This is a genomic window from Thermococcus coalescens (assembly GCF_055392585.1).
The window spans coordinates 1,753,002-1,864,518 of the sequence record NZ_AP043764.1 but is presented as its reverse complement, the minus strand read 5'-3'; the positions used below and the strand labels follow the sequence as shown (position 1 = coordinate 1,864,518).

Here is a 111,517-nt window from a genome sequence, read left to right as displayed (position 1 = left end):
TAGCTGGAGGCCGCCCTCGTCGATGAAGATGTAATCAGGCTGCCACTCAAGGAGCTTCTCCTTGTCAATGAACTGGTGGCCGCTTCCAAGCTCATCGGCAACGTTCTTGGCGCGGACAACAATGAACGGCGGGTAGCTTGCCTCTGTGCTCTCCATGCCGTGAGCCCCCTTGTAACCGATGCCGCCAACGAAAACCGTCTTGGGCTCAACGTCCGCCGTGCGCTCCATCAGATCCTCTTGGGCCGCCTTAATGAAGTTTATTACCTCCTCAGCCCTCTTCTCCCTTCCGAGGATTTTGCCGGCCAGCTCAAGGGACTTGAACAGATCCGCATCCTCAAAGGTCGTTAGCTGACCGTAACTGAGAACAACGACCGGAACGCCGGTTTTCGACTGTATCTCATCGGCAGTCTCCCTGTCCACGTAGGTTATGAAGATAACGTCGGGCTTCAGCTCTACGAGCGCCTCGAAATCGGGCAGCTTGCCCGGCCCGCCGGGGCCCACTGTGGGCAGTTTCCTGAGTTCCGGATGGGCTATGATGTACGGCCTTCCAAAGTTGTAGCGCTTCTCAAAGTCCTCCACACCAACCACCATGTCGCTTGCGTTGAGGTAAACAACGAGCCTCAGCGCTCCCGGGCCCACGGCAACCACCCGGCTCACCTTCGCGGGAACCTCCACACTCCTCCCAAGGGCGTCCGTGACGGTTATCGTTGCCTTCCCACTTTCGGTGCTTGTATCATTCCCGATGCAGCCGCTTATCGAAACCACCATGAGGACGAGCAGCAGGGCAAAGAGCCTCCTCATCTCAGCACCCCCTCGGCGAGACGTCAACTATTCCCCTTCCAACCACCGCACGATACACCTCCCCCGCACAGCGAAGGCAGAAGGGCTCGTCGTTTATGTAAACGACCCGGTTTTCCATGACCAGCTCCCCGCACTTCGAGCAGCGAACGCTCTCCACTATCGGCGCCTGCTCCACAGGAGGAACCCTAACACGCTCGATTTTGAACTCCTCCTTTGGAAGCTCCAGCATGGTGTGGGCTATCTCCTCCCAGAGCCCCCAGAGACGCTTCCGCTCTTCCGGGGTTCCCTTCCGCTCCTTAACGACCCTATTGAAGAGCTCTGTCGTGCCCGGGGGGTAGTACTTCCTCAGACTCTCAGCGTCGGCGTAGACCCTAACGCCCTCCCATGTGGAGCGCTTGACGAGGGTCAGGGCCGTCTTGCCGAGGTCGATGTATACCAGGGAGTTGTTTCCCAGCGTGCAGCCTGTCGTCACCTGGACGCCGTCAGTAAAGCAGCTGTTGACCTCTACCATGGCGAGAATGGACTCATCGACGCTTCCAGAGTAGTCGAGCCTTCCGACGCCTAGTTCCTCCATGGCTATCAGCGACGCCCTTATTCCAAGGGCGAGATATGGACAGACGTGGCCGTGAAACTCGCGGGCGTATTCAAGAATCTTCCCGGCATCCTTTTCTTCCACGAGACGGTTGAGCGCGAGCATGGTATCACCAATCGGCAATTAAGTAGCACGCTTTTAACGGTTTTTTAATCTAGGTGTTATCAACCTTTGGTGTTGCACCGGACAGACAGCAACTAACCAGATTGGACAGGAGGGGTAAGGTATAAATCACCCTTTGCACAAGCTCCCTCCATGGAGCGCAGAATCAGGGTTGCTCTGATCATGTCATTCCTGTCCCCGTTCTTTGCAGAGGTGCTGAGCGGTTCTACTCCTCCCCTGGAGGCACTTACCAATCCGCTATCGTTCCCCCTCCTGTGGGCATATTACGGTGCGGGCGCTCTCCTCGTTCGCGAGGCCTGGGTCCAGTGGGGAAGGAACTACCTGAGGCTCATGCTCCTCGGCTTTGTCTACGGAATTGTGGAGGAGGGGCTCGTCATAAAATCCTGGTTCAATCCGAAATGGCCCGATCTTGGAATCCTTGGGGTTTATGGAAGAGCCTGGGGAGTTAACACCGTCTGGGCGGTATGGCTGACGATATTCCACGCCCTCATGAGCATAACCATCCCGATAATGGTAGTGGACGCCCTCTATCCAGAGCTCCGGGACGAGAGGCTGCTTGGAAAAAGGGGATTAATGCTCGCATCTGCGTCGTTTCTGCTGTCCGGTGCAGTGTTCTTCGTTGTCCTTGGTTCATACAGAGCACCTGCACTCCAGTATCTCCTCACGGTAATCCTCACGATTTCCCTGCTCCTGATGGCCAGGAAAATAAAAAGGGAGACCCTCTTTGATGGGACATTCCCGAGGAGGCATCCCTTCCTCCACGGCCTCCTGGCGTCTTCTATCCTGTTTTTGATATTCACTGCCCTTCCGCGCTCTCCGGTGCCCCCGGTCGTGACGTCCCTCCTGGGACTCCTCGTAACGTTGCACTTCTACTCCACGCCCGCCCGTCTGGACGAAAGGGGAAAGTACACCCTTGTCCTCGGGTTTTTGGCATTCTGGTTAGTACCCTACGACATAATCCTTGAGCTCAACGGCATCAGGGGTGAAGCCCTTCTGGGCGCTGGCACCTTTGTCCTCCTGGCATGGAAGCTGAGGAAAATGAAAGCCGGTGAACCCAGGGGTTGAAACCCGCTCATTTTTAAGGGCGTCCCCAAAACTTAATGGAGGAAGGACTACACCCTCAACATTCTCAGCGGAGACCCTGTTGCACAGTCAACAAACATCTTTGGGAGGATATGGTGAGGCAGGGAAGCCTAAAGCTCTCACAGGGGTTAGCCGGTCGATGAGAGCGTCGTCTTTCGTGGGCCAACGTTGTACGTGCCCGGTTACTACCGTGCCGTTGGGGGTATGATGGAGAGGAGGCTGGCAGAGGTGATGTCCCCGGAAGGTCAGGGCGTAAGACGAAGAGAAGAAAGTGTATGGAACAGAAACCGCAAGTCAATAGAACTTCCCGAAGTTGTGCTGGGGGATCGGGCACTGGACTATCTTCCTCGACCAGAGACAGTCGGCGCAGCTCGGCTCGTTGCCCCAGCAGTCGATGTCGGTAGTCTTGACGAAATCGCAGGCGTCAACGAGGGAGCAATCAGTGCACGAGGGGTACATGTAGTTCTTCATCGTGAAGCGGAACCAGGTGTACTTCTCGCTCGTCCAGATGTCTGCCAGGCTCTTCTCCCTGACGTTTCCGAAGGAGTATGCGTTGACCTTCTTCTTCCTGCCGAAGATGTACTCGTAGTAAGAGTGCAGGAAGCGGTAGCAGGGAGCTACCTCGCCGTCCCACCTGATTACAGCCACGTTGTTCTCGTCGAAGTCGCAGGAGCGCTCGGTCTTCATCTCGAAGTAGGGGAGCTTTATGTAGAGGCCGCTGTGGGCTATCTTGTAGAGCTCGTCGAGGATTGGAGTCATGTCAACACTGCCGTCATACACGATGTCCCCGGTCTGCTCTTCCGTTAACGGAAGGAGGTTGGAGACCAGCATTGCATCGACGCCCAGGTCAAGAAGGAACTGGGCCATCTCGGGCAGCTGCTGGTAGTTTTCCTTGGTCACGACAACCTCAACGCCTATGCTCGGCCTGTGGGTTCCCGTCTCCTCGCGGTACTTCACGAGCTTCCTTATCTTGTCAGCAGTAACTGCAGCGGCGAGGTGGCCAAGGGTTATGGCGTTTTGAGCCGTTGGAACCGTGTCCATCGAGAAGTATATGAGGTCAACCCCAAGTTCAGCAAACTCACGGAGCATTTTATCGGTGAGGAGGGTTCCGTTGCTGCTCATTCCGAGGGGAAAGCCCCGCTTTTTAACCTCCCTTACCATGTCCATGAAGCGCGGGTGAACCGATGGTTCCCCGATACCGCCGAAGTAGACCATCTTAAGCTCGGGGAACTCCTCGGCATCGTCGAGTATCTTGAGAAAGAGTTCCCAGTCCATATCGCCCTCCTCATCTTCCCAGTACTGCTTGAAGCACATCTCGCACTTGAGGTTGCACCTGCTCGTGATTTCAATGTAGAGGTACTTCATGTCGAGCTTTGGCCTGACTATCACCTTCCCGTCCCAGAGGGAGAAGGTGTACTCTTTACCGACTTCCTTCGCCAATTCAACCGCCCCCTTCTGAGGGCCCGGCCCGGTTCGATGAACGCATGAAAATGCTCGAATACCGCATGTTACCACCTTAAAAGGGGAGTGACGGGGGGCAAGCTAAAAACTTTACTGGACAAAAACGGGTAAAAAAGAGGGGATCAAACGAACTCCTCCAGACCGAGCTCTTTGAGCTTCTCCTCGGTTATTGCCTTCCCGTCCTCGGTCCAGCCGCGCATCTTGTAGTACCTTGGCAGCATCTCCTTCAGCCTTACCACGTGGCCCTTGTTCGGGCCCTCTGGCATCGGCTCCTCAAGGAACCTCTTCGGCAGGGTGTCGTCCCTCTCCGGGTCGAGGCCGGCCTTGAGGTTGAAGAGCCTCTCGGCGTTCCAGATGCGCTCGCCTATTCTGAGGTAGTCTTCAGTTGAGAAGCCCCAGCCGAGGGCCGCGTTGAGCATGTCGCGGTAGTCATCCGCCCCTAAGCCAAAGGTCGTGAACAGACAGAGGCCGGCGGCGTCTATAACGGCACTGAGATCCTGGAAGATGATGAGCATCTTTATCTTGTCGTCGCCGATGTCGTGCGGGTCCATCTTGTACGGATAGCCGAGTATCTCCGGGCTTATCATGTAGTTCTTGATGTGGCAGCCGCCGCGGTTGTTGGTGGCGTAGCCGAGGCCGTGGCCCTCGGCACCACGCGGGTCATAAGCCGGAAGCTCAAGCTTCTTGACGCCCATGAAGTAGTCAACGCCGTTGAACTTCTCGGCCAGGCGGTAGCCTCCCTCAGCGAGGACGTCTCCAAAGCCCTCCCTGTAGGCTATCTTCTCTATGTAGTAGTGCAGAACCTCGGTGTTGCCCCACCTGAACGGTGGAGCCTCCTCCTCACCGATGTCCTCTGGCTTGAGAAGGCCCTTCTCCCAGAGCTCCATGGCCGTTGCCAGCGTTCCGCCGGTGGAGATGGTGTCGAGACCGTACTCGTCGCAGAGGTGGTTGGCCTCGATGATGCTCGCGAGGTCGTTTATGCCGAGGTTGGCTCCAAGGGCCCAGGTGCTCTCGTATTCCGGCCCTTCGGTAACGCCAACAGTTGGGAGCTTGTTGACCCTTCCACAGCCTATCGGACAGGCGTAGCACGGCTTGTTCCCTATCAGGTACTTGGCCGCCATGGCCTCACCGCTCTGCTCCTCCGCGTACTCAAAGACACCGGTCTGGAAGTTCCTGGTTGGGTACAGGCCGTTCTGGTTGATTATGTTAACGAGAACCGCCGTACCGTACTTCGGAAGCCCACCGCCAGCAACCGGGTCGTTCTTGAGCTTGTTTATCTTCTCCCTGACGGTGAGCATGAACTTCTGCTTGTCGGCGATGGGAACCGTCTTGCTTCCCTCAACGGCTATGGCCTTGAGGTTCTTGCTCCCCATTACCGCTCCGACACCTGCCCTTCCAGCGGCCCTGTGGCCATCGTTTATGACGGCCGCAAACTTGACCAGGTTCTCACCGGCTGGCCCTATGCTGGCTATGTGGAGCTTCTTGCTCCCTATCTCCTTTCTAAGCGTTTCCTCGGTCTCGCTCACGACCTTGCCCCAGAGGTGGCTCGCGTCGCGGATCTCAACGTGCTCATCTTTGATATAGATGTAGACCGGGCTCTCGGCCTTGCCCTCGACTATTATCCCATCCCAGCCGGCAAACTTCAGCTCTGCACCGAAGTAGCCGCCGGAGTTTGCCATTGTTATGAATCCCGTGGCCGGGCTCTTTGTAACGACGTTGTACCTGCCCCCTGTTGGGGCGCTGGTACCGCTCAGCGGGCCAGGTGTGATTATCAGCAGGTTCTCGGGGCTCAGAGGGTCCACCTTCGGATCCATGTACTTCAGTAGGAAGTATATTGCCAGACCCCTGCTGCCGAGCCACTTCTTGGCTATCTCTTCGTCGTACTCCTCCACCTTCACCTCTCCAGTGGAGAGGTTTACACGTAGAAATTTACCCCAGTTGCCATACATGGACATCGCCAATGGACAATTGTACATTTATGCCTATAAATTTTGGCGAAAATAAAGGGACATTACGAAAACCGATGTGTTAAACAGTTGTGTTGATAAAAGCCAAGGTTAAAGATTGAAAAAATGAAAGTTTTGTCAGGCATCAACCTTGAATAAATTAAGCCGCGGCACTCCATGGTGGGAAACCCAAGGTTGGAAACTCCATCGTTTTTAAGGATGGAGACAAACCCTCATCTGGAGGGAGCCGAAAATGCACGAGTGGGCACTCGCCGATGGAATAGTTAGGACAGCCCTGGATTACGCGGAGAAGGAGGGTGCGTCAAAGCTCCTAGCAGTCCGGGTCGTTCTTGGTGAACTTCAAGATGTCAACGCCGAGATAGTCGAGTTTGCGATGAAGGAGCTTTTCAAGGGCACCATTGGGGAGGGCGCGGAGATAGAGTTCGTCGAGGAGGAGGCGGTCTTTAGGTGCCGCGACTGCGGCCACGAGTGGAAGCTGGAGGAAGTCAGGGGAAACTTTGACGAACGCATAAAGGAGGACATACACTTCATCCCTGAGGTCGTTCACGCGTTTTTAGCGTGCCCGAAGTGCGGCAGCAGGGACTTCGAGGTCGTTCAGGGCAGGGGAGTTTACATAAGCGGCATAAAGATCGAGAAGGAGGGGGAGCCATGATCGTTGACCCGCGCGTCAAGGGTATAGAGGGCAGGCTTGAGAAGGTGGAGCGCATAATTCCCGTTGTCAGCGGGAAGGGCGGGGTCGGAAAGTCGCTCGTCTCCACAACGCTCGCCCTCGTCCTGGCGGAGAAGGGCTACAAGGTCGGCCTCCTCGACCTCGACTTCCACGGCGCGAGCGACCACGTGATTCTGGGCTTTGAGCCGAAGGAGTTCCCCGAGGAGGAGTACGGCGTAATCCCCCCGACTGTTCACGGGATAAAGTTCATGAGCATCGTCTACTACTCCGAGGACAGGCCGACGCCAATGAGGGGCATGGAGATAAGCGACGCCCTCATAGAGCTCCTCGCCATAACCCGGTGGGACGAGCTGGACTACCTGATCATAGACATGCCGCCAGGTCTCGGCGACCAGTTCCTCGACGTGCTGAGGTTCCTCAGGAGGGGCGAGTTTCTGGTCGTCGCAACGCCGTCAAAGCTGTCAATCAACGTCGTTGAGAAACTCCTGACCCTGCTCAAGGAGAGGGAGCACAGGATCCTCGGAATCGTCGAGAACCTCAAGCTGGACGAGGAGAGGGACATAGAGGAGCTGGCGAAGAGGTTCAACATACCCTACTTAACCGGCATACCCCTGTACAGAGACCTGGAGGACAAGATAGGAAAGCCGGAGGAGCTGTTGAGGACGGATTTTGCGGAGAAGATAAGGGGAGCCGCAGAGAAGATTTAGCGAAGGGTTTTTCTTTTCTCCATCCTAACTCGTTAAAGGTGGAACTATGGAGCTCACCGAACTCCTCAGAAGGGCCAGACGGGTCGTCATCTGCGGCATAGGGAACGACGTTAGGGGAGACGATGCCTTCGGCGTCCTCGTTGCCGAGAGGCTGAAGGAACTGGTGGACAGCCCGAACGTCCTCGTCCTGAACTGCGGCGAAGTTCCGGAGAGCTACACCGGAAAGATAGTGGAGTTCAAACCCGACCTTGTGGTCTTCGTGGATGCCGTTGACTTCAGGGGGGAGCACGGGGAGGTTATAGTCGCCGACCCGGAGGGGACGCTGGGAGATGCCGTCTCAACCCACAGCCTGCCGCTCAAGGTTCTGGTGGGATACCTGAAAACGCGTCTCAACGCGGAGTTCGTCCTCATCGGCTGTCAGCCAGCGGTTATGGGACTCTTCCAGGAGCCGAGTGATGCTATAGTAGAAAGGGCAGAGACCCTTGCAAGGGCTATGGCCGGTGTCCTCAATGGGACTGAGGGTTAGAGAGGCCACCCTTTGGGACTGTCAGAGGATAGTGGGCATTTACCTCTCCAACTCACCATGGAAGGACTCGCCTTACGAGACGTACCTCCAAGTCGGCCCCTGGGGGCTGGAAGAGACCTGTGCGATCCACCTGAACAACCTCAAGCTCTCTGGAGGGATAGCGCTCGTTGCAGAACTGGACGGGAAGGTGGCGGGTGAGGCCGAAGTTTTCATAAGCGAGGAGGTCTGGGACGGAGAGCTCGTAAAGACAGCACACCTCAGCGTCATTGAGGTCGCCAGGTGGTACCAGGGGAAGGGCATAGGAAGGGCCTTAGTGGAGCACGTGATAGAGCTGGCCGGTGACGAAGGCTGCGACCTGATTACCGTCACCCCGGAGAAGAAGGCCGTTGGGTTCTACAGAAAGCTCGGATTCGACAGGACTGTGTATCACGGGGTTATTGCCGACATATCAACGGACGCCGGAAAGAATGCCCCAACTCCGGCCAGTTTTATCCCCACCTGGGACGACCTGAGAGGAGTGCCCCTCAGCCTGGGACAGTTCCAGAGTTCCTACAACCACTGGTTCACGGAGTTCGTTGACAGGGTCGCGGACGTGGACGGGAGGGTTCACTTCGAGAGCGGAAGCATTGAAGGCGGTTTTTACGTTCTTGAGGGCAGCTTTTTTGACAGAAGAACTGCAACGGCTTATTTCTGGGGAGAGAACAGCCTGGATGGTCTAAAGAGGCTTGCGGCCCTTGCGAGGCGCAGGGGCTTCAAAATCCTCAGAACGAGCCTCAGCAGAAAGCTGGTAAGCGGCAGGCTGGAGTTCGGCATAACACCCTTGGACGAGGTTCTCATACTGGCAAAGTCACTTTGAGTTCGCTATGAGCTTTCTCAGGTCGCCCCGGCTATTAACGTTGAAAAAACTCCCCCTCCAGTGGGAGGGCAGCCCCTCCACCTCCAGGTAGCATACGTCGGCGGAACGTATTGCCCCGTTCAGCGAGTAGTCACCGCTGTGTATTCTCTCCTCAAGGATACCGCGAAACACCCTTGAGTACGCCGCGTGGAGGGGCTCAAGATATCCGTTGCTCCAGCGGGGGACGCAGGCGGTTTTCCCGTGGCGAGCGAACTCCCGGATTATGTGGTCAACGAGCTCGGGCACTATAAGGGGCATGTCACCGGCGGCAACGAACGCGTCTCCAAGGCCCAATGCGGTGTACACCCCCCCTGCAGGCCCCACGGAGAGCTCGTCAACCACCACCTCGCAGCCGAGACCCCTGAGTCTCCCAACGTTATCTGGAGAGGCCACCACAATGACCTCATCTATGAGCGAAGCGGATTCAAGCCTTTCAAAGGCATGCTGGATGAGCGGCCTCCCATCTACCCTGAAAAGTAGCTTATCATTTCCGAAACGCCGGCTTCTGCCCCCGGCCAGAAGTATGCCTAGCATGGTACCTGGTTGGATTTCGGACTTTTAGGGTTGACGGTTGAAAACCTATGGTTCTGGAAAGGCCTAAAAAAGCCCCGGTTGAATTGTCCATGGGTGAAACAAAATGTGTCTGGCGGTTCCCGGAAGGGTCATCGAGATAAACGGAAAAGTTGCAGTCGTGGATTTTGGAGGGGTCAGAAGGGAGGTTCGCCTGGACCTGCTCCCGAACGTCGAGGTGGGCGACTACGTTATAGTCCATACAGGCTTCGCGATAGAGAGGCTCGACGAAAAGAGGGCTCTGGAGATACTTGAGGCGTGGGCAGAGGTTGAAAAGGCCCTGGAGGGATGACGATGACCGACGTTTTGAACGCCTTTAAGGACAGAGAGCTGGCCCAGAAGGTCGTGAGGGAGATACACAGGGAAGCGCAGGGTCTCGACGAGCTCCGCTTCATGCACGTCTGCGGAACCCACGAGGACACAGTAACCCGCTCTGGAATACGCTCGCTTTTACCCGAGAACATCAAAATAGTCAGCGGTCCGGGCTGTCCGGTCTGCATAACCCCCGTTGAGGACATTGTCAAGATGCGCGAGATTATGAAGGAGGCCTACGAAGAGGGAGACAGGATAATCCTGACCACCTTTGGGGACATGTATAAAATCCCCACCCCCCTCGGAAGCTTTGCGGACCTCAAGAGCGATGGCTACGATGTCAGGGTGGTCTATTCCATATTCGATACCTACCGGATTGCCAGGGAGAATCCCGACAGGACTGTCGTTCACTTTTCACCGGGCTTTGAGACGACCACCGCCCCTGCGGCCGGAATGCTCAATGCCGTCGTGGAGGAAGGGCTCGAAAACTTCAAGATATACTCCGTCCACCGCCTGACTCCCCCGGCCGTTGAGGCGCTGGTTAAGCAGGGCACCAGGTTCCACGGGCTGATCGACCCGGGCCACGTTTCCACAATCATCGGCGTGAAGGGGTGGGAGTACCTGGCCAGGGACTACGGCATACCGCAGGTGATAGCCGGTTTCGAGCCGGTCGACTTCCTCATGGGGATTCTGATGCTCATCAGAATGGTAAAGAAGGGAGAGGTCAAGATAGCCAACGAGTACACCCGCGTCGTTAAGTACGAGGGCAACGTTGTGGCCCAGAGGCTCATTGAGAAGTTCTTCGAGGTTAAGGACGCCAAGTGGCGCGCCCTCGGAACGATACCGAGGAGCGGGCTGGAGCTGAAGAAGGAATGGAAGGAGCTGGAGATACGGACGTACTACGACCCGGAGGTTCCAAAGCTGCCCGACCTCGAAAAGGGATGCATCTGCGGTGCGATCCTGCGCGGCCTGGCGCTGCCCCCGCAGTGCCCGCACTTCGGCAAGACGTGCACGCCGAGGAGTCCAATAGGGCCGTGTATGGTCTCCTATGAAGGAACCTGCAGCATTTTCTACAAATACGGAGCTTTGTTCTGACACCAAAGGTTGAAAACTCCTCCCCGGTTTTTAACTTTTGGTTTTAGAAACCTATAAAGGCTCAGATTACCAAGAAAGAACCGGTGAGAGGAATGAAAGCTTACCGGCTTCACGTTCAGGGCATCGTTCAGGCGGTTGGATTCAGGCCTTTCGTCTACAGGATAGCCCATGAGAACAATCTGCGGGGCTACGTTAAGAACCTTGGAGACGCGGGAGTTGAAATCCTCGTTGAGGGCAGGGAAGAGGACATAAACTCATTTCTGAGAGACCTGAGGGAGAAGCTCCCTCCCCTGGCAAGGATAGAAAGGATAAAGAAAAAGGAAGTCCAGCCCCAGGGCTTCGACCGCTTCTACATAGAAAAGAGCTCCCAGGGCGGGGAAGGCGGGGACTCGATAATCCCCCCGGACATAGCCATCTGTGACGACTGTCTCAGGGAGCTTTTCGACCCGACAGACAAGCGGTACATGTACCCCTTCATCGTCTGCACCAACTGCGGGCCGAGGTTCACGATCATCGAGGATTTGCCATACGACAGAATCAACACCACGATGAGAGAGTTCCCGATGTGCGACTACTGTGAGAGCGAGTACAAAGATCCCCTCAACAGACGCTATCATGCCGAACCCGTCTGCTGTCCCGTCTGTGGGCCGAGCTACCGTCTCTACACGAACGAGGGGGAGGAAATCATCGGAGACCCGCTGAAGAGGGCGGCGGAGCTCATAGACAAGGGATACATCGTCGCCATCAAGGGGATAGGCGGAATACACCTCGCGTGTGATGCCACCAACGAAGAAGCGGTCGCAGAGCTGAGACGGAGAACCCACAGGCCGCAGAAGCCCTTCGCAATAATGGCGAAGGACGTCGAGACGGTGGAGGAGTTCGCCTTCCTCCCCCCGGGGGAGCTTGAAGAGCTGACCTCTTACAGGAGACCGATAATAACCCTCCGGAAGAAGGAACCATTTCCCCTGCCGGAGAACCTCGCGCCGGGGCTTCACACAATAGGCGTCATGCTGCCCTACGCGGGAACGCATTACATACTCTTCCACTGGAGCAGGAGCAGGGTTTACGTCATGACCTCTGCGAACTACCCGGGAATGCCCATGGTCAAGGACAACGATCGGGCATTCGAAGAACTGAAGGACGTGGCGGACTACTTCCTCCTCCACAACAGGAAGATACTCAACCGCGCAGATGACAGCGTTGTGCGCTTCGTGGATGGAAAGAGGGCGGTGATCAGGAGGAGCAGGGGCTTCGTACCTCTGCCGATAGGGATACCCTTTGAATACCGCGGCCTGGCCGTTGGAGCCGAGCTCCTCAACGCATTCTGTATAGCAAAGAACGGGCGCGTTTACCCCAGCCAGTACATCGGGAACACCTCGAAGGTTGAAGTCCTGGAGTTCATGGAAAGTGCCATAGAGCACTTCAAGAGGCTTCTCCGCGTGGACGAACTCGACCTCATAATAGCCGACCTCCACCCGAGCTACAACACGACAAAGCTGGCAATGGAAATGGCCAACCAGCTCAACATAGAGTTCCTCCAGGTCCAGCACCACTACGCCCACATAGCGAGCGTTATGGCCGAGAACAACCTCGACGAGATAATAGGAATAGCCGTTGACGGTGTCGGATACGGTGCGGACGGCCACACCTGGGGAGGCGAGGTGATATACCTGAGCTACGAGGACGTCGAGAGATTGGCGCACATAGACTACTACCCCCTGCCAGGCGGCGATCTGGCCAGCTACTACCCGCTGAGGGCGCTGATGGGAATACTGAGCAAGGTCTACAGCATAGAGGAGCTTGAGGGGATAATAGAGAGGTGCTGTCCGAAGGCCATAGAGAGCCTCCGCTATGGAAGAGTGGAGTTCAACGTAGTCCTGACCCAGCTGGCAAAGGAGGTCAACACTAGCTACGCATCCTCAACGGGCAGGGTACTCGACGCCTTCTCGGTTCTCCTCAACGTGGCCTACAGAAGGCACTACGAGGGCGAGCCGGCCATGAAGCTGGAGAGCTTCGCGATGCGCGGGAAGAACGACCTCAAGTTCGACGTACCGGTCGAGGGCGAGCTGATAAAGGTGGAGGAGCTCTTCGCCCAGGCGTTTGACGTCATTGAGACCGCAAACCCCGCGGACATAGCGTACTCAGTCCACCTCGCCCTGGGGAGGGCCTTTGCGGACGTTGCGATGGAAAGGGCGCGGGAGTTCGGTGTGAAGAACGTTGGAATAAGCGGCGGCGTGGCCTTCAACGAGCTGATAGTCAAAACAGTGAGGAAGATGGTTGAAGCCGCGGGACTGAACTTCTACACCACCCACGAGGTTCCACGCGGCGACAACGGGATAAACGTCGGTCAGGCCTTCCTCGGCGGCCTGTACCTTGAGGGATACCTCACGAAGGAGGATCTGATGCTGTGAGGAAAGGTTAAATTCAATTTGTTCACACGATAACCGGAGGGAGAAAGATGAAGATAAAGCTTGAACACGGAGCCGGTGGAGAAATAATGGAGGAACTCCTCAGGGACGTCATACTGAAGAACCTGAGCCTGAAATCCGCTGGGGGAATAGGGCTCGACCAGCTCGATGACGGTGCGACGATACCCCTGGGAGACAGACACCTCGTCTTCACAATAGACGGCCACACGGTCAAGCCGCTCTTCTTCCCGGGCGGCGACATCGGGCGCCTCTCAGTCAGCGGCACGGTGAACGACCTGGCGGTTATGGGGGCAAAGCCCCTGGCCCTGGCGAACTCCATGATAATCGGGGAGGGCTTCGACGGCGAAGACCTGAAGAGGATCCTGAACTCGATGGACGAGACCGCCAGAGAGGTGCCGGTTCCCATAGTCACCGGGGACACCAAGGTCGTCGAGGACGAGATAGGAATCTTCGTCATAACGGCGGGAATCGGAATCGCAGAGAGGCCGATAAGCGACGCCGGGGCAAAGGTGGGCGACGTCGTCCTCGTCAGCGGGACGGTCGGAGACCACGGGATAGCGCTGATGAGCCACCGTGAGGGCATAGCCTTTGAGACCGAGCTTGAGAGTGACGTTGCCCCGATATGGGAGGTCGTCGCGGCTGTGGCTAAAGCGATAGGCTGGGAGAACATACACGCCATGAAAGACCCCACGAGGGGCGGGCTGAGCAACGCCCTCAACGAGATGGCGAAAAAGGCCAGCGTGGGAATACTCATACGGGAAACCGACGTGCCGGTGAGGCCGGAAGTTAGGGCCGCCAGCGACATGCTGGGCATAAACCCCTTCGACGTCGCCAACGAGGGCAAGGTCGTTATGGTCGTCCCAAGGGAGCATGCAGAGGATGCACTGGAGGCTATGAGGGGCACTGAGAAGGGCAGGAACGCGGCCATCATTGGGGAGGTCATAGACCGCTACCGGGGAAAAGTCCTGGTAGAGACAGGCATAGGCGGAAAGCGCTTCCTTGAACCCCCCGCGGGAGACCCGGTTCCAAGGGTCTGCTGATTTTCCCAATTTTGTCCTTAACCTTGGGTTGGGGAAACCTATAAATCGTCTTCTCCCGAGTTTTTACCCGGTGAGAGCATGATAATCGCAAAACCCTGCGTAACGATGAAGGGCATCGTCATAAGCGGCTATTCATGGGAGCGCCAGGTGAAGGTCGACCTGACCAGAACCGCCCAGTGTCTCAGGGAGAGGGGGTACACGGTAAAGAAGCTCCTCCCGGGGATGATGCTGATCCTTGAGATGGAGGGCTACGAAGTCAGCGTCTATCCGAGCGGCAAGATAATAATCAAGCTGCTGGAGGACTCAAAGACGGGCGAATCAATCGCCCGTGTGATATACGACTGTGCTGGAGTTCTGGAGGTGGTTTCATGAGGATTCCGGAGGATGTTAGGAAGGACATTCCGCTGACCGAGGAGGTAATATACTTCGACAACACGGCCACTTCGCTCACACCGAAGCCGGTTATAGATGCCATGGACGAATACTACCTGAAGTACCGCGCCAACGTCCACCGCGGAATACACCGCCTTTCTCAGATGGCGACCCACAAGTACGAAGAGAGCAGGAAGGTCGTGGCAGAGTTCCTCAACGCAAAGTTCGAGGAGATAGTCTTCACCAAGAACACGAGCGAGAGCCTCAACCTTGTCGCCCTTGGACTTGAGCATATATTCAAGCCCGGCGACAGGATAGTGACGACCCCCTACGAGCACCACTCCGATCTGCTCCCCTGGCAGAGGCTTGCCAGAAAGCTCGGCCTCAAGCTTGAGTACATAAACGGTGACGACGAGGGCAACCTGGATTTAAGCGACGCCGAGAAGAAGATTAAAGGCGCGAAGCTGGTAGCCGTTCAGCACGTGTCCAACGCCCTTGGAGTTATTCACGAGGTCGAGGAGCTCGGCAGGATGGCCAAGGAGGAAGGGGCGATATTCGTCGTTGACGCCGCCCAGAGCGCCGGCCACATGGAGGTCGATGTAAGGAAGATGCACGCCGACTTCCTCGGACTTTCCGGGCACAAGGGGCCAATGGGGCCGACGGGGATAGGCGTTCTCTACATCAACGAGGAGTTCTTTGAGACCTTCGAGCCTCCCCTGATAGGAGGGGGGACGATAGAGGACGTTGACCTGTGCTGTTACAAGCTCACAGAACCACCAGAACGCTTTGAAGCAGGAACGCCCAACATAGGCGGTGCGATAGGCCTCGCCGCTGGAATAAGGTACATTCAGAAAATAGGGATAGACAGAATCGAGAGGCAGGAGCACAGGCTCGTCAAGAGGATAACGGAGGGGCTCGACGAGCTTGAAGTGCCGTGGTACGGCCCGAGGAACCTGAAAAAGCACGCCGGTGTAGTGAGCTTCAACGTCCCCGGCCTTCACCCGCACGACGTCGCTGCCGTACTCGACAACCACAACATCATGGTTCGCTCCGGCCACCACTGTGCTTTACCCGTCATGAAGAGGCTCGGGATAAACGGAACGGTTAGAGCGTCGTTCCACGTCTACAACAGCCTTGAAGAGGTCGAGACCTTCCTCGGCGTCATGGAGGAGCTCGTGAAGAGCCTGAGGTGATTTACCTTTTTCTTTTGAACGACTGCCGTTCCAGAAAAGGTAGATCAGAGGGGCAGCGATCCCCATTCAACGTTTATCGTCTCCGGGGTGCGGTAGATGAAGGCCGCCTGTCCCTTGTGGACGTGCTTCCTCATGGGGCCCGGCGGAACACCGTTCGTCTCGTAGATCACGCTCTGAGTGTCCGGGTCGTGGTAGAGGATAAGACTTGGGCCGGCGAGGTTCATTATCGACTCTATGGCATACTGTGTCGCGAGAACGGTCACTCTAGCCCTAAGGGGTCTCGTTATGAGGGGAACTGCCGCGCCGCCGGCTGTGGTGTACGCCAAAACGGCCGCATCGTTGACGCCTATCATCGTGTTTCTCCTGTGCCTGACCACCGCGCTCACCACGAGAAAAGCTATGCCGGCCATGGTTATGCTGTACGTCTCTCCCAGCTCCACCAGGATGTTCCTTCCAAACTCGGGGGTTTTTCCGGAATAGAACGCCTCGTCCAGGGGCGTGTAGCTTTCCTGAATGACCTCCGCGTATTTTCCGTCCGACTTCACGGCCTCGGGAACGCTCTTCACCTTTCCAGCCAGGAAGTCCGCGTAGAGCCTCTCGGTCAGAGTTCTGTCGAGTCCGTAAACCGTCTGGACTATCGTCGCGGCGGTGTAGCCGTCGAGAAGACCTTCTCCTGCCAGCACCAAGGGGTCGAGACCCGTCTCCTGACCGTCCCTCACCCGGATGATGGTGTCGAACCCCTCCTCAGGAAAGCCTCCCTCGGTGTCAAAAATAACGGTCCCGTAATCGATCTCCCTGTACCTGTCCGCGAGGTACTTCAGCGCCCTTGCCGGCCACTCGTCCATGCCAAATATCTTGAGGGTTCTTCCGTGGTAGACCGGGTCGTAGAACGTGTCCTCCCCCTCCCTCTCAAAGAGCCTAACCGCTATACGGCTGTACTTCATGGGATCCACCGGTAGAGAATAGGGAGCGCTCATATAAACGGCTTCTGGTTTAAACGCCTAAACTACCCTAACGAGCCTCTCCATCCAGGGGCCAACGCGAACCCGTATGTACCCCCTGAGCTTTTCATCGACCTCCCTGTCCCCCGTGTAAACCCTGAGCGGGCCGTTTTCAAGCTTGGAAGGCGTGGCGACGACTGTTATGTTCCCCCTGGGAATCTTCCTCAGCACCTCCGCCGAGAACTGCTGGTTGCCCCTGCCAAAGAGGAACCCGAGGCCGCCTATAACCGTGACGATCACCCTGGGACTTCTATCGGCAAAACGCAGCAGGTCTCTCTCGGTGGCATCTTTGACAACGAGTCTGGCCTCACCATCTTTTACCTCAACAACGTCAACCCCGAGGAGGGTTCCCTCTATGCCCAGCTCGTCCTTTATCCTCTTAACCGTCGAGCCGGAGCCGAGAAAGTAGATGCCGTCGTTTTCAAGGATTTCCTCAGCCAGAGCCTCTGCAATGGCCTCAAGCTCGTCTTCCTCGCTGAGGGGAACCCTCTCCTTTCTGCCCTGGACTAGGGTTTCAACGACCGGGACTATGGCCTTTCCGTAGGTTTTCGCCCTGACCTCGTCGTGCCTGTACGCATCTTCGTCTATGTCCCTCACCTCCCGCTCCTCCAGCCTGGCGCGCCCCCGGAGGAAATCCACCAGAACCCTGGCGGCGTCCTCCGGGGAATACGCAAAAACTCCCGAGTACATCTTAACGCCAGTTGGGATGCCGAGAATTGGAACCCGCTCATCGACAGCCTCGATTACATCCCTGGCAGTCCCATCGCCACCGGCGAAGAGGAGGAGCTTTACCCTTCCGGCAATTCTCCCCGCGAGCTCCTTGGTGTCCTCGGAACTCGTGTCTGGAATCATAATCCCCTCCACTTCCCGGTAGCCGATTTCCCTGTGTCGCATCACTTCGAACTCAAAGTCAAACTCCCTCAGGACGTCCTCCCCCAGCGGGCCCGGACCTGTAATGAACCTTATTTCACTGGCCTCACCGTAGTGAGAAAGCTCCGAGAGAAAAAGCCTCACGAGATCCCGGGCGATGGGCCTGGCCCCCCTCCGTACGGCCTCCTCGACGACTCCATCCGTGCCTTTGAGTGCAACTTTTCCGCCCATTCCGGCTATGGGGTTGATTATAAGGCCTATCATCGTCTCACCTCATGTATCTCCTCGCGAACACCGTCAGGAACACGGCCCACATGAACATTCCGAACAGTGCCTCGATCGACGCTATTACTCTTCCAACCCCCACGGGGTGGTAGTCACCGTAGCCGAGGGTGGTTGCGGTGACGACGCTGAAGTACTCGTAGTCGAGGAAGCTCATGCTCCCAGACAGCCCTTCAACGCTTTTGGTCAGGAAGAAGAGCAGGGGAAAGAAGACGTTGACGGCGGCGAGCCATATCAGTATGGGCCTCTTCCAGTCGGTGCCGTACTTGCAGGTCAAATCGGCAAAGAGCCACTCAAAGAGCCCCTCCATCCTGAGGAAAAACCTCTTAATACCCCGTCTCCTCCCGGCCAGGCGGGACTGCCTTTTCTCCACCATCTCCAGGTAGTAGTACCGGTCAGCCCTCTCAAAGTCCCCGTTCCTCTCCCAGCTTATTCTGGCGAGGCGGTAGAGCACCTCCGCCGCGCGGTGGCTGTTGAACCTGCAGTCCTCAACCTCAACGAACCCCTCGACGTTGAGTTCAACCGGAATGTTGGGCAGAACCGTTGAGTTCCACGAGAAATCGCCGTTGAAGGACACCCTGCGGAATATCATGTTCCCCATGACCCTCATGTGCACGAACTCCGGATTCTTAAGCCAGCTGGCAAGTATCTCTGCGTGCCCAAAGACGTCCAGGTTCTCAAGAACAAGGTTGCCGTGGAACCGCCTTATGCTCAACCTCACCTGCCTCTTGAACCTGGCCGCCCTGTCAAACTGAATGTCGCGCATGACAAGGGAGGTGGCCTTGACGCTCTTCTCGGAGGAGGCCGAGGGCTTTATTCCGTGCTCCTCAAGGATGCGCCTCATGAGGGGATAGCGGACGTTAATCCCGACCCTCCTTACGTTCTCCAGGCCGCTCAGCTCTATTCTGCCCACGGCCTTTTTCTCGCCGTACTCCTCTTCTCCCCGTCCATCCCTACCGACATACTCGGTGGAGTTTATCATGAGGTAGCGGACGCTCGAATTTCTGACGTATACGGAGTTGGAGAACCTCACCCTCAGCAGGTTCAGGCCAAAGACGTGGGAGCCGTGGATGAGAAACGTTCCCAGCTCACTCCCAAAGACCACGAGTCTTCCCACGCTGGAGTTGTAGAAGGTTATTCCGGGAACGTTCACCGAGTCAAATAGTATCGTCTTCACGCGGGAGTTCTTGAAGACCACCGGTTTTTCGGCGTGGAAATCGCTGATTTTAACGTCGTACAGGTAAACCCCCTCAAAATAGGTCTGCCCCGCCTTGAGCCTTCTGAGGAGGGCTTCCTCCTTGACCTTCTTTATCTCCTCCCCCACGAGTCTCTCCCCTTCATCGTACGGGATATGGAGCGGGCAGTACTTTGAGCCATCAAGGGGCTTCAGCCGGCATTTCTGCCCGTTCTCATAGGTGTACTCGCACATGGCTCTCCCCAGTAAACTCCTCTCCTGGATAATTAAGGCTTTCTATCATCAGCCTCCGACGAGAAGCAGGCTGGTGAACACATGAATACATCAAGGCCGCTTTTGAATCGGGAACCTTTTTAAACCAGACCTCCCTCCCCGAGGCCTCAAGGTGAGAAAAATGAGTCAGAGGGTAGCCGTCGCGGTTAGAAACGCCTCAATAGCCAGCCGCTACCGCTACATCCCGAAGATGCCAAGGTGGTTTTACTCCTTCGTGCCGTTCAAGGTAGCCACGGGTGGAAGCTCCGCCCTGGTCAGTCTGTATCTCCTTGAGCTCGGAGGGAACGCCTCGACAGTCGGTCTGACCTTTGCACTTGCGAGCTTGGCATCGATGCTCGGTGCTTTGTTCTGGGGCAGGTTGAGCGACAGAACCCTCAGGAGAAAGCCCTTCATACTGCTCGGCTTCGCGAGCGTTCCAGTTTTCCTGACGCTCATGGCATTCGCCAAAACACCCGCCCAGCTCATCGCCATAAACACCGCCTACGCGTTCTTCCTTGCATCGACGCTTTCCGTGCCGATAGCCCTGGTTTTAAGGAGTGTCAGAAAGCACAGCTGGGACTACGGCATAGGGAAGTTCAACGAGATAAGCGGGTGGGGCTGGGTGCTCGGCCTGGTTCTCGGTTTCGGCCTGTCAAGGTTCCTCACGATACCCCAGCTGTTCCTGACCTTCGCACTGGTGGGACTCCCATCCATCGTTATGGGAGAGCGCATGATAAGGGAGGTGCCCATCTACATCAACAGAAAATCCATCAGGGCGTTTGGAAACTACGTCGTCGAAAAGGCCAGGTACATGCCGTCATTTATACTCCACACGAACTTCAGCCTTCCGGAGGGCCTGAGAAGGTTCTATCTGGCGTTTCTGCTGTTCTGGATAGCGGCGGGTCTCTATTTCCCTCAGATGCCGGTGCTCCTCTCGGACAGGGGCTATTCCCGTGAGATAATTTACCTCGCCCTGATCGCCAACTCTGCAATAGCGGCCCTCAACTACACCCGGGTGGGTGCTGGCATGGGGAGTAACAGGGAGGGCACCCTGAGGAAGGGCCTCATCCTCCGCGCAGGGGCGTTTATTGCGATAATGAGCGGCATCTTCATTTCACCGGCGTTGCTGCCCCTGGCCTTCGCTTCATACGCCCTCGCGGGCTATTCCTGGACGTTCATCAGCGTCTCATCAACGGCCATAGTGGGCGAGAAGGCGGGAGAAAAGGAGAAGGGAAGCGCCATGGGGACGTACAACGTCGTCAGCTCCGCAGGATACATAACCGGGAGCGCCGTAAGCGGTGCGCTCATATCATCGGCAGGATTTGGGGCGACGTTCGGACTCGGACTTGCCCTGCTCGGTGGGAGCATAGCCCTGCTGAGAAAATAAAAAGAGGTCAGAACTTCAGAACCCTGGCGAGGACTATGAGAGGATCCCAGACAGGGGCGAAGGGCGGCGCGTAGGCGAGATCCGTGAAGAAAACGTCCCTCGTCGTGAAGCCTGCCGTCAACATGGCGGCGGCGCTGTCTATTCTGGGCAGGATCTCGGCTCCAACCGCCTGGACACCGAGGAGCCTGTTCGTCTCGTTGTCGACGACGCCCTTCAGCCATATCTCCCTCCCGCCGGGGTAGTAGTGGGGCTTTGTCCTTGCCTTTATGAACGCTGTTCTGACGTCGTAGCCTTCCTTAACAGCCTCGGCCTCAGTCAGACCAGTCTTTCCAATCTCCAGGTCGAGGAACTTGGTTATGCTCGTTCCGAGCACTCCCGGGAAGTGAATCTCCCTCCCTGCTATGTTGCTTCCGGCGACGTAGCCCATTTTGTTGCCTGCCGGTGCCAGTGGCATCCAGACGCGCCTGCCGGTGATGAGGTGCCTCGTCTCAGCGACGTCTCCGGCGGCATAGACGTTTTCAACGCTCGTCTCCATCCTCTCGTTCGTCCATATCGCGCCGGTCTCACCTATCCTCACGCCCAGCTCCCTGGCGAGTTCTGTGTTCGGCTTTATGCCCGTCGCCACGATAACCATGTCGGCGCTGTACTCGCCGGCATCGGTGATGACCTTCTCGACCCGCCCGTCGCCCTCAAAGCGCAGTGTAAGCTCCTGGAGGCGGAGATTGAGGTTCTCCCCCAGCTTTGCCTCGACGATATCGGTAATCTCCCTGTCGAAGGTCTTCCTCAGAACCCTCTCGCTCCTCCCGATGAGTGTAACGTTCTTGCCCCTAGCGACGAAGGCCTCCGCCATTTCAAGGGCGATGTAGCCGGTGCCTATGACAACAACGTCCTTAACGTCGTGCTTCTCCATGTACTCCGTTATGGCAACGGCATCAGGAGGCAGGTCTGCAGTAAAGATGCCCTCAAGCCCGCAGCCCTCAAGCGCTGGAACCTGCGGTGAAGCACCGTTGGCGAAGACGAGGTAGTCCCATCCATATGTCCTTTCTCCGCCTTCCTCACGGACTCTGACGCTTCCCTGTTCGACCTCTATGACCTCCGCCTTCATGTGGAGGTCTATGCCGCGCTTCTTGATGAAGACCTCGGGAGGATAGTGCATGAGCTTCTCCTTTGGTGAAACTCCCTCGACCACGTAGGGCACGCCGCAGGGGGCATGGCTGACCCATTCGGTTGCCTCGAAGACCCTCACGTCCCATTCCGGCCTCAGACGCTTGATTCGCGATGCAGCACTCATTCCGGCCGCTCCACCGCCTATGATAACAACCGTTTTCTTCATGACCATCACCAAAAAAGGTTCAAAACTTTGGGTTAAAAACCTTGGCGGGACAGAAGCGGGTCATTCCTTTCTGTCCAGGAAGTACTTTCTGCCTTTAACCTCCACCATGTGGTATACCTCACCCTCCCTGAGCTCCATATTCGGTCTCTCCAGCTCATACGTCTCGTAAGTTCTCATGTCCATGAGCTGAACCTCCGCAGGGGTTATGCTGGTGACCATTGCCTCGCTCCTCTCGGTCTCCACAGTATCTATGCCCTCCCGCTTCACGGTCTTCCAGTCCCGGTGCTCGCTTTCCCGGGTGGAGAGGTTCTTCAGAGAGAGGCCCTTTCCATCCACGCGTTCGACTTTATAGACGTTACCGCGCCTATCCGCCACTATGTCCCCCTTCTGAAACTTTGGAATCCTGATGCTCACGCTGGTGCGGTAGACCTCCCTGCTGGTCTGCCTGTCGAGACCGACGAGCTCGTAGGCCTCACTTATCGTTCCCCCAAAACGCTCCTTTATCGCCTGGGCAAGCTTCCTGGCGCTGGAGGTCGAGCCCATGTAGAAATCGAGTCCCTCCTCCTTCTCTATGGTATCCTGGATGAACCCCATCCTGTCCTTGCGCATTATCTCGTCCACCTTCTCCTCGACGAGCTTTCCTATGACCTTCCTTTCCTCCTCCGTCAGCGGCCTGCCTTCGGCGCGAACCTGGAGTATTGCCTCAAAATAGCCCCCAAGGAACCTGGAACAGCGCGGACAGACTGTCTGGCGGACGTAAACGGTGGTGTGTTTAACCTCGTCATGAAGCTCGTGCTGGAGCTCGTGTATCCTTGCCTTAACACGTATCTCATACGTTATTATCGCCGGGAAGTATTCAATGTGCCAGTCAACGGGCTGAAAGGCTATCAAGGCCTTTCCAACGGGAAGTTCCTCGACCCCGTCAAGCTCTTCCGGGGAGACTATCTCAAACTCCCCCACCCTCTCATCCAGGGAGTCCCCTATCACCTCAAGGAGCGCGTTTTCAGCGACTTCGAATATCAGCTCCTCAAGCTCATAGGTCCGGGGATCGACCCAGACGCCCCTTTTCTTATAGCTGCCGCAGTTCTGACACAGCTCCGTGTTTACCTCTCCCCCAATCAGCAGAACGGGGTTTTCTTTTCTGAAGCAGACCTGGCAGAGACCAGCTATGAGAGGACCTCCCTCGCTCTCGCTTATCCCACATCTGTAACAGAACCTCTCACTCATCCCTCTCACCGGAGGGGAGTGAGGGAGGGGGTTTAAAAACCTAATCTCAGAGGAAGAGCTTTGCCATCTGGGCGTGGGGAACCCCCTGAATCCTGAGCACCCTCGTCTCGTCAATGTAGCCCAGTTCTATCGCTTTTCCTACGCAGCGCTCACCCGTAAGGTTGGCGATGGTCGCCTCTTCCAGCATGGTCTCAAGGGCATCCTCGTCGACCAGCTCGCCCTTGTAAAAGCGCTCCTTGACCTCAAGCTTCAGCTCCCCTTCCCTGAAGGTTTTCCCAAGGAGCTCCTCATCACAGGCCGCGAGGAGAACTTCCCCCTGAACCCTGTACACTTTGACGTATATCATGGAGCGACACCGGAGGGAGAAACGGTTGGGGGTTTAAAAGGGTTGGGTAAATTGAGAAGAAAAGAGAGGGGAATCAGCCCTGGGCCTCAATTTCCTTGACGGCCGCCTCTAAGATGGCGTACGCCTTGAGGATGTTTAGGTAAGCCTTGCGGATGTTCGGCAGTGCCGCTATTGCGAGGTTGTCCCTGCCCGGAGTCAGGTACTTCTCGGCCTCAGCGTAGTACTGGTCGGCGAGCTGCTTGTACTGCATGGCCTCCTGGAGGGTCTCGTTGTCGACACCGAGCTCGACAGCCTTCTGGTAGAGCGGGTCGAACTTCTGGTCGTACCTCCAGTAGAGCATGAACCAGACGTAGTTCCAGGTGCTGACGATCCAGCGGGACGTCTTGTACTCAATCGTCAGCGTCACCGGTGAGGCGTACCTGACCTTCAGCACGACGTACTTTGCGTTCTTGCCGTCGATGACGTAGTAGCTGACCACGTGATCGCCATTCACGTCGACGTACTGGGTATCGACCGGCAGTGTCACAAGGACGTAGCCAGTCGTTCCGCTCGGACCCTCGACCGTCAGGTCTATGCTCGTGCCAGTGTCGTGGTAGTTCGTGACCGCACCGAGTCCAACAGCAACGTAGGGCGACACCTGGGTAGCGGAGTACACCTTGTCCCCCGCGAGCTCCTTGACCTTAACCGTCACCTCCTTGGAGGTGTCCTGGTAGTAGTCGCTGAAGACCTCTATGTTGAACGTCTGCTCGAGGTTGAGCGGGGTGAAGTACACCTCGACTTCACCGTTGTCTGTGTAGTACTCCCTGCCGTTCACGACGACCTTTGCCGGGGTGTCTATCTTTTCCATCGTCGCGAGGTCGAGGAGCCTTATCTTGAGCACCGACTGCTTTCCGAGGGTGGTGTCTGCGTAGACCGCTACGTACATCTCCGGCTGACCTACCTGGAACAGCATCGGCGCGTAGGTCATCGTCTCCCCTGTATCGGCGTTCACGAGACCGAGTATACCGAGGTATGTTCCGGCGGCCGAGACGTCCGCCGTGGCGTGGATGGTTCTGGTGGTACCGACATCGAAGCTGAAGGGAGTGCTGTCCACCGTCACATCGCCGTTGTCGCCGAGTATCTGGTAGTAGAAGGTGTATTGGATCGGGTTGTATCTGACGGTGTCGTATCCGTAGACCATTACTAGGTAGTATCCTGTCTCGGGCATGAACTTCTCAAAGACCTCATCGCTGGTCGGCCCTATCTGGTCGGTGTACAGCTCAGTGTAGTTGTCGATGATGCCATCGCCGAGGTCATTTACGAGCTGGTCGTAGGTCTCGTAGTAAATAACGTACAGGTCAAGGTCAGCGGTCGGGTCTTCAGGCTCGGTGATTCCAAACCTGATGAAGTACGTGGTCGGGTCGACGCCAAACGCACCGATGAGATCCCAGGCGTCCTGGCTAACGTTCCGGGTCATGGCGTACGCCACGTCGAGCCTTCCAAGACCGTAGCCTATGACACTGGCGTTGAACGGCATGTAGTTGTTCTTCACCTTGGCCTCAACGCTGACGTTGGCCGGGGACGGAACGTCCTTCTTTATGAGCTCCGGTGATATCGACACCGAGCCGGCGCTGATGTCTATCTCGTAGTGGGCGTCCTCGTAGCCAGTTCTGGCGTAGGAGCTGACGCTGACATACGCTGTTATCTCCCAGACGCCCTCAACCGGATTGTCGACCACCCACGTGTACTCAAGCGGCCCTCCGGGGCCGACGTAGTAGTATCCGGGCACTCCGTCATAGACAACACCGCCCATTGGCCTCGCGATGACGAGCTTGACCCTGCCCATCGGGGTGCCGTTGGCATCCGTCGGAACGCGGAGTGTGACACGGAGCTCCTTGGTTCCCCTCGGAACCTCGAAGAAGTAGTGCTTGGCCTCACCGGGCTTGCCCGTGTCGGTAATCTTGGCGCTGATCTCGCCGTTCTTGTTTGCGGGTATGTCAACGGTAACCGCGACATAACCATCGATGTAGCTCGTGTCCGGGTCGTCGATGTAAATCAGACCCACATAGGTACCGCTCTTCTGGAGCTTGGAGTAGTCGATGTTTATGGAGAACTGGCCGATGAGGTCGCTTATGTACATGGCGTTGGCCCCGTGTATCGTGACCTCCGTCGTGTTCGGTATAATCCAGTCAACGTTTGTGCTTATCTTGTAGGTCTTGTTTTCGAAGACGTACCAGAGGCCCCATCCTGGCTCATAGGTCATGGGTGAGAAGTATATCGGGACACTTCCCGGATACTCGTTCCTTATGTAGACTCCCCTGTAGAGGTAGGGATAGCCGAACATGTACTGGAAGTAGCCGTTGAAGTCAACGTATGCCTGGGAAATCGGGATGAGGGGCTGCTCAATCGGGTTCTTGAAGCTGGTAAACGTGGTGCCCGCGAAGATGTACGTGGTTGGCTCCTGGCTGAGCTCTTCGAGCTTGGCTATGGCCTTGTCAACCTGTATGAGACCGAACCCCTGGTCTATCAGGGTCTGGTTCGTGGGCTTGGCGCTGAGTTCAAGGGCGCGCTTGATCATTATCGGGTTGTAGGTAATGTTGTGCTGCTTGGCGTAGCTTATCATGAGGGCAACGGCACCGCTGACGTGCGGTGTGGCCATCGAGGTGCCGCTCCAGAACCCGTAGTACCTGTAGGGGTTTCCGTAGAGGACGGTGTACCACATCGGGAGGCTTGAGAATATGGCGGTTCCCGGAGCCATCACGTCCGGGTCAAGGAGGCCATCCATCCTCGGTCCCCTGCTGGAGCTCATGGCCGGGCCGTTCATGACTCCCGGCAGACCGTAGAGAAGCTCCCACCTCTCGCTCTCCCAGTAGTTGCCGACCGTTATGGCCAGGTCGCTGTCACCGGGGGCATGGACGCTGTTGGTGGTCGGCCCCTCGTTTCCGGCGGCAATGGCAAAAGTAACCCCGTAAAGGTCGGTAAGCATGTTGACGTAGAATATCTCAGGGGTCTCAAGTCCGTCGTTTATCTCGCCACCGCCGCCGAGGGACATGCTGATGACGTCGGCTCCCATAAAGGTCGCGTATATCATTCCGCTGATTATCCAGCTGGTTCTTCCAAAGCCGAGCTCACCCGGAAGAACCTTGACCTCGATGAGCTGGGCGTTGGGGGCGACGCCGTAGACACCGTAGAACACGGGGTCGGTGGGGAGACCAACGCCAGCGACGGTACCGCTGACGTGGGTGCCGTGTCCGTGGGCGTCCCACATGAAGTAGGCGTAGCCCTCGTTGGGCTCGAACTCTATGAACGCGACATTGACCTTGGTTGTGTTAACAGTGACGTAGTCTCCGCTGGTATCATAAATCCTCATCGGCTGGTCGTTGGTGAAGTTGTTGTCGAGGTTGAAGTCTATGTAGGCTGTGAAGTTGCCGCTCTGGTTAACTATGAGAACCGGATAGACATCGCTGAGGTCTCCAAAGAGACCAAGGTCGTAGGGGTCATAGGGAGTTGCGCTGAAGTTGTTGAGGTCAAAGTACCTCTCGGGAAGGAGGCCAATGTAGTAGGTGTCTCCGGTTATGTTCCCGACGTAATAGGTGCCCATCGTGTAGTTGGTGTATGTGGAGTGACCGTAATAGGCAGCATAGACCCCCCAGAAGACCGTGACGTTCTTGTTAACGGCAATCGTTCCCCCCACTGGAGTGGTGGTGTTGTAGTAAATCTGAGCCATGCCCTCGTCGCTCTCGTCATAGATGTCAACAATCTTCTTCCTTCCATCGAGGGTTGTCTGGAGGAACGGGTGTCCCACGTCCACACCGGTGTCCAGAACGGCGACGGTAACGTTGTCTCCGTAGACACCGTAGTCAGTCCAGACGTTGTATGCATCTATCGTGAAAACGCTCATGAACATGTCCGGGAGGGAGAGGGAATCCTTCGCAGGGGCACTGGGGGCAGTTCCATCCTCGGGAGCCACCGGCTCCTGAAGTTTGACGGTCCTGTCCTTCCACACATGAAGGATGCCCGGAATGTTCTGGAGCTCTTCCACCTTAGAAACGGGCATCTCCACGACTATGAACTGGTACTCGGGTTTGCTTATTGGATCGATTGTTCCAAGCTTTTTAAGGGCATTGTAGACCTCCATCGCGTGATCCCTATCCGGCGCGACTATCAGGCGTACGGTCTTATCGCTGGTCTTGAGGATGTTCTGTATCTCCTTTTGGAGGACCTCACTGCTGATGAACTCTCCGGAATGAGTATTGTTTGTGGTTTCTACCTTGACGGGATTAGACGGGGCGGCGAAGACTGGTGTAGCTGAAAACGCCACTGAGGCCGCTGACAGTACAAGTACCGCCACAATCAAAAGACTCAAGGCCTTCCTATTCATCCTGACACCTCCAGGTCGTAATGCTCACCTATACTGTGGATAGAGCACCGATATAAACGTTTCGCACCACAGGGTTGTATAACTCACCTTAACAGCCACGTTACAACTTGAATGACTATTCCGGGGCATTGATGACTGCGCTTTATGTTATATCCTCCCCGGAAACCGAGAAGAGCAAAGTGGCCACGATGAATAACATTATGAACGCGTCCACTCCCGGGTCGATCGAGTATATCATCAAAGACAAAACCACCACAAAGCTTCCCCTGCGTCTCTCACTAGTTCTAAGGAATATTCCAAGCAGAAAAGCCTCAATCAGCCCCAAAATCCCGAAATCAGCCACCGGCTGGCCAAAAAAGAAATAGGTGTAGTTCGTGGATGCACCGAAGAGTGAAGCGACCATGTGTCGGGGGTTGTCACTGAAGAGAAGCGCGCCGTGGAAGAGGCCCCAGGGGAGGGAGAGGCGGACGAGGTTATGGAAAACAAGGAAGGTAAAGCCTATTCTGACGAGAACACCCTCCACTCCTCCGCTCATCCATACTACGACAAGCACCGGAACGGCACTGAGGCCAACGAGCCATTTTCGGAGCCTGGGATAGTCGAAGTAGGCACTCAAAAAATAAGCCAGAGACACGAGGAGAACCAGGGAACGGAACGTGCCGAGGAAGAAAAGCACGGCGTAGATTGCCATCATGAATGTTTTCCCGCGGAGGGAGATCGTGGAGTAGGCCATTCCAATAACAGCCAGAACCGCCGCCAGAACCAGAGGGCCGACAAGTTCATACCTGAGGGAGTTTTCAAAAAGTGGGACACCCAAAGCGAGGTATAGAGCCAAAGGTATCAAGAGTGCAACCAGTAGGGCGCTCTGGGGAAAGAGCCGGAAGGGATTGACTTTCAGCCAATACACTATAAGAACCAAAACTGCCAAAATGGGAAAGACTGGGAAATCATGGAAAGATAGCACCAGAAAGAAGACAGCCAGCAGTGATGAAGGGAGTTTCAGGTTGGAGGCGTAGCCCAGAGCGAAGACGGCAAAGAATGCGAGGGCGTAAACCGTTCCCAGAAGGAGCATTGAGGGCTCCAGTCCGCGTGAATATATCGTGCTGCGCAGATCTTCGCTAAAGTAGTTGGCGTACAGTGAAAGGGCCAGGTAAGAAAAGAAGCCGAGGCTAAAGATTTTTAACCCCCTCACTTTACCACCAATTAATGTTAAAAAAGGAGCTTAAAAATTTGAGGGGTGTCGTGGAATGAAGAAAGAGAGCCTCTACCTTCCCCTGCTTCTCATCTCTGCTTTCATCATCAGACTCATTCCCCACAGAACGCTTCTTTTGGCGACATACGACGAGTACCTTCACAGGGACATAACCCTGCGGATAGTCAACCAGGGCATAGGCTCAATCCCCAAGGACATACCCTCCCTGGTCGGACTGAGGGCTTACAGCTATCCCCCGCTGTTCCACATAATCGGTGCGGCCTTTTACAGGGTATTCCCCTCCAACTATCTGTTCTTCGTCCTCCCGGCAGTCTACGGCACCTTAGCAGTGTTCGGCTTTTACCTGGCGTTTAAAGAGCTCACGGAGGACAAAAACCGCGCCCTTCTCGCCGTGACACTCCTAGCCTTTGCCCCCAACTTCATCTACAGAACGAGCCTCTACATCCCGGAAAATCTTGGCCTGTTCCTGTTCTCGATAAGCCTGCTGTTCTTGATAAGATTTATGAAATCGAGAAAGCTCTCCAACCTGCTCGTCTTGGCCGCGGTGATGATGGTCTACATGCTGACCCACAGGGGATGGATATTCTTTGCCATGGCCGCGGTTCTGCTGTTCGCTTCTTACCTGTGGCCGTTCATAAGGAAGAACCTCCACTATTTTGTCGCTCTGGCCGTTCTGGCTCTCATAGCCTACACGCAGGTGTCTTTCATCCAGTCAACCGTCGGAGAGCTTTTCCTCAGGCTCCAGCGGAGCGAAGTGAGCTTCCTGGGATACTTCAAATGGATAGGTGTTATCCAGCTCGTCTTTGGGGCGGTAGCAAGCCCGTACTATTTCAAAAGGGACAGCATACGGCGTGGCTTCGTCCTCTGGGCCTGGGCGTTTATGTTGGCCGGAGGAATATCCTTCCGCTTCCGCGACCCCTACGCAACAATACCCCTCTCCGTCATGGCCGCGGAGTACCTCATTGACGTTGTCTTCCCGGCGGTGGGTCCCTTCATCAGGGGTGCCTTCGAAGGAGTGAAAGGTGTGGGCGCCGAGTGGATAAAGGGCATTTCACGGAAGCGCTGGGTAACCTCACTGGTAGTCCTGCTGCTCCTGGTTACCCCCCTCGCCCAGGGAGCCTACGGGGCTTACAAATATGTTGAAGCGCCAACCGTCAGCGACAAAGAGGCCTACGAGTGGATAGTCCAGAACACGCCTGAGAACGCCACTATACTCGTGTGGTGGGACATGGGGTATCTACTCATAGGGAACACACACCGAAAGGACGTCGTCATATGGAAAAAAGTGTATCAGGGCTTCTTTGGAGAGGCCCCAACGGTGAGGGAGGCCGGACAGGCGTACACGGATCACGTCATCATGTTCAGCTCAAACCAGAGGGAGTGGGCGTATTATCTTATGAGGAAATACAATGTAAGCTACATCTTCGTGGACAGAAAGAGGTATTCCTACGGCTTCATCCGCTATGGCCTTATGGAGTACGCCCCCTACGACACCCATTTCAAGGTCGAATTCTGCAACGGCGGTTCGGTCATATACCGCTTCATCCCGGAGCCAACTCTAAAGATGGAACAGCCTTTCCCCCTTAACTACACCGGAAACTACTCACCCCTCGTCAATTTCCTGGAGAAGTTCTGGACAGGATACAACTACGCCGATTTCGACACAAGGTACAAGGCGTACTTCAACCTCAACGCCTGGATGGTTGACCTGTACTCACGCCTCTACCAGAAGACAGGAGATGAGGCCTTCAACGCCCGCATAGACTGGCTCCTCCGCTGGCTTTCGTACAAGCAGATGGACAATGGAGCGTTCCCCTGGGGCATCCCTCCCAACGACTTCACCCTGTACACCGCGTACACCCTCGAACCCCTGAGGGGGGTTACCTTCGACGGAAAGGAGAGGTCGCTCAAGCTGCTGGAGAGCAGGGAGCGTGAGGACTACTTCATGACGACTCCCAAGGACGAAAAGGGAGGCCTCGTTACAAACGCTCTCATGCTCCCTGTTTACAAGGAGCTCGGAATCCTGGGCCCCACAACGGAGAGGAACATCGTCGCCCAACTGCTGAATGAGCAGAGGGGAGACGGAAGCTGGAACAACAACCTCGGCACCACCATAGCGGTTGCCTCAAGCCTCGCAAGGTACTACCAGCTAACGGGCAACGAGACGGTGCTGAACGCAGTCAGGAAAGCAGCCGAATGGATGACAGGGGAGCAGGAGGAAAGCGGGAAGCTGAAGGCAGAGAAGTATGAGTACGCGTATTCCAGGGCCACCTACGCCCAGATGGCATACATCTATCACGTTGCTGGACTTAAAGACGCCGAGGAAAAGACCCTCAAGTTTATCGAAGACACGTTCGATCCCAACAAGGAAGTACACCCGCTCGATGCGGTGCTCACCATGTACCGCTACCTCGGCTACGCCTACGGCAGCGATAGGGCCATCGACATGATCAACGAACTCCTGAAGGCCCATCCACTGCTCAGCTTCTCCTAATTTTTCAATTTCGAAATGTTTAAATAGTAACACACCCTGAAGTAAACGGAGGGTGTGACGTGATGCCAGCACTCCCGAGAAGGGACCTGTACATAAGTGGAACAATAGCGCTTTTTTCCCTGATTCTAGCCGTAGCATTCCTCCCCAACAGAACCATCACCTACGATGGGGCACTTTACATAGACATCGCAAGGAACCTCGTGAAGGGCATAACGAACTACACGTACCAAGGAGTCTACATGATGTACCGTCCGCCGGTTTACGTCTACACGCTCTCGCTTCTCTTTAGGTTCCTCCCACCCAACTTCCACCTGACGGCAGCGCGGCTCGTCTCAGCGTTCTTTTACGCCCTGACGGCCGGCCTTGTGTACATCTTCGCCGTGGAGCTGTGGGAAGACAGGCTGAAGGCGCTTGCGGCGGCCATGTTTTACATCCTCAACCCCCTGGCCTTTGCGATGGGAACCCGCGAGCTCGTTCACAGCGAATTCACGTTTTTCTATACCCTCGCCATATACCTGCTGTACACAGGGAAAAAGAGAAACGAAAGCACGAGACTGTATCTCGCGTTCATAATCTCGGGAATAGCGGTGCTGACCAGGTACACTGGACTCTCGATACTGGGGGTCATAATGGCATACCTGTACCTGACCGAACACTGGGACTGGACAAAGAAAAAGGAGTATCCCCTTGGATTTCTTCTCTTCATCCTTGTCCTCCTGCCCTGGATGTACATGGGGCATCTCTATTACGGGGGCGCGTTTAAGCCCTTCAGCGTGGCCACCCAGTACGTAACCAACGCACCACCCGTTTCAGCATTCGACTACGTTGGAATGATAGCCAACACCCTGGGCATCCTCCTGTTCCTTGCAACAGTCGGCTTTGTATTCCTTAAAAAGAGCGACGAAGGGTGGCTTCTCATAAGCTGGCTCTTTCTGGGGCTGCTGGGCATAATGACCGTGACCCACAAAGAAGAACGCTTCATAACGTTCCTCTCTCCTGTGATTGCTCTCCTGGCGGCCCACGGCTTGTGGAGTCTGGCGGAGACCATTCACGGGCTTATAACGGATGCCGAGCACAGGAAGTATGCATCTATTCTGCTTCTGATACTGTTTCTGATTCCAATTGGCAGGGACGCCATGAGCCTCAAGGAACAGTGGGACGAACAGGGGGCGGTCTATGTCAATGTGATGGAATACGCCTCAACCAACTATCCCTCCGTGGAGTGGCTCCTTGTCTCGCCCAAGATGTACACAATGGCGGGACTTTACTATCCGGACGCAATAATCCAGGTCATAATGGACAGGCAACAGGTTCGGGACAGAATCGCCAGCGGAAAGTATGACCTCATAATCAAAATGGAGGGTGACCCTCCCTTAAACATCGAAGAGAGCGACATGTACACCCTCGCCAAGGAGTTCCCCAAGGAAGGTTTCAAGGTTTTCGTTCGCTCCACTTCAATCTCTAAAAGCAAAGGAAGTTAAGCCCCCGTCAACCCAAATGAACACATTCGCCTTCTTTTTCATTCCTGTACGCCAGAGAACAGCCTTGGATAGTTAATTTTAAATATGAACCCTCGATATATCACCCGCAGTAAACGATTGTGGAGGGATTCGCATGAGCGAATACAAATTTATAAAGTGGTTTGAGGAACTCGGAAAGGGCGACGTCGCTCTTGTTGGCGGAAAGGGTGCCAACCTCGGAGAAATGACCAACGCCGGTATCCCGGTTCCGCCCGGCTTCTGTGTCACCGCCGAGGCCTACAAGTACTTCGTCGAGAACGTCAAGCTCGAAGACGGAAAGACTCTTCAGGAGTGGATTATGGGAGTCATCGCCGAGACCAACGTCGATGACTCCAAGCAGCTCCAGGAAAACACCGCCAAGATCAGGCAGAAGATAATTGAGCTCCCGATGCCGGCAGAGATAGCCGGGGAGATCGAGAGGGCTTACAAGGAGCTCTCCCAGAGGTTCAACAAGGAAGCTGTTTACGTTGCCGTCCGCTCTTCCGCCACCGCCGAGGACCTCCCGGAGGCCAGCTTCGCCGGCCAGCAGGAGACCTACCTCGACGTCTACGGCGTTGACGACGTCATAGACAAGGTCAAGAAGTGCTGGGCCTCACTCTGGACGGCCAGGGCCACCTTCTACAGGGCCAAGCAGGGCTTCGACCACAGCAAGGTCTACCTCAGTGCCGTCGTCCAGAAGATGGTCAACAGCGAGACCAGCGGTGTCATGTTCACCGCCAACCCCGTCACCAACGACAGGAGCGAGATCATGATCAACGCCGCTTGGGGCCTCGGTGAGGCCGTCGTCAGCGGCAGCGTTTCCCCGGACGAGTACATCGTCGAGAAGGGCACCTGGAAGATAAAGGAGAAGTACATCGCCAAGAAGGAGGTCATGGTCGTCCGCAACCCGGAGACCGGCAAGGGCACCGTCTACGTCAAGGTTGCCGACTACCTCGGCCCTGAGTGGGTTGAGAAGCAGGTTCTCACCGAGGAGCAGATCATAGAGGTTGCCAAAATCGGTGCCAAGATCGAGGAGCACTACGGCTGGCCGCAGGACATCGAGTGGGCCTACGACAAGGATGATGGCAAGCTCTACATAGTCCAGTCCAGGCCGATCACCACCCTCAAGGAAGAGGTTAAGACGGAGGAAGCTGAGATGACCGAGGAGATGAACGTCCTTCTCAAGGGTCTCGGAGCTTCCCCCGGCGTTGGTGCCGGTAGGGTTGTCGTCATATTCGACGCCAGCGAGATCGACAAGGTCAAGGAGGGCGACGTCCTCGTCACCACCATGACCAACCCGGACATGGTTCCGGCCATGAAGAGGGCAAGCGCTATCGTCACCGACGAGGGCGGAAGAACCTGCCACGCCGCCATCGTCAGCAGAGAGCTCGGTATCCCGGCCGTCGTCGGCACCAAGGATGCCACCAAGATCCTCAAGGACGGCATGCTTGTCACCGTTGACGGTACCAGGGGCGTCGTCTACGAGGGTATAGTTAAGAGCCTCGTCAAGAAAGAGGAGGAAGAGAAGGCCGCCGGCCAGGTCGTCGTTGCCGGTGCCCCGCTCGTCACCGCCACCGAGGTCAAGGTCAACGTCTCCATGCCTGAAGTTGCTGAGCGCGCTGCAGCAACCGGCGCCGACGGTGTCGGTCTCCTCAGGGCCGAGCACATGATACTCGGCATCGGTGCCCACCCGATCAAGTTCATCAGGGAGGGCAAGGAGGAGGAGCTCGTCGAGAAGCTCGTAGAGGGCATCAGGAAGGTTGTCGAGGCCTTCTACCCGAGGCGCGTCTGGTACAGAACTCTCGATGCTCCGACCAACGAGTTCCGCGAGCTTCCGGGCGGCGAGGACGAGCCGGAAGAGAGGAACCCGATGCTCGGATGGAGGGGCATAAGGCGCGGTCTCGACCAGCCGGAGCTCCTCAAGGCCGAGTTCAAGGCCATCAAGAGGCTCGTCGACGAGGGCTACGACAACATAGGTGTCATGCTCCCGCTCGTCAGCCACCCCGAGCAGGTCAGGAAGGCCAAGGAGATCGCCCTCTCAGTCGGCCTCGTCCCGCACAGGGACGTCGAGTGGGGCGTCATGATCGAGACCCCGGCCAGCGCACTCATCATCGAGGACCTCATCAAGGAGGGCCTTGACTTCGTCAGCTTCGGCACCAACGACCTCACCCAGTACACCCTCGCCATAGACAGGGACAACGAGCGCGTCTTCAAGCTCTACGACGAGAAGCACCCGGCCGTTCTCAAGCTCATCGAGAACGTCATCAAGGTCTGCAAGAAGTACGGCGTCGAGACCAGCATCTGCGGCCAGGCCGGAAGCGACCCGAAGATGGTCAAGCTCCTCGTCAGGCTCGGCATCGACAGCGTCAGCGCCAACCCGGACGCGGTCGAGCTCGTCAGGAAGACCGTCGCCAGGGAAGAGGCCAGGATAAGGCTTGAAGCTGCCAGAAAGGCTCTCAGGGAGTGAAGCCTTTCGGCTTCCTCTTTTCTACTTCGTTTTGAACCTATACACCAGTTCAACGCTTCAATGTCGTTTTCTCAGAGCTGGCCCTTTTATCCACCCTAAGCTTTTTATACCAACGTTTCGACAGCCATCTCAATGAGACGTGAAGTAGAGACAATGCGCGACCAGATCGTCAGCGGGCCGATAGTGAAGACGCTCATCCTGTTAGCGTACCCGCTCATCATAAACCAGCTCGTCCAGGTCCTCTACAACCTCACTGACACGTACTGGCTCGGGAAGCTCGGGAGGGAAGAGCTTGCCGCCCCGGGAACGGCGTGGCCTTTAGTCTGGTTCTTCATGGCCCTCGGGATGGGATTTGCCACGGCCGGCTTCGCATTCGTCAGCCAGTACGTCGGGGCGAAGGAGTACGATAAGGCCAACCGTGCCGCTGGGGCGCTCTACTCCCTCATGATGCTCTTTGCGATTGGAGTTGGAGTATTTGGCGTTGTCTCGGCCCCATACCTGCTCAACTTCATGAACGTGAGTGAGACGGTGTACCCCCACGCGCTCAACTACACCCGCGTCATCTTCGCTGGCATACCATTCGCCTTCACGCTCTTCGCCTTCAACTTCCTCCTGAGGGCCATAGGGGACACCAAAACGCCCGTTAAAATAAACATAGCCACCGTGCTTCTAAATCTGGTTCTGGACCCGTTCCTGATATTCGGCTGGGGGCCGTTTCCGGAGCTCGGCGTCGTCGGTGCGGCGGTTGCGACGATGTTCTCCAACAGCCTCGGCTCGCTCGTCGGCGGCTACCTCCTCTTCAAGGGGAAAGTGGGAATACACCTAACAGTGGAGGAGCTGAAGCCGGACTGGGAGTTCTACAAGCGCATTTTCCGGGTAGGGATACCCTCAAGCGTTGGTTCATCCACCACAGCCCTCGGCTTTGTCATCCTCACGAGGATAATCTTCACCCTCGGCGGCCAGTTCGGTGAGGCCGATGTGGCCTTCGCGACCTATAGCATAACCAACCGGCTCACCAACTTCATGTTCGCCTTCTCGGACGGCATAAGCATGGCGATGGGGACGATGGTGGGCCAGACTGTCGGTGCGAGGCTCTACGAAAGGGCTAAAACCATAGCCGAGAAGACAATGGCGATAAACTTTGCCATCCTGAGCCTTGGAACGCTCCTCTTCGCCTTCTTCCGCGTGGAGATATTCAGCTTCTTCATCAACGACCCTGCGATAATAGCCGAGAGCGCGAAGGTGGTTAAGTACTTCTCCGCATCCCTGCCCTTCTTCGGCATATTCTCGGCGGTGAACAACGTCTTCCAGAGCTCCGGACACACCAAGAAGAGCATGGTGCTCTCGATGCTCCGCCTGTGGGGGCTGAGACTTCCCCTCAGCTACGGCCTCGGGATCCTCGTGAAGGACACGGCAGGAATGTGGCTGGGGATGGGCTTAAGCAACGTTTTGGGGGCGGTTGTCGCTCTCATCTGGTTCCTGACCGGGAGCTGGATGAGCCGCATCATAGAGGGGAAGGGGTAGCTTTATATATCACCGTTTCGATTGCGGTCTGATTGCACATGAAGAGCGAGAAAATCCAGAGGATGCGCGAGGAAATACTGACCGGGCCCATAGAAAAGACACTTCTCGTTCTGGCGGGCCCGCTCATAGTCAACAACCTAGTCCAGGTTGTCTACAACATAACGGACACGTTCTGGCTGGGAAAACTTGGCAGGGAGGCGCTCTCCGCCCCTGGGACTGTATGGCCGATAATCGGGACGCTGATGGCCCTGGGAATAGGCTTTACCACGGCGGGCTTTGCCTTTGTCGGCCAGTATATAGGTGCGGAGGAGTACGAAAAGGCCAACCGCTCGGCGGGGGCCCTGTATTCACTCATGACGTTCTTCTCGGTCGCTACGGCAATAATAGCACTGCTGGTGCTTCCTTACGCGCTGCGCTTCATGCGGGTTAGCGAAAACGTCTACCCCTACTCCCTTACCTATGCCACAATAGTTTTCTTGGGCCTGCCCTTCTCCTTTGCGTTCATGGCATTTTCCGCCCTCATGCGAGCCACCGGGGATACAAAGACACCGGTTAAAATAACCCTCCTAACTGTTGCGATAAACATAATCCTCGACCCGCTCCTCATCTTCGGCTGGCTCGGCTTCCCGGAGCTTGGAGTGGCTGGTGCAGCGCTCGCAACGGTCATCGCCAACGCTGTTGGGGCGGTGATAGGGCTCTACCTCCTGTTCAACGACCGCGTGGGGATAAGCCTGAGCCTTGAAAGCCTCAAACCGGACTTCGAGTTCTACGGCAGGATCTTCCGCATCGGCCTTCCCTCCAGCATAGGACAGTCGGCTAACAGCTTTGGCTTCGTCATCCTGACGAGGATAATCTTCGGCTTCGGCGACGTCACCTACGCGGCGTACACCATAACGACCCGGCTGGTCAACTTCCTGACGAGCATCTCCCGCGGAATAAGCATGGCGATGGGCACTATGGTCGCCCAGAACGTCGGTGCAGAGAACTACGGGCGGGCGAAGAGGATAGCGGAGCGCACGATGATCATAAACTTCGCCATAGCCACCTTTGCGGTTCTGGTGATTGGAGTCTTCCGCGTGGAAGTGTTCCGGTTCTTCCTCAACGACCCGGCGGTGATAGAGGAGAGCGAGGTGGTTCTCAAGTACTTCCTCATCTCAGTGCCCTTCTTCAACGGGATTTTCATAGTCGTGAACAGGGTCTTCAGCTCGGCCGGGCATACCAAGAAGAGCATGACCCTCGGGATATTCCGTCTCTGGGGATTGAGGATTCCCCTCAGCTACGCCTTTGGCTACGTGCCCGCGCTGACGTTCACATTAGCGCTCCTCGGCCACAGAATTTTTATCAGAATCCCACTCGCGGAGCTCTTCGACTTCACCAGCAAGGGGGTCTTCTTCGGCATGGGCATGAGCAACTTCATAGCGGCAATAGTGGCCCTCGCCTGGTTCCTCCGCGGGACGTGGATGAGGCGCATTATCGAGGAAGAGTCAAAAAAGTGATACATCACTGGCAAAAATTGGCAGGCGGAAGTCTAATAAACCCAGCGCCGAAGGTTCTCCGGTGAGACGCATGAAGAGGGACGAACGCTGGGAGGGTGTCTACTCCTTCGAGGACAGCCCGTTCATAATGGAGATACTGACCGAGCTGAGGGACGAGAGGACAGGGCCGATACCCTTCAGGAAGGGTCTCGTCAAGCTCGGCCGCTACATGGCCTACGAAATAACGAAGACGATGGAAGTGGAAAGGGTTCCTGTGAAGACCCCGCTGGAGGAAACAGAGGGAATCCGCATAAAAGACAGGCGCAACGTGGTCATAATAACCGTTCTCCGCGCGGCGATACCGCTGATGGAGGGGCTCATCAAGGTTTTTGACCACGCGAGGGTTGGAATAGTCTCGGCCTCCCGCGGAAAGGCCCCGAAGTTCGAGATAGAGATGAAGTACGTCAAGGTGCCGCAGGTCAAGTCAGAGGACACAGTCATAATAGCCGACCCTATGATAGCCACCGGCTCGACGCTCATCAAGGTTCTCGAAGAGGTCAAGAAGTACGGGAAGGCCAAGCGCTACGTCATAGTCGGTGTCCTCGCGGCGCCGGAGGGGATCGGCAGAATAAAGGCCGCCCACCCCGATGTCGAGATGTTCGTGGCGGCGGTAGACAGGGAGCTCAACGAAAAGGGCTACATCCTTCCCGGCCTCGGAGATGCAGGCGATAGGGCCTTTGGAGCGCCGATTAAGGTTTGAGGTCTCCTTTTTCCGTTTTCTCCCCGCGGGGACGTTAAATTTATAAGCCAGCCTTTTGTTATTCTTCTTGAAGCCCGCAGTGCGCGGGGGTTGCCGAGCCTGGTCAAAGGCGGTGGACTCAAGATCCACTCCCGTAGGGGTTCAGGGGTTCAAATCCCCTCCCCCGCACCACCACAACCCTTTGCTTCGCAAAGCGTTGACGGAAAGATTGCGTGCGTTTCTGAAAAATCCTGATTCTCGAGTGGCTTTATTCATCATCTGCTATCTCATAGTGTTTGCCATCCTCAAGGCGTCCTACGGACGCCAGAATAAAACGCAAACTGCTTGAATGACTTCTTTTGAAATTAACCCACGGTTTAATGGGAATTTGAGATTTGCACTCTGATGATACTAGCCAACTTAGGAGAAAGGAACTCTTTTGGTCAAGCTTTTTCCAAAAGCCCGCTCTCGACGTTGGAGCTACGCTCCAACCCACGGGACGATAGTCCCGTTGAGTTTGATCAATGTTTGTGATTCTTGCTCAAAACGGCAATTTTGGCAGGTTTCTCGTTAAAGTTGCTTTTTGAAAGGTGGATTCGTTATCAAGAGCGTTTTTAGTGGGTTCGGCTTTTTAGTGCTCCGAAGGAGCGCGTTGAAAGCGAACCAACCACAATGGGAACCATGCCGCAGAATCCAACGTTTAATACTTAAACTCTTAAATGAAACCCTCCGAAAATAAAAGCCCTAGAAAGGAATCGCGAACTTTGATGAAACTTTGCGAAGGCAAAGTTTCAGCGCTCCAGCCTCTTGACGCCGTCTTTGGTGCCGACGAGAACTATGTCGGCTATGTCGGCAAAGATGCCGTTCTCCACCACACCGGGGATGTTGTTGAGTTCTATCTCAAGGTCAAGCGGGTCATCTATGCGGTGGAACCTGGCGTCGAGAATGAAGTTGCCGTTGTCCGTGACAACCGGGCCATCCTTCCTGCTCGCCATCCTGAGCTCTGCTGTTGCGTTGAAGACCTCTATTTCCTCGGCTATGGCGCGCCAAGCCGCTGGAATCACCTCTATGGGAACGGGCATCTTCTGGCCGAGTCTCTCGACGAGCTTGCTCTCGTCAACGAGGACGAGGAACGTTCCGGCACGGTACTCGATTATCTTCTCCATGGTGAGGGCAGCACCACGGCCCTTTATGAGGTTCAGGTGGGGATCAACCTCATCGGCGCCGTCGACTGCTATGTCTATCGCATCGACTTCGTCCAGACCGACCACAGGGACGCCGTTCTCGAGGGCGAGGAGCCTGGCCTGATACGAGGTGGGAATGCCGTAAACGTCCTCAAGCTCCCCCTCCATGATGAGCCTGCCCAGATACTCGATAAAGTATGCAGTGGTGGAGCCAGTGCCAAGGCCGACTACCATGTCGTCCTCAATGAACTTCAGAGCCTCCTTGGCAACCGCCCTCTTGAGCTCCTCCATAGACTCACCCCATCACCGTTCCGTTCTGCGTGAGTTGATAAAGCAGGCTCTGGTTTGAGTAGAACTGGGGCTGGAAGTTGACCATCAGGGTGTAGCTGAGCATGGTGAAGTAGAGCCAGAACAGGAACCAGCCGAAGAAGGCCTTCCTTAGTATCAGGCGCTCCTCCTCGATGTCGGGCGGCAGCTCCTTTATGATGGCCATGACCACCTTATCGATGATCAGGAACATGGCGATGCCTATCATCCAGCCGTACTGGAACTCTGCGGCGGCAATACCACTGACCAGGCCACAGATGAGTCCCCACAGGTAAACTGAGAGTGAAAACTTGTGTTCAATTGCCAGCTCCACGTTCTTCACCTACGCTTAGCTTTAAAAAGACCTTTTAAAACCTTTCCGTTATCCCGACAGTGTCTCCAGGAACTTGCGGCCCTTATCGGTCAGCCGGTAGTAGACGCGCCTGCCCTTTCTATGGGATTCACCTATCAGACCCAGGCTTTCAAGCTCACGGAGGTGCTGGTAAACCGCCTGATACTTCAGGGGCTTCTCAAGGGCCTCCCATATCTCGTAGCCGTACATGACCCTCTCACCGAGGAGCCTCAGGATATCGAGCTTCGTCCCCCCTATGCTGAACTTCTCCCGGGTTTCGGAGTAGTGTCCCTTGAGGCCGGAGCTCGTCACGATGAGCGCTATCCTGTCGTCCCTCTCAAAGTACCCCTCCTCCGCCAGCTTGAGCAGGGCCGGGACTATCACCGCCGAAGCGTACTCCGCGAAGATTCCCTCACCGGCGAGCAGCCTCTGTCCCAGGTCAAGCTCATCCTCGCCGACCATCACGGCGGTTCCGCCGGTTTCGTGTATGGCCCTGAGCGCGAGCTCCTTCATCACCGGGTTCTTCACGTAGAGTGCCAGCGCCTTGGTTGGTTCCGCCCTTGGTTCGACCCCCAGAACCTCGCTCGCTATGGGGGAGCATTTCTCGGCCTGCACCGCTATGAGTCTGGGCATTTCATCGATGGCACCTATCTCCATGAGCTCAACGAATCCCTTGTAGATGCTGTAGAGGTTGCTTCCGCTGCCGGTCGGAACCACCACGTGGGTCGGGTTCAGCTCCTCCCACAGCTCGAAGGCGAGCGTTTTCTGCCCTTCCAGGCCGATGAGGTTGCTCTCAGGGGTGACGTTGTAGAGCCCCCTGCCCTCGGCTAGACCCTCGGCATAGCTTATGCCCTCATCGACGCTTTCACCGTAGCGGATCAACTTGGCACCAAAGGCCACTATCTGGTTCAGCTTACCCTGCTCAACCAGCTTTGGGACGACGGTATAGGCGGGTCTTCCTGCCCGTGCAGCATAGGCCGAAAGGGAAGCGGCGGCGTTTCCGTTGCTTGCCACAACAAAACCATTCTCCGCGTGGGGCATGCCGTAAGAAAGGGCCACCGTTACCAGTCTGTCGCGGAATGAGCCGGTTGGATTCCTTGTTTCGTCCTTGATGAAGACGTTCAGCCCGAGCTCTTCACCGAGTTTGGCCTTCAGAAGGGGCGTTCCACCCTCGTTCAGGCTGATTACATAGTCCACACTGGGGAGAAGCTCCCGGTACTTCCAGACACCGGGCTTTCTATTTTTCCAGGCGGAAACGTCCACGGATTCGTAGTCGTACGTTATCCTAAGCGGCTCACCACAGGAGCAGGTTGGGGGGATAAGGGAGGAGTAGAGCCTCCCACAGCTAGGACAGCGAACCTGCATCGGCCATCACTCAAACAGTCACTTGAGCCTTATCGCGTCCAGGTTGTTGGGGGCGCGGGTCGAGATTCCGAACTTCTTGTGGATGCTGGTGCTCAGGTCAAGGCACTTGTGGGGCTCTCCGTGAACCGTTATTACCCTCTCAGGCCTCGGTCTCAGGCGAGCGATGTAGCTGATGAGCTCTCTCCTGTCTGCGTGGCCGGAAAAGCCGTCGATGGTGTGAACCTCCATGTTCACCTTGACGACCTCGGTCTTTCCGCCCTCTCCGACCAGCGGAATCTCTCTCAGGCCCCTCTGAACCTGCCTTCCAAGCGTCCCCTCGGCCTGATAGCTGACGAATATCATGCTGTTCTTCGGATCCGGGGCGAGCTGCTTGAAGTACTCCACACTCGGCCCGCCGACGAGCATGCCCGAAGTGGCGATGATTATCGCCGGTTCGCCACTGTCTATTATGTCCTGCCTCTCGCGCGAGTTTGCGACGCTCTTGAATATCGGGTTCAGGAACGGGTTGTAGCCCTCGTGGAATATCTGCTCGCGCAGGTGCTTGCTGAGGTACTCCGGGTAGGCGGTGTGGATTGCGGTGGCTTCCCATATCATTCCATCGAGGTAGATGGGCACTTCTATGCCCCCGACGCGGGCGTACTCTTCAAGAACCATCATTATCTCCTGCGCCCTGCCGACCGCCATGGCAGGGATGAGAACCTTACCCTTCCGCCTGATCGTCTGGTGGATGACCTCTATCAGGCGCTTCTCGGCCTCCTCACGCGGCATCTGGTAGTCGTTGCTTCCTCCGTAGGTGGACTCCATAATAAGTGTCTCAAGGCGCGGGAAGCGGGAAACGGCGGGCTCGAAGAGCCTCGTTGGGATGAACTTGAAGTCCCCGGTTATGGCTATGTTGTGAAGCCCGTTGCCTATGTGGAGGTGGACTATCGATGAACCGAGTATGTGGCCGGCGTTGTGGAGGGTGAGCCTCATGTCCGGGGCGATGTCGCGAACCTCACCGTAGTCGAGGGTTATCGTGTGCTTGATGACCTCCTTTATGTCCCTCGGCCTGTAGAGCGGCTCGACGCCGTTCATCTGCTGTATCTCGATGAAGTCCTGCTGGAGGAGCACCATCAGGTCTCTGGTCGGGGGAGTCGTGTATATCGGCCCGTCGAAGAGCTTGTAGCGGAAGAGGTACGGGAGCATCCCGCTGTGGTCGAGGTGGGCGTGGGTTATGATGATAGCATCGAGTAACCCGGCATCGAGGACGTACCTGAACTCGGGCGCGTCAAAGTGCGGAAATGCCTTCTTGGGGTCGCGGAGGGCGGCTATGTTAACACCGAAGTCCACCAGAACGTAGCTCTCGTTTGTCTGGACTAGGAGGGCACTCCTGCCGACTTCGCGGAATCCACCGAGGCCGGTTATTCTAATCCACTCGCTTTTCAGCTCGGGTTTGCGGTAGATGTTCCGGCCGACCTGGCGGAGGAACTTTCTCCTGTCCCTCGCCTCTGCCTGGAGTATCTGCCTTATCGAGTATATGGTCTGGCTCTGAAGCGGCGGCGTCCTTATGACCCGGGGTGCCCAGTGAACCTTCTGGGTTATCAGGCGGAGCGTTTCGCCGTTCTTCCCTATAACCAGACCGGGCTTTTTGGCCTCTATGAGGACCTCACCAACGGACGGGTCAAAGCTTATGTTGGTTATCTCCGCCTCCGCCGGGACTATCTGTTTTATCATCTCCTCCGCCCTCTCGGGGGGGAGGAGGACTTCCGGGTCTGGGCGGACGCTGATGCGCTTCTTGAGAACCTTGGCGAGGTTCCTGATGAGCTCCCCGTCCTGCATTATGGCCTCGGGGTTCTTGACGTATATGACCAGCTCCGGCCCTTCGAATTCGACATCCGTTATCCTGGCCTCTCTGGGAACCATCTGGCTTATTACGGCCTTTATGTCGCGTAGAATGTCATCAACGAAAGTTTCTCTCCTTATCAAAGTCACCACCTCACTTTAGAAGAGCCTCTATCTCCTCCTTGCTCAGCTCCCTGTAACCGTCTTTCGTCACGGTAACCAGGGTTATTCCATCCCCGGTGAAAACATCACGCCTTGTAGCTATCTTTATCGCCTTGAGGGCAAGCCCGATACCATCCTCAAGCTTCATGTCTTTGCCATAGCCATCCTCAAGAACCGCGAAGGCAAACTCCATCCCCGATCCGGCGGCGGTAAACCTGTCCTCGGTAACGCCGCCGGCCATGTCTATCGAGTACAGTCCGGGCCTCTCATCGTAGCCCGCTATGAGAAACCACCCAAAGTACGGCATGAACCTGCTGCCGTGAAGGATGTTAGAAGTCAGCGTAGCAAGGGCCCTCACGCTCATCTCGTTCCCGACCTTGGCCCTGTACAGCCTAGCCTCGGCCCTCAGAAGCCTGACGAGCGAGAGGATGTCTCCAACGCTCCCAGCACCGGCCAAGGCCAAGTGGTCGTCTATCTGGAACACCTTTGTGACGTTCCCTGAAAGCACCATGTTGCCGAGTGATGCCCTCTTGTCTGCCGCTAGGACGACGCCGTCCTTACATGCAATGCCGACCGTAGTCGTTCCCTTTAGCTTTTCAGCCAATTACAACACCCCTGCTGGTATGTTTTTAGAATAGAAGAACCTCTACAACGCCAGTTTAGGGGAATAGTATTTAAAGGTTTCGTCCGAAGTGTACGTTCAGACGCGGTGGGGTGGTAGGATGAAGGAAGTTATTCTGCTCACGGGCCCGCCCCTCAACGGGCGCGACGAGTATATAACCGAGGCACTGAAGCTCGCAGAGGAGGAAAGCTACGTTTACTACCACGTTTTCGATTACATCCGGGAAGTCGGAAAGGAGCTGGGCGTCAAGATAACCAGAAAGAACGTCCTCGACTTCGCCATAAGCCACCAGGATCTGATGAACGAGATAAGAGACGAGGCCTTTAATAGAATAAGAAAGGAAATAGACAAAAGTGACCGGAAGTTTCACCTGGTTTCAACACCGAGCCTCTTCAGATGGGGAAGCGGGAGTGTTATCGGCTTCACCACGAGCAATCTGAAGCTTCTGAGGCCAAACCGTGTAATAATAGTCCTGGACGACGTTCTATCCGTCAGAAGGCGTATCATCAACGACCCCGAGTGGTTCGAACGCTTCGGCGAGAACCCCGAGAACATCAAGCTCACCACATTGGTCATGTGGCGTGAAGATGCCATAAACCACGTTAAAACCCTGATACACGAGCTGAAGAAGGAAGGTATCGAGGTCCGCTACATCCTCCAGTTCGGAATAAGACACCCCCAAAGAGTCTTCCTAGACTTGATATTCCACGAGGCAGAGAAGCCGCTCGTTTATCTCAGCTACCCGATGACGGGCCACGAGGAGGAGTACTACCAGAGGGTTCGCGGATTCTACACCAAGCTCAGCAAACACTTCACGGTTCTCGACCCGGGGGCGCTGGATGACTGGTGGGTCGTTGCCGAGTACGATGCCCAGATCAACAAAAATCCGGAGATAACACGCATCCGCATCAAACACCTCCTGGACGGCGAGGAGGAGGAAGAGCTCGACAGAAAGGATATAGAGCAGGCGACGGACATACTGAGACGCCAGCTCGTCGAGAGAGACTTCAACCTCGTTGACGTCAGCAAGGCGATAGCGGTCTACCACTACGCAGAGGGGGTATCGGCTGGGGTCATCAGCGAGATGGCCGAAGCCTACAGAACGCTGGCGGCGATATACCTCTACTACCCGTTCGACAGGAGGCCAAGCCCGTTCATGGAGTTCTACGGCATGCAGAACCCGTCCAGGAGAACCATGTTCAAGGACGAGGACGAGATGGTAAAGGTCATGGTCGAGGAAAAGGAGTACTGGGCGAAGGTGTGAGGGAATGGAAAATGAGAGAGAGGAAGGGTTCGAAATCGAGCTCGTAGACTTTCGAACTTTCCTCCACGAATTTTTGAGGGTTCTCTACTACGTTAAAAGCATCCTTCTGGGCCTCTTTATCATGATAGTTGTTTTTGGGGTGGTGCTGGCCTTCCAAGAATCCCTGAGCATCGGCAACGGAATTTATTTCGCATTCATATCCGCTTTCACCGTCGGCTACGGTGACATAACCCCAACAACGCCTATATCAAAGCTCCTCTGTGCCCTTGTACTGCCCATACTGGGAATGATAATGACAGGAATAATGGTCGCGGCCGCGATGCAGGCGATATCGAGGCTTTATCGGGAACGGGCCAAAAAGCTCTAGAACTTTTCTGATAGCCTTACAGAAGGGCAGAAACGAAGAGAAAAGGGGAAGAAATCACTTCTTCACCCATCCGCGCCACTTCATGGCGTCGTAGACCCTCTGGACAGCGACGACGTAGGCTGCATCTCTCATCTGGATGTTCTTCTCCTTGTGGGTGTTGTAGACGTCCCAGAATGCCTTGGTCATCTTCTTGTCGAGCTTGGCCCTGGTGGTCTCGGTGTCCCAGTAGTCGCCGGTTATGTTCTGAACCCACTCGAAGTAGCTGACGGTGACACCACCGGCGTTACAGAGGAAGTCCGGTATGACGAGGACGCCCTTCTCGTGGAGGATCTCGTCGGCCTCCGGGGTGGTCGGACCGTTGGCGAGCTCGGCGACGATCTTGGCCTTGATCTTGTCGGCGTTGTCCTTGGTGATGACGCCCTCGATGGCGCTCGGAGCGAGGACGTCGACCTCGAGCTCGAGGAGCTCCTCGTTGGTGATGTTGGTGGCTCCCGGGAAGTCCTTAACTGAGCCGTGCTCCCTCTTCCACTTGAGGACTTCGTCGGCGTTTATGCCGTCCTCCATGTAGATGCCGCCCTTGCTGTCGCTGACGGCTACGACCTTCATGCCGTACTCCTCGCTCATGATCTTGGCCATGTAGTAGCCGGCGTTACCGTAGCCCTGGATGGCGATGGTCTTACCCTTGAGGTCCATTCCGAGGGCCTTGGCTGCCTCACGGACGGTGAAGCTGGCACCCCTTGCCGTGGCGTCCATCCTCGCGACGATACCGCCGACTCCGGGCGGCTTGCCGGTGATGATTCCGAAGCTCGGAACCTTCCTCCTGCTGATGGCCTCGTACTCGTCCATCATCCAGGCCATGATCTGCGGGTTGGTGTAAACGTCAGGGGCCGGAATGTCGGTGTAGGGGCTGATGACGTCGTAGATGGCCCTTATGTAGTTCCTAGCGAGCCTCTCCTTCTCCCTCTCAGAGAGCTTTTTCGGGTCAACGATGATACCACCCTTACCTCCACCGTAGGGGAGGTCAACAACGGCGACCTTCCAGGTCATCCAGGTGGCGAGGGCCTTAACGGTGCTGAGGGTCTCGGCCGGGTGCCACCTGATTCCACCCTTGGTCGGACCGCGGGCCCAGTTGTGCTGAACACGGAAACCGGTGAAAACCTTAACAGAACCGTCGTCCATCTCGAGCGGAACTGAGACCTCAACAATCCTCATGGGCTTCTTGAGCCACTCGAGGGCCTCTTCGCTTATGTCCATGAACTGGGCAGCCCTCTCAAGCTGCTGAACGGCCATCTCAAACGGGTCAATCTCGACCATTCTTACCACCTCAGGTTTCGGTAATTTGCGATAAGCCCTTAGGCATTTGCATATATAAACCTTTCGCCAAAGGAGGCAGGAGAACGGTTAATTTTAAACAAAAAGTTATGTATGGAAATTTTCGGCGAAAAGAAAATATCTGCCGAAATTTTGGGACAAAAACAGGGCTGTACATCCAAGATTTTCTATACATTGGAGAACATAAAGGGGCACCACTGAATAAAAATGTATGAAATCATATTGAAACGAGGGCCCTCAGCGAGAAGTCGGTCATCACCCATCAGATCACTCTCGTTCCAATCATCGGGCACCACCAAGATTGTGGGCATCACCGGTTAAATATTTGATGGAGTGTGAAGGACGTATTTTTGTCACTATTTGTCCAATAACCCCTCAAAATTGACATAGTGTCAAAATAGTGCTTACGTCATTTTGACGTATTAGAAGAATGACGAGAGCGTAACAAGCTTGGTTTAACGGTTGAGTAAATCGTCTTTTGTCGAAAAAAGCTATTAGAAAGCTTTTTATAGAATGCCTTGTCTTATACATAATGCCCCGCCGCAGTACACGGGGTGCTAAAGCCCATACATTTAAGAACGGGGGTGAATTGTGTGGAACAAAGAGATCAATGGGCAACCAAGCTTGGTTTGATTTTAGCTATGGCAGGTAACGCCATCGGTCTTGGTAACTTCTGGAGGTTCCCGTACCAGCTGGCTAGCAACGGTGGCGGCGCCTTCATGATACCGTACTTCATAGCCCTGCTCTTCCTCGGAATACCAGTGATGTGGATTGAGTGGACAACGGGAAGATACGGTGGCAAGTACGGCCACGGTACAATCGGCCCGATGTTCTACCTCATGGCCAGGGAAAGCCTGAAGCCAAAGACCGCCCTTATCTTTGGTATCATTGGTGGTATGCTGGCTTTCTCGGTCGCCTCGCTGCTGAGCTCATACTACTACCAGGTCATCGGCTGGTCAGCGGCGTACACCTACTACAGCCTCACCGGAGCCTACTTCGGCAAGGACACCGTCCAGTTCTTCCTGAACTACGTGGCCAACACCAAAGCAGTCATATTCTTCTGGGGGCTGACGATGGTCCTCCTTGGAATAGCAGTCGGCCAGGGTGTCAGCAAAGGTATCGAGCGCTGGGTCAAGGTCATGATGCCGCTCCTCTACGTGTTTGCCATACTCCTTGTTATTAGGGCACTGACCCTCGGTTCACCGGTCAAGCCCGAGTGGAGCGCTATCAAGGGCCTTGAGTACATCTGGAAGCCGGACTTCCAGACCCTGAGCCAGAACTTCTTCAAGATCAGCCTTGCAGCGGCGGGACAGATATTCTTCACGCTGTCCCTCGGTATGGGTATCATACACAACTACGCCAGCTACCTCGGTCCAGAAGATGACGTTGCCCTCAGCGGTCTTGCCACCGTTTCACTCAACGAGTTTGCGGAGGTCATCCTCGGTGGTTCGCTCGCCATACCGATAGCCTTCGCCTACCTCGGCCCGGAGCAGGCCATCAAGGGTGGCGTTGGTCTGGCATACATGGCACTGCCGAACGTCTTCGCCAACATGCCGGCCGGTCAGATATTCGGTGCAATGTGGTTCCTGCTCCTCTGGTTCGCAGGATTCACCTCAGCAATAGCGACCTACAACTATCTTGTTGCCATGCTCGAGGAAGACATACACCTTGAGAGAAAGATCGGTACCTGGGCGGTCTGGGTATTCCTGTTCATCCTCGGACTCCCAGTCGCCCTCGACAGCAGCCTGGCATACCTCAGCGAGCTCGACATGTGGGTCGGCAGCTACTTCCTCGTCCTGCTCGGTCTCTTCGACGTCATAGTGGCAGTCTGGCTCTTCAAGCCCGACAACTTCTGGGAGGAGCTCCACAAGGGAGCCTACATCAACGTGCCTAGCTGGTTCAAGCCCATCATGGTCTTCATAGCGCCGCTCTTCATGATAATCCTCCTCGCGGGGAACACCTGGGACTACATCCAGATGGGCGCCTTCAGTGTCTCAGAGTCCTACGTTACCAACGTCCTTGGCTACGACTACACGCCTCAGGTCATCAGCCTCATAACCAGGGCCAGGATAGTGATACTCATAATCCTCATCATCGGTGCCATCGAGGCGTACATGGCCATCAAGAAGAAGTACGGCGAGGAGCTTGCGAAGAACGAGGTGCTCATAAAGCTCTGAGGTGGTGAAGATGGACACGGGAGCTCTCGCTTTCCTAGTCTTTGCATGGGGCGCAATATTCATCATGATGTACTGGAGCATTACCAAGCTCCTGCACCACGAGAAACAGCAAAAGGCTTAAAGCTCCGCTTTTCTTTTACCTTTTGGAGGTGTAGTTATGCGAAGTGCAGAGATTCTGCGAGACGTCGCGCAGACGTTAGAGGATGTTGAAAGGAGAATCAACTCATTAAAAAACCTCTCAGATAAAAACAAGCAGAAGGCCCTCAGGCTTATCCATGAAGCCCGCGAGAACTTCCTCCAGCTGTCTGAAAACCTCGCGACCGATAACGAGGAGCTGGCCAACTTCTTCCTCAAAAGGGCTGTCAGGCTGAAGAACAACACAAACGACAAATACATCGAGAAAATGGGGGAGAAAGAGTACATGAAGGACGTGGCGACGATGAACAAGTATTCCAAAGTTGCCCCCTACGATTTCGCCGGTGAGGTCAAGGTTCTTCGCAGGGCGTACAGGGCGTTCCTGTTTGGAATGGTTCCGTTCTATATTGTGTCCGGCATATTCGGTCCGATGTATGCCTTCACGGCCCTGATACTGATAATCCCAACGCTCCTGGCGATGCTGAGTCTGAGAAAGAGAGGCAACCTCGGCCTGATGCTGTCCTTCGCAGTCATGCCCATTCCGATGGTCATGGGCGCGTTCTCCATAAGGTATGCCCTCTACGCATTTAAGAACCCCGCCGAACTCGCGAAGATAGCTGAGGCCTTCGGCAGAAGCATTGGATTTGCCCAGGCAGTCGTTGGTATCATAGGTGTCCTTGGAGCGGCAACACTGATCCTGCTCGGCTACGCCAGCTACGCCCTCTACAAGCACAGACACGCGTTCCTGTGAAAAAAGAAAGCCCTCAGTAGAGGGCTTCGTTCCCCCTTTCCCCTGTTCTTACCCGGATGGCGTCTTCCACCGGGATTATGAAGATCTTCCCGTCACCCGGCGTTCCGCTGCGGGCGTTCCTTACTATAGTATCCACGACCCTTTCCACGTCCTTGTCCTTTACAACGATCTCGATCTTCATTTTTGGAAGAAGGTCGTACGGCGGAACACCGCCCTGAACGCCCCTCCCCTGCACGGGATAGGCCGTCAGGGGCACGATGCCGATCTGCTTGAGGGCGTTCTTCACGCGGTCGAAATCGTTTCCCCTGATAATCGCCTCAACTTTTTTCATGGCAACCACATAGATAGTTTGTTAAAACTTCAGAAAAGGCTTTCGAAATTAAACAAAGGAAAATTCAGGAAATCTGGGCCAGAAACTTCCTCAGCCTTTTGGGAGAGATGCGGGTCTTCCTGGCCAGCTCCTCAACGTCGGCGTTTCTAAGGTCTTCCACCGTGTGAACTCCAGCACTCTGGAGCCTTGCCAGGGTCTTCGGTCCGATGCCCTTTATTGATAGGAGACCGCTCTTTTTCTTGAGTTTTCTTCCTTTCCTGGAGGTTCTGCGCCGCTCCATACTCGGTTTTCTGCCCTTTTCGCCTCCCGGCGGCTTTTCCGCTTTACGGGAAGGCTTTATGGCCGCAGCCTTGACAACTTCCGTGGCGTAGGCCCTCTCGGGAACTTCCTCCGGCGGCCGTTCGGCGGGCCCTCCACTCCCCTCCGGTGGGACCTCTGGGGGCTCCAAGTACTTTGGAACCTCCGGGGGATTCTCGCTCACGTAGCTCGCAACCACCACCGGCCGGAAGGGGTTGTCCCTCTCCTCAAGCTCCTCCAGGAGGCGGACGTCAAAAGCTCCGGTTTTAACGTACCTTTCCAGCTCGTTTGCCAGCCTGTGGAAGTCCCTGCTGTGGGTCAGAACCCTCCTCTCGGCGTACTTCTTCGCCTGACCGGTCGTTATGAGAAACTGCCAGTCGCTGGCTTCGAGGATCAATAGCTCCCTCGCGAGCTGCTCAAGGATTCTGTCGGTGGTTCTGTCCATCCCGTAGTACTTACTCGCCAGCGCTACCATTCTCTCCTCGGCACGATAGACGTGCTCCCACGTCCATTCCGTTCCCTCGTTCCACCAGGTCGAGTGATCGGCGTTTGCCCCCCACGAGCCCTCCGGGAGCTCAACCTCATACCGCTCCCCGGTGTAGCTGTCAAGGAAGGCCGAAAGTGTCGTGGTGACTATTCCCCTTTCCGCCATCAGTTCAAGCACCCTGCCGAGCCATTTGACGCCCTCAAACCACCAGTGGCCGAAGAGCTCGGTGTCGTAGGGCGAGACGACTATTCCCTTCTCGCCGAACTTCTCTTCATGACCCTCCAGCAGCGTGGTCACCAGCCAGACGAAGTGTCTGGCGTGCTCCTCGACCCGTTCCATCGCTTTATCGGGGTCGTAAAACTCCTTGTCTCCGAGCTCAACGTCCTTTCCCGTTACCCTCCAGTACTGCCCGCCGCTCTCCGGGGCCTTCCTGTGGAACTCCCTGTACCAGAAGTCGCCTGGGTAGCCGTAGTGCGCGCTCCAGACCTGATGGCCAGTTTCCCTGTTGCGGGCGAAGACAGCCACACTGGAGCCCCTAACCCAGTAGGGCCTCAGCGTGCTCTTCTCTCCTTCGTAGAGCTGAATCTCGCCGTAGCCCCTCGTCACGGGGCCCTCATCGATCAGGCCGCTCTCAACGAAGAAGTACTCGATGCCGAACTCCTCCAGGAACTTCTCAATCCCCGTCCGCCTGATTTTCTTCCCGTCGGGGAGCTCCCACTCTCCGGCCGGCCTGTAGGCACACTCCGGAAGCCATATTCCCCTAGGCCTCCTCCCGAAGTGCTTCTCGTACGTGGCAACGCCGTTTGCTATCTGCGCCCTTACCGCCTCGTCCCTGCCGAGGAGGGGGAGATAGCCGTGCGTTGCCGCGGAGGTTATTATTTCGAGATAGCCGGAATCCTGGAGCTCGCGGAACTTGCCGATGATGTCCCCATTTATCGCCTTCCAGTAGTCGTAAACCTTCCTGAAGTGGTCGAGGGAAGCCCTAACCGCTTTTTCATCGTACCTGCCCGACTTCAGGTCTTCCTCGGTTGCCTCGATTCTCCTGAGGAGATACCCCTCAAACTCGGCCTTGATGTAATCATCGGTCAGCTGCTCGGCCAGAACGGGGGTTATGTTGATCACGAGCTGGAACCTGACACCCGAAGAACAGAGGCGCTCAAACTCCATGAGGAGGGGCAGATAGGTCTCGCTCATCGCCTCGTAGAGCCATTCCTCGCCGAATGGCCATCTGCCGTGCTTCCGAACGTAGGGGAGGTGGGTGTGCAGGACGAACGTGAAGTAGCCTTTCATTCTATATCACCGGGAGTGTTATTGATCTCGGAGTATTTAACCTTATCCGGAACAGAGTTGAGCCCGTGAACATCTCAGGACAGCGAAGGGGTTTAAAGGGAAAGGGACAACCCGGAAGGGGTGAGAGAATGAAGGAAGAGATGAGCAGCGTTGACATACGCTACATCGTGAGGGAGCTCCAGTGGCTTGTCGGTTCTCGCGTTGACAAGGTTTACCACGACGGCGACGAGATAAGGATTAAACTCCGGACGAAGGAGGGAAGGGCCGACTTGATACTCCAGGCCGGAAAGAGGTTCCACCTCACGACCTACGTAAAGGAGGCTCCAAAACAGCCCTCAAGCTTCACCATGCTCCTGAGAAAGCACCTCAGCGGTGGCTTCATCGACGCGATAGAGCAGCACGGCTTCGACAGGATAGTGAAGATTCGCGTTGGGGACTACACGCTCGTCGGCGAGCTCTTCAGGAGGGGGAACGTGATACTCGTTGACGGGGAGAACAGAATCGTCGCGGCACTCCGCTACGAGGAGTACAAGGACAGGGCGATAAAGCCGAAGGCGGAATACAGGTTCCCGCCGGCGAGGGAGAACCCCCTTGAGGTTTCAAAGGAGCGCTTCCTGGAACTGATGCGGGAAGATGAAAACCTCGAACTCGTCCGTGCCCTAGCCAGAAAGCTCAACATGGGCGGTATGTACGCGGAGGAGATTTCCATCAGGGCCGGTTTCGCGAAGACGACCCCCGTTAAAGAACTCAGCGACGATGATCTGCTGAGGGTTTACGAGGCCATGCTCAAGACCTTCAACGACGAACCAAGACCTAACATCGTCTTAAAGGATGGAAAAATGCACGACGTCGTTCCAATCGATCTGAGGCTCTATGAGGGACTTGAGAAGCGCTATTTTAAGACCTTCAGCGAGGCACTCGACGAGTACTTCGGAAAGATAACGATCGAGAAGGCCAGAATAGAGCAGACGAGGAGGCTTGAGGCCAAAAAGAGGCAGCTCCTCATGACGCTCAGAAAGCAGGAGGAGATGCTGAAGGGCTTCGAGGAGGGGGCGAGGGCCAATCAGGAGATAGGAGACTTAATCTACGCGAACTACGCCCTCATCGAGAGACTTTTAGAAGAATTCAGGAGAGCCACCGAAAAGCTCGGCTGGAACGAGTTCAAAAAGCGCATAGAGGAGGGCAAGAAAGGGGGCAACAAAATCGCGCTCATGGTAAAGGGCATCGACCCCAAGGAGAAAGCCGTCACGATAGAGCTGGAAGGCAAAAAGATACGCCTCTACCTCAACAAAAGCATAGGTGAGAACGCTGAACTCTACTACGAGAAGGCCAAGAAGTTCCGCCACAAGTACGGGGGGGCACTTAAGGCCTACGAGGACACAAGGAGGAAGCTCGACGAGGTTGAGAGGCTCATCGAGGAGGAGATGAAGAAGGAGCTGAACGTCAGGCGCATAGAGAGAAGGAAGAAGAAGTGGTTCGAGAAGTTCCGCTGGTTCGTTTCGAGCGAGGGCTTTCTGGTTTTAGCGGGTAAGGACGCGAGCACCAACGAGATTCTAATAAAGAAGCACATGGCCGAGAACGACCTCTACTGCCACGCCGACGTCTACGGCGCTCCCCACGTGGTCATAAAGGACGGACAAAAAGCGGGAGAGAAGACCATCTTCGAGGCCTGTCAGTTCGCGGTTTCGATGAGCAAGGCATGGAGCAGAGGCGTTTACAGCGAGGACGCCTACTGGGCCTATCCCGACCAAGTCACCAAGCAGACCCCGAGCGGCGAGTACCTGGGCAAGGGAGCTTTCATGGTCTACGGAAAGAGGAACTGGCTCCACGGGCTTCCTCTCAAGCTCGCCGTTGGCGTGATAAACTATGAGGGCGAGGACTACGTCGTCTGCGCCCCTATCGATGCCATGAAGGCCCACACGGACAGATACATCGTGATACGCCCGGGTTCGCTGAAGAAGAGTGAGCTCGTGAAGAAGATACGGCGTATTCTGGAGAAGTGGGGCTACAAGGTGAGGGAAGAGGATGTTATGTCCGTCCTGCCGCCGGGGAACGGCGACGTTGTCGAGGTCGTGGGCTAGAGCTTTTCACCGCCGGCGACTACGAAGCCCACCACAAAGCTCAGCAGAGCTATGACGTAGCCCTCGGCCAGAATCTCAAAATACCCCGAACCGTAGACGTACCACGACGTGATGGTGAAGACGAACATCCCTACAGTGCCCACCCCGGGGCCGACCCTCCCCCCGAGAAGGCCGAAGAGCACGCCGACGAGTATCATGAATATTCCCGCAAAGAACGCTATGAAGGTGAACATGCCCGCGGTGCTGTTGGGGTTGAGCCACCAGAACGCCTCGTTGAACCCCCCGGGGATCGTCAGGACTTCGCGAAGGATACCGAGGAAGGTTATTTCCCAACCGTTGAAACGGAACCATGGAAGTGCAAAGGAGAGAACCACCAGAAGGGAAGACAGGAAGGAAAAGAGCCTCATCTTCATCACCCTCAAATTTCATCAAACCAGCTCCCTTCCGGTGGTCGTCATCACGAGCTTCCCATGCTTTACTCCCTTCAGGCTTATCAGCCTCTCGGCTATCTCCTTTATCCGGGTGGCCTTGCCCTTGACCACGACCACCTCAAGGCAGTTGTGTTCGTCCATATGGACGTGGAGGCTTGAGATTATCTCGTCAACGTAGTCGTGCTGCAGGTCGAGGAGCTCCTTCACGACATCGGCCTCGTCGTGGTTGTAAACTATGGTGATTGTACCGGCAACCTCCCGGTCACCCTCCTCCCATTCGTGTCGGACTATGAAGTCCCTCATCATGTCCCTTATGGCCTCGCTCCTGTTAACATAGCCCTTTTCCTCGATTATACGGTCGAACTTTTCAAGCAGCTCATCGGGAACCGAGACTCCAAAGCGTGTGATCTTCATGACACCACCGCAATTTCTTTGAACGTCATCGTTAAAAACGTGACGCGAAAGCCTTTTATTCCCGGAGGGAAATGTAGCCCCATGCCAATCGAGGAACTCTACGCAATAGCAACCAGAGAGCTGTCGAAGGACCTCGTTTTCGAGATAGACGATGAGCCGGTAACACTTTCGATAAGGGGCGTCCTTCTTGCCAGAACCGACTCCAAGGGCTACAACTTCTCGTTCTTCGAGCTTGGCGAGGACGAATTCGTCCTTGCGGTTCAGATGAGGGGCTTCGTCGTGTATCTTGGAATCGAATCGGATGAAGAGCTGGAAGAGGAGGTCTATCCCGAGCTAGTCAGGGCGCTCCTCGAACATCTGGCGCCGCAGATAGCCCTCCTGATAACCAGGGCAGAAAAAGAGTACCGCGGAAGGGCGGATCTGCTCCTCGACGATGAGATGGGGCCAGATATGAAGGAGTTCTTCTACGGCCTTCTGGTCAAACACCGGAAGGGCAGGCCAATATACGAGCAGACCGAAGTGGCCTAACTGAGGAGTTCAACAAGTACAAGCGCCGCGAGCATCAGGGCAAGAACGAGCACGGTTCTCTTCGTGTAGAGCTTTGCCGCCCTCTTTTCATAGTAGCTCCTCGGAGAGACGTTGAGGAGGTAGAGACCGAGGAGAGAACCGCTGAGGAGGCCGAGGACGTTTTCCACGGTGAGCACGAGTGAGCCGGCGAAAACGTCCCACCAGCCCATGGCCAGGGAGATACCTATAACCGCTGTGGGGGGGACTAGGGCGGCCGCTATTGAGACTCCCGCCAGGATCTCCGGGATTCTGCTGACTATGGCGACTATCCCGGCGTAGCCGAGGATTATGGCAAGGAGTATGTAAACCAGCCCGGAGTCGCCGCGGATGAGTATCTCGTGGGTTGGCTCGGGGGGCATCGAGCCGGCAAGCTTGAGGGCCAGGGACACAAGGAGAGCAGACAGGAATATGACTCCAAGGAGCTTTAGGATCGATGAAACGGCATCGAGGGCGTCCCTCCCCTTGCCCATGACGATATTGAGGGAGAAGCCGTAGAGCGGACCGAGGATGGGCGATAGGAGCATGGCTGAAATTATCATCACGATGCTGTCGTTTATCAGGCCGAAGAGGGCTATTATCGATGCCACCGCACCGAGGGTGAGCTGAATCGGGTCAACCCAGGCCTGGTTGTTGGCGTTTTCGATGAGCCCCTCAATGGCGGCGAGACTCCAGTGGCGCTTGAATTTTCTGAGAGACCTGACCGAGTTGGCGTACTTTACCGACTTTCCGCTGACCGGAGTCCAGGTTATCGAGGAGTGGCCCTTCCTCAGGTCAACGGCCTTCATCAGCTCGTCGACGACGTCGTTGATCACAAAATCCGGCACGAGGGCGGTGAATTTAAGCGCCCGGTGTTCGTTGCTCTGAACTTCCTCGAAGTAGAACTGGAGATCCCACCCGACCAGAACCTCCCTAACTTTCTCACCCTCTCCCCTGTCGCAGTAGACTTCCAGCCGGAGCATGGGGCATCGCTTCAGTTTGGGCAATGGCCCTAATAACGCTACCGCCTCAAAGGAGTTTGAATGGAAGGGAGCCGTTATAAAATCCGGCGCTACGGCGGCACTAAGAGGGAACCTGTCACTTCTCACGGGGCTTTCCCACAGTGGGAATGGCCGTTCAGCTGAGCTCATCGGGAGGGGGGCCTGTTCTTCGTCACGAATTTTATGGATCCCTCCATCTTCTTGGAGGGAGGTTTTTAGTGATACAAAGGGACTCAGCAGGCCGGTCGTCACCGTGACAAAAACTGCCGCCATTCTCCATTAATTTCTGACCTGGAGCCAAGTGGAAAGCCAAAAAGTTCTTAAAGGATACAATGCTCCGTACTCTGATGTCATATGCTGTGCAGGAGTGATTGTTTTTGGCTACCCTGAAGGTTTCCTGAATCCCAACGTTAGCCCACTGATTTTCGGGCGGGATTGTTTTTGGCGTTGACCTGAGAGGGAGAGTTTTTGGTGTCTGCTCTGCCGTACCCCACTTTTCTGCCGTAGCTGAGGCCCTCACGCTCGTTATTCCCTCATTTTTGGGACTTTGTTCTCCGGAAAGACTTCAAAACCAGGAGGTGGTAGGATGAAGGCCGTTCCGCCGGATTCGAAGATACCCAGGCGGTGGTACAACATCCTGCCAGACCTCCCGGAGCCTCTTGCTCCTCCACTCGACCCCGAGACAGAGGAGCCGATGGAGCCGGAGAGGTTGCTCCGCATCTTTGCGGCGGAGCTCGTTAAGCAGGAGATGAGCACCGAGAGGTACATCGAAATACCAAGGAAAGTTCGTGAGCTCTACGCGAAGATAGGCCGCCCGACGCCGCTTTTCCGAGCAACGAACCTTGAGAAGGCCCTTGACACTCCGGCAAGGATATACTTCAAGTACGAGGGAGCAACGGTAACCGGGAGCCACAAGATAAACACCGCCCTGGCGCAGGCCTACTACGCCAAAAAGGAAGGCATCGAGAGGCTCGTTACCGAAACCGGTGCCGGCCAGTGGGGGACGGCATTGAGCCTCGCGGGAGCCCTCCTCGGCCTTAAGGTTCGTGTTTACATGGCCCGCGCGAGCTACCAGCAGAAGCCCTACAGGAAGACGATAATGCGCCTCTACGGTGCAGAGGTCTATCCGAGCCCAAGCGACAGGACTGAGATAGGGCGGAAGTTCCTCAAGGAAGACCCGAACCATCCCGGTGGCCTTGGCATAGCGATAAGCGAGGCCATCGAGGACGTTTTAAAGGACGAGAAGGCCCGCTACGCCCTGGGAAGTGTTCTAAATCATGTGCTTATGCACCAGACGGTTATAGGACTTGAGGCGAAGGAGCAGATGAAGGAGTTCGAGGAGCCGGATGTGATAATCGGCTGCGTTGGTGGCGGCAGCAACTTCGCGGGCCTGGCTTATCCCTTCATTAAGGAGGTTCTCGACGACAAGGCCGACCACGAGTTCATAGCCGTCGAGCCGAGGGCGGCGCCGACAATGACCCGGGGCGCCTACAAGTACGACTTCGGCGATTCTGGCGGCTACACGCCGAAGATGAGAATGCACACCCTCGGCCACACCTACTACGTCCCACCGATTCACGCCGGCGGTCTGCGCTACCACGGCCTAGCCCCAACGCTGAGCATACTCATCAACCACGGTATCGTCAAGCCGGTAGCCTACCACCAGAACGAGGTATTCCGGGCGGCGGAGCTCTTCGCAAAGACCGAGGGGATAATACCAGCCCCTGAAAGTGCACACGCGGTAAAGGCCGCAATAGACAGGGCGCTGAAGGCGAAGGAGGAAGGAAAAGAAGAGGTTATACTCTTCAACCTCAGCGGGCACGGTTTGCTCGACCTCAAGGGCTACGAGGACTACCTCGACGGAAGGCTTGAGGACTACGAGCCTGACGGTTTCCCTGCGCTGAAGGAATGAGTCCTTGATTTTTTCTTTATTTCAGTCTTCTCAGGATCTCCCTCGGATAGAAGTTCAGACTCGCCCTCGCCTGCGGTGTTTCCATGCCCAGGTTTATCCCCAGGCTCATAAGGTCCCTCGGAGAGCGAACTTCCCACCTGCTCTCGGCGGAACTCGTTATGAACCTCGGAACCGAGTACTTGTCAACGAGCTGCCAGGTCTTGGTCATGAAGCGGAGGATCTGAACCCTCTCGTAGGGATTGGCTGTGAGGAGCGGGGAAAGGGAAAACCCTACGGCGACTCCCTTCTTAGCCGCTATCTTCGCCAGGACGTGGTCGAAGCCGGGGTCCTTCCTCCCGAGCCACGGGCTTATGAGTGCATCAACGCCGGCCTCAAGGGCAAAGCGGTTTACCCTCATGTCGCCGCCCTGGACGTAGATGAGGGCCTTTAAATTGCGGTTCTTTACCTCCCGGATGAGGCTCGGCTTTCTAGTGACTATGAGCAGTGCGACCCGGCCATACCTCTCGCGAAGCTCCCTGAGCTCCTCCTTCAGCACACCCCAGTCCGGAGAGCCCTTAAGGGTGAGCTTCTTGGTGAAGACAACCTCGTCGAACCACTCGCTTGCCAGTTCGTAGGCCTCCCCGCTCCTCACGTCCATCTCCACAAAGTAGTCCCGTGAGAAGGAGAGCTCCCCGGCTTCAGGTCTTTCACTGCCCGGGCTCATTCCTCCAGCCACTCCCTCACGGCTTTTACCACAGCATCCTTCCTCATCGGGAAGGCCTTGACCTTTATCTTAACCTGAATGGTGTCCCCGCCTTCGTCTATCTCCGGCTCGCCGAGGTAGGCCTTCTGCTTGTTGAAGCGGATGTAGAGGGTTCCCTCCTCGTCTACCTTCTCGTCGAGATTCTCTAGGAGGTACTCCATGTCCTCCTCGCTCAGCAGCTCTTTGAAGTAGTCAATGAACTTCCTAACGGCTCTGCTCCTCTTTATCTCGACGTTGACGACCCTGATGGGGTTTCCAAAGAAGCCGGTGGTCTCGTCTATGTCAAAGATTACGTCCTCGTCGTCTATCTCATCTGGGATGAATGTTCCTATTGCTTCAAGAACCTTGTCCTCGTCCTCGGTGGCGTGGATGAAGGTCGTAAGCCTGACGTGATGGGCCTTCAGCTGTGCCATCGCTCTCACCGTGATGAGTTGCCTCGATTGGTTTAAAAGCTAACCGGGCTGCTCAGCGTTGGTGGGAAAATTTATATAGTCTTCCCACCAAAGAATAACGGGTGGTAAAAATTCTGGCCAGGCTCGACTCAAAGGGGAGGCTGTACATCCCGAAGGAGATGAGGGAAGGCCTCTCCAGAGAGGTCTATCTGGTTAGACTCGACCATGGGATACTCATAGTTCCCAAACCCGATGACCCGCTGAGGGAACTGGAGGAACTCGGAAAGGACCTTCCAGATAAGCCACTATCGGAGATTAAGAAGGAGATCCTCGAAGAGGCCAGGAGAGAGGCCCTGGGGGGCCTTTAATGGTATACGCGGACACGGATTTCTTTCTAGCGCTCATGAAGCCCAGCGACTGGCTCAAGGACAACGCCGAGAAGATTCTGAGGAGATACCGGGGCAACATAACCACATCAGAGACAACCTTCCTGGAGCTTCTAATAGCCGCCAAGAAGTACGGCCTTGACCCGATAAGGGTGACCGCGGCGGTCATGGCCATCACGGGGATCGAGGACGAGGTGCCGCTGAGGGCGGCATACTACATGAGGGAGCATGGGCTAAACGCCTTCGACGCCTTCCACGCGGCAAAATGCGGCGGGGTGATAATAAGCTCCGACAGAGTCTACGAGAAGGTCGGAATCAGAAGGATAAAGCTTGAGAATCCGGAAGAATGAGCAACCATTAAAGACTCTTGGGAAAACATTCCCATAATCCTCGCGCTTGGATGAATGCAACGTTATCCTCTTTTTCTCAGGAAAACCAACAAGACAATTACTACAACAGCAAGAGTAACCAAAGTAAGTGGTGCTAAAGACCCACTATTCTCCGGATTTCGGGATAACGCTGATAGTATTTCCGGGTTATATCGCGGAATTTGCCATTTTCAAAGAAATATATCCTGTTTTCATTAGATACCACCACCCCTTCACAGCAAAATGATACCCTGTAATTATGGTTTCTAAGGGCACTTGGGAGCTCAATTGAATTTCCTGATGTGAGTTCAAACATGTCAGTAGAGTTGAAGAGGAAGGCTGAATCTTCCTCAGGAGCTACGAGCATACTTCTGGACTCAACCTTTAGCGCGGGGAATCCCTTTAGCTCCCCTGTATTGACCACTCTAAGGTAGTTGTTTCTGGCTTTTAGGGAACTGAGTTGGACGAGTGAAAAACCTTTGAGTTCAAATAGATTGAGCAGGATGCGGGTTCCCCTGTTAGCAGGGACTCTCGAAAGGAGATAACTCCTATTGGAGGCCGTTACTGGATAGAGCGCTGCGTAACCTTTAAATGTGTGTATCTTGATGAAATCGGTGCCGTTAAATAACCAGACAATAGAAATCGAATCATTACGCGGATCTCTGTCAAAAAGCACCGGTTTTCCAATCCACACCTCTGGAGGATACGGCCCTTCTCCCAGCTCTCTTTCTTCCAATCTTCGATTGTAGATTAGAACCAAAGAAGATCCCCTAACGGCAAATACCTTAACCCAACCTCCATCACTTGATACTGTAACCAGTGTTATATTGCCATCAATTACCAGACCTACAGAGTATATTCCAGTTTCACTAAAATTATACTCCCCAAGCACTCTTCCGTTCTCATCAACTAAAGATTCCCCAATGAGCCAGGCATTAAGCGTTGGAATCCACGTTGCCGAGCCAGATACGTTCAAAGGTATGAGATTTTCATCCTTCAGGATGTAGTTTTGAAATGTCTCATAACATTCTCCAGTGATGGGATCGTCTTTGGGGCTTCCTCCTATAAAGGTTAGAAAGTATTCTTCTCCATTCCACTTAATCCTCAGGTCATTATCGGTGCACAAACTTCCACCACTGAAAGCTTTGATAAGCTTAAGCTTGCCTTTGCGATACGTGTAAAGCCCAACAGTCCCCCGCTCTCCCTTCCGGAGGAGCCAGTATTCGCCGTTCCAGTGCCGCACTTGATAACGACCCAAGGTAAAGTTGAGCCGTTCAGCTTCAAAGGAGTGGCCATCGTAAACTACACTGTAAAGCTCATCAGAGGTCTCATTGAAGACCAGAAAGGCAATCCTGTCCCCCGTGGAGTAGGCGTCCAAGATTTTCAGATCATCCTCAATGCCCCATACAGGAATGGAGCCGATGAGCAGAAGTAGAAGCACAACGAAAACAAAAGCAGTGCTGTTCACCATTCGGGACATTGCCTTTTCACCGAGTTGAGGTCTGTGGATTCATGAGTATAAATGTAGTGTTCGATGAGCTTAGAATCGGGAGGACAGGAGTAGAAAGCGGAAGAATGAGATTGGGCGTTAGTGAAGAGTCTCACTGAAAAAGCCCCCTATCTATGCCCGAACTTATATCCCAGAATCCCTCCAATGAGAAGTGCAAGGGCTAAACCGAGAAGGAGTAAGGCAGGATTGTTCACGGAATTCGTCTCGGCAATAGTTGTGGCCGAAGATATTGAACTGGAGTTTTTCTTGTAGCAATCACGGAGGTTGTACTGGCCGGTAATCTCTGGAAACGCTTCCTTGTTATCAAGATTCACTATTATGGTTGGGACCGCCTTGAGGTCACCGTGAAAAACGAAGACGTAGCCGGTTGCCTTTTCTGATTTAAAAATAGGAATAAATCTACCGTCCCGGACGATACCAGCATAAGCGGATCCGTTTGCATCAAAATAATAAAGCTCTGGGAAGTATATCACCAGTGTGCCATCCGCCAGCTGTGAGGCCAAGACCGAATCCGCGAAAGAGGAGGCATTAACGATGGACAGATATTTTTCAAATGATTTCAAGGGTACTCTCTCTGTGAAGCCCTTTCCAACGGCCTCAGAGTAGGAAGAGAAAACAAGCGTATCATTTTCCAGCCGTGAAAAGCCAAAAGTCCCTGAGGATTCCTCCGGAAACTGAGCGGGAATGAGCCACGTGGGCTCTATGCACCTGTTTTTAATTTTATAAATCGCTATGGCAGTATATGTTAAGTTGTAGGGGTAAGCTCTCACGAATGGCTTCCCATCTATCCTGAGGAGGGGATAGCCGTCCTGAAGGAGAAGATACCAAGAGCCGTTTGAGTAGAAAGCCCGGTGAAATTCCGATGATAGTTCATCACCGCGCCATACGAGGTAGTAGCTTCCATTAAAGGCGTAAAATAGGAAGGATACCTCAGAAAATTTACTTTCAGACATATTAACAAATCTCAAACTGTCGCCGTGATTATAAATATTGTAAACTGAGACTTCAAGAAAAAAGTCATTATTTCCAGGAACAACTTTAGTTGTTATTTTCACGCCGTGATATGACGCGGAAACGTGGAGAGCTGTAAAGAGATATAAACTGAATAGAAAGCTGGCAAAAACTCTAAAAGACATACTTTTTATTATTCTCATTGCAGTACTCCTCCATTGTTTTTACGTTCTGAAGATTAGCATCATAGTAGTAAGCTCTATGAAGGTAATCCTTGGTATAACTCACATAGGCACATGCTCTTTCTCTATACTTTATAGCAGTTTCCAGATCAGGTGATCTGACTCTGCCATCACATTCCATTTCCATAAAGATGTCATCTAGATTGTTCTCTTCTTTAAGTTCTTCGAGCTGATTATATACAACATTGAAATCTTGAAGGGTTCTAGTTGTCCCCTGATAGTAATTAGGTTGGATAAAAATGTACGTGAAGTATTTTGCCAGAAGGCCGATATCTGTTTTTGCGATATCGCTTACATGATCAGGATAGGAGTAATGAAAATATGGTATCCAGATGAATTGTTGGCCTTTGTTACGGATATAGATATAGTTTGATATTTCCTGTATTGTCTCCTCGTAAACAATTCCATCATGAACCTGCCAGGGATTTTCTAGATACCAGTAAAAGCCCTTCTGGTAGTTGCTAGTGTTGTTATAAATCCCGTCTACCCAGCCTTTTAAGTACTGGGTCGCTCTCGAGCCAAAATCAAACGAATAATCATCTGCCAGAACAGGAATAAAAACCAAATAATCGATACCCCTAAGCTTTGAGTCGATCCAGCCTGCGAACTTCAGGGAGTCGTTGTATCCATCCTCGTAAGTTGGCCCACTGTACGGAATCCCCCCATAAAGCAAATCCCCGCTATCATCTTTCCTACTTGAATACAATGCAACAGCATAATCAAATCCCGCATTTCTAAGAGCGCTTGGAGTTCCAGCGTTTGAAAATTCCTCCGGGAATCCCCCTCCAGCTTTAAAATACCACAATCCATATGTTGCCATCGTATCACCTCGGCCGATAGTTCTAAGTTATACCTATTTAAGCTTTTTGATTTCTTACACTATCAGTAGTATTAACGATATTCTATCTTAGCTATTTTAGTTTAGCTTGACAGGATAAATCTCTCACAAATAACACCTACCTCAAAGATATCAACACACTAGTTCACAAATCAAATGAGAAATCCCATAATATTAAAATCCAGCAGGAGAACAGAAAAGGGAGACAGAGCCTTCACTTGCCCTTGCCCTTGTTGGCCCTTATGCTGGGCCTGACCTTTTCAGCGCCCTTGCCCTTGTTCCTCAGGCCGCGGCTCTTCCTGCCGGCGCTGGTGAGGCCGCGGAAGACGCGTCCCTTGTGGGCCTTGCCGGTTATCCAGTTGATCTTCGGGTCAGCCTTGATGACCGGGTGGTGCGGGTCGACCATTATGACCTCGAACCACCGGTACATACCGTCCTCGCCGACCCAGTAGCTGTTGAGAACCTCAAGGTTCGGGAACTTTCTCGCTGCTTTCTCCTCGGCGATCCACTGGAGGCTCTTCTTCGGGCTGTACTTGACCTGACCCATCTTGCTCGGCTTCCTTCCGCCCTTCCACCTGGGCCTCTTCCTTCCGCCCTTCCTGACTCTGACCCTAACCATGACGTAGCCCTGCTTGGCCTGGTAGCCGAGGCTCCTTGCACGGTCAAGCCTGGTCGGCCTCTCGATCCTAACGACGACAGGCTCACGGCGCCACTTTATCATCCTGACCTTGAGAAGCTCCCCGACGTAGCTCTTCTTGGGGCTCTTCCAGGCTTCCCTAATGTACTTGTACATTCCCATCTTGCACCCTCCTTCCGTGTTTGTGGTTCTCCCTTCCGGGAACATCCCGCGGGCTTGGCCCGCTCAGTCGGTCGAGGTTCGAGGTTGAGTTTTTAAGCCTTGCGGAGTAGTTAACGTGGTGAAACCGATGCGCCTTCAAAAACTCGTATCCCTCATGAAAGAGAAGGACTTTGACGGAGCCCTGATAAGCCCGGGGACGAACCTCTACTACCTCACCGGGCTGACGGTGCACGAGGCCGGTGAGAGGCTCACCGTTCTGGTTGTGAGCGCCGACGGCGAATACCGGCTCCTGCTCCCTAGCCTCTACGAGAATGTTGTGAGAAACTTCCCAGTTACCTTCTGGCGGGACGGGGAGAATCCCTACGACAAGCTCGCGTGGATACTGGCCGAGCTCCACCTCTCAGACGGCAGGCTCCTGATAGAGGACACCATGCGCGCCGACTGGCTGATGAACGTCATGAGGCTCGGTCCCTTCGAGTTCCACCCACTGAGCTCGCTCGTCAGGGAACTCCGCATGAGGAAAGACAGGCATGAGATAGAGATGATGGGGCACGCCGCCAAGGCAGTGGACAGGGTCTTCGATGAGATCCTTAGCTGGAACCTGGTCGGTATGCGCGAGCGGGAGCTGGCCTTGAAGATAGAGCTGACCATCAGGGAGCTCAGCGATGGAATCTCGTTCCCGCCGATAGTGGCGAGCGGTGAAAACGCCGCCAATCCCCACCACGAACCGGGAAACAGGAGGCTCAGGAAGGGAGACATGGTGATACTCGACTACGGGGCAAGGTGGAAGGGCTACTGCTCGGACATAACACGGACGATAGCCCTCGGCAGACCAAACGAGAGGCTGGTTGAGATCTACGAGGTCGTCAAGGAGGCGCAGGAGAGGGCATACAAGGCCGTCCGTGAAGGCGTCCTCACAAGGGAAGTTGACAGAGCCGCGAGGGAGACCATAGAAAAGGCCGGCTACGGCGAGTACTTCACCCACAGGACAGGGCACGGCCTTGGCCTGGACGTCCACGAGGAGCCATACATAGGTCCGGATGGGAACTTGATCCTCGAAAACGGCATGACTTTCACAGTGGAGCCCGGCATTTACGTTCCCGGCCTCGGAGGGATTCGCATAGAGGACGACGTCGTCGTTCATGATGGGAAGGGGAAGAGGCTGACAAGGGCGGAGAGAGAGCTTATCAGACTTTGAATATCCCCGGCTTTTCTTTCAGCTCCTCGATGTCCCTCACACTTCTTAAATTGAGCACGTTAAGATACTCCCCCAGCCCGTCGAGGTGCACGGGAATCTATGGAAGCAGGGAGAACTGTTTTTCTACCCAAATCAGCTATCCCAACCTTCAGGGTTCTGGCGGCATCAAGAACCCCTCAGTTGTTCCATATCATTGCAACCTCTCCTTCCACAGTTAAAAATACCTCAGCGCGCCTGAGGGGCGGAATGGGACACAGGCGATCCCATTTGTAATGGCACGTTTCAAGCACATAACTGAATAGAGATGGCAAACGGAAGAAAATGGTTTCGAGGTCAGAGAACTTCCTCAACCGGAACCTCTATCTCCCAACCCATCATCCTGATGTCGGGGGACTTCTTTATCCTCCCCACCAGCCTGGTGCCGTCGAGCTTGACGTCCAAGAACGTGCTGGCGATCTTCTCAATCTCTGGGAGGGGGTTGAAGGGAAGCCTCTGACAGACGTTCTTGTCCATAAAGTAAAACGCCTTCCTTTTCTTGTTCCCCAAGAACCGGTCTATGCTCGATATAATTTCATAGAAGTTGCGGTAGTTCTCCACGAAGGCAAAGAGCTTTTCCAGGCCCAGAACAACGTTTATGGACTCGTTGAGACCGGAGAACACCCTGGCACTCGCCTCTTCGTACCGGCGCAGGTACATCGCCGCCTCGCTCTCAACCGCCACCCTGTCTACTACCTTGCCAACGTTCATGACCCCCCCAGTTTTAAGGACGATGGCATCGTCGAACACTCCCCTAACACCGAAGAACTTGAGATGCTCGTTGAGCATGTGGAGTGTATCCAGATGGTCGTCGACCACGAAGGAGTAGCCCCTGTCATCGGCATAACGCTTCAGAAGGAGCACCATGAAGTCGAGGGTGTAGTTCGGTGAGGTGTACTCCACGAGTACAGTCTCCCCGAATCCAACCGAATCCAGGAACTGAAACACCTCGCCGAGTTTACCCACGGCCATCACCTCACTAATTTAACCAAACGACCCCAAGATATATAACAACTTTGGTTCGGAAGATGCCAAAAAGTGAACGGTGAGAACACTCAGCACCAGCAAAAGATTTAAATATCAGGAATCCTACTCGCACCGATGCCGATGAGGGGGGAGTGTCTTCTCCATCGCTGGAGTCGCAGCTGTGCCTGATTTCCCGGATAACCCCCCTATTCTGGAGTATCGCTCACGCTCTTTTGAAAAAATTCTGAGGAGGTATAGCCATGGCTGAGCTCAACTTCAAGGCTATTGAAGAGAAGTGGCAGAAGCGCTGGATGGAGGAGAGGGCGTTCGAACCAGACAGAAGGGCGAAGCCCAAGGAGGAGAAGTTCTACATAACCGTCGCGTTCCCGTACCTCTCGGGGCACCTCCACGTCGGCCACGCGAGAACCTACACGATTCCCGACGTCATAGCGCGCTTCAAGCGCATGCAGGGCTACAACGTCCTCTTCCCGATGGCGTGGCACATTACCGGTGCGCCGATAGTCGGAATCGCCGAGCGCATAAAGCACCGCGACCCGAAGACGATACACATCTACCGCGACGTCTACAAGGTTCCGGAGGAGGTACTCTGGAAGTTCGAGGACCCGAAGGAAATCGTCAAGTACTTCATGAGAGCCGCGAAGGAGACCTTCATACGGGCCGGCTTCTCCGTTGACTGGACGCGCGAGTTCCACACGACAAGCCTTTTCCCGCCCTTCAGCAAGTTCATCGAGTGGCAGTTCTGGACGCTCAAGGACATGGGGCTTGTAGTTAAGGGCGCCCACAGGGTCAGGTGGGATCCCGTCGTCGGAACGCCGCTCGGAGACCACGACATAATGGAGGGAGAGGACGTCCAGATTCTGGACTACATCATAATCAAGTTCATCCTGGAGGAGAACGGTGAGGAAATTTACCTTCCAGCGGCGACGCTCAGGCCCGAGACTGTATACGGCGTCACCAACATGTGGCTGAATCCCAACGCGACCTACGTCAAAGCGAAGGTTAGGAGAAACGGCAGGGAGGAGACCTGGATAGTGAGCAAGGAGGCAGCCTACAAGCTCTCCTTCCAGGACAGGGAGATTGAGGTTCTGGAGGAGTTTAAAGGAGAGAGGTTCATCGGAAAGTACGTGAGGAACCCGGTGACCGGTGACGAGGTCATAATCCTCCCGGCGGAGTTCGTAGACCCGGACAACGCGACCGGAGTGGTTATGAGCGTTCCTGCTCACGCGCCCTTTGACCACGTTGCCATTGAAGACCTCAAGAAGGAGACCGAGATCCTGCTCAAATACGACATCGACCCACGTGTGGTTGAGGAGATAAGCTACATCTCGCTGATCAAGCTGGAGGGCTACGGCGACTTTCCAGCTGTGGAAGAGGCCGAGAGGCTCGGCGTGAAGAGTCAGAAGGACGTTGAGAAGCTGGAGGAAGCAACCAAGAACATCTACAAGGCCGAGTATCACAAGGGCGTCTTCAAGATTGAGCCCTACGCCGGCAAGCCCGTGCAGGAAGCCAAAGACCTCATCGCTAAAGAGCTTCAGGAGAAGGGCATCGCCGAGATAATGTACGAGTTCGCGGAAAAGCCGGTCATTTCAAGGTTCGGCAACCAGGCGGTCATCAAGATAATACACGACCAGTGGTTCATCGACTACGGCAACCCTGAGTGGAAGGAAAAGGCCAGGGAAGCTCTGAGCGAGATGAGGATATACCCGGAGAGCAGGAGGGCGCAGTTCGAGGCGGTAATAGACTGGCTCGACAAGAAGGCCTGCGCGAGGAAAGTCGGCCTTGGAACGCCGCTCCCGTGGGACTCCGACTGGGTCATCGAGAGCCTGAGCGATTCCACAATCTACATGGCCTACTACACCATAAGCAGGCACATGAACAGGCTGAGGGAGGAGGGCAGGCTCGACCCGGAGAGGCTCGACAGGGACTTCTTCGACTACCTGTTCCTGGAAGAGTTCAGCGAGGAGCGCGAGAAGGAGCTTGAAGAGAAAACCGGAATCCCTGCCGAGACGATCCGCGAGATGAAGGAGGAGTTCGAGTACTGGTACCCGCTCGACTGGCGTTGTTCCGCCAAAGACCTAATACCGAACCACCTGACGTTCTTCATCTTCAACCACACGGCGATATTCAGGAAGGAGCACTGGCCGAGGGGCATCGCTGTAAACGGCTTCGGAACGCTGGAAGGCACCAAGATGAGCAAGAGCAAGGGCAACGTGCTGAACTTCATAGATGCTATAGAGGAGAACGGCGCAGACGTTGTGAGGCTTTACATAATGGGCTTAGCCGAGCACGACAGCGACTTCGACTGGCGCAGGAAGGAAGTCGGCAAGCTCCGCAGGCAGGTCGAGCGCTTCTACGAGCTGGTGAGCGAGTTCGCCACATATGAAGCCAAGGAAGGCGTTGAGCTCAGGGACATAGACAGGTGGATGCTCCACAGGCTCAACAAGGCCATTGAAGGCGCCACCAAAGCCCTCGAGGAGTTCAGGACGAGGACGGCAGTGCAGTGGGCCTTCTACACCGTCCTAAACGACCTGCGCTGGTACATGCGCAGGACGGAGGGACGGGACGACGAGGCGAAGCGCTTTGTATTGAGAAAGCTCGCCGAGGTCTGGGTCAGGCTGATGGCACCGTTTACACCGCACATCAGCGAGGAGCTCTGGGAGAAGCTCGGCGGGGAGGGCTTCGTCAGCCTCGCTCCCTGGCCCGAGCCCGTTCCGGGGTGGTGGAACGAGACGGTGGAGGCGGAAGAGGAGTTCGTCAAGTCGGTCATAGAGGACATCAAGGAGATAATCAGGGTTGCGAAGCTGGATAACGCCAAGAAGGCCTACCTCTACACCGCGCCCGAGTGGAAGTGGAAGGTCGTTGAAGTGGTCGCGGAGAAGAGGGACTTCAAGGCCGCGATGGGCGAGCTTATGAAGGACCCGGAGATGAGGAAGCACGGCAAGGAGGTAAGCAAGCTGATACAGAGACTCATCAAGGAGAGGGCCTTCGACGTCACGAGGATCAACGAGGAGAAGGCCCTGAGGGAGGCGAAAGACTTCATGGAGAAGGAGCTCGGCCTCGAGATAATCATCAACGCCGAGGAGGACAAAGGTGGAAAGAAGAGGGCCGCGATGCCGCTGAAGCCGGCGGTGTTTGTGGAGTGAGGCTTTCTGTCGTTTTCTGTCTTTTCTCTATCACGATTTAAACGCCATAGCGAAGCAGATGATATCCGCATTCAGCATTGCACAGGATTTCTCCGAGCAAGAAGCAAAAAAAGAATAATAGAAGGCCCCTCTCACTTCCTGTTTATGAACCACGGGTACATCTCGACGGTGAACTCAATTGGTGGGGCATCCACACTCTTTTCTTCGTGTAAGATAACACAGCCCCCATAACGCAATCCGCAGACACGAGCTGAATCTTCATAGAAGAAGGTAGATTTTGCCTGTATTCGGATATCACCCTCATGGAATGGAGTTCCTGACTCAACGTGAACTAAAACAACCGGGTGAGATATGAAAATCTGCCCCCAAGCTGGGGAATCGCTGAACCATTCCCTCTTTTTGAGGCCATAGAACTCGAATTGGATCTCTGAATTTGGATCAATGTCATCTGTGTACCACTTAAAAGTCAATCCTTTGGTGTAACTTTCGCTGAAACCTGCCTGTGCATTGGGCAGGGGTCTTCCATTGACATCAATACCCACATTAAGACCCCACGTTATGACGGGGTTAGATGATGACCCGCTTCCCTCAGGCCTGAAATTTCCGAGGCCTATAAACGCATGCTGAGTGTTCAACACAGTTACTCTCTCCTTGACTTCCTTAACTGCCACTTTAAAGTTTCCCGGAAAATCCTTTTCCTTCGGGACTTTGGCTTCATGAGTTAAGTAGACGTAATAAACGTATTGTCCGCTGGTACTCGAAGTCACCCAAAAGTCCCCGCCGATCTCATTGTACACCATAACTGTATCTTTTTTCAATGTTTTGATTTCCAATGATGTCCGTATAGATCGTATTCCCCCAATATACTTCCAGTTCCTTGATGGTTCATCCGCAAGGGCGCCCGTTACTTCAAGGGGCACGCCTCCAAATTTACTGGCCTCAGAGTAAAAGCTCATCGTGAGGGTCTCAACATCAAGATTCCTACCCTCCTGCCCGAAGTAGTACAGAGGCACATAGGCACCCGTTGGAAGACGTCTGAGCGCAATTCCAACAAAAGTTGCGTTATTGAACTTGTCGAAGTCTATGCGGAGGGTAAGCTTGTCCCGGTATCGTTGAATGAACAGCTCTGCTGAACGAAGGCTAGACTTACCCATAAAGGTTTTCACTATGATATTTCCTGTGTTGGGAGGCAAAATTGGAACTTGAATGTTTTTCTCCGTTGATAAGTTTATAGGACTTCCAGTTACGGCAATATTTGGAATATCCCCAAGCGTTCCCACCATCAGTAGTCCCAGAAGGACTGCAAACAATGGCTTCCACTTCACGGGCACACCTCCTTACAGATGTTTGCACTATATTTTATAATCGGTACCTCTATAAGTTTTACTACTTAAAGTTTTTAACATGGTCCTGTCAATAATAATTTTGTTAATACTACTTAGATTTTAACTCCCTAAGAAAAATAAACCCTGGGTAAAAGAGTTGCATAGCAATGCAATTAGGCAGCATAAGCTCCTTAAACAGCTTTTTTAAAGAAAAATCCAAAGTTTAAGAAAGACGTCCTTTCTAAGATTCCACTCCGAAACGAGCCGCCTTTGCCCCACTACCCCGCCTACATCCCGCGTGAATACATGGGGGAGATAAAAGACGAGAAAAAGCGGGACGAACTCCTGAAAAGGTGGGACGAAGCCTACGAAAAGTGGAAAAACGGAGCCGAGCACCCGCCCGTTGGCTGAATTCTTGCGGGGTAGTCATTCGGTGCTCCCGGGCTCCCCTTCCGCGGTTCCCTCCACGGGCTGGGTGGGACCGACCTCACCCTTTGGCAGGAAGAACGAGAAAATGGCACTGAGGACGAGTGTGACCATTATCGCCATCATGGCCAGCTTCATGGAGTCTATCAGAGCTCTGTCGACAATCTTTGTAACGATATCGTGGTATTCCGGCGGAATGTCGAGGTCGCCCTGCTGCATCCTCAGTATCCACTGAATGACGGCCTCCTTTATCCGGTCTTTGGGAACGCCCTCAAAGATTCCGGACTCGTAGATCTGCCGCGTTATGCTGTGGATTACACCGAGAACTAAAACGGCACCTATGAAGGCCGTCCCGAGCGATAGACCGAACTGCTTCTGGGCGTTGAAGATTCCGGAAGCGTCTGCCTGCTGCTCTGGCCTCGCTCCGAGCATCGCCAGGTTGGTTATCTGGGAGAATATCAGGCCAAAGCCGGTTCCGTAGAAGGCCAAACCCAAGGCGAAGTCTCTTCCAGTGACCTCCGGCTGGAGAACGCGGAGCAAAAGGTAGAGGCCAATGAAGGTGAGCACTATGCCGAGCTGAATTATCTGCTTGGGCGTCAGGTACTTAGCGAAGCGTCCGCCGCTCATCGAGAATATGAACATCATTATAGAGAGCGGGACGATGACGAAGCCGGTTTGAATGGCGTTGTAGTGGAGGTACTGCTGGACGAAAACAGGTATGGTGAACATTATTCCCGCGAGGGTTATCTGGAAAAAGATGCTGACGAGGTTCGCGGCCGTGAAAACCTTGGACTTGAATATGTCCACGTCGATGAGGACGTCCTCACCTCTGGCTTTCCTTCTCTTTTCATACCACCAGAAGGCCCACAGTACTATTAAACCGAGAACCATAAGAAGCAGAACCGGCGGGTTTGCCAGCGGATCCATTATGAGCACCGAGAGCGTCAGGAGGAAGAGGCCAACTCCGACGAGGAGGGCACCAACGACGTCGAGCTCCATCTTTCTCTCCGGCTTGTAGTCGTGAAGGAGCTTCATGCCGTAGAATATGGCCGCGGCTATGAAGGCCTCCATGAAGAAGCCGAGACGCCAGGTTATGTAAGTCGTGAAGAAGCCGCCGATAATCGGCCCGAAGGCAGCAGCCGCTCCACCAACACCGCCCCAGACGCCGAAGGCAAAGGCCCTGTCTCTACCAGTATAAGCCTTCGTGATGTAGGTAACCGTAACGGGCATCATCATCGAAGCTCCAATTCCCTCGAGGATTGACCAGCCGAGGATTAGAACAGTCAAGTTCGGGGAGAAGGCGGCCATTAAGGTTCCGACCGTGTAAATCACCAGGCCGCGGAAGAAGACCTTCCTTGTCCCCCAGATGTCTGCGAGCTTTGCACCCGTTATCATGAAAGCCGCCATTACGAGGGCGTAGAGCGTTATCGCGCTCTGGACACCGCCCACGGTGGTGTTAAGGTCTCGAACAAGGGCGCTTATAGAAACGTTCATCATCGTCGTGTCGATGAACATTATGAAGAGCGCGGCGCTCATTATGTAGAGAACTCCCCACTTGGACTGTCCCATGCTTTCCACCTTCTAAAAGTTAAGAAAAGCGGAAGTTATAAGGATAGCGCTCAGAACTCCCTCTCGACGAGGAACTCGGCGAGGAGCTCCAGATCCCTGCGTGCTTCGCTCTCCGGGAGGACCTTAAGGGCCTCGTTGGCCTCTCTAACGAGGTTCTTGGCGTAGTTTGCCGCGTAGTCGATGCTGCCGTACTTCCTGAGGAGCTCGATGGCCCTGGCAACTTCCTCCTTGACCCTCTCGTCGTGTATCAGCGCGTCGCCCTTCGCATCGCCGGCGTACTTGCCGAAGACCTTCATGAACTCGGCCTTATCTTCCTCGCTCGCGTGGTCGAAGAAGTGGCTCACTATGAGGGTCTTCTTCCCTTTCCTTATGTCGCTCCCGACGGGCTTCCCGAGCTTCTCTTCATTCGCTATGAGGTCAAGGACGTCGTCCCATATCTGGAAGGCTATGCCCACGTTCATGCCCCACCTGGATAGGGCCGTGATGTACTCCTCGTTGTCTGTACCTACTATCGCGCCTATCTCAGCAGAACCCTGGAAGAGCGCGCCTGTCTTTCCGCTGATCATCCTGAGGTACTCCTCGACGGTAACCTCCTCCCTCGTCTCGAACTCTATGTCGAGCGCCTGCCCCTCGCAGAGCATGTTGGACGTTCTGACGAGGACATCGAGAATCCTCGCCTTCTTCTCCGGACTGACTTCAGCTTTGGCCACCGCCTCGAAGGCCTTGGAAAACAGCAGGTCGCCGGCGAGGATCGCCATGTTCACTCCCCAGACCTTGTGGACGGTCGGTCTTCCGCGCCTGAGCTCGTCCATGTCCATTATGTCGTCGTGGACTAGGGAGTAGTTGTGGATGAACTCAACCGCGGCCGCTGGATAGAGCGCTTTCTCCGGGTCACCGCCGACGGCCTCCGCGGCTCGAAGAACCACGAAGGGCCTAACGCGCTTTCCACCCGCGAGGGGATAATGTCTGGCCGCATCGTAGAGCTTACCCGGCTCCTTCTCAGGGATGAGCTCAAATATTGCCCTATCAACGTCCTTTGCCATCTCCTTGACCCTTGCGAACAGTTCATCGTACTTCCCCATTCTATCACCCCGTGAGTGATGAAAACAACCTAAAGGAAAAATAGGGCAACTCTTTATCAGTTTTGCCCTACCTTACCTCTACCATGTACCCGTTCCTCGACACGAATACGTCCCTGCCGATGAGGTAGCCCTCCTCCTCGGCGAGCTCGGCGTAGTGGGTCAGCATCCTGAAGTCGCCGTGGGCGGGAACTATGTTCTCAGGGTTGAGAAGCCTGAGAAGGTAGCGGTGGTCTTCCCTGCTGGCGTGGCCGCTGACGTGGAGATCCTTTATCATCCTGACCCCCTTCATCTTGAGCTTCGTCTCAAGGACATAGCGCTGGGCCCTGTTGAGCGGGTTGGGTATCGTTCCTGCGGAGAAGACGACGGTGTCGCGCTTGCCTATGTCATAGAGCTCACCGTTGGCCATCCTCGTGAGCACCGCGCCGGGCTCCCCCTGGTGGCCCGTGACTATCAGCAGGTAGTTCTCCCTCGCCCCGGAGACCTCCTTGAGAACCTTCCTGACGGCGTTGGGGCTTCTCACGGCCTTCGCACCCTTCATCTTGATGAGGCCGAGTTGCTTGGCTATGCCGGTGTACTTGGCCAGGGAGCGGCCGACCAGAACGGCCTGCCTGCCCATCTTGTTGGCAATCCAGATGAGCTCCTGAAGGCGGGCGATGTGACTGGCGAAGGTGGTGACTATCAGTCCATCGGCCTCCATGCCCTCGTAGAGGAAGAAGTCCTCAAGGAGCATCTGGGCAACGGCCTCGCTCGGCGTCTTGGTGGGTTCAGCGACGCGGGTTGACTCTGGAATGAGTACCTTGACACCCTCCTTACCCAGCTCCTTCAGGCGCTTGTAGTCGGGCCTCTCACCGAGCGGGTTGTTGTTGTCGAACTTGAAGTCGCCGGTGTGAACCACCGCGCCCTCGGGCGTGTGGACGACGACCATGGATGACTGCGGAATGGAGTGGGTTATTCTCACGAACTCTATCGCCAGGTTCTCACTAACCTGGACTATCTCGCCGTACTCGGTCTCGTACATCGGGTTCTTGACCTCGAAGTACTGCTCGCTCTTGACCTCACCCTTCGCGAGCTTTATCGTGTAGGGCGTGCCGTATATCGGGACGTCAGGGTAGTGGGGGGCGAGCTTGGCGACCGCCCCTATGTGGTCGAGGTGACCGTGGGTGAAGGTTATGGCGACAACTTTCTTGTTTCTAATTGAAGAATCGTCAGGAATTGCACCGAGCTTCTGCAGTTCCTTCGTGGGGAACTGCTGAATGTTGACGTCCTCATGGATGAGAACGCGATCAAGCCTAATCCCCATGTCGATTATAACGACTTCCCCGTTGTACTCAACGGCGGTCATGTTTTTGCCTACTTCCTCGTAACCGCTAACTGTATGGATTTTTATCATGTCTATTCCTCCTTACGCCCCCAGGCCTCTCCTGAGGCGTGGGGCTGCGTTGGTCTTAGTTATCGGGAGGGTTTAAAAAGGTGTGCATTCTCCATAATGTAGACACAAAAAAGGAATTAAAAACTGAAGTTTAAAAATTCTAGTCTATCACGGGTCTACCAAGTGTTCATAGAAGATCTCCACCCCTCTGATCTTCGCCAATATTCGGAGATATTCAGTGTATACCTCTGATGGGTATAAGGAATACAATTCTGAATTCCTGTCTTGAAGCTTTGGAAGCACCGTGTAGTCCACCCTACCGATGTGATAGAGCACTACCTGGGAGATCAACGGATCAAGGGTGTAGAAGTTGTTCCGGTGGAGCTGATTCAGAAGATCGTTGGTCTCTAAGTATACTATACCCCGAATTTTAGAAACATTGAAGGGGTAATAAAGCCTCATAGGTACTTTTGAAACATCCTCCTTGGAAATGTTATAGTAGCCCTCTGCCCAGCTGAAATAGAAAAGCGCCAAGGAATTGAATCCACGGGCGGACAGGTTTTTTGAAAGGTTATAATAAGTCAGACCGTAGGCCCCATAAGCCTCCAGGCTCCCCTGTTTTGTTTTGTTAATGATGACAAGCTCAGAGAACAACTCGCTTCCCCTGTTTTGTATTATTGTGCGAGCCTTTTCGTTTAGAGCTTCACCACCCGGAGATTCCGAGTTTAGTTTTATGACTTGTTCAATCCCGCGATCAACGTAAGGAAAGACATAGTTCTCATAATACTCCGGAAGCCCCAAGAGGGATTTGCACACGTCTTCAGAGAAGCTGTATTCTTTTACATACTTATCATAATTTAAATCTGGATCACTAACCAGCTGAAGTTCGAGCCACGCCAAGAATGCGTACGCTCTCGGCTCTGTGATTTCGTCCTCGAGCTTCTTGAAGGTTGTTAAATAGTATTCCCGTCTCCTTCTCAGCTTTTCGTATTTGGGAGTTACGTTTTGTATCAAAGCATTGAACTCATCTGGGGTCATATTTGCCGGGCAGGAAACGTTGTTCTCGATGGCATTCCATGCGTAGGAGGAGTAAAGGGGCCACGTGTATATGCCAGTTCTATAAAAGATTTCCTCAAATTTTGATTCATTAACATCTCTAACCCGAGAACGGAGTGTTTCAACGTCCTTTTTACTCACAATGTCCCAGAAAGAGAACTTCCCGAATTCTCGCTCAAACGAATGGTGGGCATACATTTCATCTACGGAATACTTTGGGATCTCTGACTTCTCTTCAGACCAATAAGGGGCCCTAAAATAGAGAAAAAGCCCAGAAAGCACGAGTCCTACGAGAAGGATTGCCAGAGAGCCTTTTCTTTTCATTTCCATCACCAGTCTTTGACGAGAGTCAGAGTATAATCCCTGCTAACAGAGATAGTCTTTACATATTTCGAAGTTCCAAGCGGCTGTATGCCGGTTCTACTTTTGATATCCTTTCCAAACACCCAGCTGGAGTGTTCGTAGAACCAAATCTCGTTCTTGAGTAAGCTCGTATTCTGTAATCGTATGTGCCGGATCTCAAGCTCCCGGTGTCGGTTGGTCTGACTCTAAGTATCATCCCACCAGTTATATGATTTCCGATATATCTTGAGAAACTTGGATTAGTTATAAGTTGAGGCCCACTTTGAGAATAATCCTGTCTCGTCAAAAGCTTGACAAAATCTATGACTAAATCGGCATAGGGGATGTTACTAGCAATTTTGTTTATCATGTATCCTACAGCACCATTAATGAGAGAGACATATCTAGAGGGAATGCCGCTTCCATCGTTATCCCCTACCCACCAGAGCTCATACTCGACATCCGTTGGCCCACTAATTTGAGATACCGTTAGTCGCTTGTTTTTTGACATAAAACAACCAGAACTTAAATGACAGAGTTGTTTGTTATCAATTCCCGTGAAGCTACTTATGATAAGTGTTTGCTCAGTCCCAGCAGCGATGAGAGGATATTCTCCATACAGAAAAATTGTCTCGTCTACCCTTGCGCTAGAACCTAGATATGAAACTGTAGTGGTGTACTTGGCCCATCCAAGCCCCTGGTATGCAGCAGCACTTCCTGTTGTTATCCCAACTATCAGCAGTCCGAGTAAGACTGCGAATAGTGGCTTCCGCTTCACGAGGTTCACCTCACAGAGGTTTTTGCATTATATCCTGACCAACTCATCTTTATAAATTTTCCTTTTAGTTAACGTAAAAATTCTTTCTTTTTTTCAAGTATAAATTCGTTCCGAATGGGGTTTTCTCTTAGAATGGATCAAAAGGAGCATGAGTAAAAAATTTAGATAAAAGGAGTAAGAAGAATCATCGTCCCCTAAGATACTCCATCAAATCAATTCTCCCCTCAAGCCACTCCCTCGTGAACCCTGTGACGACGAGCGGAACCTTTCTAAGCTCCTCGACGTTTCTGGCCCCGACGAGGAACATTGCATTGCGTATCTCCTCTATGTAGCGCCTGAGAACCTTGATGACTCCATCAACGTCGCCCTTGACCGCTGGCCTGAGGAGGGGCAGTGCAACTCCAGCGAAGGTGGCCCCCATCGCTAAAGCTTTCGCCATGGTTATACCGTCCCTCATGCCGCCGGTCGCTATAATGGGCAGCTCGGTGGAATAGCGCACTTCAGCCACGCTTACGGCGGTCTTGATCCCCCAGTCCCAGAAACGGAGGGCGAGGTTTCTGCCCATTTCATCCTTGGCGCGGTAGTACTCAACACCGCTCCAGCTGGTTCCGCCGAGGCCGCCGACATCTATTGCATCAATGCCAATGCTCTCAAGCCTTATTGCCACTTCCATTGAAACGCCCGCCCCGGTCTCCTTTGCTATTATCGGGTAGGGGAACTCCGATTTGAGCTCGGCCAAGGCTTTGAGGACGCCCCGATATTGAGTGTCTCCCTCGGGCTGGACGCTCTCCTGGAGGGGGTTCATGTGTATCGCCAGAGCGTCCGCCTGAATCGTCTCGACGGCCTTCAATGCCTCATCCACCCCATAGCGCCCGGGCATCGTCTCAGCGAACTGCGGAGCACCGAGGTTGCCGACGAGGAATACATCTGGGGCAACATCTCTAACGTAGTAGCTCTCCCAGGTTTCGGGCTTCCTTATCATCGCCCTCTGGCTGCCGACGCCCATCGGGATGTTCAGCTCCTGGGCGGCCTTCGCCAGGGTCTTGTTTATCTTCCCGGCCAGCTGGGAGCCCCTCGTCCCGCCGGTCATTCCGGCTATGAAAATCGGGTAATCGAACTTCCTCCCAAGGAACTCAACGCTGAGGTCGATCTCATCCTTGTCTATCTCCGGTAAACTCATGTGGACGAAGTGAACGTCCTCAAACCCGTTGCTCACGTGAGCCTGAACGTTCCTCTTGAGGCAGTGCTCTATGTGCTCGAACTTCCTGATGACCGTGAGCTCTTCCTTATCGAACGTCCGCATCCACACCACCGGAGAAAGTTGATGAGGGGGGTTAAGAGGTTTTTGGGTCTTCATTAACCGCCAGCAGAGGGACAGGGCAATGTTGCATTGAAGACCTTCACCTCCACCCAGCCGCCTCGCTCACCGAGATACATCCCGACCCAGCGGGAGATGTTGAAGTCAAAGAGCACCTCCAAAGTGCCGTTGCCGAAGACGGGATAGCCTGGGCCGAGGGGAAGCTCCGGCCGGAGGTCGATGTAATCCGGATTAACCCCCTCTCCACCTGTGTCATGGAAGTACGCGAGGATTACTGGGATAACCGAACAGCGGGACCAGTTTGTGGCCCTAATGGGAACCTCTATCCTGCCGCCGCTCACGTTTAGGGGAAGGAGGTAGATCGCCCTCACCATCTCAACCTTCGGAACGGCCCAGCCGGGGGTGTTGTAGTACCAGACGGTGTAAATAATCTCGCTCCCGTTCACCTGCCTTCCCGAGGGATAAACGGTGAGGTTCACCCCCGGAAAGCCACCTATGATAGGGTAAACGCCTCCGGACATATGAATGCCTGAGGGATAGAACAGAAAAATCGAGTCGCGGCCGCTTACGAGCCTCTCCAGGGGCTTTCGGTGGAGATGCCATTCGACTACAAAGGCGGATTCGTTCGGCGTCTTCACAAGGGAACCGTTGATCTCAAGGTCGTCGGGACTGGCCATGAAGCTCTTCAGCAGGCCCAGTTCAGCGACTGTTTCAATGCCAAGGAACGTCCACCCGAAGATGACGAGCACAAGTATGAGTGCCAGAGTCTTTTTCACCATCGGGATCCCGAGGGAAATAATTCAGAAGGAAATAAAAGATTTACGCTTGAAGGATATTACAAGGTTATTCTTGTCCCAAAGCCGTCTCCCCTTATCGCCCCGCTCAGCCTTCCCGGAACCTTACCGTTCACGAACCAGACCTCGGAGTGCTCGGCTATCTTCTTTGCCTCCTTCAGCTTGTTGCAGATTCCGCCGGTGACGTCGGTTCCAGCCGCCGTGCAGTGGAGCTTTTCAAGGAGGGAATCTATCTCCTCCCTGCTGAGGTTCTGAATCAGCCCTCCCTCACCGGGCTTGCCGTCGTAGATTCCGTCAACGTCCATGAGGAAGATGACCTTCTCAGGTTCAAGCATCTTGGCGAGGTAGGTTATGATCTGGTCGCCGGAGAGTATGTCGATGCCCTTAGCGAGGTCTATTGAGACGTCTCCAAAGAGAACGGGAATGAACCTGAGTTCCAGCAGCCTTTCCACGACCTCAAGGTCACCGTAGGCGACCTCGCCGTTTTCGGTTATGAAGACGGAGGAGGTCGAAACGGAGAAGGCCGGCAGACCCTCACGGACAAAGGCCTTTATGAACTTCGCATTTGCCCGGAGCATGGCCTGATGGGTCTCTGTAAAGCCTATCCTCCGGAAGTTGGCGGTCTCCCAGTCCTCGGGGAGGCCCTCCCTTATACCGTACTTTTTCGCCTCGGGATGGCCGAAGCTCCCCCCGCCGTGGACGATGATGAAGTTCTCACGGGGATAGAACTTGGCTATCTCCTTCGCTATGTTCCCCACGGTCTCACGGTCAAAGTTCTCGGGCTCACCTTTCTTATCGCTGAAGACGCTGCCGCCGACCTTGACGATTATCATGGCAGAACCTCCTCTATCCTGAGTCCCTCGCGGCTTATCCTCGTTATCATCGGCGTTCCACCGGCTATCGTTATAGCTGTGGCGACCTCGCTCTGGTTCTCCGGCGCTAAAGCGTACATGCAGCCACCGCCGCCTGCGCCCGTTATTTTGGCACCGAGGGCCCCGGCCGTTCTGGCAGCGTAGACGAGCTCGCTGAGCTTTTTCGTTGAGACGCCGAGGGCATCGAGGAGACCGTGGTTGATGTTCATCAGTCTCCCGAGCTGGGAAAAGCGTATCTCCTCGTCGAGCTCAGAGAGTAGGATGTCCCTCGCCTTCTCAACGATCTTGCCCATGGCGGCGAGAATCGGCTCGATGACGTCGGGCATCTCCTCGCGCGTTTCCCTGACCATAGCTACAAGCTCCTTGGTCGAGCCGCTCGAACCTGTGTAACCTACAACGATTGGAAGCTCCATGAAGGGGAGATGCTCGAAGTTGCCCTTCTCGTAGTGGATGAAGCCGCCTATTGCAGAAACCGTCGGGTCTATGCCGCTCGAAGCACCCTGAACGAGAAGCTCAACCCTGTGGCCGAGCTTCCCTATCTCCTCGTTGGTCAGCTCGAGGCCGAGGAGCTTTGAGACGGCCCCTATGGTTGCCACAGCAACCGCCGCCGAGCTTCCCAATCCAGCTCCAACAGGTATCTGGGAGGTTATCGAAACCGTTATGCCTTTTCCGTTTGCCCCTGCCTCGTCCCTGACAAGCTCTATCGCCTGCCGAACGTAGCTGAGAACCTCCGCAGCTCTGCCATAGTCGCTCTCGAAGTATATCTCGTCCTCCGAGAAGGAAACGGTTAATCCCGGAACGCGTATATCTTTCGCCTCGATCTTGATCGCTCCCCTATCGTTGAACTCCGCCCACACGTACGTCCTCAGGTCTATCGCTGCCGCTATCGCAGGTTTTCCATAGACGACGCTGTGTTCTCCAAAGAGGATAATTTTAGCCGGAGCAGACGCCAAAACCCTCATCTCTGACCCTCCAGAAACCTTTCAACGATTTCGATGAACTCGTAGATGTCATTGAGGTGCTCGTGAAGGGTCTCAAAGGCGAGTTCATCGTCTATCCTTCCATACCTGTGGACCAGAATATTCCTGAAACCCTTCATAAGCCTCAATTTTTGGGCCATCTCCTGGGGAATGATTCCACCTCGAACAAGCCCCTCAAAGACGTCCTCCTCCCTCTCGGGAATTCCGAGTTTTAGGTCGGAGTTTATGATGGCACAGATGTCGATGACGTTTTGTATTGCAAACTCAACGCGCTTGTAAATTCCATCCTTTACGAGACCCAATGACCGGAAAGTTTCGAAGTCCTCCGGTAGGTAATCCTCAACGAGTTTGAGGCTCTCAACTATCTCCTCAATCTTCGAGCGTATCAGCTCAACCCTCATTCTATCGCCTCCAGGCCCAGGTAGTCGTAATAATAGCGCTTAAAATCCTCCCACTCCTTAATCGTCTCGTAGGCGATGTCGTAGAGAAACGTCTCATCGCGGCAGAAGAGAACTTTTCCTCTGAGGCACTCCCTCTTCAGCTGAACCGGGAGGAGCTGAAAGATCTGAACGTCGTAGTCTTCGGGAAGGTTGCCCAGGACGAGCATCCTGAACTTGAAGGCCTCCCTTCTGTTCCCCTCGTAGTAAACGCAGAGATCAAAATCGCTCTCTTTTCGAGCCTCCCCCCTGCTCCGTGAACCAAAGAGAATTATGAACTTGACCTTTTCTCCACCGAGTTCAAGTATCTTTCTAACGGCATCTTGAAGGTTCATGATGAAAAATATGGAGAAGTGCCTTATCACCCTTTCGCCCACTTCCGCATCACGATACCCGCGTAGCCGACCACAGCGTCCGTCGAGCGGCTCACCTCAAAGCTCGTCGTGTAGTGGAGGAGCTCGGCCTCAACCGCTCCGGCAAGGCGGGAGTAAACGATGGCCGTTCCAACTCCACCCGGCCCGCATATGGTGTGGTTCATCTCCCTGAGTTCTTTAAACATTCCCCTGACGTCAAAGTCCAGAATCCTCCTTATCACCCTGAAGTCCCACTCCTTTATCCTGTGGGGCAGTTCACTCGCCCTCGCCCTGAATGGCACGTAGCCGTACATCGGGCCGTAGTGCATGAAGTCGGTGCTGGCTATGACCACCGTGTCCCTGCCGAGCTCCCCGGAGGCCTCAAAGATGGCCTTTCCGAGGTCTTCGGAAACCTCCTCGTCCTGAATGCCAAGGGCTATTGGAACTATTTTAACTTCCTTCCCGGCGAGTTCGCTGAGGTACTGGATAAACGGGAGCTGAACCTCTATCGAGTGCTCATAGATGTGGGCGGTCTCGTCGAGGTCCGCTATCCCCGAGAGCCTCGCTATGGCCCTGGCCATCTTGGAATCAACATCGACGTTACCGAGGGGCGTGCGCCATTTTCCCGAAGGATATACTGCTATCGGAGAACCCATGCCGGTGTGGTTCGGCCCGAGGATCACAAAGGTCTCCGGCAGACCATCTTCAAAGATGGCCTTGTAGGTTCTGCTCGCGGTGTAGCCCGAGAAGACGTAGCCGGCATGGGGCGCAACGCCGGCGGTTATTCTCCTCGCACTCCCCTCCCCTCCGAGGTCGCCCAGGAACTCCTCCAGCATCTCGATGAGCGCTTCGCCCGACGGGTAGAAGCTGCCGGCAACGGCAGGATACCTTACCCTCGCCATTCTCTCACCCCCAGCCATTCTTGGAATTCAAACCTTAAATATCTTCAACCGTCTTCAGCCCGGAACCGGTGAGAGGGAGGAGGATACTCGAACCCTCCGGAATTTCGCCGCTCTCGACCAGTTCCCACAGGGCCGCAAGAACCGTTGCGGAGGTCGGCTCCACCATGAAGCCCCTTCCCCAGAGCCATTTCAAGGCCTGCCCTGTTTCAGAGTCGCCCACGCTTACGCAGGTGCCTCCGGTTTCGTCAAGAACCGCCCTCATCTCCTCCAGCCGAGGGGGCTCGGTTATCGCTATCCCCTCCGCGAGGTGACTTTTAACCGGCGAGCGCTCGCAGAGGCCCTCGTAGCCAGCTGCCTGCACCGCCACGAATGTTGGGAGTTCATCAATCTCGCCCATGTCCCTGAGCTCCATGAAGCCCTTCCAGAGGCCGAGGAAGAGAGTTCCGCTTCCGGCCGGAGCAATGACGTAGTCGGGAACTCCGAGTTGCTCGTAGGCCTCAAAGGAGACAGTCTTCGTCCCCTCAAGGAAGTATGGGTTGAGCCAGTGGGAGACGTAGAACACCCCCCCTCTCCCGGGAGAAGCACACGGCTTCCCGGTGAACGGCCATTCTATCGCCGCTGACTATGTGAAGCTCCGCCCCCAGCTTCTCCAAGAGAGCCAGCTTTCCGGGGCTCGTGTGAGCCGGGACAAAGAGGTGCGCCTTTATTCCTGCCCTCCTTGCAAACACGGCCAGGCTTACCGCAGCGTTCCCAGAGCTGTCGAGGACGACCTCAGTGATGTCATTTTCCCTCAGCTTCGCCACCGTCACCCATGTGCCCCTGTCCTTGAAGGAGCCGGTTGGCTGAAGGTATTCGAGTTTGAAGAAGGCATTGACACCCCGGATATCGAGCCCGGAGACGGGAGTTATTGAAGGAACCAGCCCGGGAAGGTGCTCCTCAGAAACCGGAAGAAGCCTGAGGTACCGCCTCATGTCGAGATTGAAAGTTATAGCCTCGGAAAAGCTCGGGGGAAGTTTCCGCCTGACCAGCAACGTGCCCCCGCATTCACAGGTTAACCGGGATTCTTCGGGATATTCCCTCCCGCATTTAGAGCACACCAGCACCTGAACCACCCAAGACTTTTTAGGGCGTGCGTTGATATCTATGGCACAGGCCAATAAAAAGGTGGTTGCCATGGTTGAGAAGTTCGTATCGGCTGAGAGGCCCCAGACGGAGGAGGGCTACCAGTACCACATAGCATGCAGGCCGGGGGACGTTGCACGCTACGTTCTCCTCCCCGGAGACCCCGAGAGGGTCCCCAAGATAAGCTCCCTCTGGGACGAGGCCAGGGAGATAGCCTTCCACAGAGAATACAGAACGCACACCGGAAAGTACAAGGGAGTTCCAATAAGCGTCACCTCCACTGGAATAGGAGGCCCTTCAACGGCGATAGCCATTGAAGAGCTGGCCGCGATAGGAGCGGACACCTTCATAAGGGTCGGTTCAACAGGGGCAATACAGCCGGGGATGGAGATAGGAGATCTGATTATAGCAAAGGCCGCCGTGAGGCTCGAAGGCACCTCAAAGCAGTATGTCAGAGTTGAATACCCAGCAGTTGCCGACCTGGAGGTTACCCTGGCACTCATCGAGGCCGCCGAGACCCTCGGAGTGCGCTACCACATAGGCATCACCGCCTCGACCGACAGCTTCTACCTCGGCCAAGGGAGGCCGGGGCTCAGGGGCTACTTCCCGAGCTTCGCAAAGAACATAATGGACGACCTGAGACAGGCCAACGTCACCAACTTCGAGATGGAGGCGGCAACCCTCTACACCCTCGCCAGCATCTACGGGCTCAGGGCGGGCTGTGTCTGTGCGGTCTTTGCCAACAGGATAACCAACGAGTTCGGGAAGGCCGGGGAGAAGGAGGCCGCCCTCGTTGCCAGCGAGGCTGTGAAGATACTCACCGAGTGGGACGAGGAGAAGGAGCGGAAGGGCAAGAAGGTCTGGTTCCCTGGGCTGAGGGGTTGATGCTTTATTTTTATTTTCAAGATGGGTGGATAGCACTGGCGTGCACTTTTCAAAATCCTGTTGGGTGAGGGTTTAATTCTAAAAGAAGCCTTTGAACAGGTTTGCTTTTTGTTCTGGCGTCCATAGAACAGCCTGAGGAGAGCAACCACCCAAGAACTGGCAATTGATGAGTGAACCCCCGGAAATCAGCATTCTCAGAAAAGCACGCAATCTTTCCGCCAACGCTTCGTGAGAAGCAAAGGGCTGCTATGGCGCCCCGGCGGGGATTCGAACCCCGGACCTCGAGGTCCGCAGCCTCGCGCCCTATCCAGACTAGGCCACCGGGGCACTGCCCGCTAACCCTTCTAAGGGAGTCTTTATAAATTTAACCGTCTCTGCTCACCGAAAGATTTATAAAGCGCCCGAAGGTGAGTATTCTACGGGCTTGAACTGCGGTGGTAGTCTAGCCTGGTCTAGGACAGCGGCCTGCCACGCCGCTGGCCCGGGTTCAAATCCCGGCCACCGCACCACAATTCTTGAAAACCACATTCCCCGCACAGCTTCTCCTTCCGGCAGTTATACCAGTTCTATCATACCTACCTAAGGGCTCTCCACACCAGCCGGAGGTTGCATCAAGCCTCTCCGGGAATTAAAGATAGCCCAGAGCAACGGGTTTTTCGCACGGAAATAGGGGGTTGCAATAAGAGCTCAAAAGGATAAATGAAAGGTCAAGAATAGACTCACCCTCCGGTCGCGCCCTTCAGGGCATCCTTGCAGGGACAGTTCCTCTCCTCCGGTATGTACCTGATGGACTTCATGAGGAGGTACTTTATCTCCTCACTCTTTTTGGCCATCAGCTCGACGACCTCGGTGTGGGTGAGCTTCTCCCTGCTTATCCCCGCGGCGAAGTTGGTGACTATGGCAACGCTGGCGTAGCACATCTCAAGCTCCCTGGCGAGGGCCGCCTCAGGACACTGGGTCATTCCAACGACATCAGCCCCGAGTATCTTAAGGGCCCTTATCTCAGCCCTCGTCTCGAAGCGCGGCCCCTCCATGCAGGCGTAGGTTCCCGTCGGGTGGTATTCAAACCCAAGCTCCCTCGCGGCAGTTATCAGTGCCTTCCTCAGCTCAGGGCAGTAGGGGTCGGTGAAGTCAACGTGGGCCACGAACTTCCTGTCGTGGGGGCTCTCGTCGCCGTCGTAGAAGGTGTAGTGCCTCGTCTTGGTGAAGTCGATTAGCTGGTCAAGAATGACAAAGTCCCCCGGCTTCATTGCCTCGTTGAGCGAGCCGACCGCTGAAGTCGAGAGAATCCTCTCGACGCCGAGTTCATAGAGCGCCCAGATGTTGGCGCGGTAGTTGATCCTGTGGGGGGGAACGCTGTGCCCCTCGCCGTGCCTGGCCAGGAAAGCTATTTCCTCGCCACCGTACTCACCTATCTTCACCCTGACCTTTCCGTAGGGGGTGCTTACGAACTCCTCCCTCACGTTCTGGAGAAGCTTCGGGTCGTAGACTCCGGAACCTCCAATAATTGCTACCCTCGGCATGGTATCACCTGAAAAGGAGAAACGGGGGAGGGCTTAAAACGTTAGTGCTTTTCCCAGAGAACCTTCTGATGCTCCGCCCTTTTTTCGATGTCCTCACTGACCTCTCCTTCGGCATGCAGTTCCAGTATCCTCGTGAGGATCTCGCTGAGCAGCCATGATCCCCACTTGGGGTCTTTAACTTCAAGGGCGGCATCTATGGCCCCGTCGATGTCCCCGGATTTCAGCCTGGAGATGGCTATGCTCCCAAAGGCCAGAGAGCGTAGGTAGTTGCCGCGAACAAGCTGGGCAAACCTGAGCGCCTCACCGAACTCACCGAGCTTCGAGAGGTACGTAACCACCTTAACCCGGGTCGTGTTCTCCCGAGTGCGCTCTCCTATTGTTCTGACCAGGGACAGGTATTTGGGATGAACCTGTTTCGAGAGCAGCTGATCCATTATGGTCCCTGCTATCCTTTCGAACTCTTCACCTTCTAGATGTTCCAAAAGGCCCGAGAGAACCCGCTCCTTATCGAGCGAGGTTTTGACGATGCCTTCCAGGATGGAGACTCTCTCATCGGGATGCACCCGTTCAAGGATTTTCATGACAAAATCCAGCTCTCCCTGATTGCCAAGGCCAATTAGGAGAGACCTCAACACGTCAAACCCCGTATCCGAGGACATCCCCAGGGCAATATCTACGAACTTTTCGTACGTGGCGATTGGCACGTCGGAGTTCTTGAGGTAGACCGCGACCTCTTTCATTGCCTCCCCAAGCCAGTACTCACTCTTGAGCTCCGAGAGAACCCTTATGGCACTTCCGAACTCCTCACGTTTTAGATGCTCCTTTATTGCCTCTATAGCGGCTATGGAGTGCCAGGGCTCGTCGTCTATCTGCTCTATGATGAGCCTTGCCCTGCGCATATTACCCTTCTTGAGGTAGACCCTGAGTATCTTCAGGAACAGGTCGTTTCGCTTTACGGAGTCCTCGACGTCGGTGGCATAGAAAAGGGCATCGTCGGGCATATCAAGTTCCAGAAGGCGAATGACCAGCTCTTCCAGGAGGTCGTCCTTCAGGGGCTCCGGGAAGGTGAGGATGGACTCGTAGGCCTGATGGAAAACCTTCTGAGAGGTCTTTGCATCCGTCCTCTTAAGGTACGTCCCTATCTCCACGAGGGCCTTGACCAGAAGAACGGGGTTCTCGATTGACGCGGCAGCATTGAAGGCGTATTTAAAAGCGGTCTTATACTCTGGCTTTTTGGCACGGTACATGTAGTAACCAATTTTAGCGTACGTGACTGCCCGGAGGTACTTATCCCTTATATCAGAAGCTAACCGGAGGGCCTCGCGATAAACGTCCACAGGCATTATTTTCACCGGGAAAATTTACGATATGGGAGTATTTAATTATTTCCAACAACCAGAGCAGAACACAAAGAGTTAGTCAAAAAACGAAAGTTCAGCCGAGTTCGTCATAAACAACTCCGACGACCTCTCCGTCGTCGAGCGAGACGAAGCTTACCTTGGTCTTTCTGCCGCTCTTGGGGTCTACCACAACGAAATCTGGCTTGGACAGGTACTTACTGGCGGGTATCCTCCAGACATCGCCGTAATGGGCCCTAAGCTCCTTCAAAAATCTTTCCGCATCACGTCTAATAACGGTTGTCATCGGTATCACCATTAGTATGTACTACTTTAAAATATAAAAAGCTTTCCCATAGACATTCGTTAAAAATAATATCGACAATTGTCTAAAATTTCGACCGTATGCAGACCATCGCTCCCCGAGGAACGCCCAGCTCCCGGGAAATCAGAGGACACTTTGCCTTGAGAAGGGAAAATATCCTGTCGTCTCTAGGTCGTTTAAAGTCTCAAAATTTCCTGTCCCTTTGCAATTATTACGTCTGCCCCCTCAAAGAGCCGCGAAAATTCCTGTGATTCATACTTCTGAGGCGTTTCAGGAGCCTTGAGCCGGTGGAGGTCATCTTCACAAACTCGTGACAGCGCACGCGATACATTCGTAGTGGATCCTCATCCAACCACCAGGGGAAGAGAGAAAAAGGCGCTCAATAAATCAAGCCCTAAGCCTCTCGACGTATTCGAGCTCCTCCGGGATTGGGCTTCCCCTTCTCAGCATCTCCCTCACGACCAGATAGCCGTAAAGCGCGGTCATCCACTCCATTTTCCTCACCCCTTTCAACTTCTTCCGGAGTGTCCCGCTGTATTTTGAGCTTAAAAGCTTTTTTAGACCTTAAAATCCCATCCATGTTCACAAAATGTCCGCAATCTTCCTAAAAAGCAGCGATGAAGGTCTTCGAGATTAAATGTACAAAAACAGACAATTTAAAGATCGGGGAGTGCCCTTCTTTTGTCAAAAGAGTACATTTGGGCAGGGCACTGAAACCCAACCGTTTATAAACTTTGGAGACTCCATCACTACGGTGGGAGAAAATGGCCTTAGAAAAGCTAGGGAAGGCACTCAACAACGCCCTCAGGAAGCTCGCCCGTTCGAGCACCGTTGACGAGGCCACCATTAAGGAGGTGGTACGCGACATCCAGAGGGCGCTCATCCAGGCGGACGTTAACGTTAGGCTGGTTCTCCAGTTAACAAAGACGATAGAAAAAAGGGCGCTTGAAGAGAAGCCTCCCGCAGGGGCATCAAAGAAGGAGCATATAATCCAGATAGTCTACGAGGAGCTCACAAAGTTCCTCGGAAAGGAGGCCAAGCCCCTCGAAATAAAGGAGAAGCCCACGATCCTGCTGACCGTTGGTATACAGGGGTCAGGAAAGACTACGAGCGTGGCGAAGCTGGCGAGACACCTCCAGAAGAGGGGTTACAAGGTGGGCCTCGTCTGTTCGGACACCTGGCGTCCCGGTGCCTATTACCAGCTCAAACAGCTAGTTGAGCCATTTGGAATAGAGGTCTTTGGCGATCCCGAGGAAAAGGACGCTGTGAAGCTTGCCCGCGAGGGTGTTGAGTACTTCAGAGGCAGGGGTGTGGACGTCATAATAGTTGACTCTGCAGGAAGGCACAAGGAAGAAACCGGCCTCATCGAGGAGATGAAGCAGATAAGCGAGGCAGTGAAGCCCCATGAGGTAATCCTGGTCATTGACGGAACAATCGGCCAGCAGGCACACAGTCAGGCACTCGCGTTCAAGGAGGCAGCACCGATAGGCTCGATAATAGTCACCAAACTCGACGGCTCCGCCAAGGGTGGTGGGGCACTCTCCGCTGTGGCGGCGACCGGAGCGCCGATAAAGTTCATCGGTGTAGGGGAGAGGATAGACGACCTGGAACCCTTTGACCCCAAACGCTTCGTGTCCAGACTCCTCGGAATGGGTGATATAGAGGGACTGCTCCAGAAGCTTGAGGAGCTCCAGAAGGAGCAGGAGTTCAAGGAGGAAGACCTTGAGAAGTTCCTCAAGGGCAAGTTCAACCTAAAGGACATGTACGCCCAGCTTGAGGCGATGCAGAAAATGGGGCCTCTCAAGCAGATACTCCAGATGATCCCGGGAATGGGCTATTCCCTGCCCGAGGATGCGGTTAAAGTCGGCGAGGAGAAGCTGAAGAGGTACAGGATAATAATGGACTCGATGACGGAAGAAGAGCTCGAACACCCCGAGATCATCAACTATTCGAGGATAAAGAGAATCGCCAGGGGTTCAGGAACCAGTACCCAGGAGGTCAGGGAGCTGCTCCACCAGTACAACCAGATGAAAAAGATGTTCAAGAGCATGGACAAGCGAAAGCTTTCTAAGATGGCAAGGAAATTTAACTTTGGAGGGTTTGGGATATGATCGAGGCCTTCGTGCTGGTTGTTGTTAGGCCCGGAACCGAGGAGAAAGTATACAACGCCCTCGCGAAGGAGGAGAAAATCAAGGAGATATACCGTGTATATGGGGAGTACGACATCATACTCCGGGTGGAAGTTGAGAACATCCACGAGCTTGACAGGTTCCACGACGAGACTCTGAGAAGGATAAGCAACATAGAGATGACGGAAACGCTGATAGCCAGCTCATACAGGGGGTGAAGCCTTGGAAAAGAGGTGGGTCGCCAGGATTCACCTCGACACCCTCGAAGTCGAGCACGACCCTTCTTTTAAATTTAAGTGCATCGAAAACTGTGGAAAGTGCTGCTACGAGCTTGAGATACCCGTTAGAGACGACGACATAGCTGGGATAGAGGACCTCGGCTACAACGCCTGGGAATTCGTGGACTACGAAAAGATGTTCTACCGGGGGGACAAATTCCTCAGCTACGCACTCAAAAAGCGTCCCTTCGACGGCGGCTGCGTTTTTCTAGACCCGGAGACCTTGAAATGCAGGATATACGAAAAGAGGCCCCTGGCATGCAGGCTGTACCCCTTCGTCTTCGTAAAGCAGGGAAGTGTCATGGAAGTTTACGTCAAAATGGACTCCTTCTGTCCCGGCCTCAACCACCAAGATGGTGAAGCCATCACCAGAGAGTTCCTGCTGCGCGAGTACGGAGACGTCATAGAGGCCTACCGCAGGAAAGTTGTGAAGAGCCGGGAGTGACCGAAACATATTTATACATTTTCTTGTTAATTTTTGGCCACTGGAGGTGAGAGAATGAGTCAGCTAAAGTCGGTCCAGGAAAAGCTCAGGCTGGTCAGGGTGCTCAGACTGCTCAAAAAAACCTACACCTACGAGGAGCTGTCCAAGATAACCGGCCTCCCCATCACGGTGCTCAACAGGTACGTGAGGGGGAAGGTCCTTCCGAGCGCCGAGAGAACCAAGGAGCTCCTTGAGCTGCTCCTCCCGTACATCAACATAGAGGAGGAAGTTAGGAGAAGGATAAAATTTGACGAGTACGGATTTTTTGACAATATGCCCGTGCTCAGCGACACCGCCCTCATGATCCTCATCGCCGAGGAGGTGGCGGGCAGGTACATGGACAAGAACGTGGACAAGGTTCTCACCGCTGCGACCGACGGAATCGCCCTCGGTGTCCACGTGGCCAAAGAACTCAGTGTTGACGTCGTCTATGCCAAGAAAAAGAAGGAAGTCGGAGTCGAGAAGTTCTACGAGGTCAGCTACGTCCCGAGCGCCTCTGGAAGCGTAACCACCCTGTACCTTCCACAGTGGGCGCTCAGAAAGGGCGAAAACGTCCTCATAGTTGACGACGTGATAAGGAGCGGTGAGACACAGAGGGCCCTCCTTGAGATGTGCAAACAGGCGGGGGCAAAACCTGTGGGCATGTTCTTCCTCATAAGCGTCGGCGATGTCATCGACCACCTCAAAGAGGAGTACAGCATCCCCGTGGAGAGCCTCATAAGGCTGGAGTGATACTGATGAAGGTGTTCATTTACAACGCAGATGGTCTGACCATACCGGTGGAGGTCGAGCTCGGCCTCCCCTTCAAATTCGTCTGTACTGAAGAGGAATGCGGCAGGAAAGTCGTCATAGAGGGAGTTGTCAGGCTGGCCAGCGAGGATGAGTTTACCAAGATACTCGAAAGCACCATAGCAGAGAACTCGGACTTCAAAAAGATACGAGAAATAACCGCCAGGATGCTTGTATTCGAGGGAAAAGTCAACGGAAAAGAAGTGAAGCTTCCTGTTGAGAGCTTCGACGACTTTGCCAAACGCTTTTTGGACGAGGTTTTAGTCCTCCGTTAGCTTAAGCCTCAGGTCTTCCTTGACCACCTGCATTGCCACGCTCGTGTTCGTTTTTTCCACCCCATCCAGCGAGAGAAGCCATTTAACGAAGCGGTTCATATCTGCCCTGTCCCTAAACTTGGCCACTACAACTATGTCGAACTCCCCGGTGATGTCGTACACCATCACAACCCGGTCGTTGCGGGCTATTTCCCGTTCTATTTCAACTATCTTCCTGCCCTGGGCCTTAACCCCTATCACCGTGGTGAGGCCAAAGCCAAGCTTCTCATAGTCAAGAATCGGCGCAAATCCCCGGATTATTCCCTCCTCCTCCATCCTCTTGATGCGGTTGTACACGGTCCCCACGGCGACCTTCAGCTCACGCGCTATCTCGCGATATGAGAGCCTGGCATTCTCCTGAAGCAGAGAGAGTATCCTGAGATCCAGCTCATCCACCATGCTCACCACCGGGAAGAATACACCGTAAACTTTAAATACCCTTCCCTTGGAGGGAATAGCGGGCAGAGGACCGGTAGCCTAGCTAGGATAGGGCGGCGGCCTCCTAAGCCGCAGGTCCGGGGTTCAAATCCCCGCCGGTCCGCCATAACAGCCCTTTTCTGGCAAAAGTGTTGGCGGGAAATCCCGTGCTTGCCACTTCCGCGTGATGTTCAGCAACGGAATGAGCTGAAGTGTCCTTCTGGATGCAGAGTCCCGGCTAAATGTCAGCCATGAATAAAGTGGTGTTCCTTTTTCCTCTTTCCCGAAAGATTTAAATATCCGCAATTTTTTAGTTAATTTGGGTAAGAAAAAGTTGGGGGGTGGGATGATGGTATACGTCGCGGTTCTGGCAAACGTTAACGGCAACCTTCCCGCCCTCGCAAAGGCCCTCGAAAAGATAGAGAGCCTCAAAGACGAGGGCTACGAGATCGAGAAGTACTACCTCATTGGAAACATCGTGGGGCTGTTCCCCTATCCAAGAGAGGTCCTAGACACCCTTGACGACCTTATTAAGAGCAACAAAGTCAGGGTCATCAGAGGAGAGTTCGACCAGGTTATAGCGGAGAGCGATCCCCATGCCGAGGGCCCGGACCACATCGACCGTGTGAACTACCCCAAGCACGTCAAACTGGCCCTGAAGTACACGTGGGAAAAGCTCGGCCATGAGGGCAGGGAGTTTATACGCGACCTGCCTGTTTATCTGGTCGACAGGGTTGGAAAGAACGACATTTTTGGTGTCTATGGCAGCCCCCTGGATCCATTCGGGGGACGGATCCTTCCAGAGCAGCCGACGAGCTACTACGAGGCCATAATGCGCCCCATGAAAGACTACGAGATACTCTTCGTGGCCTCACCGAAGTATCCGGTCAATGCCATGACGCGCTACGGAAGGGTCATCTGTCCCGGGAGCATAGGGTTCCCACCGGGAAAGGAGCACAGGGCCACGTTTGCCCTCGTGGACGTTGACACACTCCATGCAAAGTTTATAGAGGTAGACTACGACAAGAAGATTATAGAAGATAGGATACGCAGGGAAGGCCTGCCCGAGGAGCTCGTCAGGATCCTCTACCACGGAAAGATTTGACCAGGGCAATTCCCTCCATTATTTCCCCTCTATCGTAGGCAAGGAAAAGCAGAAAACCCGCCAGAAGGGCATACTTTGACAGAAAGACCAGGGACTGAAGGAGCAGTGCCGCAACCAGCGAGGCGTATATCGTGGGAGATACCTCGAGGAGACTTCTCGCGTAGTAGGCAACGCCCGCAAGTATGATACCGTAGCCAAGCATCAGGCCCGCCATCACACCCACGGCCTCAAACGCCGGTATCAGGTAGAACCACGAAACTAGAACCGCCAAGGCCCCAAGAAGCGCCACAAAGGTTCCTTTTTTAACGTAGGCTGTTGAATTCAGGGCAACTATGCTGGGATTGTAGGCTATGTAGACCTCCATCGCCATGAGGGCCAGGTAGAAGGCAGGGCCCACATCGAAGCCAAATATTGCCGAGAGAACCTCCCTGCCGAGCAGCATGAGAACGAACACTGCGATGCTGGTCACCAGTATCAGGAGGGTCGTTGTCTTCTCGGCGAGGAATTTGATATAGTCCCCCTCGTTTTTGCCGTACTTGTAGGAAAAGAGGGGCATTATGGCCGACTGAAGAACCTGGGGAAGATACGTCAGGAGAAAGGCCGCGGAGAGTATCGCGGACACCACACCTGCAACCTCCGGGCCGGAGAGATATTCGCTCATGAAATAGGGGCCCTGTATCAGGAAGACGCCCGAAAGGGTGCCCAGGAACGCAAACGCCGAATACGATATGAGAAGGCCCATTTCTTCCCTCCGGGGCTTTCCAACCAGGTTAAACCTCACCAGGTAGGCGGCGGAGAAAAGCGCAATTAACCCAAGGAAAAGCAGGTACGGGGCAAAGACGTTGGGGAGTAGAAATCCGCCAAGGAACCCCGCGAAAGCCAGTGTTATCATGTAGGCGTAGTGCTCCCCCCGATGGATGCCGTAGAGGAAGTTCCTGAGGGTCAGCTGAATTCCCCTGAGCGTTGCGAGGACTCCCAGGTAGAGATTTACGGGAAGCAGGAGAAGCCCGGCCAGCGGGAGGATGAACGAGGGGAGGGTTATGGAGCGTATCAAATCGGCTCTACCGGCCCCCATGAACTCCGAGGCGTATTTGCCGAGGGCTATCGCAAAGAAGCTAAGGGGTATGGCGGCAAAGAAGGCCTTTGATATGAGTGAGTTTGCCATCCCCAGCTCCTCAAGACCGAACTTCCTGGCGACTATTGCGCTGTACAGAAATCTGGTTAGCCCGGTGAGGCCCAGGGCAACTACCGATGCGAGCGAATGGCGGAGAATGACCCGGCGTTCATAGCTCATGGATAAAAAGACAGGAGTGAAGAATTTAACCTTTACTGAAGCCTAGGTAAAAGCCGGCTATAAATGCACCGGTTCCGGGTAGAATCCCAAGGACTTTCTGGCCGAGGGACGCTATCTGGGCCGTTAGATTCCCTGTGAGGTTGAAGAGTTTGTCAGTGTTTATTGTTATCACGCCCTTCTGCTGAAGCCAGAAGAGGCTCAGCAGGTAGGCACCTATTAAAGCCATCGCCAGCTTCATGACCTTCTTGACAGCAAATCCCGTCAGGAATCCTGCGATTCCGCCGACACCCATGTCACCCACTATGGCGTTTATATCAAACTCCATTGTACGCTCACCTATAGGATACTAGCATTGCCGAGGATAAAACGTTTTTGCCAAAACGTTTAAATTATACGATTCCAAAATATTTCTAAAACATAAAAGTAGGTGGGAAGGCCATGACGACCCCGATGGAGAGACTCAAAAACAAGATAACAAAGGAAGTCCTGTGGCTTTACATCCTCAGGCTCCTGAAGGAGAGACCCATGTACGCGTACGAGCTCAAGGAGAGGATAAAGGAAGCCTTCAACTTTGAGCCAGCAACCGTCAGCTCCTATGTCGTTCTCTACAAGCTGGAGAAGGATGGATACGTTACCGCAGAATGGCAGGAAAGCGAGACGGGAAAGCCGTCGAGGAAGTATTACAAGCTCACCCATGAGGGGGAGAAGCTCTTTGAGGAGGGTATAGCTTTTCTTGAGGGAATGCTCTCGAAGCTCAAAGAGTAGCTTCCGATTTGACAACACAAGCACCGAGAAAAGTGCAAAAGAGAAACCTTTGAGGGCTGAAGCCCTCAGCGTCCCATTCCACCGCGCGGCTCTCTCGCCTTCGGGCGGAGACCCTTATAGCCGCACTTTCTGCACTTCTTGGCCTTCCACGGGTTGGTAGCGCCGCAGCGCATGCAGATGTACTTCCTAAAGATTCTGGCCTCAGCCTCTGGGAATCTCGCCATCGTGATCACCCCATGATCTTAATCCAACACACCTATTTCCACGGACTTTTAAAGCTTTGGTGCGGGGGACGGGATTCGAACCCGCGCAGCCCTGCGGCAGCGGATCTTAAGTCCGCCCCCTTTGGCCAGGCTCGGGCACCCCCGCGCGAGGGAGAGTAAAGCGAGGGGCGTTAAAAATCTTCCCCTCAGGTTCTGATGATCCTCATCTCAAAGTCCTCGACTGGAACCTTGAAGTCCTCCCTGCTCTCTATCTCCTTCCTGTTGTAGAGAACCTCCCTCGCGAGGATCCAGTAGATGAGCGCCAAAGCTTTCCTACCCTTGTTGTTGGTCGGTATGGCAACGTCGACGTAGCTGAGGAAGTTCTCGGTGTCGACGAGGGCAACTATCGGTATCCCTATCTCGATGGCCTCCTTCATGGCCTGGTGGTCGGCCCTCGGGTCGGTGACTATGAGGACGTCGGGCTCCATGAAGTTCTTAACCTGTGGGTTGGTCATGGTTCCGGGCAGGAAGCGTCCCGGAATGGCCCTGGCACCGGTAACGTCGCCGAACTTCTTCACCGGCTTCTGGCCGTAGAGCCTGACGCTGACGGCGAGTATGTTGGCAGGATCGAACTTGGCAAGGAACTTACCGGCTATCCTGAGCCTCTCGTCGGTCTTCCTGACGTCGAGGACGTAGAGGCCGTCCTGTCTAACGCGGTAGATGAACTTCTTCATGTCCTGGGTCTTCTGCTGGGTGCCGATGTGGACACCGGCGGCAAGGTACTGGTCGAGTGGAACAAGGTATTCCTCCATTCTTCACACCTCCTCATCCTTCAAAGGTTATTATCCTACCCCTTTCACCCAAATCTTCGGCTATTCTTATCAGCTCGTTCAGCTTGGCGATGGAGTCCCCCCGGAGCACCATCGCCGGGCAGCGCAGACCCACCGCGAGGTGGGCCAGTGCCTCGTCGGAGGACTCGTAGCGAGCCTCCGCGAGGATGGGGGTTATCCTCTCCGACTTCGCGTCGTTCACGAGGTTGTATAAGTCGGTGAGCGTGCCCAGGTTTATCGGCTTTATTGACAGGGCGTTGTAGTAGCGCCTGTCGAGTATGTCCTTCTCGCGGAAGAGGTGCTCGCCGTCAACGAACACCTCGTGGGTGCCGGCTATCAGCTCAAGGAACAGCTCCTCGTCGCCGAGGGGCTTTATGTAGGCCACGTTGTTGTCCTCAACTATGGAGAGCACTTCTTCCATCTCCATCGGGACCTTCTGCACGAGGCCGAGGGCAACCTCAAGGCCGAGCTCGTCGGTGGCCTTTTCTGTTGCCGCTGAAAAGGCTCCCACGGTTCGGTCTCCCGCGTGCTCAACGACCTTGTTGGCGGCGTCAACGACGTCGGTTATCTCCATGAGGTCACGAACCATCACGTAGTAGTCAAAGGCCTCGTCGCCCGCTATCTCCAGTATTGGGACGGGTAGCTCGGTCGTAAAGGTGCCGCCGATATAGCTGTAGAGGGGCATCCTCTTGACGCTCGCTGCGGCCTTGGCGACTGCTATTGACACCGCCAGCGCGGTGTTGGCCCCGATGTGGCTGAAGTCCTCGGTGCCGTCTATCTCCCAGAGGTAGCTGTCTATGAGCTCCTGCTCGCTGGCATCGAAGCCTATCAGCTCGGGCCCGATTATCTCGTCAACTTCGCTCACGGCGCGGTGGGCCTCGGCTATGTACAGGCTCGGGTTCTCGTCTATGGGTGCGGCAAATCTCCCAAAGCCCGAGCTGGTTATGACGTCCACCTCGACGGAATATCTGCCCCCTTTGAGCACCGCGACCCTGCCGATTACGTTCTCTATCACGGTCATTTTTCATCAGCTCGGCCTGATTACGGTGAGCGGGATTATTCCCTTCTCAAACTCAAGCAGCGCGGCGTCGAGCGGCGTGATTCCTTCCGGGACGTCGATGAGTATTGGCGCACCCATCGCTATCTGGAGGGCCCTCGCTCCAATTATACGGGCCTTTTCAAATCTCGTGTACCTGAACATTCCAACCACCCGTGCAAATTTTGGTGGGGCCGCCGGGATTTGAACCCGGGTCTCCGGCACCCCAAGCCGGGAGGATAGACCAAGCTACCCCACGGCCCCCCAGAAATGTGGTTTTTCAGTATACCCTGTATACCATTACCTGGTCTATGAGCTCGACGTGGCTCAGCAGGGTTCTCCTGCAGCAGTACCTCTCAACCCCGAGGTCGTCGAGGACCTTCTCAGGATCCTCGCCCTTCTCAACCCGGGCCTTGAACTCGTAGTATTTGTCTCCTATGACCTTTCCACACGTGAAGCACCTGACGGGGACTATCACCCGTATCACCTTTTTCGAATGAATTAAAGGAAAGCCATCAGCGGTAGGACTTCTGCCTCTTGGCCCTTGGACCCTTCGTTGAGCGGTTGGGCTTGTGCGGCTCGGTGCGCCTGCTGTCCCCGACGAGCATGGTTCTGTCGTACTTCATAAACTTTTCCTTGAGGTTCATGTCGTTGGTCCACTCGACGAGCGCCCTGGCTATGGCGACGCGGGCGGCCTCTGCCTGTCCCATGAAGCCGCCGCCCTCGACCTTGACGTCTATGTCGACCTTGCTGACTATCTCCTCGCCCGCCAAAACGAGCGGCTCCATGATGGTGAAGCGCGCTATCTCGGGCTCGATGATCTCAACCGGCTTGTGGTTGATCCTGACGCGGCCCTTTCCTTCCCTGATGGTGGCCCTCGCAATGGCCGTCTTTCTCTTACCAGCAGTCTGGATGACCTTCATCTTCTCTCACCTCAGAACTTTCCACCGAGGAACCTGGCAACCTCGCCAACGGTAACGTACTTTGGCGTTGCAAGCCTCGACATGTGGGCCTCGATTATGGTCTCAAGCTCCTTACCCTCGAACTCCTTCGGAACGCCAGCGTAGACCTTGAGCCTCTTGAAGGCCTTCCTTCCGCGGTCGGTCTTCCAGGGGAGCATTCCCCTGACGGTTCTTCTAACGATCTCGTCGCTTCTCTTCGGGTAGAACGGACCCCTCCTCGGGTTGGTCCTGGTTCTCAGCTCGGTCCTCTGCTTGTACTTGGCGAAGATGTCCTCCCTGTTTCCGGTGATGATGGCCTTGTCGGCGTTGACTATGACAACTTCCTCGCCCTCAAGGAGCATCTTGGCGACCTTCGAGGCGAGCCTTCCGAGTATGAGTCCTTCAGCGTTAATTATCCTCATGGCCCATCACTCCATTATGATTACTCCACTACCCTTCGGGTTCCTCTCGATGAGCTCCTCAATGGTGAGGACCTCTCCACCGGCCTCGACTATCTTCTTCTTGGCAGTCTCGCTGAACTTCCAAGCCGCAACGGTGACCTTGTGCTCGAGCTTTCCTGCACCGAGGACGCTTCCGGGGACGATGACGACGTCGCCCTCCTTGGTGTAGCGGTTGATCCTGCTGACGTTAACCTCGGCCCTCTGCCTCCTAGGCCTCTCAAGGCGCCAGGCTATGTCCTTCCATATCTTAACCCCTTCCTCGTTCGACTTCTTTCTGAGGTAGCGGATGAGCCTCCTCAGGTTGATGTCAGTGGGTCCGGTTCTCTTGACCATGAACATACCTCCTTAACGCTCTCTCGCAGGTGGGAAACCGACAGGTCCAACGGGGTGAGCGTAAATACTGGTGCGGGGGCGGGGATTTGAACCCCGGAACCCCTGCGGGACGGGACCCTGAATCCCGCGCCTTTGACCAGGCTCGGCAACCCCCGCGTCAGTCGGAGCCTAATTTATGAAGTTCGCTTATAAATCTATCGGCCTTCCTCATGAGGATTTTGAGGGCTATGACCACAATTTCCTCAACGGGGAGCTCTCCGTTGGTTTCAACGGTGAAGACGAACGTATTGGGGACAACCTCTTCCCTTATTTTCTCGCCCACATAACCCTCAAACTTCCTCGGAAGATAGAATGCCTTGGTTGTTGTTATGACGAGCTCATCCTCCGCATCCTCAACGGGCAAGCCGCGCCTCTCAGCGAGGGCCTTGAGCTCCTTCCAGTCGGGGATTTCCTTACTGACGTGTATCTTCGTGAGATACTTGTAGTAGACGAAGCCGGGCTGCCACTTGGCGTGGTCCTTTCCCCTTCCAAGCCTTGCGTAGGCGTTGAGGGTGAGCTTCTGGCCCTCGGCGAGCTTCACTATGGGTATGTCGGGAGTTGCGGGCTTAACGCCCTCGTCGTCACTCTTGAGGTCTCCGGAATAGACCATGCCCGGACCCTCAGCCTCAAGGGAGAGGGTGACCGTGTAGTCATCGAGCTCAAGGGAGTCGAGGGAGACCCTCTCCACGGGGGTCGTCAGGGGTATCATGGCAAGTCTGTGGGCTATTATCTCGTCGAAAAGTGCCGAGTCGTTCTCGAAGAACTCAACCTCGTCAACGGCAAAGGTCGGAACCTCGGCGAGTATGGTTCTCCTCAGTGCGTTTGCGAAGGTTACGTCAATCCCTTCAACGATGAACTTGATAGAGTCCTCCCTTTTCTCAAGAATCTGAAACTTTGGCTCCATCGGCATCACCAAAAAAGAATTTGTGGGGTCAGACACGCCTACCCCTTCTCCCGCCCTTCGGCCTGGTGCCGTCGTGCGGGATTGGGGTGACGTCCTCAACCCTCCCTATTCTCAGACCGGCCCTGGCGAGGGCCCTGATAGCGGCCTGGGCACCCGGTCCGGGGCTCTTGCTCTTGCTTCCTCCCGGGGCGCGAACCTTGATGTGAACGCCGACGAAGCCCTTCTCCATGGCCTCCTCAGCGGCCCTCCTGGCGGCAATCATGGCCGCGTACGGGGAGGGCTCGTCCCTGTCGGCCTTGACGACCATACCACCGCTCCACCTGCTGACGGTCTCGGCCCCGGTGAGGTCGGTGATGTGGATGATGGTGTTGTTGTAGGAGGAATAGATGTGGGCAACTCCCCACTTCTCCTTCTTCTTAAGGTTAATCTGCTGCTGAACTTCCTCACTCATGAGGCCTCACCCTGCTTAGCCTGTTCAATAACCATCCTCTCGGGGTGGCTCTCCTTAGCGAAAGGAGAGGTCTTCGAGTATGTTATGGCGTCTTCCTCCTCCCTGAGGACGAGGTATCCCGGGGAGCGGATGATCTGTCCGTTGACCTCGATGTGGCCGTGGACTATGAGCTGCCTGGCCTGCCTGATGGTCCTGGCGAGGCCCTTCTTGTAGACGAGGGTCTGAAGGCGCCTGTCGAGGACGTCCTCAACGGTGAGTGAGAGAACGTCATCCAGGACGGCATCAGCCGGGAGGAGGCCCAGCCTGTTGAGCCTCTGGAGGAGCTGAACCCTCTCGATCTCGGCCTGCTTGCCGCGGGCTGCAAGGAGGCGCCTGGCCCTACGCCTGAACTCCTTGAGCTGGGTCTCGTGGCGCCAGAGCTCCTTCTTGTTCTTGAGGGCGTACTTCCTCATGAGGACTCTCTCGCGGTCGAGCCTCTCCTTAATCCAGGGGTGAGAGGGAGTCTCGTACCTCTTTCTCTGCCTCTTGGGGTCTCCCATCTAAACCACCTCACTTCTTCCTCCTTCTCACGCCAATCGTGGTGCCGTGCCTGAAGTTCGACCTGGTTCTCTGTCCGCGGAGCGGAAGACCGAGCTCGTGCCTTATGCCGCGGTAGGCCCTGATGCGCCTGAGCCTGTTGACGTCCTCACGCCAGGCCATGACGAGCTTCGCTGTGATCAGGTGCATGTCCTTGCCGGTCTCGTAGTCCTTCGGCCTGTTGACCGCCCAGGAGGGTATGCCATGGGCTATCGGGTCTTCGAGCACCTTCTCAATCTTCTTGACCTGCTCATCGGTCAGGTAACCGGTCTTCATGTACGGGTCTAGTCCTGCAACCCTGAGCACCATTGTGGCGAAGTTTATGCCTATACCCCTGATGCCCGTAAGGGCCCATCTCAACTGCTTATTTCCGTCCAAATCAACTCCCGCTACACGGACGATGTGTCTGAAGTTGTCCGTCATTACGAATACACCTCCGTCTCAATCCTTCATAGAGGATTTTGGCGCCGGGACGGGGATTTGAACCCCGGTGTCCATACGGACACGGGCTCTCAAGGCCCGCGCCATCCCAGGCTAGGCGATCCCGGCATACACGCGGTAGCCGCTCCCCTTCGCCAGCTCTCTCACTTCGGTGAAGTGGTCATTCATTAGAGCCTTAATATACTTTGCCCCCTGCCTCGTCTTAATCACCAGCTGCAGGAGACCTCCATCGTTGAGATGCCGGGGAGCGTTTATAACTATTTCCCTCAACACTTCCTTTCCCGCGTGCACCGGGGGGTTAGTGATGATTGCGTCGAACTTCTCGCCCCTAACGGGTTCGTAGAGGCTCCCCCATCTTACCTCGGCGTTTCTAACGCCGTTGATTTTTAAATTTTTCCTTGCTATGCTGACGGCCCTTTTGTTAACGTCGGTCATCACCACGTAGTCCACAAAGCGCGATGCAACTATCCCTACCGCTCCATAGCCGCAGCCGAGGTCGAGGACGCGCCAGTTCCCGTCAAGTATCATACTCTCTATGAGCAGTTCCGTTCCCCGGTCAAGTTTCCCGAAGGAGAAGACCCCACTGGCCGTTATGAACTTGAAGCAGTAACCCCTAATACAGACCTCGATGGTCTTCGTCTTAAGAGGAGTGCTTGGCTCTTCGGAGTAGTAGTGGGTCATGTGTGGGGATAAGAAAAGGGGTTTATAAAGATGAAGGGATTTATTTGGAAGAGGCCAACCACTCTTCCCACTGGCAGTTCCCTTGGTCTCCTGACAACCCACATCTCCATAGTAACAGGCGCGTCTTGGCGTCGATGGCAAGTTTGAGGATGGCATCCTTAGTTTCCGCTTTCACTATAATGCACTCCCTCCCGTTTATAGTCCTCACGTCCTCCACGGTGAGATTGGCGCAGCATAACCTAAGTGTATAGCCCTTTTCAGCCTTCAGCCGCTCGAATATGGGAGAATAGGGATATCCAACCCTAAAGAGTTCGACTTCAGCCCGTTCCCCCTCAACGAAGATGGAACCGTCCGGCTGATATATTATTGGAGTTGAGTTGGCTATTTCAGCGTGAGTAGTTCCTTCGTAGAGTGAGTAGCTGGGTTGCCACCACTCAGTTCTGAACCTCTCGACCATGATGATATCGTCCCCCTTCCGGGATATCGTAAAGACTCTCGTCGAGTTCTGAACCAATTCTCCATTGGAATATTCGCGCGACTTATAGACAAGTGTTAGGTTTGAATTGAGGGGCTTAAGATCGGTGGCGTTGAACTTTATATCGGGTTCCAGATTGTTTCTCCCGTCCCAACTGTGGAGGTAATAGGCCCCACCAGCGACTAACAGAAAAAAGATAAGAATTGCAGAGTACAGAGCCTTAGATCGTTTCATGGTGATCACCTCAGCATTTATCGTGCCAGCGCTTCACAAGTGTCGGCCAGAAATTGTGCAGGAAACCGTACCAGTTCTTTTCAGGATTAGGCTCAGGACCCTCCACGTAGCCCATGCGAGTGACGTTGTTATATCTTGCCTCGTAGCGGTATCCGTACCCAATCCCTCTTGTGAAATCCCTACCATATATGCCATAGGCAGCATACCTGTCGGTCTTGTGGTAACCCTTGCTTGTTACCTCCTCAACAAAGCTGTCCAAGTCAGAGAAATATTTATAGTTGCTTGACCATCCGAGTTTTGGATCAACGTTCGTGCATCCCCAGAGGCACGCTACACCCTTTTCTTTACTGCAGGATGAAAGAGACCACGACTTTCTCCACGAACAGTGGGAGATTCCGAGTTTTTCTTTGGTGGGAATCCCCCACGCATAGACCAACCCATCCCTGCATGAATACGTGCCTCCTGAAGAAGCGGTTATTATTGGCGTTATTTCTGTTTGTTTAAGGGCCGAGCAACGAGCGTGAGCTAGGTACACACTGAGCAGGAGTCTATTTCTGATGATTTTCAACTTTGCCTCATCAGGCAGTCTACAGAACGCCCTAGCTTTTTTGATATCATCTTTGCTGAGGCCCTCACGGAGCATTTCCTCATCACTCATGGTGCAAAGTTCACTTTTGAACCCCTCAAGTATTTCGCTCGAGTACTCTTTGACCATCTTCATTACAGTCTCATTGACCTCAACTAGAGGGAGGTCTTTCTGGAGTTCCTGTGCCCAGTAAGCCCCTTCGGGCTTCAACTCATCCATACTTCTTGCACCGTAGGCCATGTTGAAGCCCAAGCTCAAGACTACAGCAAGTAGCACTACCGCGCAACCCTTCTTGATCCAGTCTCCCACGGAAGACACCTCCGAAGATCGTCACCAAATGTAATGCTAAAATCCTTAAAAATTTTTCTAATTACCAATTCGAATTAATTCTGTTCTTTTTTCGTAGGATTTTCAACTTACAACCATAACAAAACGACGGGAATGAAAGGAAAGAAGCCAGAGTAAAAGAGTGAGCAAAAGAACACAAAAGACAGTTAATGGAGACAAGAGAGTGATCGCGCCATTAAAACCTAAAAGTCTTCCACATAATGGCCGCACCCATAACTGCAACAACGAGGAAGAAAAAGCCCAGCTTCCCGCGCTTCTGGAAGAGACAGCCTCAACGGCACCAAAGGCGGCACTCTGAGCGGAGAGAAGGAGAAGGTTTTTGATCAGGCCGTCGTTTCTGCCCAGCCTCAAAAGGCGCTCGACCATCTCGAGTGAAGAGCTCTCTACCGTGCACCCCAAGAGGTAAACACCAACCAGCAAACCTGTACCCAGCAAGGAGGTCTTTATAATCCACATGCCCGTGTCCTTAGCAGAAGGTGGCCTCCATCCGCCCATATAGTTAGCATAAGGATACACTCAACTCCCCTCCAGAGGCGAGAAAGTATAAATCCAGGGGAATGACTACTATCCACTGTACCATGAAAAGGAGGAAAGAGATAAATGAAAAAACCAACAGAAACATCGCTACCACAGAAATCGCTGCCCCCACGACGTTTCCCGTCAAAAGGAGCGCCATATCAAGGAGCCACCACACTATTAAGTGGTGGCCAATTCTCTCCTGCACGTCCCTCACAAATTCCCTATTGTCCCAGTTCTCTTAGAGGATTATGTAGAGCCGATTAACATCTTCCCTCCGATAGCCGTGCTTCTCAAGATGCCGGCCAATGAAAAAGACCGCTGAAATCCCAAAAGGAATCAACAGGACAAAGATCGTCACGAGGAGCCCAACATCAATAGGCACATTATTACTGTGGGCGACAAAAAAGAGAAGTATCACAAATACAGTAATCTCAAAAACAACCGTCTCAACTATGGGCTTGACCATTTCTTCACTGTATAGGATACACCTAGAAGAGGAAAATAGGGGCTCTCACCCCCTTCCCTTCCAGAGCTTCGGATACCACTCCCTCGGCATGAAGACCTTGTCCACATCAACGGCTATGCCCTTGCTCTTGGTGAGCATCTCCTGGCTGTTCATCTTGGCCTTTCCGAGGGCGACAAGCTCGTCCTTGAGGGTCATCACAGCCACCAGGTCACCGGGTTTTATGCCCTTGTGGAGCTTTACTACCCCTGGAACAGCAAGGTCGGCACCGTAGGTAACCGCCGAAACGGCCGAATCCCTTATCCAGACCTTCGGCAGGTGTTCAACGGCCTTTTCCATCGGCTGTATCGCCTTCCTGAAGTACTCCTCGATGCCGTCCTCCTTCCAGAAGTGGTAGTAGTCGATGAGGTCGTGGAGGGTCACTAAAGTTTCGTCCTCCTTGAAGGGGCCGCTTCTGGTACGGCGGAGCTCGGCCATGTGGGCACCGACACCTAGAGCGAGGCCAATGTGGTGTATCAGCGACCTTATGTAGGTTCCCGCCTCGACGCCAACCCGGAAGAGCACGTCTTTGCCGTCTATCTCAAGAATTTCGATGTAGTAGACCTTCCTCGTCCTCAGCCTTCTCTTGACCGCACTCCTCAGGGGCGGCCTCTGAATTATCTCCCCCTCAAATTCCCTCATCACGGCGCGGATTTTGTCCTCCGGAACGTCGCCGTGGAGGTGCATCAGAGCCACATACTCCTTTCCTGCAGGCAATAACGCCTGAACGACCCTCGTTGCCCTCTCCAGTGCAACTGGAAGGATGCCGCTGACCTTTGGATCCAGAGTCCCACCGTGGCCAGCTTTGCTGAGGTTGAATAGTCGTTTAATCCACGCTACCACCTCGTGGCTGGTCGGGCCGGGCGGCTTGTCGAGGTTTATTATCCCGAACTGCATGTGCATCTCCATGGGCCTTTTCTCCGGGGGAAATCCCCACTTTGGATTCGTCTCCGCCCTCTCGTCCTTAACCAGCACCTCTCGCTTAATGTCCGCGGGCAGGATCTTCCTGACTTCGTTCCTCGCCATGAGCATCACCCGATGAGCGTTATCGCCCTAAGTTCGGGATAGCGCCTTATAAACCTGAGCTTAGTATTTAAACCGGTAGGTAAAAACCGGCCAGTTCGGGAGGTACTTGACGAGCTTCAGATAGCCTGGCACGAAAACCTCCCTCCTGCCCTTCTCAAGCCCCTCCAATACCGCTCTTGAAACCTCTTCCGGCTCTATCGAGCCCTTCGGAATCCTTCCGTTCCAGAAGCCCGTCCGGACCTGCTTGGGATACACCCTCATAACATGGATTCCTCTGGCCCTTAGCTCCCTCTCAAGGTTTACCGCGAGGTAGTGGAGGGCTCCCTTGGCGGCGCAGTAAGAGGGAATCTCCGGCACGTTGATAAAGGCAACACCGCTGATCATGAACACCACGGTCGAACCCTTCGGGAGCATTGGAAGGAGCGCATTCGTGAGCTCAATGGGTGCAAGGGTGTTTACCCGGAACAGGTTCTCCAGCTCCTCGTTTGAGTGCTCAAGAAGGGGTTTTCTCACCGCGAGGCCGGCGTTGTTTATGAGGAGGTCAACCTCTCCAACACCCAGCCTCTCGAGCCCCTCCAATATCGTGTCCGGAAAGTCCTCTTTACTCAGGTCGGCGATTATGTATTCAAAAGCCTGGAGCCTTTCCTGAAGTTCACGGAGCTTTTCTCCGTTTCGGGCCACCCCAACAACGCGGTAGCCCCTCTCGACGAGCCCCTCAACGAGAAGCTTCCCCATGCCACCAGTCGCACCCGTCACAAGCGCGGTTCTCATAAGGCCCACCGGAAAGATTTTGGAAGCCGAACTTAAAAGCGTTGAGAAGTTAGAAAGAGGCCAAAAGGCCTCCGGCGATTTCACTCGAGGCTGATTCCAGCCTGCTCGAGGGCGGCTTTGACTGCCTCGTCGTCGGCGCCGCGCTCGATGCTGACCCTCTCCGGAAGGGGCTCGAGGTGCTTGACGTTCATTCTCCTGCGCTTGACCTTGTTCAGTCCAGCGCCGGTAACGAGGACGAAGTTCCTGTCGATGACGTCAACGACGACGACCTTCTGGCCGGCCCTCCTTCCGGCGATTATAACGGCAAGCCTTCCAACTTCCATAGCTGGCATTCATCCCACCTCCTCATTTTTTGTTGCCCGGGTTTGCACCCGACCCCGCGTCACCGTCGGGGTAAAGGTGGTCGATGGCGGCCTTCACAATCGCGAAGACGCCATCGGGGCCCCAGTGGGCAGTGTTAATAATCAAGTCGTAAATCGACTTGTCGTCGATGTCAATTCCATAGAGGTTTAAATACCTTTTCCTGTTGCCCTTCTCACGCTCGGCGATTTCCACAAAGGCCTCCTCCACGGAGACGCCCTCACGGCGGGCAACTCTCCTGGCGCGCTCCATTATGGGAGCATCGAGCCATATCTTAAGGTCGGCATTCTTAACCATCCAGCCGGCGAGGCGGCCCTCAATGACGACGTTGCACTCTTTGGCTGCCTCGACCTGCCTCCTGTCAACCTCCCTGTCTATCTCGGGGTGAAGCTCTGCGTACTCCTGGAACTCCTCAAGCGACATGCCCATTTCCTTGGCCATCTGCCTGAAGATGAGGCCGGCGTATATGTGCTTGAACCCGTAGTGTCTGGCTAGGTTCCTGCACAGTGTCGTCGTCCCGGAACCGGCCAGGCCGCTGACGGTTATCACGAGGCAGCCCTTCGGCATGTTAGCACCTCAGACGAGGGCAGCCCTGACCTGGGCCTTCATGACCTTCCTCATGCAGCTCGGGCAGAGGTTCGGGTAGGGCCTCTCCGGCCTCTTTGCTGTCTTCGGGAGCTTCCTGAGCTCGCTCGGCCTGCCACGAGGGACGCCGTTGAGCGGCCTACCGCACATGGCGCAGTGGGCAGCCTTGGGCTTCTTTCTTTCGAAGTGTATGGCGGTCCTTCCGCCCGGAGTCCTGACGTACTTCCTTCTCCATGACCTTGACCTGTACATCGGCTTCATTTCTCTCACCTCGCAACCCCTATTTTCAGAGTCTTTTTAAATTTAACCCATGTCAAGGAGCTTCCTGAGGATGTAACCGGTTATCATCGACGTCAGTATGTACCAGCCAACGTAACCGAGCTCGTTAGCGGGCAGTCCGGAGTTATAGAGCCTGTGGAACCAGTCGAATATGAAGAAGTTGAACGGAGACTTCACTATGCCAACTTCGATGTACCATCTCCTGAGCCATCCGAAGAAGATCCAGAATATCGGCAGGGTCAGCAGCGTGACTTTGAACATCGTGTCCTTCATGACCTCGCTCTGGAGCTTCATAAGCTCCATCTGCTCCTGCTGGAGTTTTCTGAGCTTTTTCTCATCTTTTGAAGCCTGTGCTTCCTTGTATTTCTTCTGGAATTCCTTACTCTTCTTCTGAAGCTGCTTGACCTTCTCCTGGTCGACGAGGATGTAGTTCAGCAGGGTGAAGAGTCCACCCAGCATTATGCCCGCGACAGTGACCACCACTATCGGGTGGTAGGCCTGTATCATGGGTCCAAACAGATTGTCAAGGAAAGTGTATATCCCCTCAATCATACTCTCCCACCGCCAGATTCAGTACTTCAACAAGCTCGTGAACGGCCTCCTCAAGGCCCTTATCCTCGTGGTTCTCAATTATCTTTATGAGCGCGTTAGAGTGCATGGCGTAGCTCACGGCAGCGGCACGGTTAAGATCCTGATGCCTCTGTATCTGCTCTTCAGTCTCAACGTCCCTGTCGCGCTTCAGATCGCGGAGACGCCTTCCAAGTATCTCGCTCGGAGTGGCCTCGATTATGACTATGAAGTTGGGGTTTATCACCTCGATGACCTCCTTGGGGAAACCGAGAAGGTATC

General features: G+C 54.6%; 113 protein-coding genes and 8 tRNA genes (2 of these 121 only partly in view). 40 read left to right on the top strand and 81 right to left on the bottom strand.

Annotated elements, in window-relative coordinates:
* Both ACZ5M3_RS10390 and ACZ5M3_RS10385 read right to left on the bottom strand, forming a co-directional pair.
* Positions 1–801, bottom strand: the 5' portion of a protein-coding gene (locus tag ACZ5M3_RS10390; protein WP_464839501.1) for an iron ABC transporter substrate-binding protein. It extends 303 nt beyond the left edge of the window; the window shows 801 of its 1,104 coding nt (coding positions 1–801); the start codon lies at positions 799–801; the stop codon falls past the left edge of the window.
* A 1-nt stretch (position 802) separates the two neighbouring features.
* Entirely contained in the window at positions 803–1,498 is a 696-nt protein-coding gene (locus ACZ5M3_RS10385; protein ID WP_464839500.1) for an FmdE family protein, read from the bottom strand.
* Positions 1,499–1,648: 150 nt separating this feature from the next.
* Between ACZ5M3_RS10385 and ACZ5M3_RS10380 the strand changes: the two genes are divergently transcribed.
* Complete coding sequence (locus ACZ5M3_RS10380) at positions 1,649–2,581, top strand: hypothetical protein (protein WP_464839499.1); 933 nt, start codon at positions 1,649–1,651, stop codon at positions 2,579–2,581.
* A gap of 312 nt (positions 2,582–2,893) precedes the next feature.
* Here ACZ5M3_RS10380 and ACZ5M3_RS10375 read toward each other — a convergent pair whose 3' ends face one another.
* Positions 2,894–4,039 carry a tungsten cofactor oxidoreductase radical SAM maturase gene (locus ACZ5M3_RS10375; RefSeq protein ID WP_464839498.1) on the bottom strand — a complete coding sequence of 382 codons (1,146 nt, stop codon included), beginning with the start codon at positions 4,037–4,039 and terminating at the stop codon, positions 2,894–2,896.
* A gap of 143 nt (positions 4,040–4,182) precedes the next feature.
* Positions 4,183–6,009, bottom strand: a complete 1,827-nt coding sequence (gene aor / locus ACZ5M3_RS10370; RefSeq protein WP_464840916.1) for an aldehyde ferredoxin oxidoreductase — start codon at positions 6,007–6,009, stop codon at positions 4,183–4,185.
* A 250-nt stretch (positions 6,010–6,259) separates the two neighbouring features.
* Between aor and hypA the strand changes: the two genes are divergently transcribed.
* The 4 genes from hypA to ACZ5M3_RS10350 are packed head-to-tail and all read left to right on the top strand — an operon-like array spanning position 6,260 to position 8,786.
* Positions 6,260–6,679: a hydrogenase nickel incorporation protein HypA gene (gene hypA / locus ACZ5M3_RS10365; protein ID WP_464839497.1), complete on the top strand. Its 420-nt coding sequence runs from the start codon at positions 6,260–6,262 to the stop codon at positions 6,677–6,679.
* Positions 6,679–7,404, top strand: coding sequence for an Mrp/NBP35 family ATP-binding protein (locus ACZ5M3_RS10360; protein ID WP_464840915.1), 726 nt, complete (start codon positions 6,679–6,681; stop codon positions 7,402–7,404). Before hypA ends, ACZ5M3_RS10360 begins: the two co-directional genes overlap by 1 nt.
* 46 nt (positions 7,405–7,450) lie before the next feature.
* Positions 7,451–7,930 (top strand): hydrogenase 3 maturation endopeptidase HyCI, encoded by a 480-nt coding sequence (locus tag ACZ5M3_RS10355; RefSeq protein ID WP_464839496.1) that lies wholly within the window; start codon positions 7,451–7,453, stop codon positions 7,928–7,930.
* Entirely contained in the window at positions 7,914–8,786 is an 873-nt protein-coding gene (locus tag ACZ5M3_RS10350) for an N-acetyltransferase family protein (RefSeq protein ID WP_464839495.1), read from the top strand. The genes ACZ5M3_RS10355 and ACZ5M3_RS10350 overlap by 17 nt, the downstream gene beginning before the upstream one ends.
* Here ACZ5M3_RS10350 and mobA read toward each other — a convergent pair.
* Positions 8,778–9,359 carry a molybdenum cofactor guanylyltransferase MobA gene (gene mobA, locus ACZ5M3_RS10345; protein ID WP_464839494.1) on the bottom strand — a complete coding sequence of 194 codons (582 nt, stop codon included), beginning with the start codon at positions 9,357–9,359 and terminating at the stop codon, positions 8,778–8,780. The genes ACZ5M3_RS10350 and mobA overlap by 9 nt on opposite strands.
* Before the next feature lie 103 nt (positions 9,360–9,462).
* On the opposite strand from mobA, the gene ACZ5M3_RS10340 reads away from it, so the two are divergent.
* From ACZ5M3_RS10340 to ACZ5M3_RS10315, 6 genes are all read left to right on the top strand, one after another.
* Positions 9,463–9,687, top strand: coding sequence for a HypC/HybG/HupF family hydrogenase formation chaperone (locus ACZ5M3_RS10340; RefSeq protein WP_464839493.1), 225 nt, complete (start codon positions 9,463–9,465; stop codon positions 9,685–9,687).
* A gap of 2 nt (positions 9,688–9,689) precedes the next feature.
* On the top strand, positions 9,690–10,802 hold the full coding sequence (gene hypD, locus ACZ5M3_RS10335; protein WP_464839492.1) for a hydrogenase formation protein HypD: 1,113 nt from the start codon (positions 9,690–9,692) through the stop codon (positions 10,800–10,802).
* 92 nt (positions 10,803–10,894) lie between these two features.
* Entirely contained in the window at positions 10,895–13,213 is a 2,319-nt protein-coding gene (gene hypF, locus ACZ5M3_RS10330) for a carbamoyltransferase HypF (RefSeq protein WP_464840914.1), read from the top strand.
* 47 nt (positions 13,214–13,260) lie between these two features.
* On the top strand, positions 13,261–14,271 hold the full coding sequence (hypE, locus tag ACZ5M3_RS10325) for a hydrogenase expression/formation protein HypE (RefSeq protein WP_464839491.1): 1,011 nt from the start codon (positions 13,261–13,263) through the stop codon (positions 14,269–14,271).
* 78 nt (positions 14,272–14,349) lie between these two features.
* Positions 14,350–14,643, top strand: a complete 294-nt coding sequence (locus ACZ5M3_RS10320) for a hypothetical protein (RefSeq protein ID WP_055429101.1) — start codon at positions 14,350–14,352, stop codon at positions 14,641–14,643.
* Positions 14,640–15,836 (top strand): cysteine desulfurase, encoded by a 1,197-nt coding sequence (locus ACZ5M3_RS10315; RefSeq protein ID WP_464839490.1) that lies wholly within the window; start codon positions 14,640–14,642, stop codon positions 15,834–15,836. The genes ACZ5M3_RS10320 and ACZ5M3_RS10315 overlap by 4 nt, the downstream gene beginning before the upstream one ends.
* Positions 15,837–15,880: 44 nt before the next feature.
* On the opposite strand, the gene ACZ5M3_RS10310 is transcribed toward ACZ5M3_RS10315, so the two are convergent.
* From ACZ5M3_RS10310 to ACZ5M3_RS10300, 3 genes are read right to left on the bottom strand one after another with little or no spacing between them, the layout of a single operon-like run.
* Complete coding sequence (locus ACZ5M3_RS10310; protein ID WP_464840913.1) at positions 15,881–16,780, bottom strand: hypothetical protein; 900 nt, start codon at positions 16,778–16,780, stop codon at positions 15,881–15,883.
* A 57-nt stretch (positions 16,781–16,837) separates the two neighbouring features.
* Positions 16,838–17,971 carry an ATP-NAD kinase family protein gene (locus tag ACZ5M3_RS10305; RefSeq protein WP_464839489.1) on the bottom strand — a complete coding sequence of 378 codons (1,134 nt, stop codon included), beginning with the start codon at positions 17,969–17,971 and terminating at the stop codon, positions 16,838–16,840.
* 4 nt (positions 17,972–17,975) lie between these two features.
* Positions 17,976–19,142, bottom strand: coding sequence for a potassium channel family protein (locus ACZ5M3_RS10300; RefSeq protein WP_464840912.1), 1,167 nt, complete (start codon positions 19,140–19,142; stop codon positions 17,976–17,978).
* A gap of 436 nt (positions 19,143–19,578) precedes the next feature.
* Here ACZ5M3_RS10300 and ACZ5M3_RS10295 point away from each other — a divergent pair, with 436 nt between their 5' ends.
* Positions 19,579–20,823 carry an MFS transporter gene (locus ACZ5M3_RS10295; protein WP_464840911.1) on the top strand — a complete coding sequence of 415 codons (1,245 nt, stop codon included), beginning with the start codon at positions 19,579–19,581 and terminating at the stop codon, positions 20,821–20,823.
* Positions 20,824–20,830: 7 nt separating this feature from the next.
* Here ACZ5M3_RS10295 and cdr read toward each other — a convergent pair whose 3' ends face one another.
* The 5 genes from cdr to ACZ5M3_RS10270 all read right to left on the bottom strand — a co-directional run bounded on the left by cdr (position 20,831) and on the right by ACZ5M3_RS10270 (position 29,281).
* Positions 20,831–22,156 (bottom strand): CoA-disulfide reductase, encoded by a 1,326-nt coding sequence (gene cdr, locus ACZ5M3_RS10290; RefSeq protein WP_464840910.1) that lies wholly within the window; start codon positions 22,154–22,156, stop codon positions 20,831–20,833.
* 60 nt (positions 22,157–22,216) lie between these two features.
* Positions 22,217–23,383, bottom strand: coding sequence for a 60S ribosomal export protein NMD3 (locus ACZ5M3_RS10285; protein WP_464840909.1), 1,167 nt, complete (start codon positions 23,381–23,383; stop codon positions 22,217–22,219).
* A 46-nt stretch (positions 23,384–23,429) separates the two neighbouring features.
* Positions 23,430–23,729: a DUF424 domain-containing protein gene (locus tag ACZ5M3_RS10280; protein WP_464839488.1), complete on the bottom strand. Its 300-nt coding sequence runs from the start codon at positions 23,727–23,729 to the stop codon at positions 23,430–23,432.
* 73 nt (positions 23,730–23,802) lie between these two features.
* A complete protein-coding gene (locus ACZ5M3_RS10275; protein ID WP_464839487.1) occupies positions 23,803–28,089 on the bottom strand; it encodes a S8 family serine peptidase in 4,287 nt (1,428 codons plus the stop codon).
* A gap of 142 nt (positions 28,090–28,231) precedes the next feature.
* Positions 28,232–29,281, bottom strand: a complete 1,050-nt coding sequence (locus ACZ5M3_RS10270; RefSeq protein ID WP_464839486.1) for a hypothetical protein — start codon at positions 29,279–29,281, stop codon at positions 28,232–28,234.
* Between the two features lie 55 nt (positions 29,282–29,336).
* Here ACZ5M3_RS10270 and ACZ5M3_RS10265 point away from each other — a divergent pair, with 55 nt between their 5' ends.
* From ACZ5M3_RS10265 to ACZ5M3_RS10235, 7 genes are all read left to right on the top strand, one after another.
* Positions 29,337–31,796, top strand: coding sequence for a glycosyltransferase family 39 protein (locus ACZ5M3_RS10265; protein WP_464839485.1), 2,460 nt, complete (start codon positions 29,337–29,339; stop codon positions 31,794–31,796).
* A gap of 62 nt (positions 31,797–31,858) precedes the next feature.
* Positions 31,859–33,277 carry an ArnT family glycosyltransferase gene (locus tag ACZ5M3_RS10260; RefSeq protein WP_464839484.1) on the top strand — a complete coding sequence of 473 codons (1,419 nt, stop codon included), beginning with the start codon at positions 31,859–31,861 and terminating at the stop codon, positions 33,275–33,277.
* 133 nt (positions 33,278–33,410) lie between these two features.
* Positions 33,411–35,762 (top strand): phosphoenolpyruvate synthase, encoded by a 2,352-nt coding sequence (ppsA, locus tag ACZ5M3_RS10255; protein WP_464839483.1) that lies wholly within the window; start codon positions 33,411–33,413, stop codon positions 35,760–35,762.
* A 132-nt stretch (positions 35,763–35,894) separates the two neighbouring features.
* Positions 35,895–37,286, top strand: a complete 1,392-nt coding sequence (locus tag ACZ5M3_RS10250; protein WP_464839482.1) for an MATE family efflux transporter — start codon at positions 35,895–35,897, stop codon at positions 37,284–37,286.
* Positions 37,287–37,324: 38 nt separating this feature from the next.
* Complete coding sequence (locus tag ACZ5M3_RS10245; RefSeq protein WP_464840908.1) at positions 37,325–38,782, top strand: MATE family efflux transporter; 1,458 nt, start codon at positions 37,325–37,327, stop codon at positions 38,780–38,782.
* 70 nt (positions 38,783–38,852) lie between these two features.
* On the top strand, positions 38,853–39,521 hold the full coding sequence (gene upp, locus ACZ5M3_RS10240) for a uracil phosphoribosyltransferase (RefSeq protein ID WP_464840907.1): 669 nt from the start codon (positions 38,853–38,855) through the stop codon (positions 39,519–39,521).
* An 83-nt stretch (positions 39,522–39,604) separates the two neighbouring features.
* Positions 39,605–39,692 (top strand) — tRNA-Leu (locus ACZ5M3_RS10235).
* A 599-nt stretch (positions 39,693–40,291) separates the two neighbouring features.
* Here the strand turns inward: ACZ5M3_RS10235 and rpiA are convergent.
* From rpiA to psmB, 5 genes are read right to left on the bottom strand one after another with little or no spacing between them, the layout of a single operon-like run.
* Positions 40,292–40,975: a ribose-5-phosphate isomerase RpiA gene (rpiA, locus tag ACZ5M3_RS10230; protein ID WP_464839481.1), complete on the bottom strand. Its 684-nt coding sequence runs from the start codon at positions 40,973–40,975 to the stop codon at positions 40,292–40,294.
* Positions 40,976–40,979: 4 nt separating this feature from the next.
* On the bottom strand, positions 40,980–41,333 hold the full coding sequence (locus ACZ5M3_RS10225; RefSeq protein ID WP_464839480.1) for a hypothetical protein: 354 nt from the start codon (positions 41,331–41,333) through the stop codon (positions 40,980–40,982).
* Between the two features lie 39 nt (positions 41,334–41,372).
* Positions 41,373–42,707 carry a pyridoxal-phosphate dependent enzyme gene (locus tag ACZ5M3_RS10220; protein WP_464839479.1) on the bottom strand — a complete coding sequence of 445 codons (1,335 nt, stop codon included), beginning with the start codon at positions 42,705–42,707 and terminating at the stop codon, positions 41,373–41,375.
* Positions 42,708–42,725: 18 nt separating this feature from the next.
* Complete coding sequence (locus ACZ5M3_RS10215) at positions 42,726–44,672, bottom strand: beta-CASP ribonuclease aCPSF1 (RefSeq protein ID WP_464839478.1); 1,947 nt, start codon at positions 44,670–44,672, stop codon at positions 42,726–42,728.
* Positions 44,673–44,682: 10 nt separating this feature from the next.
* On the bottom strand, positions 44,683–45,294 hold the full coding sequence (gene psmB / locus ACZ5M3_RS10210) for an archaeal proteasome endopeptidase complex subunit beta (RefSeq protein WP_464839477.1): 612 nt from the start codon (positions 45,292–45,294) through the stop codon (positions 44,683–44,685).
* 118 nt (positions 45,295–45,412) lie between these two features.
* Here psmB and ACZ5M3_RS10205 point away from each other — a divergent pair, with 118 nt between their 5' ends.
* Both ACZ5M3_RS10205 and ACZ5M3_RS10200 read left to right on the top strand, forming a co-directional pair.
* Complete coding sequence (locus ACZ5M3_RS10205; RefSeq protein WP_464839476.1) at positions 45,413–46,576, top strand: hypothetical protein; 1,164 nt, start codon at positions 45,413–45,415, stop codon at positions 46,574–46,576.
* A gap of 4 nt (positions 46,577–46,580) precedes the next feature.
* A complete protein-coding gene (locus tag ACZ5M3_RS10200) occupies positions 46,581–46,943 on the top strand; it encodes a potassium channel family protein (protein WP_464839475.1) in 363 nt (120 codons plus the stop codon).
* A gap of 54 nt (positions 46,944–46,997) precedes the next feature.
* Here the strand turns inward: ACZ5M3_RS10200 and gdhA are convergent, their stop codons facing one another.
* Positions 46,998–48,257, bottom strand: a complete 1,260-nt coding sequence (gene gdhA, locus ACZ5M3_RS10195) for a glutamate dehydrogenase (RefSeq protein WP_464839474.1) — start codon at positions 48,255–48,257, stop codon at positions 46,998–47,000.
* Positions 48,258–48,868: 611 nt separating this feature from the next.
* Here gdhA and ACZ5M3_RS10190 point away from each other — a divergent pair.
* Both ACZ5M3_RS10190 and ACZ5M3_RS10185 read left to right on the top strand, forming a co-directional pair.
* The gene (locus ACZ5M3_RS10190; protein WP_464839473.1) at positions 48,869–50,452 is read left to right on the top strand and encodes a sodium:neurotransmitter symporter family protein; all 1,584 of its coding nucleotides are present in this window, start codon (positions 48,869–48,871) and stop codon (positions 50,450–50,452) included.
* A gap of 157 nt (positions 50,453–50,609) precedes the next feature.
* Positions 50,610–51,338: an alpha-glucosidase gene (locus ACZ5M3_RS10185; RefSeq protein ID WP_464839472.1), complete on the top strand. Its 729-nt coding sequence runs from the start codon at positions 50,610–50,612 to the stop codon at positions 51,336–51,338.
* Positions 51,339–51,351: 13 nt separating this feature from the next.
* Here the strand turns inward: ACZ5M3_RS10185 and ACZ5M3_RS10180 are convergent, their stop codons facing one another.
* Together ACZ5M3_RS10180 and ACZ5M3_RS10175 are read right to left on the bottom strand one after the other, a co-directional pair.
* On the bottom strand, positions 51,352–51,669 hold the full coding sequence (locus ACZ5M3_RS10180; protein ID WP_297091575.1) for a P-II family nitrogen regulator: 318 nt from the start codon (positions 51,667–51,669) through the stop codon (positions 51,352–51,354).
* A gap of 64 nt (positions 51,670–51,733) precedes the next feature.
* Positions 51,734–53,743, bottom strand: coding sequence for a 1,4-alpha-glucan branching protein (locus ACZ5M3_RS10175; protein WP_464839471.1), 2,010 nt, complete (start codon positions 53,741–53,743; stop codon positions 51,734–51,736).
* Positions 53,744–53,871: 128 nt separating this feature from the next.
* Here ACZ5M3_RS10175 and rqcH point away from each other — a divergent pair, with 128 nt between their 5' ends.
* Positions 53,872–55,824, top strand: a complete 1,953-nt coding sequence (gene rqcH / locus ACZ5M3_RS10170; protein ID WP_464839470.1) for a ribosome rescue protein RqcH — start codon at positions 53,872–53,874, stop codon at positions 55,822–55,824.
* Here the strand turns inward: rqcH and ACZ5M3_RS10165 are convergent.
* A complete protein-coding gene (locus ACZ5M3_RS10165; RefSeq protein WP_464839469.1) occupies positions 55,821–56,237 on the bottom strand; it encodes an amino acid permease in 417 nt (138 codons plus the stop codon). The two genes, rqcH and ACZ5M3_RS10165, sit on opposite strands and share 4 nt — an antisense overlap.
* Before the next feature lie 15 nt (positions 56,238–56,252).
* Positions 56,253–56,669 carry a nickel-responsive transcriptional regulator NikR gene (gene nikR, locus ACZ5M3_RS10160; protein WP_464839468.1) on the bottom strand — a complete coding sequence of 139 codons (417 nt, stop codon included), beginning with the start codon at positions 56,667–56,669 and terminating at the stop codon, positions 56,253–56,255.
* Positions 56,670–56,750: 81 nt separating this feature from the next.
* Between nikR and ACZ5M3_RS10155 the strand changes: the two genes are divergently transcribed.
* Positions 56,751–57,197 carry a hypothetical protein gene (locus tag ACZ5M3_RS10155; RefSeq protein ID WP_464839467.1) on the top strand — a complete coding sequence of 149 codons (447 nt, stop codon included), beginning with the start codon at positions 56,751–56,753 and terminating at the stop codon, positions 57,195–57,197.
* On the opposite strand, the gene ACZ5M3_RS10150 is transcribed toward ACZ5M3_RS10155, so the two are convergent.
* Entirely contained in the window at positions 57,194–58,195 is a 1,002-nt protein-coding gene (locus ACZ5M3_RS10150) for a TIGR00341 family protein (protein ID WP_464839466.1), read from the bottom strand. The two genes, ACZ5M3_RS10155 and ACZ5M3_RS10150, sit on opposite strands and share 4 nt — an antisense overlap.
* 604 nt (positions 58,196–58,799) lie before the next feature.
* On the opposite strand from ACZ5M3_RS10150, the gene ACZ5M3_RS10145 reads away from it, so the two are divergent.
* Entirely contained in the window at positions 58,800–60,125 is a 1,326-nt protein-coding gene (locus ACZ5M3_RS10145; RefSeq protein WP_464839465.1) for a TrpB-like pyridoxal phosphate-dependent enzyme, read from the top strand.
* Between the two features lie 16 nt (positions 60,126–60,141).
* On the opposite strand, the gene ACZ5M3_RS10140 is transcribed toward ACZ5M3_RS10145, so the two are convergent.
* Entirely contained in the window at positions 60,142–60,828 is a 687-nt protein-coding gene (locus tag ACZ5M3_RS10140; protein ID WP_464839464.1) for a Ribonuclease P protein component 3, read from the bottom strand.
* Positions 60,825–61,280 (bottom strand): RNA-binding protein, encoded by a 456-nt coding sequence (locus ACZ5M3_RS10135; protein WP_464840906.1) that lies wholly within the window; start codon positions 61,278–61,280, stop codon positions 60,825–60,827. Before ACZ5M3_RS10135 ends, ACZ5M3_RS10140 begins: the two co-directional genes overlap by 4 nt.
* A 101-nt stretch (positions 61,281–61,381) precedes the next feature.
* On the opposite strand from ACZ5M3_RS10135, the gene ACZ5M3_RS10130 reads away from it, so the two are divergent.
* Positions 61,382–61,627 (top strand): AbrB family transcriptional regulator, encoded by a 246-nt coding sequence (locus ACZ5M3_RS10130; RefSeq protein ID WP_464839463.1) that lies wholly within the window; start codon positions 61,382–61,384, stop codon positions 61,625–61,627.
* Entirely contained in the window at positions 61,627–61,995 is a 369-nt protein-coding gene (locus ACZ5M3_RS10125; RefSeq protein ID WP_464839462.1) for a type II toxin-antitoxin system VapC family toxin, read from the top strand. The genes ACZ5M3_RS10130 and ACZ5M3_RS10125 overlap by 1 nt, the downstream gene beginning before the upstream one ends.
* 133 nt (positions 61,996–62,128) lie before the next feature.
* Here the strand turns inward: ACZ5M3_RS10125 and ACZ5M3_RS10120 are convergent, their stop codons facing one another.
* From ACZ5M3_RS10120 to ACZ5M3_RS10105, 4 genes are all read right to left on the bottom strand, one after another.
* A complete protein-coding gene (locus ACZ5M3_RS10120) occupies positions 62,129–63,493 on the bottom strand; it encodes a hypothetical protein (protein ID WP_464839461.1) in 1,365 nt (454 codons plus the stop codon).
* A gap of 137 nt (positions 63,494–63,630) precedes the next feature.
* Positions 63,631–64,677 (bottom strand): hypothetical protein, encoded by a 1,047-nt coding sequence (locus tag ACZ5M3_RS10115; RefSeq protein ID WP_464839460.1) that lies wholly within the window; start codon positions 64,675–64,677, stop codon positions 63,631–63,633.
* Positions 64,649–65,536 (bottom strand): hypothetical protein, encoded by an 888-nt coding sequence (locus ACZ5M3_RS10110; RefSeq protein WP_464839459.1) that lies wholly within the window; start codon positions 65,534–65,536, stop codon positions 64,649–64,651. Before ACZ5M3_RS10110 ends, ACZ5M3_RS10115 begins: the two co-directional genes overlap by 29 nt.
* 232 nt (positions 65,537–65,768) lie before the next feature.
* The gene (locus ACZ5M3_RS10105; RefSeq protein ID WP_464839458.1) at positions 65,769–66,353 is read right to left on the bottom strand and encodes a 50S ribosomal protein L15e; all 585 of its coding nucleotides are present in this window, start codon (positions 66,351–66,353) and stop codon (positions 65,769–65,771) included.
* Between the two features lie 127 nt (positions 66,354–66,480).
* Between ACZ5M3_RS10105 and ACZ5M3_RS10100 the strand changes: the two genes are divergently transcribed.
* Entirely contained in the window at positions 66,481–67,551 is a 1,071-nt protein-coding gene (locus tag ACZ5M3_RS10100; RefSeq protein WP_464840905.1) for a M24 family metallopeptidase, read from the top strand.
* 333 nt (positions 67,552–67,884) lie between these two features.
* On the opposite strand, the gene ACZ5M3_RS10095 is transcribed toward ACZ5M3_RS10100, so the two are convergent.
* Positions 67,885–68,559: a DUF257 family protein gene (locus tag ACZ5M3_RS10095; protein ID WP_464839457.1), complete on the bottom strand. Its 675-nt coding sequence runs from the start codon at positions 68,557–68,559 to the stop codon at positions 67,885–67,887.
* A 254-nt stretch (positions 68,560–68,813) separates the two neighbouring features.
* On the opposite strand from ACZ5M3_RS10095, the gene leuS reads away from it, so the two are divergent.
* Positions 68,814–71,717 carry a leucine--tRNA ligase gene (gene leuS / locus ACZ5M3_RS10090; protein WP_464839456.1) on the top strand — a complete coding sequence of 968 codons (2,904 nt, stop codon included), beginning with the start codon at positions 68,814–68,816 and terminating at the stop codon, positions 71,715–71,717.
* A gap of 131 nt (positions 71,718–71,848) precedes the next feature.
* Here leuS and ACZ5M3_RS10085 read toward each other — a convergent pair whose 3' ends face one another.
* From ACZ5M3_RS10085 to ACZ5M3_RS10015, 15 genes are all read right to left on the bottom strand, one after another.
* Positions 71,849–73,042 (bottom strand): hypothetical protein, encoded by a 1,194-nt coding sequence (locus tag ACZ5M3_RS10085; protein WP_464839455.1) that lies wholly within the window; start codon positions 73,040–73,042, stop codon positions 71,849–71,851.
* Between the two features lie 426 nt (positions 73,043–73,468).
* A complete protein-coding gene (locus ACZ5M3_RS10080; protein ID WP_464839454.1) occupies positions 73,469–75,037 on the bottom strand; it encodes an MFS transporter in 1,569 nt (522 codons plus the stop codon).
* Positions 75,038–75,087: 50 nt separating this feature from the next.
* Entirely contained in the window at positions 75,088–76,119 is a 1,032-nt protein-coding gene (locus tag ACZ5M3_RS10075; RefSeq protein WP_464839453.1) for a polyprenyl synthetase family protein, read from the bottom strand.
* Between the two features lie 67 nt (positions 76,120–76,186).
* The gene (locus ACZ5M3_RS10070; RefSeq protein ID WP_464839452.1) at positions 76,187–77,509 is read right to left on the bottom strand and encodes an RNase J family beta-CASP ribonuclease; all 1,323 of its coding nucleotides are present in this window, start codon (positions 77,507–77,509) and stop codon (positions 76,187–76,189) included.
* Positions 77,510–77,656: 147 nt separating this feature from the next.
* Positions 77,657–78,874, bottom strand: a complete 1,218-nt coding sequence (locus ACZ5M3_RS10065; RefSeq protein WP_464839451.1) for a hypothetical protein — start codon at positions 78,872–78,874, stop codon at positions 77,657–77,659.
* A gap of 52 nt (positions 78,875–78,926) precedes the next feature.
* Positions 78,927–79,664 (bottom strand): hypothetical protein, encoded by a 738-nt coding sequence (locus ACZ5M3_RS10060; protein ID WP_464839450.1) that lies wholly within the window; start codon positions 79,662–79,664, stop codon positions 78,927–78,929.
* Positions 79,665–79,848: 184 nt separating this feature from the next.
* The gene (gene fni / locus ACZ5M3_RS10055; protein ID WP_464840904.1) at positions 79,849–80,967 is read right to left on the bottom strand and encodes a type 2 isopentenyl-diphosphate Delta-isomerase; all 1,119 of its coding nucleotides are present in this window, start codon (positions 80,965–80,967) and stop codon (positions 79,849–79,851) included.
* Positions 80,968–81,020: 53 nt separating this feature from the next.
* Entirely contained in the window at positions 81,021–81,761 is a 741-nt protein-coding gene (locus ACZ5M3_RS10050) for a hypothetical protein (RefSeq protein ID WP_464839449.1), read from the bottom strand.
* A gap of 56 nt (positions 81,762–81,817) precedes the next feature.
* On the bottom strand, positions 81,818–82,609 hold the full coding sequence (locus ACZ5M3_RS10045) for an isopentenyl phosphate kinase (protein WP_464839448.1): 792 nt from the start codon (positions 82,607–82,609) through the stop codon (positions 81,818–81,820).
* The gene (locus tag ACZ5M3_RS10040) at positions 82,606–83,610 is read right to left on the bottom strand and encodes a mevalonate kinase (RefSeq protein ID WP_464839447.1); all 1,005 of its coding nucleotides are present in this window, start codon (positions 83,608–83,610) and stop codon (positions 82,606–82,608) included. The genes ACZ5M3_RS10045 and ACZ5M3_RS10040 overlap by 4 nt, the downstream gene beginning before the upstream one ends.
* The gene (gene hepT / locus ACZ5M3_RS10035) at positions 83,607–84,029 is read right to left on the bottom strand and encodes a type VII toxin-antitoxin system HepT family RNase toxin (RefSeq protein ID WP_464839446.1); all 423 of its coding nucleotides are present in this window, start codon (positions 84,027–84,029) and stop codon (positions 83,607–83,609) included. Before hepT ends, ACZ5M3_RS10040 begins: the two co-directional genes overlap by 4 nt.
* Entirely contained in the window at positions 84,026–84,400 is a 375-nt protein-coding gene (gene mntA / locus ACZ5M3_RS10030) for a type VII toxin-antitoxin system MntA family adenylyltransferase antitoxin (RefSeq protein ID WP_464839445.1), read from the bottom strand. Before mntA ends, hepT begins: the two co-directional genes overlap by 4 nt.
* A gap of 26 nt (positions 84,401–84,426) precedes the next feature.
* The gene (locus ACZ5M3_RS10025) at positions 84,427–85,320 is read right to left on the bottom strand and encodes an MEMO1 family protein (protein WP_464839444.1); all 894 of its coding nucleotides are present in this window, start codon (positions 85,318–85,320) and stop codon (positions 84,427–84,429) included.
* A gap of 34 nt (positions 85,321–85,354) precedes the next feature.
* Complete coding sequence (locus ACZ5M3_RS10020) at positions 85,355–85,882, bottom strand: pyridoxal-phosphate dependent enzyme (protein WP_464839443.1); 528 nt, start codon at positions 85,880–85,882, stop codon at positions 85,355–85,357.
* Positions 85,842–86,351 carry a pyridoxal-phosphate dependent enzyme gene (locus ACZ5M3_RS10015; RefSeq protein WP_464839442.1) on the bottom strand — a complete coding sequence of 170 codons (510 nt, stop codon included), beginning with the start codon at positions 86,349–86,351 and terminating at the stop codon, positions 85,842–85,844. Before ACZ5M3_RS10015 ends, ACZ5M3_RS10020 begins: the two co-directional genes overlap by 41 nt.
* Before the next feature lie 142 nt (positions 86,352–86,493).
* Here ACZ5M3_RS10015 and udp point away from each other — a divergent pair, with 142 nt between their 5' ends.
* On the top strand, positions 86,494–87,327 hold the full coding sequence (gene udp / locus ACZ5M3_RS10010) for a uridine phosphorylase (protein WP_464839441.1): 834 nt from the start codon (positions 86,494–86,496) through the stop codon (positions 87,325–87,327).
* Between the two features lie 249 nt (positions 87,328–87,576).
* Here udp and ACZ5M3_RS10005 read toward each other — a convergent pair.
* A tRNA-Arg gene (locus ACZ5M3_RS10005) sits at positions 87,577–87,654 on the bottom strand.
* 104 nt (positions 87,655–87,758) lie between these two features.
* On the opposite strand from ACZ5M3_RS10005, the gene ACZ5M3_RS10000 reads away from it, so the two are divergent.
* A tRNA-Gly gene (locus ACZ5M3_RS10000) sits at positions 87,759–87,836 on the top strand.
* Between the two features lie 210 nt (positions 87,837–88,046).
* On the opposite strand, the gene mtnP is transcribed toward ACZ5M3_RS10000, so the two are convergent.
* The 3 genes from mtnP to ACZ5M3_RS09985 form a co-directional block, all read right to left on the bottom strand.
* Entirely contained in the window at positions 88,047–88,850 is an 804-nt protein-coding gene (gene mtnP, locus ACZ5M3_RS09995; protein WP_464839440.1) for an S-methyl-5'-thioadenosine phosphorylase, read from the bottom strand.
* A gap of 41 nt (positions 88,851–88,891) precedes the next feature.
* Positions 88,892–90,193 (bottom strand): hypothetical protein, encoded by a 1,302-nt coding sequence (locus ACZ5M3_RS09990; RefSeq protein WP_464840903.1) that lies wholly within the window; start codon positions 90,191–90,193, stop codon positions 88,892–88,894.
* Between the two features lie 91 nt (positions 90,194–90,284).
* Complete coding sequence (locus ACZ5M3_RS09985) at positions 90,285–90,494, bottom strand: hypothetical protein (protein WP_464839439.1); 210 nt, start codon at positions 90,492–90,494, stop codon at positions 90,285–90,287.
* Positions 90,495–91,276: 782 nt separating this feature from the next.
* Between ACZ5M3_RS09985 and ACZ5M3_RS09980 the strand changes: the two genes are divergently transcribed.
* From ACZ5M3_RS09980 to ACZ5M3_RS09960, 5 genes are read left to right on the top strand one after another with little or no spacing between them, the layout of a single operon-like run.
* Positions 91,277–92,623, top strand: coding sequence for a signal recognition particle protein Srp54 (locus tag ACZ5M3_RS09980; protein ID WP_464839438.1), 1,347 nt, complete (start codon positions 91,277–91,279; stop codon positions 92,621–92,623).
* Positions 92,620–92,859 carry an Lrp/AsnC family transcriptional regulator gene (locus tag ACZ5M3_RS09975; RefSeq protein ID WP_297091540.1) on the top strand — a complete coding sequence of 80 codons (240 nt, stop codon included), beginning with the start codon at positions 92,620–92,622 and terminating at the stop codon, positions 92,857–92,859. Before ACZ5M3_RS09980 ends, ACZ5M3_RS09975 begins: the two co-directional genes overlap by 4 nt.
* A 4-nt stretch (positions 92,860–92,863) precedes the next feature.
* Positions 92,864–93,364 carry a YkgJ family cysteine cluster protein gene (locus ACZ5M3_RS09970; protein ID WP_464839437.1) on the top strand — a complete coding sequence of 167 codons (501 nt, stop codon included), beginning with the start codon at positions 92,864–92,866 and terminating at the stop codon, positions 93,362–93,364.
* A gap of 54 nt (positions 93,365–93,418) precedes the next feature.
* Positions 93,419–94,135: a phosphoribosyltransferase family protein gene (locus ACZ5M3_RS09965; protein ID WP_464839436.1), complete on the top strand. Its 717-nt coding sequence runs from the start codon at positions 93,419–93,421 to the stop codon at positions 94,133–94,135.
* Between the two features lie 5 nt (positions 94,136–94,140).
* Entirely contained in the window at positions 94,141–94,467 is a 327-nt protein-coding gene (locus ACZ5M3_RS09960) for a hypothetical protein (protein ID WP_464839435.1), read from the top strand.
* Here the strand turns inward: ACZ5M3_RS09960 and ACZ5M3_RS09955 are convergent.
* A complete protein-coding gene (locus tag ACZ5M3_RS09955; RefSeq protein ID WP_297091591.1) occupies positions 94,453–94,905 on the bottom strand; it encodes an Lrp/AsnC family transcriptional regulator in 453 nt (150 codons plus the stop codon). The genes ACZ5M3_RS09960 and ACZ5M3_RS09955 overlap by 15 nt on opposite strands.
* A gap of 67 nt (positions 94,906–94,972) precedes the next feature.
* Between ACZ5M3_RS09955 and ACZ5M3_RS09950 the strand changes: the two genes are divergently transcribed.
* Together ACZ5M3_RS09950 and ACZ5M3_RS09945 are read left to right on the top strand one after the other, a co-directional pair.
* A tRNA-Arg gene (locus ACZ5M3_RS09950) sits at positions 94,973–95,050 on the top strand.
* A gap of 222 nt (positions 95,051–95,272) precedes the next feature.
* A complete protein-coding gene (locus tag ACZ5M3_RS09945) occupies positions 95,273–96,028 on the top strand; it encodes a metallophosphoesterase family protein (RefSeq protein WP_464839434.1) in 756 nt (251 codons plus the stop codon).
* Here the strand turns inward: ACZ5M3_RS09945 and ACZ5M3_RS09940 are convergent.
* Both ACZ5M3_RS09940 and ACZ5M3_RS09935 read right to left on the bottom strand, forming a co-directional pair.
* Positions 96,000–97,322, bottom strand: a complete 1,323-nt coding sequence (locus ACZ5M3_RS09940; protein ID WP_464839433.1) for a lipopolysaccharide biosynthesis protein — start codon at positions 97,320–97,322, stop codon at positions 96,000–96,002. The genes ACZ5M3_RS09945 and ACZ5M3_RS09940 overlap by 29 nt on opposite strands.
* A 25-nt stretch (positions 97,323–97,347) precedes the next feature.
* On the bottom strand, positions 97,348–97,647 hold the full coding sequence (locus tag ACZ5M3_RS09935; RefSeq protein ID WP_464839432.1) for an FUN14 domain-containing protein: 300 nt from the start codon (positions 97,645–97,647) through the stop codon (positions 97,348–97,350).
* 113 nt (positions 97,648–97,760) lie between these two features.
* On the opposite strand from ACZ5M3_RS09935, the gene ACZ5M3_RS09930 reads away from it, so the two are divergent.
* Positions 97,761–98,087, top strand: coding sequence for a PadR family transcriptional regulator (locus ACZ5M3_RS09930; protein WP_464839431.1), 327 nt, complete (start codon positions 97,761–97,763; stop codon positions 98,085–98,087).
* A 65-nt stretch (positions 98,088–98,152) separates the two neighbouring features.
* Here the strand turns inward: ACZ5M3_RS09930 and ACZ5M3_RS09925 are convergent, their stop codons facing one another.
* From ACZ5M3_RS09925 to ACZ5M3_RS09790, 28 genes are all read right to left on the bottom strand, one after another.
* Positions 98,153–98,311, bottom strand: a complete 159-nt coding sequence (locus tag ACZ5M3_RS09925) for a 50S ribosomal protein L40e (RefSeq protein WP_012571071.1) — start codon at positions 98,309–98,311, stop codon at positions 98,153–98,155.
* A 57-nt stretch (positions 98,312–98,368) separates the two neighbouring features.
* Positions 98,369–98,456 (bottom strand) — tRNA-Leu (locus tag ACZ5M3_RS09920).
* 40 nt (positions 98,457–98,496) lie between these two features.
* Complete coding sequence (gene rpsB, locus ACZ5M3_RS09915; RefSeq protein ID WP_297091551.1) at positions 98,497–99,102, bottom strand: 30S ribosomal protein S2; 606 nt, start codon at positions 99,100–99,102, stop codon at positions 98,497–98,499.
* A gap of 13 nt (positions 99,103–99,115) precedes the next feature.
* Complete coding sequence (locus tag ACZ5M3_RS09910) at positions 99,116–100,141, bottom strand: hypothetical protein (protein WP_464839430.1); 1,026 nt, start codon at positions 100,139–100,141, stop codon at positions 99,116–99,118.
* Between the two features lie 6 nt (positions 100,142–100,147).
* Positions 100,148–100,321, bottom strand: coding sequence for a DNA-directed RNA polymerase subunit K (locus ACZ5M3_RS09905; RefSeq protein ID WP_055430129.1), 174 nt, complete (start codon positions 100,319–100,321; stop codon positions 100,148–100,150).
* A 21-nt stretch (positions 100,322–100,342) separates the two neighbouring features.
* Positions 100,343–100,420, bottom strand: a tRNA-Pro gene (locus tag ACZ5M3_RS09900).
* Between the two features lie 16 nt (positions 100,421–100,436).
* A complete protein-coding gene (locus ACZ5M3_RS09895; RefSeq protein WP_088864100.1) occupies positions 100,437–100,634 on the bottom strand; it encodes a DNA-directed RNA polymerase subunit N in 198 nt (65 codons plus the stop codon).
* Between the two features lie 37 nt (positions 100,635–100,671).
* Positions 100,672–101,079, bottom strand: a complete 408-nt coding sequence (locus ACZ5M3_RS09890) for a 30S ribosomal protein S9 (protein WP_055430131.1) — start codon at positions 101,077–101,079, stop codon at positions 100,672–100,674.
* Positions 101,080–101,090: 11 nt separating this feature from the next.
* Complete coding sequence (rplM, locus tag ACZ5M3_RS09885) at positions 101,091–101,519, bottom strand: 50S ribosomal protein L13 (protein WP_464839429.1); 429 nt, start codon at positions 101,517–101,519, stop codon at positions 101,091–101,093.
* Between the two features lie 6 nt (positions 101,520–101,525).
* On the bottom strand, positions 101,526–101,891 hold the full coding sequence (locus ACZ5M3_RS09880) for a 50S ribosomal protein L18e (protein ID WP_297091564.1): 366 nt from the start codon (positions 101,889–101,891) through the stop codon (positions 101,526–101,528).
* A 68-nt stretch (positions 101,892–101,959) separates the two neighbouring features.
* A tRNA-Leu gene (locus ACZ5M3_RS09875) sits at positions 101,960–102,047 on the bottom strand.
* 1 nt (position 102,048) lies between these two features.
* Positions 102,049–102,834, bottom strand: a complete 786-nt coding sequence (locus tag ACZ5M3_RS09870) for a DNA-directed RNA polymerase subunit D (RefSeq protein WP_464840902.1) — start codon at positions 102,832–102,834, stop codon at positions 102,049–102,051.
* 28 nt (positions 102,835–102,862) lie between these two features.
* Complete coding sequence (locus ACZ5M3_RS09865) at positions 102,863–103,285, bottom strand: 30S ribosomal protein S11 (protein WP_464839428.1); 423 nt, start codon at positions 103,283–103,285, stop codon at positions 102,863–102,865.
* Positions 103,282–103,824 (bottom strand): 30S ribosomal protein S4, encoded by a 543-nt coding sequence (locus ACZ5M3_RS09860; RefSeq protein ID WP_297091567.1) that lies wholly within the window; start codon positions 103,822–103,824, stop codon positions 103,282–103,284. Before ACZ5M3_RS09860 ends, ACZ5M3_RS09865 begins: the two co-directional genes overlap by 4 nt.
* Positions 103,825–103,834: 10 nt before the next feature.
* The gene (locus tag ACZ5M3_RS09855; protein ID WP_464839427.1) at positions 103,835–104,284 is read right to left on the bottom strand and encodes a 30S ribosomal protein S13; all 450 of its coding nucleotides are present in this window, start codon (positions 104,282–104,284) and stop codon (positions 103,835–103,837) included.
* A 39-nt stretch (positions 104,285–104,323) separates the two neighbouring features.
* A tRNA-Ser gene (locus ACZ5M3_RS09850) sits at positions 104,324–104,410 on the bottom strand.
* Entirely contained in the window at positions 104,396–104,983 is a 588-nt protein-coding gene (locus ACZ5M3_RS09845) for a class I SAM-dependent methyltransferase (protein WP_464839426.1), read from the bottom strand. The genes ACZ5M3_RS09850 and ACZ5M3_RS09845 overlap by 15 nt, the downstream gene beginning before the upstream one ends.
* Before the next feature lie 40 nt (positions 104,984–105,023).
* Positions 105,024–105,692 carry a hypothetical protein gene (locus ACZ5M3_RS09840; protein ID WP_464839425.1) on the bottom strand — a complete coding sequence of 223 codons (669 nt, stop codon included), beginning with the start codon at positions 105,690–105,692 and terminating at the stop codon, positions 105,024–105,026.
* Positions 105,693–105,702: 10 nt separating this feature from the next.
* Complete coding sequence (locus ACZ5M3_RS09835; RefSeq protein ID WP_464839424.1) at positions 105,703–106,587, bottom strand: hypothetical protein; 885 nt, start codon at positions 106,585–106,587, stop codon at positions 105,703–105,705.
* A 538-nt stretch (positions 106,588–107,125) separates the two neighbouring features.
* Positions 107,126–107,359, bottom strand: a complete 234-nt coding sequence (locus ACZ5M3_RS09830; protein WP_464839423.1) for a hypothetical protein — start codon at positions 107,357–107,359, stop codon at positions 107,126–107,128.
* A gap of 24 nt (positions 107,360–107,383) precedes the next feature.
* Complete coding sequence (locus ACZ5M3_RS09825; RefSeq protein WP_464839422.1) at positions 107,384–107,611, bottom strand: hypothetical protein; 228 nt, start codon at positions 107,609–107,611, stop codon at positions 107,384–107,386.
* 45 nt (positions 107,612–107,656) lie between these two features.
* Entirely contained in the window at positions 107,657–108,673 is a 1,017-nt protein-coding gene (locus tag ACZ5M3_RS09820; protein WP_464840901.1) for an RNA-guided pseudouridylation complex pseudouridine synthase subunit Cbf5, read from the bottom strand.
* A gap of 60 nt (positions 108,674–108,733) precedes the next feature.
* Positions 108,734–109,444, bottom strand: coding sequence for an SDR family NAD(P)-dependent oxidoreductase (locus tag ACZ5M3_RS09815; protein WP_464840900.1), 711 nt, complete (start codon positions 109,442–109,444; stop codon positions 108,734–108,736).
* 80 nt (positions 109,445–109,524) lie between these two features.
* Positions 109,525–109,776: a 50S ribosomal protein L14e gene (locus ACZ5M3_RS09810; protein ID WP_464839421.1), complete on the bottom strand. Its 252-nt coding sequence runs from the start codon at positions 109,774–109,776 to the stop codon at positions 109,525–109,527.
* A gap of 13 nt (positions 109,777–109,789) precedes the next feature.
* Positions 109,790–110,371: a (d)CMP kinase gene (gene cmk, locus ACZ5M3_RS09805; RefSeq protein WP_464839420.1), complete on the bottom strand. Its 582-nt coding sequence runs from the start codon at positions 110,369–110,371 to the stop codon at positions 109,790–109,792.
* A 9-nt stretch (positions 110,372–110,380) separates the two neighbouring features.
* Positions 110,381–110,650 (bottom strand): 50S ribosomal protein L34e, encoded by a 270-nt coding sequence (locus ACZ5M3_RS09800; RefSeq protein WP_464839419.1) that lies wholly within the window; start codon positions 110,648–110,650, stop codon positions 110,381–110,383.
* Positions 110,651–110,692: 42 nt separating this feature from the next.
* Positions 110,693–111,220, bottom strand: a complete 528-nt coding sequence (locus ACZ5M3_RS09795) for a DUF106 domain-containing protein (protein WP_464839418.1) — start codon at positions 111,218–111,220, stop codon at positions 110,693–110,695.
* On the bottom strand, positions 111,213–111,517 hold the 3' portion of the coding sequence (locus ACZ5M3_RS09790) for an adenylate kinase (protein ID WP_464839417.1). It continues 286 nt past the right edge of the window; 305 of the gene's 591 nt are visible here — the last part of the coding sequence; its start codon lies off the right edge, out of view — the gene reads right to left on this strand; the stop codon is at positions 111,213–111,215. The genes ACZ5M3_RS09795 and ACZ5M3_RS09790 overlap by 8 nt, the downstream gene beginning before the upstream one ends.

Excerpts from the sequence above, each read along its gene's own strand:
- ACZ5M3_RS10305 (WP_464839489.1), bottom strand. The coding sequence starts at position 17,971 with ATGATAGGCCTTATAATCAACCCCATAGCCGGAATGGGCGGAAAAGTT.
- ACZ5M3_RS10320 (WP_055429101.1), top strand. The coding sequence starts at position 14,350 with ATGATAATCGCAAAACCCTGCGTAACGATGAAGGGCATCGTCATAAGC.
- ACZ5M3_RS09855 (WP_464839427.1), bottom strand. The coding sequence starts at position 104,284 with ATGACGGACAACTTCAGACACATCGTCCGTGTAGCGGGAGTTGATTTG.
- ACZ5M3_RS09870 (WP_464840902.1), bottom strand. The coding sequence starts at position 102,834 with ATGGAGCCAAAGTTTCAGATTCTTGAGAAAAGGGAGGACTCTATCAAG.
- gdhA (WP_464839474.1), bottom strand. The coding sequence starts at position 48,257 with ATGGTCGAGATTGACCCGTTTGAGATGGCCGTTCAGCAGCTTGAGAGG.
- ACZ5M3_RS09925 (WP_012571071.1), bottom strand. The coding sequence starts at position 98,311 with ATGGCGAGATTCCCAGAGGCTGAGGCCAGAATCTTTAGGAAGTACATC.
- ACZ5M3_RS09940 (WP_464839433.1), bottom strand. The coding sequence starts at position 97,322 with ATGAGCTATGAACGCCGGGTCATTCTCCGCCATTCGCTCGCATCGGTA.
- ACZ5M3_RS09930 (WP_464839431.1), top strand. The coding sequence starts at position 97,761 with ATGACGACCCCGATGGAGAGACTCAAAAACAAGATAACAAAGGAAGTC.
- ACZ5M3_RS10350 (WP_464839495.1), top strand. The coding sequence starts at position 7,914 with ATGGGACTGAGGGTTAGAGAGGCCACCCTTTGGGACTGTCAGAGGATA.
- ACZ5M3_RS10310 (WP_464840913.1), bottom strand. The coding sequence starts at position 16,780 with ATGAAGTACAGCCGTATAGCGGTTAGGCTCTTTGAGAGGGAGGGGGAG.
- hypF (WP_464840914.1), top strand. The coding sequence starts at position 10,895 with ATGAAAGCTTACCGGCTTCACGTTCAGGGCATCGTTCAGGCGGTTGGA.
- ACZ5M3_RS10120 (WP_464839461.1), bottom strand. The coding sequence starts at position 63,493 with ATGTCCCGAATGGTGAACAGCACTGCTTTTGTTTTCGTTGTGCTTCTA.
- ACZ5M3_RS09975 (WP_297091540.1), top strand. The coding sequence starts at position 92,620 with ATGATCGAGGCCTTCGTGCTGGTTGTTGTTAGGCCCGGAACCGAGGAG.
- mobA (WP_464839494.1), bottom strand. The coding sequence starts at position 9,359 with ATGCTAGGCATACTTCTGGCCGGGGGCAGAAGCCGGCGTTTCGGAAAT.
- ACZ5M3_RS10105 (WP_464839458.1), bottom strand. The coding sequence starts at position 66,353 with ATGGGAATGTACAAGTACATTAGGGAAGCCTGGAAGAGCCCCAAGAAG.
- mntA (WP_464839445.1), bottom strand. The coding sequence starts at position 84,400 with ATGAACCTTCAAGATGCCGTTAGAAAGATACTTGAACTCGGTGGAGAA.
- ACZ5M3_RS09800 (WP_464839419.1), bottom strand. The coding sequence starts at position 110,650 with ATGAAGCCGATGTACAGGTCAAGGTCATGGAGAAGGAAGTACGTCAGG.
- ACZ5M3_RS10200 (WP_464839475.1), top strand. The coding sequence starts at position 46,581 with ATGGAAAATGAGAGAGAGGAAGGGTTCGAAATCGAGCTCGTAGACTTT.
- ACZ5M3_RS09825 (WP_464839422.1), bottom strand. The coding sequence starts at position 107,611 with ATGGTCAAGCCCATAGTTGAGACGGTTGTTTTTGAGATTACTGTATTT.
- rpsB (WP_297091551.1), bottom strand. The coding sequence starts at position 99,102 with ATGGAGGAATACCTTGTTCCACTCGACCAGTACCTTGCCGCCGGTGTC.
- ACZ5M3_RS09865 (WP_464839428.1), bottom strand. The coding sequence starts at position 103,285 with ATGAGTGAGGAAGTTCAGCAGCAGATTAACCTTAAGAAGAAGGAGAAG.
- ACZ5M3_RS10125 (WP_464839462.1), top strand. The coding sequence starts at position 61,627 with ATGGTATACGCGGACACGGATTTCTTTCTAGCGCTCATGAAGCCCAGC.
- ACZ5M3_RS10065 (WP_464839451.1), bottom strand. The coding sequence starts at position 78,874 with ATGGAAATGAAAAGAAAAGGCTCTCTGGCAATCCTTCTCGTAGGACTC.
- ACZ5M3_RS10295 (WP_464840911.1), top strand. The coding sequence starts at position 19,579 with ATGAGTCAGAGGGTAGCCGTCGCGGTTAGAAACGCCTCAATAGCCAGC.
- ACZ5M3_RS09840 (WP_464839425.1), bottom strand. The coding sequence starts at position 105,692 with ATGAAACGATCTAAGGCTCTGTACTCTGCAATTCTTATCTTTTTTCTG.
- ACZ5M3_RS10315 (WP_464839490.1), top strand. The coding sequence starts at position 14,640 with ATGAGGATTCCGGAGGATGTTAGGAAGGACATTCCGCTGACCGAGGAG.
- ACZ5M3_RS09905 (WP_055430129.1), bottom strand. The coding sequence starts at position 100,321 with ATGTTCAGGTACACGAGATTTGAAAAGGCCCGTATAATTGGAGCGAGG.
- rqcH (WP_464839470.1), top strand. The coding sequence starts at position 53,872 with ATGAAGGAAGAGATGAGCAGCGTTGACATACGCTACATCGTGAGGGAG.
- leuS (WP_464839456.1), top strand. The coding sequence starts at position 68,814 with ATGGCTGAGCTCAACTTCAAGGCTATTGAAGAGAAGTGGCAGAAGCGC.
- udp (WP_464839441.1), top strand. The coding sequence starts at position 86,494 with ATGGTTGAGAAGTTCGTATCGGCTGAGAGGCCCCAGACGGAGGAGGGC.
- ACZ5M3_RS09965 (WP_464839436.1), top strand. The coding sequence starts at position 93,419 with ATGAGTCAGCTAAAGTCGGTCCAGGAAAAGCTCAGGCTGGTCAGGGTG.
- ACZ5M3_RS09890 (WP_055430131.1), bottom strand. The coding sequence starts at position 101,079 with ATGAAGGTCATCCAGACTGCTGGTAAGAGAAAGACGGCCATTGCGAGG.
- ACZ5M3_RS09980 (WP_464839438.1), top strand. The coding sequence starts at position 91,277 with ATGGCCTTAGAAAAGCTAGGGAAGGCACTCAACAACGCCCTCAGGAAG.
- ACZ5M3_RS10050 (WP_464839449.1), bottom strand. The coding sequence starts at position 81,761 with ATGGTGAAAAAGACTCTGGCACTCATACTTGTGCTCGTCATCTTCGGG.
- ACZ5M3_RS09935 (WP_464839432.1), bottom strand. The coding sequence starts at position 97,647 with ATGGAGTTTGATATAAACGCCATAGTGGGTGACATGGGTGTCGGCGGA.
- ACZ5M3_RS10145 (WP_464839465.1), top strand. The coding sequence starts at position 58,800 with ATGAAGGCCGTTCCGCCGGATTCGAAGATACCCAGGCGGTGGTACAAC.
- ACZ5M3_RS10260 (WP_464839484.1), top strand. The coding sequence starts at position 31,859 with ATGCCAGCACTCCCGAGAAGGGACCTGTACATAAGTGGAACAATAGCG.
- aor (WP_464840916.1), bottom strand. The coding sequence starts at position 6,009 with ATGTATGGCAACTGGGGTAAATTTCTACGTGTAAACCTCTCCACTGGA.
- nikR (WP_464839468.1), bottom strand. The coding sequence starts at position 56,669 with ATGAAGATCACACGCTTTGGAGTCTCGGTTCCCGATGAGCTGCTTGAA.
- ACZ5M3_RS09990 (WP_464840903.1), bottom strand. The coding sequence starts at position 90,193 with ATGCCTGTGGACGTTTATCGCGAGGCCCTCCGGTTAGCTTCTGATATA.
- cmk (WP_464839420.1), bottom strand. The coding sequence starts at position 110,371 with ATGCCGAAGGGCTGCCTCGTGATAACCGTCAGCGGCCTGGCCGGTTCC.
- ACZ5M3_RS09795 (WP_464839418.1), bottom strand. The coding sequence starts at position 111,220 with ATGATTGAGGGGATATACACTTTCCTTGACAATCTGTTTGGACCCATG.
- ACZ5M3_RS10180 (WP_297091575.1), bottom strand. The coding sequence starts at position 51,669 with ATGAAAAAAGTTGAGGCGATTATCAGGGGAAACGATTTCGACCGCGTG.
- ACZ5M3_RS10040 (WP_464839447.1), bottom strand. The coding sequence starts at position 83,610 with ATGAGGGTTTTGGCGTCTGCTCCGGCTAAAATTATCCTCTTTGGAGAA.
- ACZ5M3_RS10355 (WP_464839496.1), top strand. The coding sequence starts at position 7,451 with ATGGAGCTCACCGAACTCCTCAGAAGGGCCAGACGGGTCGTCATCTGC.
- ACZ5M3_RS10280 (WP_464839488.1), bottom strand. The coding sequence starts at position 23,729 with ATGATATACGTCAAAGTGTACAGGGTTCAGGGGGAAGTTCTCCTCGCG.
- hypD (WP_464839492.1), top strand. The coding sequence starts at position 9,690 with ATGACCGACGTTTTGAACGCCTTTAAGGACAGAGAGCTGGCCCAGAAG.
- ACZ5M3_RS09845 (WP_464839426.1), bottom strand. The coding sequence starts at position 104,983 with ATGACCCACTACTACTCCGAAGAGCCAAGCACTCCTCTTAAGACGAAG.
- ACZ5M3_RS10220 (WP_464839479.1), bottom strand. The coding sequence starts at position 42,707 with ATGCAGGTTCGCTGTCCTAGCTGTGGGAGGCTCTACTCCTCCCTTATC.
- ACZ5M3_RS10080 (WP_464839454.1), bottom strand. The coding sequence starts at position 75,037 with ATGGGACAGTCCAAGTGGGGAGTTCTCTACATAATGAGCGCCGCGCTC.
- rplM (WP_464839429.1), bottom strand. The coding sequence starts at position 101,519 with ATGAGGATAATTAACGCTGAAGGACTCATACTCGGAAGGCTCGCCTCG.
- ACZ5M3_RS10070 (WP_464839452.1), bottom strand. The coding sequence starts at position 77,509 with ATGATAAAAATCCATACAGTTAGCGGTTACGAGGAAGTAGGCAAAAAC.
- cdr (WP_464840910.1), bottom strand. The coding sequence starts at position 22,156 with ATGAAGAAAACGGTTGTTATCATAGGCGGTGGAGCGGCCGGAATGAGT.
- ACZ5M3_RS09820 (WP_464840901.1), bottom strand. The coding sequence starts at position 108,673 with ATGGCGAGGAACGAAGTCAGGAAGATCCTGCCCGCGGACATTAAGCGA.
- ACZ5M3_RS10100 (WP_464840905.1), top strand. The coding sequence starts at position 66,481 with ATGCGCCTTCAAAAACTCGTATCCCTCATGAAAGAGAAGGACTTTGAC.
- upp (WP_464840907.1), top strand. The coding sequence starts at position 38,853 with ATGAAGAGGGACGAACGCTGGGAGGGTGTCTACTCCTTCGAGGACAGC.
- hepT (WP_464839446.1), bottom strand. The coding sequence starts at position 84,029 with ATGAGGGTTGAGCTGATACGCTCGAAGATTGAGGAGATAGTTGAGAGC.
- ACZ5M3_RS10285 (WP_464840909.1), bottom strand. The coding sequence starts at position 23,383 with ATGAGTGAGAGGTTCTGTTACAGATGTGGGATAAGCGAGAGCGAGGGA.
- ACZ5M3_RS09960 (WP_464839435.1), top strand. The coding sequence starts at position 94,141 with ATGAAGGTGTTCATTTACAACGCAGATGGTCTGACCATACCGGTGGAG.
- ACZ5M3_RS10380 (WP_464839499.1), top strand. The coding sequence starts at position 1,649 with ATGGAGCGCAGAATCAGGGTTGCTCTGATCATGTCATTCCTGTCCCCG.
- ACZ5M3_RS10385 (WP_464839500.1), bottom strand. The coding sequence starts at position 1,498 with ATGCTCGCGCTCAACCGTCTCGTGGAAGAAAAGGATGCCGGGAAGATT.
- hypE (WP_464839491.1), top strand. The coding sequence starts at position 13,261 with ATGAAGATAAAGCTTGAACACGGAGCCGGTGGAGAAATAATGGAGGAA.
- rpiA (WP_464839481.1), bottom strand. The coding sequence starts at position 40,975 with ATGGAGGAGCTCAAGAGGGCGGTTGCCAAGGAGGCTCTGAAGTTCATT.
- ACZ5M3_RS10140 (WP_464839464.1), bottom strand. The coding sequence starts at position 60,828 with ATGAGCCCGGGCAGTGAAAGACCTGAAGCCGGGGAGCTCTCCTTCTCA.
- ACZ5M3_RS09945 (WP_464839434.1), top strand. The coding sequence starts at position 95,273 with ATGGTATACGTCGCGGTTCTGGCAAACGTTAACGGCAACCTTCCCGCC.
- ACZ5M3_RS10250 (WP_464839482.1), top strand. The coding sequence starts at position 35,895 with ATGAGACGTGAAGTAGAGACAATGCGCGACCAGATCGTCAGCGGGCCG.
- ACZ5M3_RS09815 (WP_464840900.1), bottom strand. The coding sequence starts at position 109,444 with ATGAGAACCGCGCTTGTGACGGGTGCGACTGGTGGCATGGGGAAGCTT.
- ACZ5M3_RS10155 (WP_464839467.1), top strand. The coding sequence starts at position 56,751 with ATGCCAATCGAGGAACTCTACGCAATAGCAACCAGAGAGCTGTCGAAG.
- ppsA (WP_464839483.1), top strand. The coding sequence starts at position 33,411 with ATGAGCGAATACAAATTTATAAAGTGGTTTGAGGAACTCGGAAAGGGC.
- ACZ5M3_RS10025 (WP_464839444.1), bottom strand. The coding sequence starts at position 85,320 with ATGGCGAGGGTAAGGTATCCTGCCGTTGCCGGCAGCTTCTACCCGTCG.
- ACZ5M3_RS09910 (WP_464839430.1), bottom strand. The coding sequence starts at position 100,141 with ATGACCGTGATAGAGAACGTAATCGGCAGGGTCGCGGTGCTCAAAGGG.
- ACZ5M3_RS09985 (WP_464839439.1), bottom strand. The coding sequence starts at position 90,494 with ATGACAACCGTTATTAGACGTGATGCGGAAAGATTTTTGAAGGAGCTT.
- ACZ5M3_RS10075 (WP_464839453.1), bottom strand. The coding sequence starts at position 76,119 with ATGGGGAAGTACGATGAACTGTTCGCAAGGGTCAAGGAGATGGCAAAG.
- mtnP (WP_464839440.1), bottom strand. The coding sequence starts at position 88,850 with ATGCCGAGGGTAGCAATTATTGGAGGTTCCGGAGTCTACGACCCGAAG.
- ACZ5M3_RS10150 (WP_464839466.1), bottom strand. The coding sequence starts at position 58,195 with ATGCTCCGGCTGGAAGTCTACTGCGACAGGGGAGAGGGTGAGAAAGTT.
- ACZ5M3_RS09955 (WP_297091591.1), bottom strand. The coding sequence starts at position 94,905 with ATGGTGGATGAGCTGGATCTCAGGATACTCTCTCTGCTTCAGGAGAAT.
- ACZ5M3_RS10045 (WP_464839448.1), bottom strand. The coding sequence starts at position 82,609 with ATGATAATCGTCAAGGTCGGCGGCAGCGTCTTCAGCGATAAGAAAGGT.
- ACZ5M3_RS10185 (WP_464839472.1), top strand. The coding sequence starts at position 50,610 with ATGCGAAGTGCAGAGATTCTGCGAGACGTCGCGCAGACGTTAGAGGAT.
- ACZ5M3_RS10340 (WP_464839493.1), top strand. The coding sequence starts at position 9,463 with ATGTGTCTGGCGGTTCCCGGAAGGGTCATCGAGATAAACGGAAAAGTT.
- fni (WP_464840904.1), bottom strand. The coding sequence starts at position 80,967 with ATGCGGACGTTCGATAAGGAAGAGCTCACGGTCATCAGGAAGTTCGAG.
- ACZ5M3_RS10245 (WP_464840908.1), top strand. The coding sequence starts at position 37,325 with ATGAAGAGCGAGAAAATCCAGAGGATGCGCGAGGAAATACTGACCGGG.
- ACZ5M3_RS09810 (WP_464839421.1), bottom strand. The coding sequence starts at position 109,776 with ATGCCAGCTATGGAAGTTGGAAGGCTTGCCGTTATAATCGCCGGAAGG.
- ACZ5M3_RS10110 (WP_464839459.1), bottom strand. The coding sequence starts at position 65,536 with ATGGCAACATATGGATTGTGGTATTTTAAAGCTGGAGGGGGATTCCCG.
- ACZ5M3_RS10175 (WP_464839471.1), bottom strand. The coding sequence starts at position 53,743 with ATGAAAGGCTACTTCACGTTCGTCCTGCACACCCACCTCCCCTACGTT.
- ACZ5M3_RS10135 (WP_464840906.1), bottom strand. The coding sequence starts at position 61,280 with ATGGCACAGCTGAAGGCCCATCACGTCAGGCTTACGACCTTCATCCAC.
- ACZ5M3_RS10275 (WP_464839487.1), bottom strand. The coding sequence starts at position 28,089 with ATGAATAGGAAGGCCTTGAGTCTTTTGATTGTGGCGGTACTTGTACTG.
- ACZ5M3_RS10205 (WP_464839476.1), top strand. The coding sequence starts at position 45,413 with ATGAAGGAAGTTATTCTGCTCACGGGCCCGCCCCTCAACGGGCGCGAC.
- hypA (WP_464839497.1), top strand. The coding sequence starts at position 6,260 with ATGCACGAGTGGGCACTCGCCGATGGAATAGTTAGGACAGCCCTGGAT.
- ACZ5M3_RS09860 (WP_297091567.1), bottom strand. The coding sequence starts at position 103,824 with ATGGGAGACCCCAAGAGGCAGAGAAAGAGGTACGAGACTCCCTCTCAC.
- ACZ5M3_RS10115 (WP_464839460.1), bottom strand. The coding sequence starts at position 64,677 with ATGAGAATAATAAAAAGTATGTCTTTTAGAGTTTTTGCCAGCTTTCTA.
- ACZ5M3_RS09880 (WP_297091564.1), bottom strand. The coding sequence starts at position 101,891 with ATGGTCAAGAGAACCGGACCCACTGACATCAACCTGAGGAGGCTCATC.
- ACZ5M3_RS10165 (WP_464839469.1), bottom strand. The coding sequence starts at position 56,237 with ATGAAGATGAGGCTCTTTTCCTTCCTGTCTTCCCTTCTGGTGGTTCTC.
- ACZ5M3_RS10265 (WP_464839485.1), top strand. The coding sequence starts at position 29,337 with ATGAAGAAAGAGAGCCTCTACCTTCCCCTGCTTCTCATCTCTGCTTTC.
- ACZ5M3_RS10095 (WP_464839457.1), bottom strand. The coding sequence starts at position 68,559 with ATGGCCGTGGGTAAACTCGGCGAGGTGTTTCAGTTCCTGGATTCGGTT.